This window comes from Amycolatopsis sp. PS_44_ISF1 (assembly GCF_032335455.1).
Classification (GTDB): Bacteria; Actinomycetota; Actinomycetes; order Mycobacteriales; family Pseudonocardiaceae; genus Amycolatopsis.
The window spans coordinates 1,316,253-1,431,595 of the sequence record NZ_JANUXO010000002.1 but is presented as its reverse complement, the minus strand read 5'-3'; the positions used below and the strand labels follow the sequence as shown (position 1 = coordinate 1,431,595).

At 73.3% G+C, this 115,343-nt stretch carries 96 protein-coding genes and 1 riboswitch (2 of these 97 cut by a window edge); of the genes, 53 read left to right on the top strand and 43 right to left on the bottom strand.

All coding sequences use genetic code 11. The annotated features are described in order from the left end of the window. Window positions 1–838, bottom strand: the beginning of a protein-coding gene (locus NYF13_RS20760) for an alpha-L-fucosidase (protein WP_315658958.1). Its footprint begins 1,028 nt before the window's first position; only the first 838 of its 1,866 coding nucleotides appear in the window; it begins with the start codon at window positions 836–838; its stop codon lies off the left edge, out of view. Between the two features lie 205 nt (window positions 839–1,043). After that, complete coding sequence (locus NYF13_RS20755) at window positions 1,044–2,099, bottom strand: aldo/keto reductase (RefSeq protein WP_315658956.1); 1,056 nt, start codon at window positions 2,097–2,099, stop codon at window positions 1,044–1,046. 161 nt (window positions 2,100–2,260) lie between these two features. Between NYF13_RS20755 and NYF13_RS20750 the strand changes: the two genes are divergently transcribed. Continuing rightward, entirely contained in the window at window positions 2,261–3,142 is an 882-nt protein-coding gene (locus NYF13_RS20750) for an AraC family transcriptional regulator (RefSeq protein ID WP_315658954.1), read from the top strand. A 483-nt stretch (window positions 3,143–3,625) separates the two neighbouring features. Here NYF13_RS20750 and NYF13_RS20745 read toward each other — a convergent pair whose 3' ends face one another. Together NYF13_RS20745 and NYF13_RS20740 are read right to left on the bottom strand one after the other, a co-directional pair. Then, complete coding sequence (locus tag NYF13_RS20745; protein WP_315658953.1) at window positions 3,626–4,759, bottom strand: NAD(P)/FAD-dependent oxidoreductase; 1,134 nt, start codon at window positions 4,757–4,759, stop codon at window positions 3,626–3,628. A gap of 138 nt (window positions 4,760–4,897) precedes the next feature. Then, window positions 4,898–6,682: a gamma-glutamyltransferase gene (locus NYF13_RS20740; protein WP_315658951.1), complete on the bottom strand. Its 1,785-nt coding sequence runs from the start codon at window positions 6,680–6,682 to the stop codon at window positions 4,898–4,900. Between the two features lie 70 nt (window positions 6,683–6,752). Between NYF13_RS20740 and NYF13_RS20735 the strand changes: the two genes are divergently transcribed. The 5 genes from NYF13_RS20735 to NYF13_RS20715 all read left to right on the top strand — a co-directional run bounded on the left by NYF13_RS20735 (window position 6,753) and on the right by NYF13_RS20715 (window position 10,207). After that, a complete protein-coding gene (locus NYF13_RS20735; protein WP_315658949.1) occupies window positions 6,753–7,646 on the top strand; it encodes a LysR family transcriptional regulator in 894 nt (297 codons plus the stop codon). Window positions 7,647–7,900: 254 nt separating this feature from the next. Next, window positions 7,901–8,602 carry a trypsin-like serine protease gene (locus NYF13_RS20730; protein WP_315658948.1) on the top strand — a complete coding sequence of 234 codons (702 nt, stop codon included), beginning with the start codon at window positions 7,901–7,903 and terminating at the stop codon, window positions 8,600–8,602. A 108-nt stretch (window positions 8,603–8,710) separates the two neighbouring features. Continuing rightward, window positions 8,711–9,100: a hypothetical protein gene (locus tag NYF13_RS20725; RefSeq protein ID WP_315658947.1), complete on the top strand. Its 390-nt coding sequence runs from the start codon at window positions 8,711–8,713 to the stop codon at window positions 9,098–9,100. Beyond that, window positions 9,097–9,843, top strand: coding sequence for an SDR family NAD(P)-dependent oxidoreductase (locus NYF13_RS20720; protein WP_315658946.1), 747 nt, complete (start codon window positions 9,097–9,099; stop codon window positions 9,841–9,843). Before NYF13_RS20725 ends, NYF13_RS20720 begins: the two co-directional genes overlap by 4 nt. A gap of 52 nt (window positions 9,844–9,895) precedes the next feature. Further along, complete coding sequence (locus NYF13_RS20715) at window positions 9,896–10,207, top strand: PASTA domain-containing protein (protein WP_315658945.1); 312 nt, start codon at window positions 9,896–9,898, stop codon at window positions 10,205–10,207. A gap of 439 nt (window positions 10,208–10,646) precedes the next feature. Here NYF13_RS20715 and argG read toward each other — a convergent pair whose 3' ends face one another. Both argG and NYF13_RS20705 read right to left on the bottom strand, forming a co-directional pair. Then, on the bottom strand, window positions 10,647–12,098 hold the full coding sequence (gene argG / locus NYF13_RS20710) for an argininosuccinate synthase (protein WP_315658943.1): 1,452 nt from the start codon (window positions 12,096–12,098) through the stop codon (window positions 10,647–10,649). Between the two features lie 59 nt (window positions 12,099–12,157). After that, a complete protein-coding gene (locus NYF13_RS20705) occupies window positions 12,158–12,889 on the bottom strand; it encodes an SDR family NAD(P)-dependent oxidoreductase (RefSeq protein WP_315658941.1) in 732 nt (243 codons plus the stop codon). Window positions 12,890–13,049: 160 nt separating this feature from the next. On the opposite strand from NYF13_RS20705, the gene NYF13_RS20700 reads away from it, so the two are divergent. Further along, complete coding sequence (locus NYF13_RS20700; RefSeq protein WP_315658939.1) at window positions 13,050–13,889, top strand: helix-turn-helix transcriptional regulator; 840 nt, start codon at window positions 13,050–13,052, stop codon at window positions 13,887–13,889. A gap of 143 nt (window positions 13,890–14,032) precedes the next feature. Here the strand turns inward: NYF13_RS20700 and NYF13_RS20695 are convergent, their stop codons facing one another. The 3 genes from NYF13_RS20695 to NYF13_RS20685 form a co-directional block, all read right to left on the bottom strand. Continuing rightward, a complete protein-coding gene (locus tag NYF13_RS20695; protein WP_315658938.1) occupies window positions 14,033–14,818 on the bottom strand; it encodes an SDR family oxidoreductase in 786 nt (261 codons plus the stop codon). A gap of 103 nt (window positions 14,819–14,921) precedes the next feature. Further along, window positions 14,922–15,791 (bottom strand): IS5 family transposase, encoded by an 870-nt coding sequence (locus NYF13_RS20690; protein ID WP_315658937.1) that lies wholly within the window; start codon window positions 15,789–15,791, stop codon window positions 14,922–14,924. Between the two features lie 100 nt (window positions 15,792–15,891). Further along, window positions 15,892–17,685: an NAD(P)/FAD-dependent oxidoreductase gene (locus NYF13_RS20685; RefSeq protein ID WP_315658936.1), complete on the bottom strand. Its 1,794-nt coding sequence runs from the start codon at window positions 17,683–17,685 to the stop codon at window positions 15,892–15,894. Window positions 17,686–17,882: 197 nt separating this feature from the next. Here NYF13_RS20685 and NYF13_RS20680 point away from each other — a divergent pair, with 197 nt between their 5' ends. After that, entirely contained in the window at window positions 17,883–18,527 is a 645-nt protein-coding gene (locus tag NYF13_RS20680; protein WP_315658934.1) for a TetR family transcriptional regulator, read from the top strand. 49 nt (window positions 18,528–18,576) lie between these two features. Here the strand turns inward: NYF13_RS20680 and NYF13_RS20675 are convergent, their stop codons facing one another. Then, window positions 18,577–21,852, bottom strand: coding sequence for a GH92 family glycosyl hydrolase (locus tag NYF13_RS20675; RefSeq protein ID WP_315658933.1), 3,276 nt, complete (start codon window positions 21,850–21,852; stop codon window positions 18,577–18,579). A gap of 650 nt (window positions 21,853–22,502) precedes the next feature. After that, window positions 22,503–23,231, bottom strand: coding sequence for a hypothetical protein (locus NYF13_RS20670; protein ID WP_315658932.1), 729 nt, complete (start codon window positions 23,229–23,231; stop codon window positions 22,503–22,505). A gap of 296 nt (window positions 23,232–23,527) precedes the next feature. Here NYF13_RS20670 and NYF13_RS20665 point away from each other — a divergent pair, with 296 nt between their 5' ends. The 8 genes from NYF13_RS20665 to NYF13_RS20630 all read left to right on the top strand — a co-directional run bounded on the left by NYF13_RS20665 (window position 23,528) and on the right by NYF13_RS20630 (window position 32,597). Then, on the top strand, window positions 23,528–24,184 hold the full coding sequence (locus tag NYF13_RS20665) for a VC0807 family protein (RefSeq protein WP_315658931.1): 657 nt from the start codon (window positions 23,528–23,530) through the stop codon (window positions 24,182–24,184). A 57-nt stretch (window positions 24,185–24,241) separates the two neighbouring features. Beyond that, complete coding sequence (locus tag NYF13_RS20660; protein WP_315658930.1) at window positions 24,242–24,796, top strand: DUF1453 domain-containing protein; 555 nt, start codon at window positions 24,242–24,244, stop codon at window positions 24,794–24,796. 56 nt (window positions 24,797–24,852) lie between these two features. After that, a complete protein-coding gene (locus NYF13_RS20655) occupies window positions 24,853–25,983 on the top strand; it encodes a histidine kinase (protein ID WP_315658929.1) in 1,131 nt (376 codons plus the stop codon). Next, a complete protein-coding gene (locus NYF13_RS20650) occupies window positions 25,980–26,639 on the top strand; it encodes a response regulator transcription factor (protein ID WP_315658927.1) in 660 nt (219 codons plus the stop codon). The genes NYF13_RS20655 and NYF13_RS20650 overlap by 4 nt, the downstream gene beginning before the upstream one ends. Window positions 26,640–26,728: 89 nt before the next feature. Then, window positions 26,729–27,829: an ionic transporter y4hA gene (locus tag NYF13_RS20645; RefSeq protein ID WP_315658925.1), complete on the top strand. Its 1,101-nt coding sequence runs from the start codon at window positions 26,729–26,731 to the stop codon at window positions 27,827–27,829. 171 nt (window positions 27,830–28,000) lie between these two features. Beyond that, window positions 28,001–28,594, top strand: coding sequence for a GTP pyrophosphokinase family protein (locus tag NYF13_RS20640; RefSeq protein ID WP_315660378.1), 594 nt, complete (start codon window positions 28,001–28,003; stop codon window positions 28,592–28,594). A 296-nt stretch (window positions 28,595–28,890) separates the two neighbouring features. Beyond that, window positions 28,891–30,363: an adenylate/guanylate cyclase domain-containing protein gene (locus tag NYF13_RS20635; RefSeq protein WP_315660377.1), complete on the top strand. Its 1,473-nt coding sequence runs from the start codon at window positions 28,891–28,893 to the stop codon at window positions 30,361–30,363. A 788-nt stretch (window positions 30,364–31,151) separates the two neighbouring features. Beyond that, complete coding sequence (locus NYF13_RS20630; protein ID WP_315658924.1) at window positions 31,152–32,597, top strand: DHA2 family efflux MFS transporter permease subunit; 1,446 nt, start codon at window positions 31,152–31,154, stop codon at window positions 32,595–32,597. 546 nt (window positions 32,598–33,143) lie between these two features. Here NYF13_RS20630 and katG read toward each other — a convergent pair. From katG to NYF13_RS20600, 5 genes are all read right to left on the bottom strand, one after another. Beyond that, window positions 33,144–35,381, bottom strand: coding sequence for a catalase/peroxidase HPI (gene katG / locus NYF13_RS20620; protein WP_315658923.1), 2,238 nt, complete (start codon window positions 35,379–35,381; stop codon window positions 33,144–33,146). A gap of 29 nt (window positions 35,382–35,410) precedes the next feature. Beyond that, on the bottom strand, window positions 35,411–35,842 hold the full coding sequence (locus NYF13_RS20615) for a Fur family transcriptional regulator (RefSeq protein ID WP_315658922.1): 432 nt from the start codon (window positions 35,840–35,842) through the stop codon (window positions 35,411–35,413). 95 nt (window positions 35,843–35,937) lie between these two features. Next, the gene (locus NYF13_RS20610) at window positions 35,938–36,168 is read right to left on the bottom strand and encodes a hypothetical protein (RefSeq protein WP_315658920.1); all 231 of its coding nucleotides are present in this window, start codon (window positions 36,166–36,168) and stop codon (window positions 35,938–35,940) included. Window positions 36,169–36,222: 54 nt separating this feature from the next. Continuing rightward, window positions 36,223–36,768: a GNAT family N-acetyltransferase gene (locus NYF13_RS20605; protein WP_315658919.1), complete on the bottom strand. Its 546-nt coding sequence runs from the start codon at window positions 36,766–36,768 to the stop codon at window positions 36,223–36,225. Between the two features lie 235 nt (window positions 36,769–37,003). Beyond that, window positions 37,004–37,666, bottom strand: a complete 663-nt coding sequence (locus NYF13_RS20600) for a helix-turn-helix domain-containing protein (protein WP_315658918.1) — start codon at window positions 37,664–37,666, stop codon at window positions 37,004–37,006. Between the two features lie 294 nt (window positions 37,667–37,960). On the opposite strand from NYF13_RS20600, the gene NYF13_RS20595 reads away from it, so the two are divergent. The 9 genes from NYF13_RS20595 to fahA all read left to right on the top strand — a co-directional run bounded on the left by NYF13_RS20595 (window position 37,961) and on the right by fahA (window position 46,813). Next, the gene (locus tag NYF13_RS20595; RefSeq protein WP_315658917.1) at window positions 37,961–38,383 is read left to right on the top strand and encodes a nuclear transport factor 2 family protein; all 423 of its coding nucleotides are present in this window, start codon (window positions 37,961–37,963) and stop codon (window positions 38,381–38,383) included. 83 nt (window positions 38,384–38,466) lie between these two features. After that, complete coding sequence (locus tag NYF13_RS20590) at window positions 38,467–39,300, top strand: SDR family NAD(P)-dependent oxidoreductase (RefSeq protein ID WP_315658916.1); 834 nt, start codon at window positions 38,467–38,469, stop codon at window positions 39,298–39,300. Then, on the top strand, window positions 39,293–40,087 hold the full coding sequence (locus NYF13_RS20585; protein ID WP_315658915.1) for an SDR family NAD(P)-dependent oxidoreductase: 795 nt from the start codon (window positions 39,293–39,295) through the stop codon (window positions 40,085–40,087). The genes NYF13_RS20590 and NYF13_RS20585 overlap by 8 nt, the downstream gene beginning before the upstream one ends. After that, window positions 40,084–41,520, top strand: coding sequence for an FAD-dependent oxidoreductase (locus NYF13_RS20580; RefSeq protein WP_315658914.1), 1,437 nt, complete (start codon window positions 40,084–40,086; stop codon window positions 41,518–41,520). Before NYF13_RS20585 ends, NYF13_RS20580 begins: the two co-directional genes overlap by 4 nt. 40 nt (window positions 41,521–41,560) lie before the next feature. Next, a complete protein-coding gene (locus NYF13_RS20575; protein WP_315658913.1) occupies window positions 41,561–42,889 on the top strand; it encodes an MFS transporter in 1,329 nt (442 codons plus the stop codon). 49 nt (window positions 42,890–42,938) lie between these two features. Then, complete coding sequence (locus tag NYF13_RS20570; RefSeq protein ID WP_315658912.1) at window positions 42,939–43,469, top strand: MarR family winged helix-turn-helix transcriptional regulator; 531 nt, start codon at window positions 42,939–42,941, stop codon at window positions 43,467–43,469. Window positions 43,470–43,554: 85 nt separating this feature from the next. Continuing rightward, complete coding sequence (locus NYF13_RS20565; RefSeq protein ID WP_315658911.1) at window positions 43,555–44,754, top strand: cupin domain-containing protein; 1,200 nt, start codon at window positions 43,555–43,557, stop codon at window positions 44,752–44,754. A 29-nt stretch (window positions 44,755–44,783) separates the two neighbouring features. Next, complete coding sequence (locus tag NYF13_RS20560) at window positions 44,784–45,641, top strand: hypothetical protein (protein WP_315660376.1); 858 nt, start codon at window positions 44,784–44,786, stop codon at window positions 45,639–45,641. After that, window positions 45,638–46,813 (top strand): fumarylacetoacetase, encoded by a 1,176-nt coding sequence (fahA, locus tag NYF13_RS20555; RefSeq protein WP_315658910.1) that lies wholly within the window; start codon window positions 45,638–45,640, stop codon window positions 46,811–46,813. Before NYF13_RS20560 ends, fahA begins: the two co-directional genes overlap by 4 nt. Before the next feature lie 62 nt (window positions 46,814–46,875). Here fahA and NYF13_RS20550 read toward each other — a convergent pair whose 3' ends face one another. After that, entirely contained in the window at window positions 46,876–47,460 is a 585-nt protein-coding gene (locus tag NYF13_RS20550; protein ID WP_315658909.1) for a TetR/AcrR family transcriptional regulator, read from the bottom strand. Between the two features lie 191 nt (window positions 47,461–47,651). Here NYF13_RS20550 and NYF13_RS20545 point away from each other — a divergent pair, with 191 nt between their 5' ends. The 3 genes from NYF13_RS20545 to NYF13_RS20535 are packed head-to-tail and all read left to right on the top strand — an operon-like array spanning window position 47,652 to window position 51,222. Continuing rightward, complete coding sequence (locus NYF13_RS20545; protein WP_315658907.1) at window positions 47,652–48,110, top strand: 2Fe-2S iron-sulfur cluster-binding protein; 459 nt, start codon at window positions 47,652–47,654, stop codon at window positions 48,108–48,110. Beyond that, window positions 48,092–49,051 (top strand): xanthine dehydrogenase family protein subunit M, encoded by a 960-nt coding sequence (locus NYF13_RS20540; RefSeq protein ID WP_315658905.1) that lies wholly within the window; start codon window positions 48,092–48,094, stop codon window positions 49,049–49,051. Before NYF13_RS20545 ends, NYF13_RS20540 begins: the two co-directional genes overlap by 19 nt. Continuing rightward, window positions 49,051–51,222, top strand: coding sequence for a xanthine dehydrogenase family protein molybdopterin-binding subunit (locus tag NYF13_RS20535; RefSeq protein WP_315658903.1), 2,172 nt, complete (start codon window positions 49,051–49,053; stop codon window positions 51,220–51,222). Before NYF13_RS20540 ends, NYF13_RS20535 begins: the two co-directional genes overlap by 1 nt. A gap of 40 nt (window positions 51,223–51,262) precedes the next feature. Here NYF13_RS20535 and NYF13_RS20530 read toward each other — a convergent pair whose 3' ends face one another. Continuing rightward, the gene (locus tag NYF13_RS20530; RefSeq protein WP_315658902.1) at window positions 51,263–52,426 is read right to left on the bottom strand and encodes a GDSL-type esterase/lipase family protein; all 1,164 of its coding nucleotides are present in this window, start codon (window positions 52,424–52,426) and stop codon (window positions 51,263–51,265) included. A 124-nt stretch (window positions 52,427–52,550) separates the two neighbouring features. Here NYF13_RS20530 and NYF13_RS20525 point away from each other — a divergent pair, with 124 nt between their 5' ends. Continuing rightward, window positions 52,551–54,569 (top strand): phosphocholine-specific phospholipase C, encoded by a 2,019-nt coding sequence (locus NYF13_RS20525; protein WP_315658901.1) that lies wholly within the window; start codon window positions 52,551–52,553, stop codon window positions 54,567–54,569. 87 nt (window positions 54,570–54,656) lie between these two features. Here NYF13_RS20525 and NYF13_RS20520 read toward each other — a convergent pair whose 3' ends face one another. The 3 genes from NYF13_RS20520 to NYF13_RS20510 form a co-directional block, all read right to left on the bottom strand. After that, the gene (locus tag NYF13_RS20520; RefSeq protein ID WP_315658900.1) at window positions 54,657–56,591 is read right to left on the bottom strand and encodes a potassium transporter Kup; all 1,935 of its coding nucleotides are present in this window, start codon (window positions 56,589–56,591) and stop codon (window positions 54,657–54,659) included. Window positions 56,592–56,837: 246 nt separating this feature from the next. After that, window positions 56,838–57,983 (bottom strand): winged helix DNA-binding domain-containing protein, encoded by a 1,146-nt coding sequence (locus tag NYF13_RS20515; protein WP_315658898.1) that lies wholly within the window; start codon window positions 57,981–57,983, stop codon window positions 56,838–56,840. A gap of 83 nt (window positions 57,984–58,066) precedes the next feature. After that, a complete protein-coding gene (locus NYF13_RS20510; protein ID WP_315658897.1) occupies window positions 58,067–58,627 on the bottom strand; it encodes a DinB family protein in 561 nt (186 codons plus the stop codon). A 184-nt stretch (window positions 58,628–58,811) separates the two neighbouring features. On the opposite strand from NYF13_RS20510, the gene NYF13_RS20505 reads away from it, so the two are divergent. Both NYF13_RS20505 and NYF13_RS20500 read left to right on the top strand, forming a co-directional pair. After that, on the top strand, window positions 58,812–59,693 hold the full coding sequence (locus tag NYF13_RS20505; RefSeq protein WP_315658896.1) for an alpha/beta hydrolase: 882 nt from the start codon (window positions 58,812–58,814) through the stop codon (window positions 59,691–59,693). A gap of 41 nt (window positions 59,694–59,734) precedes the next feature. Further along, complete coding sequence (locus NYF13_RS20500; RefSeq protein WP_315658894.1) at window positions 59,735–60,940, top strand: nucleotide disphospho-sugar-binding domain-containing protein; 1,206 nt, start codon at window positions 59,735–59,737, stop codon at window positions 60,938–60,940. Between the two features lie 166 nt (window positions 60,941–61,106). On the opposite strand, the gene NYF13_RS20495 is transcribed toward NYF13_RS20500, so the two are convergent. From NYF13_RS20495 to NYF13_RS20485, 3 genes are all read right to left on the bottom strand, one after another. Next, window positions 61,107–63,485, bottom strand: coding sequence for an excinuclease ABC subunit UvrA (locus tag NYF13_RS20495; protein ID WP_315658893.1), 2,379 nt, complete (start codon window positions 63,483–63,485; stop codon window positions 61,107–61,109). 68 nt (window positions 63,486–63,553) lie between these two features. Next, window positions 63,554–63,904, bottom strand: a complete 351-nt coding sequence (locus tag NYF13_RS20490; RefSeq protein WP_315658891.1) for a VOC family protein — start codon at window positions 63,902–63,904, stop codon at window positions 63,554–63,556. Window positions 63,905–64,093: 189 nt separating this feature from the next. Beyond that, complete coding sequence (locus NYF13_RS20485; protein WP_315658890.1) at window positions 64,094–64,708, bottom strand: TetR family transcriptional regulator; 615 nt, start codon at window positions 64,706–64,708, stop codon at window positions 64,094–64,096. Window positions 64,709–64,790: 82 nt separating this feature from the next. Between NYF13_RS20485 and NYF13_RS20480 the strand changes: the two genes are divergently transcribed. After that, window positions 64,791–65,612 (top strand): class I SAM-dependent methyltransferase, encoded by an 822-nt coding sequence (locus tag NYF13_RS20480; RefSeq protein WP_315658888.1) that lies wholly within the window; start codon window positions 64,791–64,793, stop codon window positions 65,610–65,612. Window positions 65,613–65,700: 88 nt separating this feature from the next. On the opposite strand, the gene NYF13_RS20475 is transcribed toward NYF13_RS20480, so the two are convergent. Beyond that, window positions 65,701–67,893 carry an RICIN domain-containing protein gene (locus tag NYF13_RS20475; RefSeq protein WP_315658886.1) on the bottom strand — a complete coding sequence of 731 codons (2,193 nt, stop codon included), beginning with the start codon at window positions 67,891–67,893 and terminating at the stop codon, window positions 65,701–65,703. A gap of 327 nt (window positions 67,894–68,220) precedes the next feature. On the opposite strand from NYF13_RS20475, the gene NYF13_RS20470 reads away from it, so the two are divergent. The 11 genes from NYF13_RS20470 (at window position 68,221) to NYF13_RS20420 (ending at window position 82,558) form a co-directional block, all read left to right on the top strand. Beyond that, window positions 68,221–69,102: a sugar isomerase gene (locus NYF13_RS20470; protein ID WP_315658884.1), complete on the top strand. Its 882-nt coding sequence runs from the start codon at window positions 68,221–68,223 to the stop codon at window positions 69,100–69,102. Between the two features lie 2 nt (window positions 69,103–69,104). After that, window positions 69,105–70,022, top strand: a complete 918-nt coding sequence (locus tag NYF13_RS20465; protein WP_315658882.1) for an ROK family protein — start codon at window positions 69,105–69,107, stop codon at window positions 70,020–70,022. Further along, window positions 70,019–70,921 (top strand): 1-phosphofructokinase family hexose kinase, encoded by a 903-nt coding sequence (locus NYF13_RS20460; RefSeq protein WP_315658881.1) that lies wholly within the window; start codon window positions 70,019–70,021, stop codon window positions 70,919–70,921. The genes NYF13_RS20465 and NYF13_RS20460 overlap by 4 nt, the downstream gene beginning before the upstream one ends. Before the next feature lie 10 nt (window positions 70,922–70,931). After that, the gene (locus NYF13_RS20455) at window positions 70,932–71,786 is read left to right on the top strand and encodes a class II fructose-bisphosphate aldolase (RefSeq protein ID WP_315658880.1); all 855 of its coding nucleotides are present in this window, start codon (window positions 70,932–70,934) and stop codon (window positions 71,784–71,786) included. A 198-nt stretch (window positions 71,787–71,984) separates the two neighbouring features. Further along, complete coding sequence (locus NYF13_RS20450) at window positions 71,985–73,355, top strand: ABC transporter substrate-binding protein (protein WP_315660375.1); 1,371 nt, start codon at window positions 71,985–71,987, stop codon at window positions 73,353–73,355. Next, a complete protein-coding gene (locus NYF13_RS20445; RefSeq protein ID WP_315658879.1) occupies window positions 73,355–74,305 on the top strand; it encodes a sugar ABC transporter permease in 951 nt (316 codons plus the stop codon). Before NYF13_RS20450 ends, NYF13_RS20445 begins: the two co-directional genes overlap by 1 nt. Before the next feature lie 10 nt (window positions 74,306–74,315). Next, window positions 74,316–75,245 (top strand): carbohydrate ABC transporter permease, encoded by a 930-nt coding sequence (locus NYF13_RS20440; protein WP_315658877.1) that lies wholly within the window; start codon window positions 74,316–74,318, stop codon window positions 75,243–75,245. 7 nt (window positions 75,246–75,252) lie between these two features. Next, window positions 75,253–76,323: a sn-glycerol-3-phosphate ABC transporter ATP-binding protein UgpC gene (locus NYF13_RS20435; RefSeq protein WP_315658875.1), complete on the top strand. Its 1,071-nt coding sequence runs from the start codon at window positions 75,253–75,255 to the stop codon at window positions 76,321–76,323. Then, complete coding sequence (locus NYF13_RS20430) at window positions 76,320–78,185, top strand: DUF5107 domain-containing protein (protein ID WP_315658874.1); 1,866 nt, start codon at window positions 76,320–76,322, stop codon at window positions 78,183–78,185. Before NYF13_RS20435 ends, NYF13_RS20430 begins: the two co-directional genes overlap by 4 nt. A 132-nt stretch (window positions 78,186–78,317) precedes the next feature. Then, window positions 78,318–79,103 (top strand): DeoR/GlpR family DNA-binding transcription regulator, encoded by a 786-nt coding sequence (locus NYF13_RS20425; protein WP_315658873.1) that lies wholly within the window; start codon window positions 78,318–78,320, stop codon window positions 79,101–79,103. Between the two features lie 335 nt (window positions 79,104–79,438). Beyond that, window positions 79,439–82,558: a TIM-barrel domain-containing protein gene (locus NYF13_RS20420; protein ID WP_315658871.1), complete on the top strand. Its 3,120-nt coding sequence runs from the start codon at window positions 79,439–79,441 to the stop codon at window positions 82,556–82,558. A 67-nt stretch (window positions 82,559–82,625) separates the two neighbouring features. Here the strand turns inward: NYF13_RS20420 and NYF13_RS20415 are convergent, their stop codons facing one another. From NYF13_RS20415 to NYF13_RS20340, 16 genes are all read right to left on the bottom strand, one after another. Beyond that, the gene (locus tag NYF13_RS20415; protein WP_315658870.1) at window positions 82,626–83,450 is read right to left on the bottom strand and encodes a hypothetical protein; all 825 of its coding nucleotides are present in this window, start codon (window positions 83,448–83,450) and stop codon (window positions 82,626–82,628) included. Continuing rightward, window positions 83,447–84,076, bottom strand: a complete 630-nt coding sequence (locus NYF13_RS20410) for a hypothetical protein (RefSeq protein WP_315658868.1) — start codon at window positions 84,074–84,076, stop codon at window positions 83,447–83,449. The genes NYF13_RS20415 and NYF13_RS20410 overlap by 4 nt, the downstream gene beginning before the upstream one ends. Before the next feature lie 41 nt (window positions 84,077–84,117). Next, on the bottom strand, window positions 84,118–85,227 hold the full coding sequence (locus NYF13_RS20405; protein WP_315658866.1) for a hypothetical protein: 1,110 nt from the start codon (window positions 85,225–85,227) through the stop codon (window positions 84,118–84,120). Window positions 85,228–85,421: 194 nt separating this feature from the next. Beyond that, on the bottom strand, window positions 85,422–85,976 hold the full coding sequence (locus NYF13_RS20400) for a GTP-binding protein (RefSeq protein ID WP_396287692.1): 555 nt from the start codon (window positions 85,974–85,976) through the stop codon (window positions 85,422–85,424). 16 nt (window positions 85,977–85,992) lie between these two features. Further along, the gene (locus NYF13_RS20395) at window positions 85,993–86,364 is read right to left on the bottom strand and encodes a DUF742 domain-containing protein (RefSeq protein WP_315658863.1); all 372 of its coding nucleotides are present in this window, start codon (window positions 86,362–86,364) and stop codon (window positions 85,993–85,995) included. After that, window positions 86,361–86,786: a roadblock/LC7 domain-containing protein gene (locus NYF13_RS20390; RefSeq protein WP_315658861.1), complete on the bottom strand. Its 426-nt coding sequence runs from the start codon at window positions 86,784–86,786 to the stop codon at window positions 86,361–86,363. The genes NYF13_RS20395 and NYF13_RS20390 overlap by 4 nt, the downstream gene beginning before the upstream one ends. 53 nt (window positions 86,787–86,839) lie before the next feature. Beyond that, window positions 86,840–89,323 (bottom strand): nitrate- and nitrite sensing domain-containing protein, encoded by a 2,484-nt coding sequence (locus tag NYF13_RS20385; protein WP_315658860.1) that lies wholly within the window; start codon window positions 89,321–89,323, stop codon window positions 86,840–86,842. Between the two features lie 349 nt (window positions 89,324–89,672). Further along, on the bottom strand, window positions 89,673–91,064 hold the full coding sequence (locus tag NYF13_RS20380; RefSeq protein ID WP_315658859.1) for a lamin tail domain-containing protein: 1,392 nt from the start codon (window positions 91,062–91,064) through the stop codon (window positions 89,673–89,675). Window positions 91,065–91,546: 482 nt separating this feature from the next. Further along, complete coding sequence (locus tag NYF13_RS20375) at window positions 91,547–92,206, bottom strand: VC0807 family protein (protein WP_315658858.1); 660 nt, start codon at window positions 92,204–92,206, stop codon at window positions 91,547–91,549. Beyond that, window positions 92,196–92,807 (bottom strand): TetR family transcriptional regulator, encoded by a 612-nt coding sequence (locus tag NYF13_RS20370; RefSeq protein ID WP_315658857.1) that lies wholly within the window; start codon window positions 92,805–92,807, stop codon window positions 92,196–92,198. Before NYF13_RS20370 ends, NYF13_RS20375 begins: the two co-directional genes overlap by 11 nt. A 68-nt stretch (window positions 92,808–92,875) precedes the next feature. Next, complete coding sequence (locus tag NYF13_RS20365; protein ID WP_315658855.1) at window positions 92,876–93,610, bottom strand: MerR family transcriptional regulator; 735 nt, start codon at window positions 93,608–93,610, stop codon at window positions 92,876–92,878. Between the two features lie 135 nt (window positions 93,611–93,745). Continuing rightward, the gene (locus tag NYF13_RS20360) at window positions 93,746–94,012 is read right to left on the bottom strand and encodes a GlsB/YeaQ/YmgE family stress response membrane protein (RefSeq protein ID WP_315658854.1); all 267 of its coding nucleotides are present in this window, start codon (window positions 94,010–94,012) and stop codon (window positions 93,746–93,748) included. 201 nt (window positions 94,013–94,213) lie between these two features. Next, entirely contained in the window at window positions 94,214–95,080 is an 867-nt protein-coding gene (locus NYF13_RS20355; RefSeq protein WP_315660374.1) for an SAM-dependent methyltransferase, read from the bottom strand. A 46-nt stretch (window positions 95,081–95,126) separates the two neighbouring features. Next, complete coding sequence (locus tag NYF13_RS20350) at window positions 95,127–96,023, bottom strand: helix-turn-helix transcriptional regulator (protein ID WP_315658853.1); 897 nt, start codon at window positions 96,021–96,023, stop codon at window positions 95,127–95,129. A gap of 139 nt (window positions 96,024–96,162) precedes the next feature. Beyond that, entirely contained in the window at window positions 96,163–96,393 is a 231-nt protein-coding gene (locus tag NYF13_RS20345) for a DUF397 domain-containing protein (RefSeq protein ID WP_315658851.1), read from the bottom strand. Window positions 96,394–96,587: 194 nt separating this feature from the next. Beyond that, window positions 96,588–96,887: a hypothetical protein gene (locus tag NYF13_RS20340; protein ID WP_315658848.1), complete on the bottom strand. Its 300-nt coding sequence runs from the start codon at window positions 96,885–96,887 to the stop codon at window positions 96,588–96,590. Between the two features lie 1,647 nt (window positions 96,888–98,534). Here NYF13_RS20340 and NYF13_RS20335 point away from each other — a divergent pair. From NYF13_RS20335 to NYF13_RS20300, 8 genes are all read left to right on the top strand, one after another. After that, window positions 98,535–98,837: a hypothetical protein gene (locus NYF13_RS20335; protein WP_315658847.1), complete on the top strand. Its 303-nt coding sequence runs from the start codon at window positions 98,535–98,537 to the stop codon at window positions 98,835–98,837. Between the two features lie 250 nt (window positions 98,838–99,087). Next, window positions 99,088–99,233, top strand: a riboswitch (adenosylcobalamin (AdoCbl) riboswitch). A 41-nt stretch (window positions 99,234–99,274) separates the two neighbouring features. After that, on the top strand, window positions 99,275–102,070 hold the full coding sequence (locus tag NYF13_RS20330; protein WP_315658845.1) for a hypothetical protein: 2,796 nt from the start codon (window positions 99,275–99,277) through the stop codon (window positions 102,068–102,070). Next, a complete protein-coding gene (locus tag NYF13_RS20325; protein WP_315658843.1) occupies window positions 102,067–102,927 on the top strand; it encodes an ABC transporter substrate-binding protein in 861 nt (286 codons plus the stop codon). Before NYF13_RS20330 ends, NYF13_RS20325 begins: the two co-directional genes overlap by 4 nt. Beyond that, window positions 102,924–103,871 carry an ABC transporter substrate-binding protein gene (locus NYF13_RS20320; RefSeq protein ID WP_315658842.1) on the top strand — a complete coding sequence of 316 codons (948 nt, stop codon included), beginning with the start codon at window positions 102,924–102,926 and terminating at the stop codon, window positions 103,869–103,871. Before NYF13_RS20325 ends, NYF13_RS20320 begins: the two co-directional genes overlap by 4 nt. Further along, window positions 103,871–105,016: an energy-coupling factor transporter transmembrane component T gene (locus tag NYF13_RS20315; RefSeq protein ID WP_315658841.1), complete on the top strand. Its 1,146-nt coding sequence runs from the start codon at window positions 103,871–103,873 to the stop codon at window positions 105,014–105,016. Before NYF13_RS20320 ends, NYF13_RS20315 begins: the two co-directional genes overlap by 1 nt. Further along, a complete protein-coding gene (locus NYF13_RS20310; RefSeq protein ID WP_315658840.1) occupies window positions 105,013–106,620 on the top strand; it encodes an ATP-binding cassette domain-containing protein in 1,608 nt (535 codons plus the stop codon). The genes NYF13_RS20315 and NYF13_RS20310 overlap by 4 nt, the downstream gene beginning before the upstream one ends. Continuing rightward, the gene (locus NYF13_RS20305) at window positions 106,617–107,492 is read left to right on the top strand and encodes an ECF transporter S component (RefSeq protein WP_315658839.1); all 876 of its coding nucleotides are present in this window, start codon (window positions 106,617–106,619) and stop codon (window positions 107,490–107,492) included. Before NYF13_RS20310 ends, NYF13_RS20305 begins: the two co-directional genes overlap by 4 nt. Next, entirely contained in the window at window positions 107,489–108,484 is a 996-nt protein-coding gene (locus NYF13_RS20300; protein ID WP_315658838.1) for a peptidase, read from the top strand. The genes NYF13_RS20305 and NYF13_RS20300 overlap by 4 nt, the downstream gene beginning before the upstream one ends. 120 nt (window positions 108,485–108,604) lie before the next feature. Here the strand turns inward: NYF13_RS20300 and NYF13_RS20295 are convergent, their stop codons facing one another. Then, a complete protein-coding gene (locus tag NYF13_RS20295; protein WP_315658836.1) occupies window positions 108,605–112,705 on the bottom strand; it encodes an LPXTG cell wall anchor domain-containing protein in 4,101 nt (1,366 codons plus the stop codon). 102 nt (window positions 112,706–112,807) lie between these two features. After that, on the bottom strand, window positions 112,808–113,701 hold the full coding sequence (locus tag NYF13_RS20290) for an endonuclease/exonuclease/phosphatase family protein (protein WP_315658835.1): 894 nt from the start codon (window positions 113,699–113,701) through the stop codon (window positions 112,808–112,810). 64 nt (window positions 113,702–113,765) lie between these two features. On the opposite strand from NYF13_RS20290, the gene NYF13_RS20285 reads away from it, so the two are divergent. Beyond that, on the top strand, window positions 113,766–114,458 hold the full coding sequence (locus NYF13_RS20285) for a response regulator transcription factor (RefSeq protein ID WP_315658833.1): 693 nt from the start codon (window positions 113,766–113,768) through the stop codon (window positions 114,456–114,458). After that, window positions 114,455–115,343 carry the 5' portion of a HAMP domain-containing sensor histidine kinase gene (locus NYF13_RS20280; RefSeq protein WP_315658832.1) on the top strand. 431 nt of this gene lie beyond the right edge of the window, so 889 of the gene's 1,320 nt are visible here — the first part of the coding sequence; its start codon is at window positions 114,455–114,457; its stop codon lies off the right edge, out of view. The genes NYF13_RS20285 and NYF13_RS20280 overlap by 4 nt, the downstream gene beginning before the upstream one ends.

The following is a 115,343-nucleotide window of genomic DNA, read 5'->3' as shown; positions in this document are numbered from 1 at the left end:
CGCGGTCGTCACCCGGCACCAGGCTCGGGATGGTGCGCGGGGTGACCGCGCTGCCGGAGCCGTAACGGCCCTGCCCGGACGGGGCGAAGGCGCGGTCGTCGTAAGTGGCCTGCTCCTCGATCGACAGCGGCTGCCCGGCGGCGACCTTCGCCCCGATCCGTTCGACCTCCCCGGCGAAGAACGACGCGGGCAGCTCGGCGCCGTCGGCGGGGGAGAGGTAGACGCCGACCTTCAACCCGGCCGCGCGGGCGGAGTCCACGTAGTCGCGCAGGAGGTCGCCGCGCGGATTGGCGCAGCCGGTGGCGCGCACCCGCCAGAACGCCGACGGGTCCTGGGCCCGGGCCTGCTGCGCGGCGCCGCGGGCCGGGTCGTCGCCGGCGCAGCCCTGGACCCACCACGGGCTGGCGATCACCGAGTGGTTGGTGTAGCGGGTCGGGTAGAGCACGAAACCGTCGTGGTGCTTGACGGTCAGCATCACCTGGGTGATGCCGGCCGCCTTCATCGCGCGCATCCACTGGCCGGTGTCGGCCCGGCGCGGCGCGAACGAGGACTCCCGCTCGGCCCCCGAGCCCCACTCCCGGTCGGTGAAGGTGTTCATGCCGAAGTGCGTGAACCCGGTGACCGGCCGCTGCTGCCAGTCCAGCTGCCCGGGCCGGGGCACGACGGCGGCGGCCTTGGCCAGGATCCGGTCCATCCCGTCGCAGGAGCGCACGGCCAGGACGGCGGCCGGGCGGATCGGTCCGGTGCAGCCGGTTCCCGGCGCGGCGGCGGCCGGGCCGGGGACGCCCAGCGCCAGCACCCCCGCGACCAGCAGCGCCCGGTGCGTCGAGATCGGCATCGGCCCTCCCGTGCTCGGTGAACCGTTCGCACCCTAGGTCGGTCAATTATCGGATGTCTAGACCTGAACGGATGAGAGCGGAGCGGCGGGCCCGGTGGCCGGGTGGGGGTTCGATTCCGGTTGGCAGTGAGGGTTTTCCCCGGAGACGCGAGCCTCGACCGGCTGAGGGGAGGCAGGTGCTGTGGCCGAGTGGTCGGACTACTGGTTACCGTCCACTGTGGATGGGGCGGCGGCGCCGGCTGGGCTCGGCCAGCGCGGGGGAGCGGTAGCCGGTGTCGGCCGGGTTCAGGTCGGTACCCGGCGCCACGATCTCGTCGATGCGGTCGAGCACCGCCTCGTCCAGGGTCACTGTGGCCGCGCCGAGCTGGCTTTCCAGGTGGGCCAGGGTACGCGGCCCGATCACGGCCGAGGTGACGGCCGGGTGCCGCAGCACGAAGGCCAGCGCCAGGTGGATCAGCGGCAGCCCGGCCTCCTCGGCCAGCTCGCCCAGCGCGGTGGCGGCGTCGAGCTTGGCCCGGTTGCCCGGCACGGACAGGTCGTAGTGGGCGTGGGTGGCCGGGTGCGGCATCTTCTCGGTGCGGCGGCTGGCCAGTCCGGGCGCCCCGGTGCGCCACCGGCCGGACAGCCAGCCGCCCGTCAGCGGGCTCCAGGCCAGCACGCCCAGCCCGTGCTCGGCGCAGGTGGGCAGCACCTCGTTCTCGATGCCCCGGGTCAGCAGCGAATACGGCGGCTGCTCGCACACGAACCGCTCCCGCCCGCGGCGCTCGGCGGTCCACTGCGCTTGCACGATCGTGGCGGGCGGGAAGGTCGACGAGCCGAGGTAGCGCACCTTGCCCTGGCGCACCAGATCGGTGAGCGCGCCCAGCGTCTCGTCGATCGCGGTGTCCGGGTCGGGCCGGTGGACCTGGTAGAGGTCGAGGTGGTCGGTGCCGAGGCGGCGCAGGCTGTCCTCGCAGGCGCGCAGGATCCAGCGCCGGGAGCTGCCCCGCTCGTTCGGGTCCGCGCCCATCGGCGAGCCGGCCTTGGTGGCCAGCACCACCGAGTCCCGGCGCCCGGCCAGCGCCCGGCCCAGGATCCGCTCGGATTCGCCGTGGGAGTAGACGTCGGCGGTGTCGACGAAGTTGAGGCCGGCGTCGAGGGCGGTGTGCACGATCCGGGTCGCGTCCTCGTGGTCGGGGTTGCCCCAGGCGCCGAACATCATCGTGCCCAGGCACAGGGGGCTGACCTTGACGCCGGTGGTGCCCAGGTTCCGGTGGTCCATCGCGGTGGCCGCTCGCTTCCTTCGGGATTTCGGTCCCCCGATCCCAGCAGCGGCGGGCCCGGACGGGTAGGCCCATCCTGCGGCGGTTTGGCACGATCCTGGCGACCTCACCGCAATCACGCCCCTTGCCGTGACGCTCGGCGCCGTGCTTGGCTCGACGGGTGGACCTCCTCGACGAACTGCGTGACCTGATCACGCGGCACACCGGCCGAGGGACGCTACGCAAGCGGCGGGTCACCCAGGACGCTTCGGTCACCTTCGCCGGCGAACGCACCGAACCGATGGCGGTGATGTCGGAGCCGTCGCTGGCGGTGGTGGCCCAGGGCGTCAAGCGCACGGTGCTCAACGGCACCGCGTACGACTACCGGGCGGGGCAGTACGTCGTCGTCCCGGTCGACCTGCCGGTGATCGGCCAGGCACCGGCGGCCCGCCCGGAGGACCCGCTGGTCGTGTTCAGCCTGACGCTGAGCCCCGCGCTCATCGCCGCCCTGCTGCTGGAAGCCCCCGCCGCCGCGCCCGCCCCCGCGTTCGGCGGCCTGGTGGTCGGCGACGCCCCCACCGAACTGCTGGACCCGGTGGTGCGGCTGCTGCGCGTGGCCGCCCACCCGGACGACCTGCGGGTGCTCGGTCCCGGCCTGGTCCGCGAAATCCACTGGCGTCTGCTCACGGGCGCGCAGTCGGGCCTGGTCCGCCGCATCGGGCTGGCCGACGGTGGCCTCGCGCACGTCGCCCGGGCTATCCGCTGGCTGCGCGAGCACTACGCCGCACCGGTGCGCGTGGCGGACCTGGCCGGCCGGGCGGGGATGAGCACCTCCACGTTCCACCGCCACTTCCGCGCCACCACCTCGATGACGCCGATCCAGTTCCAGAAGCAGATCCGCCTGCAGGAGGCCCGGGCCCGGCTGGCCGCCCGGCCGCGGAGCATGGCGGAGGTGGGGCACCTGGTCGGCTACGACAGCCAGTCGCAGTTCACCCGGGAGTACCGGCGGGCCTTCGGGGTGACCCCGGGCCGCGACGCGGCCCAGCTACGGGACGGGGCCTGAGGACTGGCGTCGCCGCGCCGGGCCCCGTCCCGCCGGATGGAATCGAGGGCGTCTGGTCCTCGCCCGCCTCCCCGGGCCGACCGGCTCGCGGCCCGCAACGGCAACTTCCGGGCAGGTTCCCGCAGCCGCTTCCTGGCAGCAGCATCCCACCGCCCTTTGCGGCGAAGGCTTCCCGGCGGCAGCTTCCTGGCAGCAGCATTCCGAAATCGCTTCCCGGCAAAGGCTTTCCGGCGGCATCGTCATTCCGCCGCCCGTTCCGGCAGAGGGCTTCCCGGAGCCGCTTCCTGGCGGCAGTCTTCCGCTGTCCTTCCCGGCAAAGGCTTTCCGGCAGCTGTTCTCCGAAATCGCTTACCGGCAAAGGCTTCCTGGCCGCAGCCTTCCGAAATGGCTTCCCGGCAGCCCTTCCCGGTGGCAGCTTTCCGAAAACGTGGCCGGCGGGCGACCCGCCGCGGCGATGGACCGGCGCCGGTGGCGGGGCGTCGCTCAGGCGGCCGGTGCGCCCCCGGTCAACATGTCCTTCAGGCTGTGCGGCGTGGTCGCGCCGAACAGGATCTCGTGCAGTTCGGCGCCGTCGGTGGCGGCCGCGGCGCTTCGGGGGAACAGGGCCCGCTCGTACTCGGCCAGCGCGGCCTCCGGGTCGTCCGGGTGCGCGGCCAGCGCCTGGCCGAGTTCGGCGCCGTCGAGCATGGCCAGGTTGGCGCCCTCGCCGTTCGGGGGCGCGAGGTGGGCGGCGTCGCCGAGCAGGGTCACCCCGGCGGTGCGCGGCCAGTGGTGCTCGGCCGGCAGGGTGTAGAGCGGGCGCAGGACCGGGGCGACGTCGGTTTCGGTGATCAGCGCGGTGAGCTCCGGGGCCCAGCCTTCGAACTCCCGCGTGATCCGCGCCACGGCCGCGTCGGTGTCGGTGAAGTCGGTCTCGGCGAACCAGTCCAGCGGCCGGGCGAGCGCGACGTAGACGTGCAGGGTGTCGCCCCGCTCGCGGTGGGCCATGATCCCGCCGCCGGGGGTGAGGGCGAGCAGCGCCCCGCCGCCGACCGCCTTCGACGCGCCGGGGTGGCGGGTGTCGGACTCGTACAGGTAGTTCTCGACGTAGGACATGCCGCTGTACTCCGGCTTGTGGTCCGACAGCAGCGGCCGCACGCGGGACCAGGCGCCGTCCGCCCCGACGAGCAGGCTCGTGACCGCGGTGGTGCCGTCGGTGAAGGTCACCTCGTGGCGGCCCTCGCCGAGGGCGCGCACCTCGCGGACCTTGTGGCCCCACTGGACGGTGCCCTCGGGCAGCGAGCCGAGCAGCACCTCCCGCAGCTCGCCGCGCTGCACCTCGGGGCGGCCCCCGGAGTCGTCGTCGGGTTGGTCGAGCAGGACGGTGCCGTGCCGGTCGAGCAGCCGCGTCGCCTGGCGGCCTTCGAGGATCAGGCTGCGGAATTCCGCGCTCAGCCCGGCCGCGGCGAGGGCGGGCTGGCCGGTGTCCTCGTGGATGTCGAGCATGCCGCCCTGCGAGCGGGCCTTCGGCGAGGGCTCGGCCTCGTGGACGGTGACCGGGAAACCGTGGACGTGCAGGACGCGGGCCAGGACGAGGCCGCCGAGTCCGGCGCCGATGATCGTGACGGGGGTTTTCATGATGGGCTCCTCAAGCTTGCTGGAATGTCGTTCCAGTACATCGTGGAACAACGTTCCAGTATTGTCAAGCCGAAGTATCGGGACCCGCACGATTCCCTTCCGTGGTGTACCTCGCCCGGCGGTGAACGGGACGCGCGCTCACCGCCCGGCGGCGTACCCCTGCATTCCCCGGGAGTTCGCCGCGGCGGACAGGACCCCGCTGCCCGGGTCGCGCGCGACGGCGCACAACCGGCCCTCGGACCAGGGCCCGGCCACGGTGACCAGGTGCCCGCGGCGTTCCAGCGCGGTGATCGCAGCGGCGCCGATCCGGGATTCCACGGTCACCCCGCCGGGGGACATCGCGCGCGGGTAGAACGAGCTCGGGAAGCTGTCGGTGTGCCAGTTCGGCGCGTCGATCGCGCCCTGCAGGTCGAGTCCGCCGCGCACCGGCCCGCGCAGCGCGACGGCGAGCAGGAAGTGCAGGCTCCACTGGTCCTGCTGATCGCCGCCCGGGGTGCCGAAGGCCAGGACCGGGACGCCGTCGCGCAGGGCCAGCGAGGGGGAGAGCGTGGTCCGGGGGCGCTGGCCCGGGGCCAGCGAGTTCGGCAGGCCCGGGTCGAGCCAGGCCATCTGCAGCCGGGTGCCGAGCGGGAAGCCGAGGCCGGGGATCACCGGGTTGGACTGCAGCCAGCCCCCGCTGGGGGTGGCCGAGATCAGGTTGCCCCACCGGTCGACGACGTCGACGTGGCAGGTGTCGCCACGGGTCGCGCCGTCCTCGGCGACGGTCGGCTCGCCCGCGCCCGCCGGCGCGGCCACCGAGCCGCCCGCCCGTCCGGACCCCACGGCCCGCGCCAGCCGCGGCTCGCGGCCATCGGGCCGTCCCGGGCGCAGCTCGTGCGAAGCCTGCTCACCGATCAGCCCGCGGCGGGTTTCGCTGTACTGCGGGGAAAGCAGGGTTTCCAGGGGCACGTCCGCGCGGTCGCCGTACCAGGCTTCACGGTCGGCCATCGCGAGCTTCGTGCCCTCGATGAGCGTGTGGTAGTAGTCCGGTGTGGCGTAGTCCAGTTCGCCGGGCAGCAGGGCGAGCTGCTGCAGGAACACCGGGCCTTGGCTCCACGGCCCGGGTTTCGCGATGGTCCACCCGTTCCAGGTGTGGGTGACCGGGTCTTCGTAGGTCGCTTCGAAGGTGGCCAGGTCCTGGCCGGTGAGGGTGCCGGCGTGCCGCTCGCCGGAGGTGTCCATCGCCGGTTTCGCGGCGAATCCGGCGATCGCCTCGCCGATGAACCCCTCGCGCCAGATCCGGCGCGCCGCGTCGATCTGCGTCTCGCGGCCCGGGCCCGCCGCCTCGGCTTCGGTGAGCAGCCGCTGCCAGGTGCCGGCGAGCGCGGGGTTCTTCAGCAGCGCGCCGGCCGCGGGCGCCTTGCCGTCTCGCAGGTAGAGCTCGGCCGAGGTGGTCCACTCGGTCTCGAACAGCTCGCGCACGGCCTCGACCGTGGCGCCGACGCGCTCGACCGCCGGATGCCCGTTCGCGGCGTAGCCGATCGCGTGGCCGAGCACCGCGCGCAGGGATCGGGTGCCGTGGTCGCGCAGCAGGAGCAGCCAGGCGTCGAACGCGCCCGGGACCGGAGCGGCCAGCGGGCCGGTGCCGGGGACGAGGTCCAGCCCGAGCCCGGTGTAGTGCTCGATGGTCGCCCCGGCGGGCGCGGGCCCCTGCCCGCACAGGACCCGGGGCGTCCCTCCGGCGGGGGCGATGATCATCGGCACGTCGCCGCCGGGCCCGTTGAGGTGCGGCTCGACCACGTGCAGCACGAACGCGGCGGCGGTCGCGGCGTCGTAGGCGTTGCCGCCGTCCTCGAGCACGGCCATCGCGGAGGCCGAGGCGAGCCAGTGGGTGGAGGAGACCATGCCGAAGGTGCCCTGCAGGGTGGGGCGCGTCGTGACCATCCCTGCATCGTCGCGCGCGCGGCGGCGCGCGTCCAAGACATCCGGGACACCGTTCCGATAGCTTCACGCTATGGAACGGCGCCAGCTGGAGTACTTCGTCGCCATCGTCGAGCACGGCGGGTTCACCCACGCGGCGAAGGCGTTGCGGGTGGCGCAACCTTCGCTGTCGCGCGCGATCGCCAACCTGGAGCACGAGCTGGACGTCGAGCTGTTCCACCGGGTCGGCCGCACCGCGGTGCTCTCCAGCGCCGGTGAGCTGCTGGCCGACCACGCCCGCCTGGTCCTGCGCGACCTCGACGCCCTGCGCGCCGCGGCCCGCGCGGTCGGCGACGGACTGGTCGGCCGCGTCGATGTCGCCGCCACCTCGTCCTCGGCCCTGGAACCGGTGGTCGGCATCATCGCCGAGCTGGGGGAGCGCCACCCCGGCGTGCTGGTGAGCACCTCTTCGGCGCTTTCGGCGGCGGAGGTGGTGGCGATGGTGCTGCAGGGCCGCTGCGAGGTCGGGGTGTGCGGGAGCGTGGAGCGTCCTTCGGGGCGGGGGCTGGTGGCCCATCACCTGCGGGACGAGGAGTTCCTGCTGGTGACCCCGCCCGGGACCCGGGTCGGCCGGACCGCCGATGGTGGCGGCACCGTTGAAGGGGCGGACCTCAGGGAGCTGCGTTTCGTGGTGAGCAAACCGGCCACCGCGGTGCGCGCGTTGTTCGACCGGCTGTCCGCGAGCGTCGGCGGACTGGCCATCGCGGCCGAGGTGGGGGACCGGAGCGTGATCCTGCCGATGGTGCTGCGCGGCATCGGCGCCGGACTGATGCCCGACGGCTGGGCGGACCTGGCCCGCCGCTCCGGCGCCGAAGTCCACCGCTTCAGCCCGCCGGAACGGCTGCCCCAGTGGCTCGTGCACCGCTCCGGCCCGATCACCGCGGCCACCCGGGCCTTCCTGGACACCACCCTCACCCGCCCGGCCTGACCGGCCGCCCGGCCCGGTCCCGGCGGGGCGTCTCACCACTGTGGACACCCGGCGCGGACCTGCGGCGCGCACGTACCGCCGTTCGGCCGAATCCCCCGGCGCACCAGGGGCCGGCGGCCTACGACGAAAGTCGCGTTCTTCCTTTACCGACCATCGTCGGGTACCGGGTAATCACCCACTGCCGCGACAGTGAGCGCGTCCTTCACCGTCCCCGTCACCGCGAGGCCCGCCCCGCGGTTGGAGGTAGATCCCCAGTGCGCAAAGCCCGTGTCGCCGCGGTTCTGTCCGGAGTGGTCCTTTCGTCGCTGGCCGCGGCGGGGACCTCGGTCGCCGCCGAACCGTTCATCATCGACGGCGGGAACGCCGACTCACTGCACGGCGCCGCCCGGATGTTCGCCGGCGGGCAGGAGCTGTGCTCGGCCACGATCATCGCGCCGGACTGGATCCTCACCGCGCGCCACTGCACGCAGGGCGCCGACGGCCAGCAGATCAGCTTCCACGTCGGCAGCCTCGACCAGACCCAGGGCACCACGGTGAACGCGACCGAGGTGCACGAATCGTCCGACGCGGACATCTCGCTGGTCAAGATCGACCAGCAGGTGCAGGCCGACTACGCGCCGCTGGGCAGCGTGGGCGACGTCAACGTCGGCGACGAGGCCCAGGTCTACGGCTGGGGCGCGACCTGCACGGACCGGCCGGAGATCGAGTGCCAGTCGCAGCAGCTGAAGGTGGCGAAGGTGTCGGTCACCTCCATCGACTGCCCGGACGGCGCGGCGGGCACCTCCGTCTGCGCGAACCGCGGCGACGGCATCACCGCCGGCGGTGACTCGGGCGGGCCCATGTACGCCAACGGAAAGCAGGTCGGCGTCGCGTCCACGAGCGACCGCCAGTCCTACACCGCCTACATCAACGTCACCCTCTACCGCGACTGGATCTCCTCGGTCGCGGGGGTCTGAGCCACCCGGCGCCGGTGTCCCAAACCGGGCACCGGCGCCGGCCGGTCGTTCGGTCGGACCCCTGGGCTACGGTCGGGCGGAACACCGGATCCGATCTCGAGGAGAGCCTTGGCCGAGCCCGCCGCCCCGTTGCGAGTGCTGTTCTGCATCGGGGTCAACCAGAACTTCTTCGACCTGCCCGCCGGCGGCACCGGTGCGGTGTGGCAGTCCTTCTCCGCGATGCTGGGCGAGCTCGCCGCGCTCGACGGGGTCACCGTGCTCGGCACGATCGACGACGACCAGCACATGGTCGGCCCGTCGGCGGCCTGGCCGTGGACCTGCTACGTGCTGGCCGACGTCGCCGGCCAGCCGACCGTGGCCGAGGCCTGCAACCTGCTGCGCACCACCCCGGTCGGTGAGCACGCGCTCTGGCGCTACCTGCGGATCGAGGCGCGGATGGGCCGTGAGCTGACCATCCCGGCGGCGGTGGGGCGGCCGGGCGCGGCGGGCGACCGGTGACGGAGGGGCGCGTCGCGGTCGTCACGGGCGCCGCGCGGGGTCTCGGCCGCGTGATCGCCGGGCGGCTGCACGAGCAGGGCTACCGCGTGGTGCTGACCGACCGGGCCGAGGAGGCCGTGCGCCGAGCCGCGGCGGAGCTCGACCCGGACGGCGAAACCGCCTTCGCCCTTGCGCTCGACGTCCGGGACAAGGCGGCGTTCGAACGCGCCCGGGACGAGACGGATCGCCGCTGGGGCCGGATCGACGTGCTGGTCAACAACGCCGGGATGTCCACAGTGGAGCCACTGATGGAGATCGGCCCGGAGCGCTTCTCCGCCGTGGTGTCGGCCAACCTGGACGGCGCGTTCCTCGGCAGCCAGGTCTTCGGCGCGTACTTCGCCGAGCGGGGCGCCGGGCGCATCGTCAACCTGGCTTCGCTGGCCGGGCAGAACGGCGGCACCGCCACCGGTGGGCACTACGCCGCGGCCAAGGGCGGCGTGGTCACGCTGACCAAGGTGTTCGCGCGCGAGCTGGCGGGGCGCGGGGTGACGGTGAACGCGGTGTCGCCCGGCCCGCTCGACCTGCCGGTGGTGCACGAGTCCGTGGCCCCGGACCGGCTGGCCGAGATCCAGCGCTCGATCCCGGTCGGCACCCTGGGTTCGCCCGTGTTCGTGGCCGACGTGGTGGCGCTGCTCGCGGCCGAGCACGCGGGCTTCGTGACCGGTGCCTGCTGGGACGTCAACGGCGGTCTGTACCCGCGCTGAGGTCTTCTGTCCGGCGGCTCGGCGGCGTAGGCTGGCCGGCGGGTGAGCAGGGTTGACTGATGCGCGCGGACCGGACGAGCCGGTGGTGGTACCCGATTTCCGGGGCCGCCAGGCCCTGGCGGCGTGGCTTTCCGGCCACGAAGCGGGCCTGCTGGTGCAGGGCCCGGACCCCGACAGCCCCCACGCGGTGACCAATGGCGTGGTGGTCGCGCAACTGCCCGCCCCGGGCGCCCGGCTTTCGCGGTGGGACCCGGTCACGGTCTGGCTGGCCGACGCCGGCGACCCGGCCGGGGTACGCGAGCCTCGGCGGCCCCTCCCGGACCGGCTGGAACCCACCGCGGCCCGCCGCCCGGAACCGGACTGATCGAACTGCTTTCGCGGCGGCGCAAGGACTTTCGCCTCCGGTAGCCGGTCCGGGTAACGGAAGATCGCGGGCCCCCGACCCGGTTCCGGTTCGAACCGCTCGGTCAGGCCCGGACCACCTGCCGGGCCGAATCGGCCACCGAGGGCCGGATTTGCCGCCGCCCCGGCACATTTCGGTTCGAGCCACCCCGGAGCCGCCGCTACCGGGAGTAAACACCGCCGGGAGTGAACACCTTCCGGGAGTGAGCACCACCCGGCGGCACCACCGATTCCTGAAGCGACCACCCCCGGCGACCGAGCAATTCTCCGAGGAGCGATCAGCCCCCGAGGAGCATCCACAGGCCCAGGGCCGTAAGCCCCGGGGAGCATCCATCCCCCGGATAAAGCGATGTCCGCACACCGGGCTGTACCGGCGTGCGGACATCGTCTCCGGGGGTGGCTCAGTCGGTGCCGGATTCCATGGCCGCGTGGTCGAGCAGCTCGTCGCCGCCGGTGGCGCGGCCGCGGGAGGCGATGGCTTCCGCGCCGCCCTCGGGCATCGCGCCGATGAGGCCGGTCGAGGCGGCCTGGGCGGCGCCGATCAGGGCCGGGTGGGAGTTGCCGCCGACCATGCCGAGGCCGGCGTACTGCTCCAGCTTGGCGCGGGAGTCGGCGATGTCGAGGTTGCGCATGGTGAGCTGGCCGATCCGGTCCAGCGGGCCGAACGCCGAGTCTTCGGTGCGCTCCATCGACAGCTTGTCCGGGTGGTAGCTGAACGCCGGGCCGGCCGTGTCCAGGATCGAGTAGTCCTCGCCGCGGCGCAGCCGGAGCGTGACCTCGCCGGTGATCGCGGTGCCGACCCAGCGCTGCAGGGACTCGCGCAGCATCATCGCCTGCGGGTCCAGCCAGCGGCCCTCGTACATCAGGCGGCCGAGGCGGCGGCCCTCGTTGTGGTAGGCGGCCACGGTGTCCTCGTTGTGCACCGCGTTGACCAGCCGCTCGTACGCCGCGTGCAGCAGCGCCATGCCCGGCGCCTCGTAGATGCCGCGGCTCTTCGCCTCGATGATGCGGTTCTCGATCTGGTCGGACATGCCCAGCCCGTGCCGCCCGCCGATCGCGTTGGCCGCCAGCACCAGGTCGACCGCGGTGGCGAACTTCTCGCCGTTGATGGTCACCGGGCGGCCCAGCTCGAAGCCGATGGTGACGTCCTCGGGGGCGATCTCGACGTCGGCGTCCCAGAACCGCACGCCCATGATCGGGTCGACGATCTCGATGCCGGTGCCGAGGCGCTCCAGCGACTTGGCCTCGTGCGTCGCGCCCCAGATGTTCGCGTCGGTGGAGTAGGCCTTCTCCGTGCTGTCGCGGTAGGGCAGGTCGTGTGCGACCAGCCACTCGGACATCTCCTTGCGCCCGCCCAGCTCGGTGACGAAGGCGGCGTCCAGCCACGGCTTGTAGATCCGCAGCGACGGGTTCGCCAGCAGCCCGTAGCGGTAGAACCGCTCGATGTCGTTGCCCTTGTAGGTGGACCCGTCGCCCCAGATCTGGACGTCGTCCTCCAGCATCGCGCGCACCAGCAGCGTGCCGGTGACCGCGCGGCCGAGCGGGGTGGTGTTGAAGTACGCGCGGCCACCGGAGCGGATGTGGAACGCGCCGCAGGTCAGGGCCGCGAGACCCTCCTCGACCAGGGCCTCGCGGCAGTCGACCAGCCGCGCGACCTCCGCGCCGTAGGCGTGGGCGCGCCCGGGCACCGACGCGATGTCGGGCTCGTCGTACTGGCCGATGTCCGCGGTGTAGGTGCAGGGCACCGCGCCTTTGTCGCGCATCCACGCGACCGCGACCGAGGTGTCGAGACCACCGGAGAAGGCGATGCCGACGCGGTCGCCGACAGGGAGGGAAGTGAGCATCTTGGACACGCGAATGATTATGCACGCCGATGTATCATCGTGCAAACCGGGGTCTGGTCCCGGCCGGCTCAGTCCCGTCCGGGCAGCATCGACAACGCCTGGGCCCGCTGGGCGACCAGCTCGCGGTAGGTGCCGTCGCGCTCGGCCCAGCGGTGCGTCCGGACCCGCTCGACCAGCACTTCGTCCGGGGTCGGCTCCGCCGACAGCAGTCGCAGCGCTTCGGCCACGTAGTCCGCCACCGGCAGCGCCTGCGGGTTGACCCGCTCCTGCCCCGCGGTGGCCACGGCCGGGGGCACGAGCTCGACCACGTCGACCCCGGTGCCCTCGAGCTGCACGCGCAGGGCCTCGGAATAGGCGTGGACCGCGGCCTTGGAGGCGGCGTAGGTGGGCATCGGCGGGAAGGGCAGGAAGGCGATGCCCGAGGTCACGGTGATGAACGTCCCGGCGCCGCGCCCGATCAGGTGCGGGGTGAAGGCGTCGAGCACCCGGATCGTGCCGGTGAGGTTGACGTCGATGGTCCGCCGCGCCGCCTCGAAGTGCCCGGGGTCGCGCAGGTCCTCCGGCAGCATGACCCCGGCCATCGTGACCACGGTGTCGAGCTGCGGGAACCGGGCGAGCACGGCGTCGCGGGCCCGGGCGATCGAAGCGGGGTCGGTGACGTCGATGGTGAAGTCCGGCTCGTCCGCGCTGCGCCCGCCGACGGCCACGGTGCTGCCGGCCGCGGTGAGCCGGCGGGCCAGCTCCCGGCCGATGCCGGACGTGCCGCCGACGAGGAAAACGGTGCGGTGCGACAGATCCACGGGAAGCTCCTTCGGTCCACGGCGCGGTGCCGGACGGATCCCCTCGACCGGGGCGGGCGAGACCAGTCTTCGCGGAATCCCCGGCCGTTCACCGGACCCCGGTCTTCCTGGTCCCCGCAGGACCCCCGGTCCGGGCCGGTCCACCGGCTACCGTGGCGGGATGGACGACGAGGGGATCGGGACCCGGCTCGGCCGCTACCTGCGGGCCCGGCGCGACCTGGTCACGCCGCAGCAGGCGGGGATCGCGCCCGGCGCGCGCCGCCGTGTCCCCGGGCTGCGCCGCGAGGAAGTGGCGCTGCTGGCCGGGATCAGCCCCGACTACTACCTGCGCCTGGAGCGGGGCCGCGACACCAACCCCTCGGCCCAGGTGCTGGACTCCCTGGCCCGGGTGCTGCAACTCGACGACGTGGAGCGCACCTACCTGCTCGGGCTCACCGCCGCGCGGCCCCGGCCGGCGCGGCGCAAGCGGCTGGAGCAGGTACCGGCTCGCGCCCACCAGCTCCTCGCGCAGCTCACCATGCCCGCGTTCGTGGAGGGGCGCGCGTTCGACGTGCTGGCCGCCAACCCGATGGCGGTCGCGTTCTCCCCGCGGCTGCGGCCCGGCCACAACCGGCTCCGCTCGTTCTTCCTCGACCCGGAGGAGCAGGCGTTCCAGCCGGACTGGGAGCGCGCCGCCGCGGGGTTCGTCGCCGCGCTGCGCACCGCGATCGGGAACGACACCGGCCATCCCCGGTTCGTCGAGCTGGTCGGGGAGCTGGCCCTGGCCAGCCGGCGCTTCCGCACGCTCTGGGCCCGCCACGACATCCGCGCGCTGGAGGGCGGCACGACCACCGTGCACCACCCCGTGGTCGGCGAACTGCGCCTGCACCGCGAAAAACTGCCGCTCGAAGACGTGATCCTGGTGCTCTACTACCCCGACACCGGTAGCGACAGCCAGGAAAAGCTCGGACTGCTCTCCGCGCTGGCCGCACCGGCCGTCCCCGGCCCGGTCACCCGCTGACCGGCCCCGGCCCTTCGGTGAGCCCGCGGTCCGCACCGGCTGCGGGTGGTGGGGGCTTCGGCGTGGCCGAGACGGTCCGGCCCCGGGCCGAGGTCCTGGGCGGTCTTGGTCGGCAGGGGTTCTTCCGGACGGCGCGGCGGGGGTCAGCTCCGCAGGTGGGAGGCCCCGTTGAGATCCAGGATCGCGCCGGAGGCCCAGACGGCCGGGGCCGAAGCCAGGTACCGCACGGCGTCCGCGACCTCCTCCGGGGTGCCGACGCGGCCGAACGGGCTCTGTGCCTCGATCGCCGCACCGTCTTCGGCCAGTTTCGCGGCCTGCCGCCCGGTGGCCACGAAGCCGGGCGCGACCGAGGTCACCGCGATCCCGTGCGGCGCGAGCGCGATGGCCATCGACTGCCCGAAGCTCTGCAGCGCGGCCTTCGTGGTGCCGTAGGCGGGGAAGTCGGGCTCACCCCGGAACGCCCCGCGCGAGCCGACGTTGACGATGCGGCCCCCGGCTCCGCGGTCGATCAGGTGCTGGGCCACCAGGTGGGTCAGGTCGACCGCGCCGAGCAGGTTGACCTCGACCATCCGCCGCCAGACCCGCCGCCAGTCCGCGTGCGGGGTCGTGGCCGGGCGGTGCTCGTTGCCCGCGGACGGCGCGACGGCGGCGTTGTTGACCAGCACGTCGATCCCGCCGAGCGCGGCCACGGTCTCGCCGACGATGCGCTCGGCGGCCCCGGGCTCGCCGAGGTCGCCCTGGACCAGCGCGTGCCCGCTGCCGGGCAGCAGCGAAAGCGTTTCTTCGGCGCCGGCCCGGCCGGCGGCGTAGTGCACCGCCACCCGATCGCCCTGCCCGGCGAACGCGACCGCCGTGGCGCGCCCGATTCCGCGGGAAGCACCCGTGATCAGGACCCGCCTCGGCCCGTGGGGGGCGGCTGGAGTGGGCATCGGGCGGCTCCTCGGTCCGGGCGGTTCCCCGATCGTGCCGGAGGGGATGTCCGAATGTCAACATTGCCCGGGGCTGGTGGCCATCTGGGGAGTGGGCGGCTCATCACCGTTTAGGAGCTGTCTTGTAAGTCATCGGAGCCAGAGCACGATGGCAGCGATGGTCGGTTCGGCGTGGTAGTAGGCGGCGCGTTTGGCGTCGCGGGTTGGCTAGGTCACGGAACTGGTTGAGCCGGTTGAAGCAGCGTTCAACGACATTGCGCTGCTTGGAGACCTCAGCATCGAACGCGGGCGGCCGTCCGCCGCGGGAGCCTTTGGCGGCGCGGCGGCCGATCTGATCGGCCCGTTCCGGGCTGACGAAAGCGATCCGCCGGTCGCGCATCGCCCGCCGGGCCGAAGGATGCGAATACGCCTTGTCCGCGATCACCGTCTCCGGTCGGCAACACGGACGCCCGGGCCCGAGGCGGGCGACGCTGATGCCATCCAGCAGCGGCAGCAGGTGCGGGTTGTCCCCGGCTTGGCCTGGGGTAAGCAGGATCCGTACCGGCAGGCCTCGCCCTTCGACGGCACGATGGATCTTGGTGCTCAGCCCGCCGCGGGAACGTCCGAGTCCTTCTCCGTCGCAGGCAAGGGCGTCGATCCCGTCGCTGCATCCCCTTTTTTCCGGGCGCCGGCCGAGTGCTGGTGGGCCCGGACCACGCTCGAGTCCACCGAGATGATCCACTCGAGGTCGCCGACGGCGTCGTCTTTGACGATCACCCGGTCGGAGGATCCGCTCCCCGGTGCCGTCCTTGGTCCACAACCGCAGCCGTTCATGCGCAGTTTTCCAGGGACCGTAGCGGCCGGGCAGGTCCCGCCACGGGGCACCGGTGCGCAGCTTCCACAGGATCGCATTGATCACTTGCCGGTGATCGCGCCACCGCCGCCCACCGCCTTGCTGCGGTGGCAACAGCGGCTCGATCACCGCCCACGTCATGTCCGTCAACTCACCGTGACCAACCACCGGGCATAACCATCAGAAGTCCAGCTCAACCACTTGCAGGACACCCCCTAGGCGCGTCCGGACGGCGCTCGGCTCAGCTCACGGGCGACGGCGCCATGATCTCGTCGAAGCCGCCGTTCGAACGCCACTTCCGCAGCAGCTCCTGGAACGCGAGCGGGCCGTCGCCGAACGACGCGCTCGATCGGCGCGGCCGTCCTTCGTTGTTGTAGTACCCCGGGGTGCATTCGAGCTGGAACTGGTGACGGTCCGGGGCGTGCGCGCGGATCGTCTCCACCCACGCGGCCTCGGCCTCGGCGGTCGGTTCGATCCGGTCGAGGCCGCGGGCCCGGGCCTCGGCGACGATCTCGCGCAGGTGCGTGGCCTGCTGGTCGAGCCCGTGCACGAAGTTGACCGAGCTGGAGTTCTGGAGCGGGCCGACGTGGAACAGGTTCGGGAAGCCGTGGCTGGCGCAGCCGTGCAGCGTGCGGATCCCGTCGCGCCAGTGCTCCAGCAGCGCGACGCCGTCCCGGCCGTGGATCGGGAGGCGGCCGGTCAGCGGGTCGGACGCGGCGAGGGTGAAGCCGGTCGCGAAGATGATGCAGTCGACCTCGTACTCCCGGCCGCCGACCACCACCGCCCGCTCGGTGATGCGTTCGACCCCGCCGTGGTCCGCCGCGTCGACCAGGGTGACGTTCGGGCGGTTGAACGTGGGCAGGTAGTGGTCGCTGAACGTCGGCCGCTTGCACAGGTAGCGGTACCAGGGCTTGAGCGCCTCGGCCGTTTCCGGGTCCCGGACCTCGGCGGTGATCCGCTCGCGCAGCTCGTGCATCTTCCGGAGGTCGGCCTCCTCGCCGGCCCGCTCGTGCTCCGCCACCGGCCGGTCGCGGTAGGCGTCGGTGGCCACGAGCTTGTCCAGTAGCCGGGCGCTGCCGGTCCAGGCGTCGGCGACCAGGTCGTGCTCGACCCGCCCGCCGGTGATGACGGTGAGGAAGTTGTCCCGGCGGGCCTGCTGCCAGCCCGGTTCGAGCGAGCGGGCCCACTCCGGGTCGGTGCGGCGGTTGCCGCGGACATCCACAGTGGACGGCGTGCGCTGGAAGACGTAGAGCTGCCCGGCGTCCCGCCCGAGGTGCGGCACGACCTGGATCGCGGTGGCGCCGGTGCCGATGAGCGCGACCCGCTGGTCGGCCAGACCGGTCAGTCCGCCGCCGGCGTCGCCGCCGGTGTAGCCGTAGTCCCAGCGGCTGGTGTGGAACGTGTGGCCGCGGAAGGTCTCCAGCCCCGGGACGCCGGGCAGCTTGGGGCGGTCGAGCGTGCCGTGGGACACGACCACGAACCGCGCCTCGACCACGTCGCCGCGGTCGGTGCGGACGGTCCACCCGGTCCGGTCCTCGTCCCAGCGGAGGTCTTCGACGGCGGTCTGGAAGCAGGCGTCGCGGTAGAGCCCGAAGTGCCGGCCGATCGCCTGGCAGTGGCGCAGGATCTCGGCGCCGGGCGAGTACTTCCACTCGGGCACGTAACCGAGTTCTTCCAGCAGCGGCAGGTAGATGTAGGACTCGACGTCGCAGTGGATGCCGGGGTACCGGTTCCAGTACCAGGTGCCGCCGAAGTCCCCGCCCTTCTCGATCACCCGCACGCGTTCCAGCCCGGCCTGGCGCAGGCGGGCCGCGGCGAGCAGCCCGCCGAAGCCGCCGCCGACGACCACGGCGTCGACCTTGTCGTGCCGCGACGGCCGGGTGAAACCGGGGTCGGCGTACGGGTCGGCGAGGTGGGCGCCGTCCGCGGCCCGGTACTGGGCACTGCCGTCCGGGCGCAGCCGCCGGTCGCGCTCGGCGCGGTACCGCGCGCGCACCGCGTCCGGGTCGGCCGGGGTCGGGGGAGTGCGGGACATGGCTGCCTTCCGGGCCGGTGCTCTTCGGTCGGCTCCAGGTAACCGGGTTCGGCCGCCGGAGTCAAGCAGTTGATTTAAAACAGTCCGGTTCCGGACACCGGCCCGTCCCGCGTGGACGAACGGTCCGGCGGCGAGAACCGCGCGGGCGCCGGGGGCGGGTCCGCACGTAGGATCGCTTTCGCGAAGAGGGGGTGGTCATGAGCGAGCGGACCATACGGGCGGACCGGGCCAGTGGCACCCGGGAGGCGATCCTCGGCACGGCGGAGCGGCTCTTCGCCGAGCACGGGGTGCACGCGGTGTCCAACCGGCAGATCAGCGAGGTCGCGGGCCAGGGCAACAACGCCGCGGTGAACTACCACTTCGGCACCAAGACCGACCTGGTGCGCGCGATCATGCGCAAGCACACCGCGCGGATCGAGGTGCTGCGCGCGCGGATGGCCGACGCGCTGCCGGCCGAGCCCGGTCTGCGCGACTGGGTCGGTTGCCTGGTCCGGCCGAGCTTCTCCTACCTCGACGAGCTCGGCGCGCCGAGCTGGTTCGCCCGGTTCTCCGCGCAGATCATGACCGATCCGGCGCTGCGCGAGATCATGGTGACCGAGTCGCTTTCCTCGCCGGTACTGGTCCGGGCGGTCGACGGGCTCGACCGCTGCCTGCCCGAGCTGCCGCCGGAGGTGCGCGCCGAGCGCAGCGACATGGTGCGCGAGCTGATGATCCACCTGACCGCCGAACGGGAGCGCGCGCTGGCCGAGGGCACCCCCACCCCGCGGACGAGCTGGGCCGACGCCGGGACCGGGCTGATCGACGGCATCACCGGGCTGATGCTGGCCCCGGTCACGCGCTGAGCCGGCGCGTCCACAGTGGACGCACCGGCGCAGCGCGGGTCGCCGGGCTTCAGGCCAGGGTGATCGCGTACAGCTCGACCCGCGGGTCGTCCGGCAGCGAGAGCGACTGGATCGTCTTGCCGCCGTCGAGGGCGGCCTGGGTGCCGAACAACCGGACCGCGGGCCCGTCCACCCCGCTGCCCGCCTTGATCCGGTGCGGCAGGTCGAGCACCACGGTGCTGCCCGCGGGGGCCGAGCCGGCCCAGTCGCCGAGCGTCACGCCGAGGGCGGCGCTGGTGCCGTCCGTGTAGTGCGCGGTCAGCGTGGTCGCCACCGGGCCGTCGTGCGAGGAGCCGACGAGCCGCACCGCCGCGTGGCGTCCCGCCGGGACCAGCAGCGACTGGCCGCGGGCCTCGACGAAGTTCGCCGCGGTGCCGGCCGGGTCCGGGGCGGAGTAGGGGACGCCGTCCCACACCACCGGACCCGCGGGCGGCAGCAGATCCGCGTCGTAACTCCAGCCGGAGCCGTCGAAGTTCCCCTGGGCGGACGCGGCCACGGTCGCCGTGCCGTCGTGGTTGCGATCCGGGCCCAGCTCGACCGCGCACGCCGCTCCGGAGCTCACCGCGCAGGCCGCCGGTGCCCGCACCTCGACGCGCACCGGCCGCGTGACCGTGTTCGCGCCCAGACCGGATGCCTTGACCTGCACCGGATAACTGCCCACCGGCGTCCCCGCGGGCACCGTCACCGCCAGCGAGACCGTCTGCTGCACGGGCAGCCGCCCGGACCACTGCAGCAGCGGGTTCCACGGCCTGGTGGTCACCTTCCAGCCCTTCGGCGCGTCCGTGCTCACCGTGACCGGCTGCACCAGCGGGCTCTGCGTGAGCACGTCCAGGTTCAGCTTCACCGGCTGCGCCGCGGCCGAAGCGGGGATCACCACCGAGCGCTGCTCCGGCGAAGCGTCGACGTGCCGCCGCAGGTCGCCCACCGCGTGGTTCACCGAGGGCGGCTCCGCGCCGGCCGAAGTGCCCCAGGCGGACGGTTTCGCGCCCAGCTCGTGCTCGAGCTCGCCGCCGTGGGCGAGCGCGGGCCAGCTCAGCCAGGTCTGGCGCACGTCGCGGCCGTTCAGCGAAACGCTCTGCACGTACCGGTTGGCGTCGCTCGCGCCCGGCGCGGAAACCGTGAGCGTGCCGCCCTGCCGGCCGCCGTACTGTCCGATCCGGACGGTCGCCGACTCGAACTGCGGGCTCGACACGGCCAGGAAGTTCGAGCCGCTCATCGTCGGGTACAGCCCGAGCGAGGAGAACACGTACCAGGCCGACATGGTGCCGAGGTCGTCGTTGCCGGTCATGCCGTCCGGGCCGGTGGTGAACAGCGTCATCGCCGCGCGGACCACGGTCGCGGTCTTGGCCGGCGCGCCGACCCAATTGTACAGGTACGGCGCGAGCAGGTCCGGTTCGTTGTTCGGGTTGTAGGTGGGCTTGCCGTAGTAGTCGTACGGGCTGGCGATCCAGTCGTTGCGCGCGGTGCCGGCCGGGTCGGTGAGCAGCTTGCCGTAGGCGAAGAACGAGTCGAGCCGCTTCTGCGTCGTGGCGCGCCCGCCCATCAGCGAGACCAGCCCGGCCGGGTCCTGCGGCACGAGCCACTGGTACTGGTAGGCGCCGCCCTCGTGGAACTGCTGCCCGGCGTCGACCGGGTTGTACGGCGTCATCCAGGTGCCCTCGGTGGTGCGCGGGCGGAAGGCCTGGATCGAGGAGTCCCAGAGGTTCTTGTACCACTGGCCGCGGTCGGCGAACATCTGCGCGTCGGCGGAGTGGCCGAGGCCCTTCGCCATCAACGCGAGCGCCGCGTCGGCCGCGGAGTACTCCATGGTCGCCGAAGCCGGGTGGTTGCAGTCGTTGTCGCCGCCCTTGGCCGCGCAATCGGTGCCGAGGGTCAGTCCGCTGGGGATGTAGCCGCGGTCGTTGTAGTAGTCGACCCCGGAGCGCCCGTTGTACGGCGAATCGGCGGGCGGCGTGCTCGTGGCGTTCTTCTTGAGCAGTGCGTACGCCTCGTCTTCGTGCCCGGCCAGCAGGCCCTTGGACCAGGCTTCGACCAGGAACGGGGTCACCGGGTCGCCGGTCATGATGTTGGTCTCGCTCCCGGCCAGCGCCCAGCGCGGCAGCCAGCCGCCGTCGCGCCCGATCGCCACCACCGACAGCGCCACGTCGCGGGCCACCTGGGGTTCGAGCATCTCCAGTAGCTGGTTCTGCGGCCGATAGGTGTCCCACAGCGAGAAGTTCTGGTACGGCGTGTAACCGGCGGCGGTGTGCACCTTGCCGTCGAAACCGGTGTACGCGCCATCGGTGTCGCCGGCCAGGTTCGGGTGCAGTTGCGCGTGGTAGAGCGCGGTGTAGAAGGCGGTCTGGCGGTCGGCGGGGCCGCCGGCGATCTCGACCGCGCCGAGCCGGTCCGCCCAGGCCCGGTGCAGCGCGGCGCGGGTGGCGTCGAAGTCGTAGGAGTTCCCGGTCTCCGCGGTGAGGTTCTTCCGCGCGCCTTCGGGGCCGGTGTAGGACAGGCCGACCTTGACCACGACCTCGCGGTCGGTGGTGGCGTCGAAGCCGGCCCAGGCGCCGTTGCCGCCGGTGCCCGCCGCGTCCCGGGCACCCGGCGTCCGCGTCGAGCCGCGCCAGGTGCCGAAGGAGCTGAACGGCCGGTCGAACGTCGCGGTGAAGTACACCGTGTGCTCGTCGTGCCCGGCGCAGAACCCGCCCGCGCGCACGCGGCCCTCCAGCGTCCGGTCGCCGACCACGTGGATCTCGGAGTCCTTGACCGACTGGTTGGCCTGGCCGGTGTTGAACAGCACGTTCGCCGCGCCGGTGGCGGGGAAGGTGTAGCGCTGCCAGCCGGTGCGGGCGGTGGCGGTCAGTTCGGCGCCGATGCCGTACTTCTCCAGGCCCACGCGGTAATAGCCGGGCTCGGCGTGCTCGTCGTCGTGGCGGTAGCCCGACTTGTAGACATCCTTGTCGACGCTGTCCACGGCGCCGGTGGTCGGCATGATCGGCAATTCGCCCATCACCCCGCAGCCGACCCCGGACAGGTGCGTCTGGCTGAAGCCGTAGATCGCGTTCTGCTGGTAGTCGTACCCGCCCTGCCCGCCGGTGTCCGGGCTGACCTGCACCATGCCGAACGGCGCGCTGGCACCGGGGAAGGTGTTGCCGAAGTTCTGCGTCCCGACGAACGGGTTCACCCGCGCCACCGGATCGGCGGCGGCCCCCGGCTGCGCGCCGGCCGCCGCGGGCGACCCGAGCCCGGCGAACACCAGCCCCGCGACCGCGAGCGCGGCCGCCCGTCTGCTCTGCGACCACATGGGGCGCACCTCCCAGGGTGACAACGTTGTCAGGACGGAACCGGTGGCCGGGTCCGGAAGATGGATCGGAAAGCAGCTTCGCACCTCGGTGGGCATTTGCAAACCCCGTGACCGGTCAACCCGTTGTCAGGGCGACGCGGCCGCGAAACGGGCCGGGCCGGGCCGCCGCGCACGGGGCACCGGCGGGCGGCGGCCAAAGCCGGGCGCGGGGATGCGGGTGGCGGGTGGCGGCCGGGCCGGGCATGGGGCGCGGGCGGCGGGCGGCGGTCGAGCCGGGTGCGGGATGCGGGTGGCGGCCGGGCCGGGCGCGTGCCGAGCGGTGGCCGGGCGCGGGGCGCGGTGCTGGGCGGCGGTCGAGCCGGGCGTGGGGCGCGGGTGCTGGGTGCCGAGCGGTGGCCGGGCGCGGGGCGCGGGTGCCGGGCGGCGGCCGGGCCGGGCGTGGGTGCAGAGTGGTGGCCGGGCGCGGGGGGCGAAGCGCCGGTCGGGTCGGGACGGGGCGGCCACCTTCGGCTTCCCCGCCCCACCCCGCTTCCCCCGTCCCGTCGCGAGCAGCGTCCCAGGGCGGCCGGTGCCGTCGCGAACCCGGTGCCGGTCCGCCCGTCCGTCCACAGTGGCCGGTAGTCCGGGCGCCGCGACCCCGGGCTACCGAGTCACGCGCCGGGGCCGGAGTAGAGCTCGTCCTTCGGCGGCTCGCTCACCGTCACCGGCTTGTTCCACTCGCTGAAGTTCAGCGTGCCCTTGCCCGCGGCCTGCAGGAGCAGCAGGTAGTGCGGCTCGTCGGCGGCCACGAACGCGGTGCCTTCCGGGCTGGTGTACTTCAGCACCGAAGCGCCGCCGACCGTGCTCCGCTCACCGCCGGTGAAGCGCGCCGAGCCGAGCGCGCCGACGGTGTTGTCCACGAAGGTCCGGTAGTCGAGGAAGTCCTTGAAGGATTCGCCGATCCCGGAGCCGATCTGGGAGGTCGACGAGACCCACTTGTCCTTGAGCTGCTCGACCACGCCGGACGAGGCGGGAATCCCGGCCTCCTTGACCAGCGAATCGGTGAAGCGGAAGTAGTACTTGTCCTTGACGCGCAGCACCGGCACCGCGACGCCGTCCTTGTCGACCGTGCCGCTCGCGCCGTCCTCGCCGAGCTTCAGGTCGAGCTTGACGTTCCCGCCTTCGCTGACGCTGCCCGAGACGTGCACCGAAGACGCCTGCTTCGCGGCTTGGCTCACCGCAGGGCCGACCTTCGACGCCTCCAGCACGGCCGGCGCGGGGGAGGGCGAGGCGGCCGGGGCCGCGGCGGGCGTCCCGCCGGTGGGTGAGCCGGCGCAGGCCGTGCACAGGACGGTGAGGGCTGCGACGGCGGCGAACGCACCCGGGCGCAGACGAATCATGGCGGCAATCCGTTCGTGAAGGCTCCAGGTACTCCCCCGGGGCACGCTCGGGTATCGCCCATAACGGTGATTCGTTACCGATCGTGCTCGCGGAGGGTGACCAGGAGCCGCGGGGCCGGGTGGAGGCCCGGGTGGAGACGGTTCTCCACCCGGGATACAGCCGCGGGCGCACGACGGGCCGGTCGCCGATCCCTAGCGTTGCCGGCATGAGGGGAACACCGGGAACCGAAGCCGTCCGAACCGGACGACCGGGCGGGCGCACCCCCGCGGAAACCACCGAGCGAAGGGCTTTTCCCATGGCTGACACCACCGAAGCGGTAGCGGGACCGGCCGGCCGGGGCCTGGCCGCCAAGTCGATGCTGATGACCTTCTTCTGGGACTTCGGCCCGGCGGTGCTCGGCTACTTCGGCGCGGAGCTGCTCGGCGCGAGCACCTACGTCTCCCTGCTGGCCGGCACGGTGCTGTCGGGACTGCGGCTGGTCTGGGTGGCGGTGCGGGACCGGCGGCTGGAGCCGTTCGCCCTGTTCCTGATGATCATGTTCGGCGTGGGCCTGCTCCTGACCTTCGTCACCGGCGACGTCCGGTTCGTGCTGGCCAAGGACTCCGCCACCACGGCCGTGTCCGGGCTGGCCCTGCTGGGCAGCTGCGTGCTCGGCCGCCCCCTGGTCTACTACGCGGCCCAGCGGATGGCCGTCGCCTCCGGCCGGACGGACTTCGCCGAGACCGCGGACACCCCCGTGCTGCGGCGGCGCTGGTACCAGGTGTCCCTGGTCTGGGGCTTCGGGCTGCTCGCCGAGTCGATCGTCCGCATCGTGGCCGTCTACGCGCTCCCGCTCGGGGTCGCGGCCAACCTCTCGCAGGTGCTGATGATCGCGGTCGTCGCCGCCCTGCTGACCTGGACCATCCGCTCGGGCAAGCGCCTGACCACCGCGTCCGTCCCCGCCGCGCGCTGACCGCGCCGGCCCACCCCCCGCAGACCCCCACCCACCCGCAGACCCAGGAGTGAAACCATGAGCGGACCGCTGCAAGTCGTGCTGATCATCGCGGTGATCGCCTACGTGCTGATCCGGCGGCTGGCCGGGGAGCCGGCCGAGGCCAAGCGGATGCTGATCCTGCCGGCGATCCTGATCGCCGTCGGCCTGAGCCAGCTGGACGATCTGGGCCGGTCCGGGGTGGCGGTGCTGTTCCTGGCCGGGACCACGCTGGTCAGCGCGGCGCTGGGCGCCCTGCGCGGGGTCACGATCAGGCTGCCGCGGCGCGACGGGATCGTCTTCATGCGCTACACCGCGGTCACCATCGTGCTGTGGGTGGTCAACATCGCGGTCAAGATCGGCGCGGGCCTGCTGCTCGGCGCGATCGACCCGGCCGGCTCGGACGCGCTGGGCGGCACGACGTTCCTCACCGTGGGCGTCGGGATGCTGCTGGAGGGCGTGGTGGTGCTGGCCCGCGCGCTGCGCACCGGGGACCAGGTGATCTGGGCCCAGGGCCGCGACGGCGCCCCGCACCGGACCTCGCCGTGGCTCGACGACCTCCAGCGGCAGCTTTCCCGCCGCGGCCGCGGCTGACCGCGGTGACCCGGCCGTTAGGGTGGGCGTCGACCGGGACGATATCGAGGACGGCCATGGAGCAGGTGCGGACGCCGCGGGTGCGGGTCGGCCGGAGCGTCGAAGACCTGCTCCGGCCGTTCGTCTTCGCCCTGCTGGTCCTGCTGGCCGTCCTCCAGTTCGCCACGCGGGCCCTGGTCTTCCCGGGGCTCGCGATGGCCTTGCTCGCCGCGGTCGTCGTGTTCGCGTGCGCTTCCTTCCTGCCCTCCGACCGGCTCCCCGTGGCCGCCCGGATCACCCTCGCCCTGGCCTTTTCGCTCACCTCGGCGGTCCTGCTGCCCCTGGCGCAGTCGACGGTCGCGCCGGGCTTCGCCTTCATCGCCTCGGCGGTCGCGGGCCGCAAGCTCGCCTCCCGCCGCGCGGCGGTCCTGGTCGCCGCGGCCGGCGCCGTGACCGCCGCGGCCGCCGTCTGGCTGGTCGAGGACATCCACCCGATGAGCTCGAGCTGGCCCTGGTGGCTGGGGCTGGCCGTGGTCGCCCCGGTCTACCTCGGCATCTCCCGGCAGGACCACGAAGACGCCGTGCGCAACGCGGAGCGGGCGTTCCGCTCGGAGGCGCGGGAGGTGGCGCTGCTGGAGCGCGGCCGCATCGCGCGCGAGATCCACGACGTGCTGGGCCACTCGCTCTCGGGCATCTCGCTGCAACTGGACCTGGCCGACGCGCTGCACGGCAAGGGCCGCGACGCCGAGGCGAACCTCGCCGTCCGGCGGGCCCGCGCGCTGGCCGTGGACAGCATCGCCGAGACCCGGCACGCGATCGAGGCGCTGCGCGAGGACTCCCTGCCGCTGAGCCGGACGCTGGAGCTGATGGCGATCGGCGACTCCGTGGCGCTGGCGGTGACGGGGGAGCAGTGGCCGGTGGAGACCGACGTCGCGCACGCGGTGATCCGGGCCGCGCAGGAGGCGCTGGTGAACGCCGCGAAGCACGCCCCGGGCGCGGACCGGTCGATGACCCTGCGCTACAGCGAGGAGGCGGTCGGGCTGACCGTCGCGAATGGACCGGCCACGCAGGAGCCCCGCCCCGCGGCCGGCGGCGGGCTGGGCCTGGTGGGCATGCGGGAGCGGATCGCGTTGCTCGGCGGCACCCTGAGCGCCGGTCCCGGCGCGGACGGCAGCGGCTGGATCGTCGAAGTGGAGATACCGAAGTGACCCTTTCGCTCGTCGTGGTGGACGACCAGGCCTCGGTGCGGGAAGCGCTCGCGGTGATGCTGGACCTCGCCGACGGGATCAGCGTCGTCGCGACCGCCACCAACGGGGCCGAGGCGGTCGAGGCGGTCGAGCGGCACGGGCCGGACGTGGTGCTGATGGACCTGCACATGCCGGTGATGGACGGGGTCGAGGCGACCGAGCGGATCAAGGCGGCCCGGCCGTCGGCGCAGGTCGTGGTGCTGACCACCTTCGACGACGACGAGTCGATCCTGGCCGCGCTGGAGGCCGGCGCCAGCGGCTACCTGACCAAGGAGGCCGACCGCGCGAAGATCGAGCAGGCCGTGCGCGGTGCGGGCGCCGGGCAGGTGGTGCTGGCGCCGGAGGTGCAGCGCCGCCTGCTCTCCCTGGCCACGCGCCGCTCGCGCCCGGCCGCGGAGCCGGAATTCGGCCTCACCACGCGGGAGCGCGAGATCCTCGGCCTGATCGGCGAGGGCCTGCGCAACCCGGAGATCGCGGGGCGGTTGTTCATCAGCGAGGCCACGGTGAAGACCCACATCAACAACCTCTTCGCCAAGGCGGGTTTCCACTCCCGCGCCGACGCCGTGCGCTACGCGCTGAGCGCGGCCGAGCCGGGGGGTTACCGCCGCCCGGACTGACCGGACTGCCCCGGACTGCCCCGGGCCGGCCAGTCCGGGCGGCCGTCGTGCGGAGGCGGCGGGCCGGGAGATCTGCGAAGCTGCCAGCCATGACCTCCCGGAAGTCTTCCCCGTGGTTCGGCTGGACGACGCTGGCGCCGTTGATCGCGATCGTCGCGCTGGTGCTGACCTGGGGTCGCGCCCTCGCGACGGTGCCGGTGGTCGTGGTCGCGGTGGTGCTGGCGGCCGCCGTGCTGGCCGCGGTGCACCACGCCGAGGTGGTCGCGCACCGGGTGGGGGAGCCGTTCGGCTCGCTGGTGCTGGCCGTCGCGGTGACGGTGATCGAGGTGGCGCTGATCATCACGCTGATGATCAGCGGCGGCCCGAAGACCGGTTCGCTGGCGCGGGACACCGTGTTCGCCGCGGTGATGATCACTTGCAACGGCATCCTCGGGTTGTCGCTGCTGGTGGGCGCGTGGCGCAGCCCGGTGGCCGTGTTCAACGCCGAGGGCACGGGCTCCGCCCTCGGCACGGTGGCGGCCCTGGCCACCCTCTGCCTGGTCCTGCCGAGCTTCACCGCCGCCCGCCCGGGCCCGGAGTTCTCGCCCGCCCAGCTGAGCTTCGCCGCACTGGCCTCGCTGGTCCTGTACGGCATGTTCGTGCTCACCCAGACCGTGCGGCACCGCGACTTCTTCCTGCCGGTGGACCACGAGGGCGAGGTGCTGGAAGAGGAGGAGCACGTCGCCCCGCCGACCACGCGCGCCGCGCTGACGAGCCTGGCCCTGCTGCTGGTGGCCCTGGTCGCGGTGGTCGGCCTGGCCAAGGTGGAGTCCCCGGCGATCGAGCGGTCGGTGGCCGCGCTGGGCTTCCCGCAGTCCTTCGTCGGCGTGGTCATCGCCCTGCTGGTCCTGCTGCCGGAGACGATCGCCGCGACCAACGCGGCCCGCCGCGGCCGCGTGCAGGTGAGCCTCAACCTGGCGCTGGGTTCGGGCATGGCCAGCATCGGGCTGACCATCCCGGCCATCGCGGTGGCCTCCATCTGGCTCTCCGGACCGCTGGAACTGGGCCTGGACCCGACGCAGATCGTGCTGCTGGTGATCACCGGGGTGGTGGGGGTGCTGACCGTGGTGCCGGGGCGCGCCACCCGGTTGCAGGGCGGGGTGCACCTGGTGCTGCTGGCCGCGTTCGTGTTCCTGGCCGCCCGGCCCTGAGCGGCCGGGCCGGGGAACCGCGCTGGGGTCTTGCGCGTTGACGGAGCACTGATCGAGACGCTGGGCGAAGTGAAGGACGACGGGCAGGGCATGGCGACGACGAGGGGTCCCGGCGCCCCGGCGGACGGTGGCGTGGCGGCGGACGGGTTCAGCGTGCCCGCCGGGTTCCTGATGGTCTACAAGTTCGCCATCGAGGAGCTGATGACGAAGCTGCGGATCCTCAGCGAGGAGTTCGACTTCGCCCACCGGCACGATCCGATCGAGCACATCAGCAGCCGGGTGAAGCGGCCCGCGGCGATCGGGCAGAAGCTGCGGCGGCGCGGGCTGGGAACCGATCCCGCGACCATCGCCGAGCAGCTCGACGACATCGCCGGCGTGCGCGTGGTCTGCCCGTTCCTGTCCGACGTCTACCACGTCGCGCGGATGCTGACCGGGCAGGACGACGTGGAACTGGTGCGCAGCAAGGACTACGTCGCGAACCCGAAGGCCAACGGCTACCGCAGCCTGCACCTGATCGTGCGGATCCCGGTGTTCCTGTCCGACCGGGTGGAGAAGGTCAAGGTCGAGGTGCAGCTGCGCACCATCGCGATGGACTTCTGGGCCACCCTGGAGCACAAGCTGTTCTACAAGTACACCGACCGGCTGCCCGAGGACTTCGCCGGCGAGCTGGCCAGCACGGCGATCGTGGCCGCGCAGCTCGACACCCGGATGCAGCACCTGCACGAGCGCATGCGCGGGGACGGCAACCTCGTCGCCCCGCTCTGACCGCCGCCGCAGTGCACGACCGGAGCCGGACCGGTCAGGACCCCGCGCCAAGCGCCGAGGTTGCGGTCACCCGGTGGGCCCGCGAGAAAAAGCGACGAGCCCGGAGCCCGTTCCGGCCCCTGCCGGGTTGAGTGTACAGTTGTGCACTCAACTGACCTGGTGAGTGACGAGGCGGCTCGGTGGACCACGATCAGACCCTGCTGGAACCGGCGGTCCCGGTCCGGCCCCGGCGGGGCCCGGGCCCCCGCCGCCCGTTCGGCTCATGGCTGCTGGGTCCGGCGGACCAGGGCGTGCGGATGCTGCGGGTGCGGGTCCAGCTGCTGCTGACCGGGACGCTGATCGCCACCAACGTGATCGGCGCGGCCGTGGTCGTGGTGCTGGCGTTCCTGCTGGTGCCGGGGCCGGGCCCGAACGGGGAAATGGTGCTGGCGACGGCGGTGGCCGTGCCGGTGTACGTGGTTTCCTCGGTCGTGGTGGGCGCGCTGTGGGGCACCCGGGGCGCGCTGAAAACGCTGAGATGGGTGATCCAGCAACGCCCGCCGACACCGGCCGAGCGCTCGGCGACCTTGCGCGTGCCGCTGCGCCTGACGCTGGTGCAGGCCGTGCTGTGGGGCTTGGCCACCCTGCTGTTCGGCGGACTGGCCGTGGCGCTGCAGCCCGACGTCGCGGTCACGGAGGTGCTCACCGTCGGGCTGGCCGGGATGGTGGTGTGCGCCAACGCCTACCTGCTGAGCGAGTTCTCGCTGCGGCCGATCGCGGCCCGGGCGCTGTCGGACGCCATCCCGGGACGGCGGCGCCTCGGCGGGGTCACCCTGCGCAGCCTGCTGTTCTGGTGCCTGGGCACCGGGGTGCCGGTCGCCGGGCTGGTGGCCACGGCGCTGCTGGCCGGGGTGCGCGAGGACGTGTCCAAGACGCAGCTCGTGGTGTCCGTGATCGCGCTCGGGCTGGTGGTGCTGTGCTTCGGACTGCTGATCACCGTGTTCACCACGCGGGCGACCGTCTCCCCGATCCGCTCGGTGCGCGACGCGCTGCGCCGGATCGAACGCGGGGACTTCAGCGCCGAGGTGCCGGTGTACGACGGCACCGAGCTGGGCCTGCTGCAGGCCGGCTTCAACCGGATGGCCGCCGGCCTGCGCGAGCGGGAGCGGATGCGCGACCTGTTCGGGCGCCACGTCGGCGAGGAGGTCGCGGTCGAGGCGATGCGCGGCCAGGCCGGGCTCGGCGGGCAGGTGCGCACCGTGTCCGTGCTGTTCGTCGACGTCGTCGGGTCCACCGCGCTGGCGGCCACGCGGCCGCCGGAGGAGGTGGTCGGGCTGCTCAACCGGTTCTTCTCCGTGGTGGTCGACGAGGTGGACGGCCACCACGGCCTGGTCAACAAGTTCGTCGGCGACGCCGTGCTGGCGGTCTTCGGCGCCCCGGCGGCGATGGACGGCCACGCGGCCCACGCGCTCGAGGCGGCGCGGGTGATCGCCGGGCGGCTGGTGCGCGAGGTGCCGGACTGCGCGGCCGGCATCGGCGTCGCCACGGGGGAGGCGGTGGCCGGCAACGTCGGCGACCCGCGCCGGTTCGAGTACACCGTGATCGGCGACCCGGTCAACGAGGCCGCGCGGCTGAGCGAGCGGGCCAAGCAGACGCCGGGCCGGCTGGTCGCCTCCTGGACGGCCGTCGCGGCGGCGGGCCCGGGCGAAGGCGCGCGCTGGCGGCCGGACGGCGAGGTCATCCTGCGCGGCCGCACCGAGGCCACGGTGCTCGCGGTCCCGGCTGACTGAAACGGGGCGGAACCGCGCGCCCGGCGGCGGAAACCGCGGCTCGGCGGCGGAGGCCGCGGTTCACTGGCGGGGGCTGGGGTTCGTCGCCGGGAGCCGCGGTTCGGAGCCGGGAGCCGGGAGTCGCGGTTCGCTGGCGGGAGCCGCGGCTCGGCGGGAGCCGCGGTTTGTCGCCGGGAGCCGGGGGCCGCGGTTCGCTGGCGGGAGCCGCGGCTCGGCGGGAGCCGCGGTTTGTCGCCGGGAGCCGGGGGCCGCGGTTCGCTGGCGGGAGCTGCGGCCCGGCGGCCGGAGGGCAGGGCCGCCCCCTCGGGGGTGAGCCCCGTCCGCGAGCCGACCGGTCACGCCGGGGATCGGCGGGCCTCCGGTGGGCGGCACCCCGGCCACGGGTTCGCCGCCGGTGGGGATCGCCGGGACGGCGCCCGCGGTCGCGCGGGACTGGGTCACGCGGGGTTGGGTCGTGCTGGATCGGGTCGCGCGGGGTTGGGTCGCGCTGGACCGGGTTGCGGGACCGGGTCACGCGGGCTTGAGTCGCGCTGGATCGGGTCGCGCGGGGTTGGGTCGCGCTGGACTGATCGCGGCGTCATGGCTGTCCGGACGGACCGGGCCTGGGCGCGCTCCGGCCGGGCCGGTCGGACGCGGGACCGGGGCCCGAGGACCCGGGCCCGCTGCGCAGCCGCCGGTTTTGTCGGTGCCACCCCCTATCCTGGGGACACGACCAGCCGGAAGCCCGCCGGCACCCCCCGTTCTCCCCTTGAGCGCCCCCCGGGCGCGGATCTGCAGGAGCCCCACGCATGACGCACACCGCGAACGTCACCTCATCGGCCCGGGAGCGCGCGCCGTCCGCGCCCGGGCTGCTGATCGGGGTGCTGGTCGGCTCGGCCTTCGTGATGATCCTGAACGAGACCATCCTCAGCGTCGCGCTCCGCGACCTGACGGCCGACCTCGGCGTGCCCACCACCACCACCCAGTGGCTGACCAGCGGGTTCCTGCTCACCATGGCGGTGGTCATCCCGACCACCGGCTTCCTGCTCGAACGGTTCCGCCCCCGCAGCGTCTTCCTGTTCTCGCTCTCGGCGTTCACCCTCGGCACGCTGCTGTGCGCGATCGCGCCCGGGTTCGGCCTGCTGCTGGCCGGGCGCATCGTCCAGGCCTGCGGCACCGCGGTGATGCTGCCGCTGCTGATGACCACGGTGATGCGGCTGGTGCCGGCGAACCGGCGGGGCGCGATGATGGGCACGATCAGCATCGTCATCGCCGTCGCCCCGGCGATCGGGCCGACCATCGGCGGCGCGGTGCTGTCCTCGCTGGGCTGGCGCTGGATGTTCTGGATCGTGCTGCCGCTTTCGCTGGCGGCGCTGGTGATCGGCGCGGTACGGCTGCGGATCGACAGCGAGACCCGCAGGGTGCCGCTCGACCTGCTTTCCGTGCTGCTGTCCGCGATCGGGTTCGGCGGAGTGCTGTACGGGCTGTCCGCGGCGGGCGAGTCCGGCGGCGCGGAGCCGGTCGTGGCGCCGTGGGTGGCCGTCGTGGCCGGGGTGGTCGCGCTGGCGGTGTTCACCTGGCGCCAGACCCGGTTGCAGCGCCGCGACCGGGCGCTGCTGGACCTGCGGCCGTTCACCCACCGCGGGTTCGTGGTGGCGCTGGTGCTGACCGCGCTGCTGTTCATGGGCCTGATCGGCGCGGGCGCGATCCTGCTGCCGCTGTACCTGCAGACCGTGCTGCACACCTCGACCCTGGTCAGCGGCCTGGCCGTGCTGCCCGGCGGACTGGCCCTGGGGCTGCTCGGCCGCCCGGTCGGCGCCTGGTTCGACCGCGTGGGCTCCCGTCCGCTGGTCATCCCCGGCTCGGCGGCCATGGCGGTCTCGCTGTGGCTGTTCGCCCTGCTCGGCCCGGCTTCGCCGCTGATCGCGGTGATCGCCGTCCACGTGCTGCTGATGGCCGGGCTGGGGCTGATGATGACCCCCCTGATGACCGAGGCGCTCGGCGTGCTGCCCGACCACCTGTACTCCCACGGCAGCGCGATCCTCTCGACGCTGCAACAGGTGGCGGGCGCGCTCGGCACCACGGTGTTCGTCACGGTGGCCACGGTCGCGAGCGAGGGCGGGTCCGGCGCGAGCCCGGATTCCCCGGGCCTGCACGCGGCGTTCGTCGTGGCGGGTTGCATCGGTGTCGTGGCCTTCGCGACGTCGTGGCTGGTGCGGTCGACGCGGGGGGCTGCGGAGGTGGAGAAGTCCTGAGACCGGGCGGGGGAGCTCCCCTCGACACGCGGCCGCCTGACGGCACGATCGCCGGACAGCTAGCTGAGGCCCGGTGAGAGGTTGAGCTGGTGCTGCGGTGGTTGCTCGCGGTGCGCGGGAAGACGTGGGCGGTGATCGGGCTGCCGCTACCTGATCACGGTGGTGACGGCTTTACCGCCTGATCGTCGAGGCCCTGTAGTGGTAACGGCGCTTCGCGGCTGGTGGCTCGGAAAATGGGGATGTCGCGTGGAATCGAAGCGCGGGTCGGCGGCGGAGAAGGGCTCGGCCGGTCCGGTGGCGGACTGAATGCCGGGACCCACCTGGCCGGGGGCGGGCGCGGGTGGCCGATGCGGTGCCTGCTCACCCCGGCTCAATCCGGTGCCCCGTCCTTGACTGGTGTCCCTGCCGGGCCGTGCGGGATCAGCGAATGACCTTCGCCAGCGCAGCGCACGACGATCGGCGAAAGGGCGGGAAAAGCGCCGTTCCCTTGGCGGGCAAGGGAACGGCGCTCGTCACGGACCGGCTGCCCGGCCCGTCACCTCAGGCTCAGCCGAGGTCGAAGCGGTCGTTGCTCATCACCTTGTCCCACGCGGCCACGAAGTCGCGCACGAACTTCTCCCGGGCGTCGTCGCTCGCGTAGACCTCGGCGACGGCGCGCAGTTCGGAGTTCGAGCCGAACAGCAGGTCGACCCGGCTGCCGGTCCACCGGACCTGGCCGTCCTCGCCGCGGGCCTCGTAGTTTTCCGGGTTCGGCCCGTCCTCGGCCGCCTTCCACTCCGTGCCCGGCTCGAGCAGGGTGGTGAAGAAGTCGTTGGTCAGCGTGCCCGGGGCCGTGGTGAGCACCCCCGCGTCCGACTGCTGGTAGTTCGCCCCCAGCACCCGCAGGCCGCCGATGAGCACGGTCAGCTCCGGGGCGGTCAGGTTCAGCAGGTTCGCGCGGTCGACCAGCAGGTACTCCGAGGGCAGCCGGTTGCCCTTGCCGCGGTAGTTGCGGAAACCGTCGGCCGAGGGCTCCAGCGGCGCGAACGACTCGGCGTCGGTCTGCTCCTGGGTCGCGTCGGTGCGGCCCGGGGTGAACGGGACCTTCACCTCCACGCCGCCGTCCTTCGCGGCCTGCTCGACCGCGGCGACGCCGCCCAGCACGATCAGGTCGGCCAGCGAGATCTTCTTCCCGCCGGTCTGCCCGGCGGCGAAGGACTCCTGGATGCCTTCGAGCGTGCGGAGCACCTGGGCCAGCTTCTCCGGCTCGTTGACCTCCCAGCCGCGCTGCGGCTCGAGGCGGATGCGCGCACCGTTGGCGCCACCGCGCTTGTCGCTGCCGCGGAAGGTCGAAGCCGAGGCCCACGCGGTCGAGACGAGCTGCGCGACGGTCAGGCCCGAGCCGAGGATCTTCGCCTTGAGGTCCGCCACCTCGGCCTCGCCGACCAGCTCGTGGTCGACGGCCGGGACGCGGTCCTGCCAGATCAGCTCCTCCTGCGGCACCAGCGGGCCGAGGTAGCGCTGGATCGGGCCCATGTCGCGGTGGGTCAGCTTGAACCAGGCGCGCGCGAACACGTCCGCGAACTCGTCCGGGTTCTGGTGGAACCGGCGGGAGATCCGCTCGTACACCGGGTCGACGCGCAGCGCCAGGTCGGTGGTCAGCATCATCGGCGGGCGGACGAGCTCGCCGGTCTCGGGGTCCGGGATGGTGTTCGCCCCGGCGCCGTCCTTCGCCACCCACTGGTTGGCGCCGGCCGGGCTCCGGGTGAGCTCCCACTCGTACCCGAACAGGTTGTCGAAGAACTGGTTGCTCCAGCGCGTCGGCGTGGTCGTCCAGGTGACCTCGAGGCCACTGGTGATCGCGTCGCGGCCCTTGCCGCTGCCGAAGGAGTTCTTCCAGCCCAGGCCCTGCTCCTCGAGCGGGGCGCCCTCGGGCTCGGCGCCCACGTGCTCGTCCGGGTCGGCCGCGCCGTGGGTCTTGCCGAAGGTGTGCCCGCCGGCGATCAGCGCGACGGTCTCCTCGTCGTTCATCGCCATCCGGCCGAAGGTCTCGCGGATGTCGCGCGCCGAGGCCCGCGGGTCCGGGTTCCCGTTGGGGCCCTCGGGGTTGACGTAGATCAGGCCCATCTGGACCGCGGCCAGCGGGTTCTCCAGCTCACGGTCACCGGTGTAGCGCTCGTCGCCGAGCCAGGTGCGCTCCGGGCCCCAGTACACGTCCTCGTCCGGCTCCCACACGTCCGCGCGGCCGCCGGCGAAGCCGAAGGTCGTGAAGCCCATGGTCTCCAGCGCCCGGTTGCCGGTGAAGATCAGCAGGTCGGCCCACGAGATCTTGCGGCCGTACTTCTGCTTGACCGGCCACAGCAGGCGGCGCGCCTTGTCCAGGTTGCCGTTGTCCGGCCAGCTGTTCAGCGGCGCGAACCGCTGCATACCGGCGCCGGCCCCGCCGCGGCCGTCGTCGATGCGGTAGGTGCCCGCGCTGTGCCAGGCCATGCGGATCATCAGCGGGCCGTAGTGGCCGAAGTCCGCGGGCCACCAGTCCTGCGAGGTGGTCAGCACGGCGTCGACGTCGGCGGCCAGCGCGTCGAGGTCGACGGTCTGGAACTCGGCGGCGTAGTCGAAGTCGCCGTCCATGGGGTTGGCCACGGCCGAGTGCTTCCGGAGGATCTTCAGGTTGAGCTGGTTGGGCCACCACTCGCGGTTGCTGCCGCCCTCGGTGGGGTGGCCGAAGCGCCCGGTCGAGACCGGGCAGCCGCCCGCGCTCTCCTCGTTCATTTCGCCGACGACGGCGTCAGGGCTGTCAGACACAGAAATCCTTCCGGTTTCACTGGTGGTGCTCAGGATGTGAGCGCGGTGGTGCAGTCGGGACACCGGCCCCAGAAGATCACTTCGGCTTCGTCGATGGTGAAGCCGTGATCATCGGAGGCAGTCAAGCAGGGCGCGGGGCCCACGGCGCAGTCGACGTCGGCCACCGCGCCGCAAGAGCGGCACACGACGTGGTGGTGGTTGTCGCCGACCCGCGCCTCGTACCGCGCGACCGAGCCCGGCGGTTCGATCCGCCGCAGCAGGCCCGCGGTGGTCAGGGCCCGCAGCACGTCGTAGACGGCCTGGTGGGAGACCCCGCCCAGGTCTTCGCGCACGAAGCCGATGAGGGAATCGGTGTCGGCGTGCGGATGGCCGTGGACCGCGGCCAGCACCGCCAGCCGTGGGCGGGTCACGCGCAGGGAGACCCCGCGCAGCATCCGCTCGAAATCCGAAGCCGCAGGCACGGGTCCGGAGTCTGCCGCATTTTCTGGAATCAATCAAGTTCAGCGGCGGGGGTGCGCGTCGCCCGGGCGCGTCGCCCGGTTCCGGCCCGCCGGTGCTAGTCGGTGGGGCCGCGCAGGGTGAGCATCACCCGCAGGACGTGCTCGACGGCGGCGGGGAAGGCCGCCGCGCGCAGTTCGCCGCGGGTGGCCAGGGTGCGGGCGGCGAAGTCCAGCATGTGCTCCGGGCCCAGGCGCCGCACCAGCAGCACGGCGACCTCCTCCAGGTCCAGGCCCGGGTGGTCCAGCCTGGTCAGGGCGAGCTCGACGATGAGCTCCTCATCGGTCATCGGAGCGGTCACGGTTCCGGCGGGGGCAAAACGGTCTGGGCCACGGCTTCGAGCTTAGCCGCTTCCCGGCGGGTGCCGGTGGCCGTCGGGCTCGGGCGCGCGTCCGGCGAGGTCGATCCAGTAGCGCCACTCCGGTCCGCGCTCACCGCTCTCGCGGATCCCGCCCTGACGCTCGATGGTCCGGGCCGACGCGTGGTTGCCGGCCTCGCAGACGAGCAGGACCCGGGTCCGGCCTGCGGTGCGGGCGAGGTCGAGCACCCGGCCCAGGGCCCAGCTCGCCCGGCCGCGGCGGCGGGCGGAAGGACGGATGCCGTAACCGATGTGACCCGCCCGGCGGGTGAAGTCGTCGTCGCGGTGGCGCAGGGCGATCCCGCCGAGCACCCGGCCGTCCTCGACGATCCAGCGGAAGGTGCAGAGCGCGCGGGCCGGGTCCGGCTCGTCGGCCAGCCGGGCCACCCAGGCCGCGAAGCCGGGCCCGGACTCGACCTCGTCCTCCGCGTCCAGGCCGAAGCCGTCCTCGTGCGGGCCGGGTCCCCACTCGTGGTGCGCCTCGAGCCAGGCCTGGTGCAACTCGGCGGTGGGGGCGATCAGCTCGGGCATGCACCGAAGCTACCAAGTTCGGTTCACCAGCACGACCTTCCCGCGCGCACAACGGCTTTCGCTCGGTCCGTGCGCCGCGCCGGGGTCGGCATCGCGACCGTGCACCGGCGCTTCGAGGGCAAGGAAGCCCTGCTCGCCCGCGAGGGTGGCGGCTCCGCGCCGGTTCGCGGCCCTGATGCTGCGGTCGTTCCAGGCGGGCCCGGTTGCGGCGGTGCGGTTTCGCGGCGCTGACCGGTCAGCGCAGCAGCGCCCCCAAGCGCCCGGCCGCGGCGACCACGAGACGGCCGAGGGCATCCGGGTCCGGGGCCTCGAACAGCGACAGCCCGATGCTCGTCTCCGCGGCGTCGCGCCCGGTCGGGACCACCGCCGAGATCCCGGTGATGCCGGGCGCTATCTCCCCGCTCGACACGGCGTAACCCCGGTCCCGCGCGCGGGTCACCTCCTCCCGCTCGCCGGGCCGGGCGGGGCGGGCCGCGAGCAGGGCCAGCCCGGCCGAACCGCGGCCGATCGGGTCGAGCTGGCCGGACCGGAAGGCGACGTGCATCCGGGCCCGGCGCGGCTCGACGATCATCAGCATCCGCACCTGGTCGGCGTCCTCGCGCACGACCAGGTGCGCCGAAGCCTGCGCCGCGTCGGTCAGCTCCTCCAGCACCGGGCGGGCGAGCGTGCGCAGGTCCTGCTCGACCGGCTCGGCCAGCCGCACCAGGCCGGTGCCGAGCGAGATCCGCTTGAACCGGTCCCGGCGGCAGAGGTGGTGCGCGGCCAGCGTGCGGACCAGCCGGTGGGCCACCGTGCGGTGCACCCCGACGCCCTCGGCGATCTCGGTCAGTGACAGCCCCTGCGGGTGCGCAACCAGGAGCTCCAGCACCTGCAGCCCGTGGTGCAGCGTCTTGGACATGCTCGAGTCGAGCACGCCGATGCCCGGCGCCGGTCCTGCTTCGGCTGCGCTCGATTCTCCGGCGCCTGATTCCGCCGCGCTTGATTCTTCTGTGCCTGATTCTTCTGGGCTGGGTTCCGCCGCGCTTGATTCCGCCGGGCCCGTTGCCGCTGGGCCCGTTCCTGCCGGGTTCGATTCCATGCCGGACCCACGACTCCCTTGACTACCGCCGACCGGGCGACCTACTGTCTTCTCATATTCGCACACTGCGTGCGAATATAGCACGTTAGAGGGAACGGGACAACGGAGGTTCCGATGCCAGAAGCCGCTTTCGAGGACGTGCTCGCCGTGCACCAGCTCTACGGCCGCCAGAGTCACGCGATCGACTCCGGCCGCGCGCGGGAGTGGGCCGAGACCTTCACCGCGGACGGCGAGTTCTCCTCGCCGAGCTACCCGGCGCCGTCCACCGGCACGGCCGGGCTGACCGCGTTCGCCGAGCGCTTCCACGCCGGCTGCCTCGCCTCGGGGGAGACGCTCCGGCACGTGGTCGGCACCGTCGACGTGCGCCCCGGCGCCACCCCCGACGAGCTGTCGGCCCACGCCTACCTGCAGATCATCGGCACCCCGGCGGACGGTTCCCCGCCGCGCACGCACCGGCTGACCGTGATCGCCGACGAGCTGCGCCGCACCGCCGGCGGCTGGCGGATCCGGCACCGGGTCGTCCACCGCGACGCCTGAAATCGCTGTGCCCGCAGTAGATCCGGGCCCGCAGCAGCTCCGGAAGAGCCCGGGCCCACCCGCAAGAGAAGGAGAGCACCAGCATGACGAGCCACCAGCCCGCCGGTCCCGGCCGGGTGCTGAACCAGCCGGTCACCGCACGCTACCCGGAGCTGCCGGGCCGGGTCGCGGTGATCACCGGCGCGGCCCGCGGGATGGGCGCGCGGTTCGCGGTCGGGCTCGCGACCCGGGGCGTGGACGTCGTCGCCGGCGACATCGACGCCGAGGCCATGGCCGCCACCGCCGACGAGCTGAACGCGGCCCTGGCCGTGGAATCGCTGGAGAAGCCACCGGGCCGGATCGTGGCGTCCACTGTGGACGTCACCCGGGCCGGGGACCACCTGGCGCTGGCCCGGCGGGCGGAGGCGGAGTTCGGCCACGTCGACTTCTGGGTCAACAACGCCGGGATCTTCCCGTTCGCCGAGGTCGCGGACATCTCCGCCGAGCAGATCCGCGCCACCCTGTCGGTCAACGTCGAGGGGGTGCTGTTCGGGGCCCAGGCCGCGGCCGCCTGCCTGCGCCCCGGCGGCGCGATCGTGAACATGTCCTCGGTCTCGGCCGTCCGGGTGCGCCGCGGCCGGGCCGCTTACTGCAGCTCGAAGGCCGCGGTCGCGCACCTGACCGAATCGCTCGCGGTCGAGCTGGGGGACCGGGGGATCCGCGTCAACGCGATCGCCCCCGGCTACATCGACACCGAGATGACCCGCTGGATCTCCGACGACGCCCCGGCGCTGGCCAAGGCGCTCGACGCCGTGCCGCTGCACCGGTTCGGCTCGCCGGAAGAGGTCTTCGGGGTGCTGCTGTTCCTGCTGTCGGACAGCGCGCGGTACGTCACCGGGCACAGCATCGCGGTCGACGGCGGCTCCCGGCATGTCTGAGGCCCGCGAAACCGTGCGCTACCCGGACGTCGTGCTGGTCACCGGCGCGGCGAACGGGATGGGCGCCAACCACGCCCGCGCCCTCGGCGCCCGGGGGGTGCACGTGTGCGCCGCCGACGTGGCCGACGCGTCCGGGGTCGTCGCGGAGATCACCGCCGCGGGCGGCTCGGCGTCGGCGCACCCGCTCGACGTGACCGATCCCGGGCAGTGGGCGGCGCTGGTCGAGCGGATCCGCGCGGACCACGGCTCGCTCGGCGGGCTGGTCAACAACGCCGGGATCTCGCGGCGGCGGGAGTTCATGGACACCACCGCCGAGGTGTGGGACCTGGTGCTGGCGGTCAACCTGTCCGGCCCGTTCCACGGGATGCGGGCCGCGGCGCCGCTGATCCGCGACTCCGGCGGCGGCTCGATCGTCAACATCTCCTCGATCTCCGGGCAGATCGGCTACTTCTCGCCCGCGTACTCGTCGAGCAAGTGGGGCCTGACCGGACTGTCCAAATCGGCCGCCGGCGCCCTGGCGCGCTGGGGCGTCCGGGTCAACTCGGTGCACCCGGGACTGGTCGGCACCGGGCTGCTGGCCGGCGCCGACGCGTTCGTCGAGTCCGCTGTGGACAGCGTGCCGGCCGGTCGCACGGGCACCCCGGACGAGATCACCGACGCGGTGCTGTTCCTGCTCTCGGACCGCTCCACCTACCTGACCGGGAGCGAGGTCACGGTGGACGGCGGACTGGTCTCCAACGGGCTCTACCACCGCATCCTGGCCGGGGCCGGGGGTGAGCTCGGATGAGCGAGGACCGGTTCGACGTCGTGGTGGCCGGGGGCGGCGGGGCGGGGCTGGCCGCCGCCGTCTCCGCGGCCGAGCGCGGAGCTTCGGTGCTGCTGTTCGAAGCGGAACGGGAGCTGGGCGGCTCCACGCAGCTCTCGGCGGGCATGCTGACCGCGGCGGGCACCAGCGTGCAGGCCGGGCTCGGGGTCGAGGACAGCGCGGAGAAGTTCCTCCAGCACTACCAGGATCTCAACCAATGGCAGCTCAAGCCCGGGCTGGTGCGCGCGTTCTGCGAGCAGGCCGGTCCGTCGGTGGAGTGGCTGCTGCGGCTCGGCGTCGAGATCCCGGCCCGGGTGTCCCACGACGCGCACACCCCGGGGCTGACCCGGGCCGGCGTCGAGGACGTCTGGCGCGGGCACGTGCCGAAGGACCAGGGCTACGGACTGGTCCAGGTGCTCGACCGGGCGCGGCGGCGGCTCGGCGTGGAGGCGGTGCTGAACACCCGCGTCGAACGGCTGCTGGTCGAGGACGGCCGGGTCACCGGGGTGGTGGCGGACGGGATCGAGGTGGCGGCCGGGGCGGTGGTGGTGACCACCGGCGGGTTCGCGCGGGACCCGGCGCTGCGGGCCCGGTACTACCCGGACGCCGAGGCGGCGGGCGCGGACCTGTTCGTCGTCGCCGCCCCGGGCTCCCGGGGCGATCACTTCGCGTTCGGCGAGCAGGTCGGCGCGGCGGTCGCGGGCGAGGGCTGGGGGCTGCTGCTGCCCACGGCCTACTTCCAGCGGCTGCACCACTGGCAGTCCGGCTTCCCGCCGCGGTCGCGGGTGCTGGTCAACTCGCGCGGGCGGCGCTTCATGGACGAGGACGCCTCCTACGCCGTGTCCAGCGGCATCATCGCCGCCCAGGACGGTCCGGTGTGGACGGTCTTCGACGAGCGCGCGCGGGCCGGGCTGCCCGCGGGCTACGCGCACTGGGACCCCGCGCACGTCCTCGCCGAGGCCGACGCCGGGCGCACCCTGCGGGCGGACACCGTCGAAGGGCTGGCCGCGAAGATGGGCGTGCCCCCGGCGGCGTTGCGCGCCACCGTCGACCGCTGGAACACCCAGCTCCCGGCCGGCGGCGAGGACCCGGAGTTCCTGCGGCACCGCACGCTGGCGGCCAAGGGCGTCACCGGGGCGCCGGAGCCGATCGCGCGCCCGCCGTTCCACGCGGCGCGCACGCGACCGGCCGAGCTGGTCTGCACCCACGCGGGACTGGAGATCGACCCCGGCGCCGCGGTGCTGGACGAGCGGGGGGACCGGGTCCCCGGGCTCTTCGCCGCCGGGGAGGCGGGCGCCGGGGTGCTCGGACCGCGCTACGTCGGGGGCGGCAACGCGGTCGCCAACGCGATCACCATGGGCCGGCTCGCCGGGCACGCCGCCGCGGAAGCCGGCCGCACCACCCCGGAGACCTGAGCTCCCGTCCCCCGTTTTCACTCACCGTCGAGGAGAAACCATGTCCGTCCACACCGGCCCCGCCCCCGCGGCCGAGGGCGAGCTCGGCCGCCGCGCGATCCGCAAGGTCGCGGTGCGGATCATGCCGGTCATCGGCCTGCTCTACGTCTTCAACTACATGGACCGGGCCAACATCGGCTACGCGCAGCTCGGCATGGCCAAGGAGCTGACCATCACCGCGGCCACCTTCGGCGCGGCGTCGGCCATCTTCTTCCTGGCCTACGTGGTGTTCGAAATCCCCAGCAACATGGTGATGAAGAAGGTCGGGGCCCGGTTGTGGCTCAGCCGCATCGCGGTCAGCTGGGGCATCGTGACCGTGCTGACCGGGTTCGTGGCGAGCGTGACGCACCTGGTCCTCGCGCGGATCCTGCTCGGGGTCGCCGAGGCCGGGCTGTTCCCGGGGCTGCTGCTGTACCTGACCCTGTGGTTCCGCGGCCGGGAGCGCGGCCGCGCCATCGCCGCGCTGGCGCTGGCGCAGCCGGTCGCGCTGATCCTCGGCAGCCTGACCGGCGGCTGGATCCTCGACCACGTGCACTGGCTGGGCCTGAGCAGCTGGCAGTGGGTGTTCGTGCTGCAGGGCGTCCCCGCGGTGCTGATCGGCGTGGTCACGTTCTTCTGCCTCCCGGACCGGCCGGCGGACGCACGGTTCCTCACCGCCGAGGAGCGCGCCTGGCTGCAGGCCGAGATCGACCGGGAGTACGTGCCGGAGGAAAAGGAAACCTTCCTCGGCCAGCTTCGCGCCATCCGCGACGGCAAGGTCCTGCACCTGGCCTTCTCGAACCTGTTCATCGCCTGCGGGCTCTACGGGCTCACCTTCTTCCTGCCGCTGATCGTCAAGCAGCTCGACCCGTCCTACGCCTCGACCAACATCGGCCTGCTGGGCGCGATCCCGTACGTGGTCGGGGCGGTGGGCATGCTGGTGCTGGCCCGCAACTCCGACCGCACCGGCGAGCGCAAGGGCCACGTGATCGTGCTGGTGCTGGTGGCCGCGGTGGGCTTCTTCGGGGCCATCCAGTTCAAGTCCGTGCCGGTGCTGTCGCTGGTCAGCCTGTCGCTGGCGGCGGTCGGCGTGCTCGGTTACCTGGCGCCGTACTGGGCGATGGCCTCGAAGGTGCTGTCGAAGGAGCACACGGCGGTCGGGCTGGCGGCGATCAACTCGATCGCCGCGCTGGGCGGGTTCTTCGGGCCCTATGCGATCGGGCTGGCCGCCACCGACACCGACGTCACGGCCGGGCTGTACTTCCCGATCGGCTGCCTGGTGCTCTCGGCGGTGATGCTCGCCTTCCTGAAGGTGCCGCGGGAGGCCGGGACCCGGGGCCCGCGCAAGTGATTCAGGCTTTGACTTTCTCGCCGGACCGGTCCGGGCTAGGGTGCCAGGCATGCCCGAGTCACCCGCCGAGCTGGACTTCTGGTCGTTCGTCGCGCTGGCCAACCGGCGGCTGCACGAGGAGTACGGCTTCCGCCACCAGCTCGCCACCGAGGTGCTGCTGACCCTCAACCGCGCTTCGGACCTGGTCACCTACGACCTCGAGGCGGCGGTGCACCGGCCGCGCGGGCGGTCCTGGTCGGGCTTCCGGCTGCTGTTCGTGGTGTGGCTGGCCGGCCCGCTCGAACCCAAGGAGGCGGCCCGGCTGACCGGGATGAGCCGCGCCGCGGTGTCGAACCTGGTGAAGACGCTCCGGGCCGACGGCCTGCTGGACCGCACCCCGGCCGAGCACGACGGGCGCTCGGTCCGGCTGTCGCTGACCGCGGCCGGGCAGGCCGAGATGGTCGAGGGGTTCCGCGAGCACAACGAGCGCGAGTACGGCTGGACGGGCGCGCTGACCGAAACCGAGCAGCGGGTGCTGGTGATGCTGCTGGACAAGCTGATCACCAGCCGCGCGGAGTTCGACCCCCGCAGCCGCCGGTAGCGCGGCCCGGCCCCTTCCGGTCGCCGCCGCGCGGGGCTAGCCTGGACCGGTAGTAAATGCTTTGACTAAATGTGAGGAGGCGGCCATGGCCTACTACCGCAGCGCGGGCAGCATCCCGCCGAAGCGCCACACCCAGCACCGCACGCCCGAGGGCGGGCTCTACCGCGAGGAGCTGATGGGGGAGGAGGGCTTCTCGTCGGACTCTTCGCTGCTCTACCACCGCGGGGTGCCTTCGGCGATCGTCGACGCGACGCCGTGGGAGCTGCCGGACCAGACGCTCAGCGAAAACCGCCCGCTCATCCCGCGCCACCTGCGCCTGCACACGTTGTTCCCGGGCGAGGAGTGGAAGAGCGCCGACGCGGTGACCGGGCGCCGGCTGGTCCTGGGCAACGCGGACGTACGCATCTCCTACGTCGCATCGGGGGAGGCTTCGCCGCTCTACCGCAACGCGATCGGCGACGAATGCGTCTACGTGGAATCCGGTGAGGCCCGGGTCGAAACGGTGTTCGGCGTGCTCACCGCGAGGCCGGGCGACTACGTGATCCTGCCCCGCGCGACCACCCACCGCTGGGTGCCGACCGGTACGGAACCGTTGCGCGCCTACGTGATCGAGGCGAACTCGCACATCGCGCCGCCCAAGCGCTACCTGTCGCGGTACGGCCAGCTGCTGGAGCACGCGCCCTACTGCGAGCGCGACCTGCACGGGCCGGCCGAGCCGCTGGTGGCCGAGGACGACGGCGACGTCGAGGTGCTGGTGAAGCACCGCAGCACCCGGGGCATCACCGGGACCCGCTACGTCTACCCGACGCACCCGTTCGACGTGGTCGGCTGGGACGGCTGCCTGTACCCGTACACGTTCAACGTCGCCGACTTCGAGCCGATCACCGGCCGCGTGCACCAGCCGCCGCCCGTGCACCAGGTGTTCGAGGGCAGCAACTTCGTCATCTGCAACTTCGTGCCGCGCAAGGTGGACTACCACCCGCTGTCCATCCCGGTGCCGTACTACCACTCCAATGTGGACTCCGACGAGGTGATGTTCTACTGCGGCGGGAACTACGAGGCGCGCAAGGGCTCCGGCATCGCGCAGGGCTCGATCAGCCTGCACCCGGGCGGGCACAGCCACGGCCCGCAGCCGGGCGCGGTCGAACGGTCCCTCGGCGCGGAGTTCTTCGACGAGCTGGCCGTCATGGTCGACACCTTCCGCCCGCTGGACCTCGGTGAGGGCGGTCTGGCCGGCGAGGACCCGGCGTACGCCTGGACCTGGGCCGGCCGGGGCCCCGCGTGACCGGGCCGCTCCCGCCCTTCGCCCGCGGGATGCTCGACGACGCCGCGGTGTTCCCGCCCGGCCTGGCCCCGCTGCCGGACGCGGTGGCGGCGCACCGCGCCCACGAGGCCGCCTGGTACGGCGGGCTGGTCGGGCCGCTGGTGATCGCGGCCTCCGCGCTCGGGGCGCTGGCCGAGGTGGTGCGCGCGGGAGGGGATCCGGCCGCGGGCCCGGTCACCGGGGCGGCCCCGCTGCGGCTCGCGCTGACCTTTCCCGGCGGGCCCGCGACCGTCGCCGAAGCGCTCGAAGCGAGTGCGGCTCTGCCGGTTTCGGTGGAGGCGCTGGAAATCGCCGTCCCGGACGGGATGGAGCCGGGTGAGCTGCCGGCCGCGCTGGACGCCGCCGTGCCGGCGACCGCGACGGCCGAGGTCTTCGTCGAAATCCCGCGTGACGCGCGGCGGGACCCGTTGCTCGCCGCGCTCGCGGGCACGCGGTACCGGGCGAAGTTCCGGACCGGCGGGGTGCGCGCCGAGCTGTACCCGGACGAAGCCGAGCTGGCCGCGGCCGTGCGGGCGGCGGTCGGGGCCGGGGTGGCGTTCAAGGCGACCGCCGGGCTGCACCACGCGGTGCGCGCCACCGATCCGGACACCGGGTTCGAGCAGCACGGCTTCCTCAACCTCCTGCTCGCCACCGAAGCCGCGGCGGCCGGGGCCGGCGAAGCGGCGCTCCGGGACCTGTTGTCCGAACGGGACGGTGCCGTCGTCGCCCGGCGGATCCGGGAGCTGGGGCCGGAGCGGGTCGCCGCGGCGCGCGCCCGGTTCACCTCGTTCGGCACCTGTAGCGTCACCGACCCGCTGACCGAGCTGGCCGGCCTCGGCCTGCTCACCGAACCCCCAGGAGCAGCATGACCGCGATCGACATCCCCGCCGGCTCGCCGTTCGGGCCGGAGAACCTGCCCTACGGCGTCTTCTCCCCGGCCGGGCAGGCCCCGCGGGTCGGGGTGCGGGTGGGCGACTCGGTCGTCGACCTGGCCGCGGCGCTGGGGGACGAGGTGTTCGCCGCGCCTTCGCTCAACCCGTTCATGGCGCAGGGCCACCAGCGCTGGGTGGCGGTCCGCGAGCAGGTCACCGAGCTGATCACCGGGGACGTGCCGGACGGCGCGGTGCACGCGGCCGGGGACCTCCGGCTGCACCTGCCGTTCGAGGTCGCGGACTACGTGGACTTCTACGCCTCCGAACACCACGCCGCCAACGTCGGCCGGTTGTTCCGCCCGGACGCCGAGCCGCTGCTGCCGAACTGGAAGCACCTGCCCGTGGGCTACCACGGCCGCGCCGGGACCGTGCTGGTGTCCGGCACCGACATCGTCCGCCCGAGCGGCCAGCGCAAGGCGCCCGGCGACGAGGTGCCCGCGTTCGGCCCCAGCACCCGGCTGGACATCGAGGCGGAGCTGGGTTTCGTGGTCGGCACCGGCACCCCGCTCAACACCCCGGTCCCGGTCGACGACTTCCCCCGGCACGTCTTCGGCGCGGTCCTGCTCAACGACTGGTCCGCCCGCGACATCCAGGCCTGGGAGTACGTGCCGCTGGGCCCGAACCTGGGCAAGAGCTTCGCCACGTCGATCTCGCCGTGGGTGGTCCCGATCCTGGCGCTGGAGGCCGCGCGCGTCGCGCTGCCCGGCCAGTCCGATCCGGAGCCGCTGCCGTACCTGCGGGAGAGCCGCCCGTGGGGGCTGGACATCGACCTCGTGGTGGAGTGGAACGGCGAGGAGGTGAGCCGGCCGCCCTACCGCGAGATGTACTGGTCGCCCGCGCAGATGCTGGCGCACATGACGGTGAACGGCGCCTCCTCGCGCACCGGCGACCTCTACGGCTCCGGCACCGTCTCGGGTCCGGAGAAGCACCAGCGCGGCGCCTTCCTGGAGCTGACCTGGGGCGGGCGAGAACCGGTCACGGTCCGGGGCGAGGAGCGCAGCTTCCTGCTCGACGGCGACGAGGTCGTCATCACCGGCACCGCCCCGGGCGCGAACGGGTCCCGCATCGGCTTCGGCGAGGTCCGCGGGCGCGTCCGGCCCGCCCGGTAGGGCCGCACCGAAGCCGTCGGCCCGGCCCCTCACCGGCGCGGGTGAGGGGGCCGGGCCGCCGGTCAGCCGCCGGAACCGGGGCGGGCGCACATACCGCGCCACAGCAGGTCGGCCAGGTCGGCGGCGAGACCGCGCCATTCCCCGTCCGGGTCGAGGAACAGCATCCCGACCAGCCCGCGCAGCACCGTCTCCGGGGCCAGCCCGGGGCGGACGGTGCCGGCCTCGACGTTGGCCGCCAGCAGGGTGGCGACCGAGTCGACCATGGCCAGGTACGGGTCCACCGGCAGTTCGCCGCGCGAGGCCGTGGCGGTGCGCAGGGCACCGGCCAGCCCGCGTTTGGTCATCATGTAGTGGGCCACGTGGTCGGTGGCCCAGATCCGGAACGCCTGCTCCGGCGAGTGGGCTTCGAGCAGCCGCGGCACGACGTCGACGATCTGCTGCACTTCGCGCCGGTAGACCGCCAGGATCAGCGCCTCCGGGGTGGGGAAGTGGCGGTACACGGTGCCGACGCCCACCTCGGCCTGCTTCGCGATCGCGTTGAACGAGACCTCCTCGGAGCGGGCCAGCGAGGCCGCCGCCACGGTGAGGATGCGCTCGTGGTTGCGCCGCGTGTCCGCGCGCCGGGGGCTGACCGACCCGGTTGCCATCGTCCCTCCCGCTGATCGTCGCTCCGATGAGATGTTAGTGCACGCAAGCACTTGACCTGGAGCAACTCGAGGGTGAGACCGCTCATTGCGAAGCGGATTCGTATCCGATAGCCTTCGGGTCCGGGGCCGAGCGGATAAGTATCCGTTCCGCGGGCCGATCCGACCGGACGTTCTGCCGGAAAGAAGATGGTGTGGAAATCGTACTCGAAGTCAACGGCGCGTCCGAGCGCCTCAGCGTCGAACCCGGGGTGACGCTGCTGGACGCACTGCGGGAGCGGCTCGCGGTGACCGGGCCCAAGAAGGGGTGCGACCGCGGCCAGTGCGGGGCCTGCACGGTGCACGTCGGCGGCCGCCCGGTGCTGGCCTGCCTCACCCTCGCGGCCACCGTGCGGGCGCCGGTGACCACGGTCGAGGCACTGTCCACAGGGGACGAGCTGCACCCGGTGCAGCGGGCCTTCCTCGACCAGGACGCGCTGCAGTGCGGGTTCTGCACCTCGGGCCAGGTGATGTCCGCGGTCGCCGCGGTGGAGCAGGGGGTCGAGGACGTGCGGGAGTTCATGTCCGGCAACCTCTGCCGCTGCTCGGCCTACCCGAACATCGTGGCCGCGGTGGAGCAGGCGAGGCGGGTGCGATGCGTCCCTTCGAACTGACCGCGCCCACCACCCTCGACGCCGCGCTCGCCGGGGGCGGCACGTTCCTGGCCGGTGGCACCACGCTGGTCGACCTGATGAAGCTGAACGTGCTGACCCCGCCGCGGGTGACGGACATCAACCGGATCCCGTTGCGGGGCATCGAAACCGCGGACGGGTTGCGCTTCGGCGCGCTGGAGCGGATGGCCGACGTCGCCGCGCACCCCGGGGTGTACCCGGCGATCTCGCGGGCGCTGCTGCTGAGCGCGTCCCAGCAGATCCGGAACATGGCCAGCATCGGCGGCAACCTGCTGCAACGCACCCGCTGCTCGTACTTCCGCGACGTGGCCGTGCCGTGCAACAAGCGGGAGCCCGGCAGCGGCTGCCCGGCCGTCGAGGGGGCGAACCGGATGCACGCGGTGCTCGGCACCAGCGATGCCTGCGTGGCCACCCACGCCAGCGACGTGGCGGTGGCGCTGGTCGCGCTCGACGCAGAGCTGGCGCTGGCCGGCCGCGCCGGCTCCCGCGTGGTCGAGCTGGCGGAGTTCTACCGCGAGCCCGGCGAAACCCCGGAGGTCGAGAACGACCTGCGCCCGGGCGAGCTGATCACCGAGGTGCGGGTGCCGCGGCTGGACTGGGCCGCGAACTCCACCTACGTCAAGGTGCGCGACCGGCAGTCCTACGAGTTCGCGCTGTGCTCCGCCGCGGTCGCGCTGGACGTGCGCGACGGCCGCATCGCCGACGCCCGGGTGGCGGCCGGCGGGGTCGGGACCGTGCCGTGGCGGCTGCCGCGGGTCGAGGCTGCTCTAAGGGGCGCGCCGGTGGACCCGGCCGCTTTCGAAACCGCCGCCGCGCTGGCCGCCGAGGGCGTGCGCCCGTTGTCCGCCAACGGGTTCAAAGCGCGGCTGCTGCCGCGGACGATCGTCCGCGCGCTGCTCGAACTGACCGAGGGGGACCGCTGATGACCGCCCGGCTGGACGGGCCGCTGAAGGTCACCGGCCGCGCCGGCTACGGGGTGGACCGCACCTTCCCGGGCCTGGTCCACGGCTACTTCGTGGTCAGCACCATCGCCCACGGCGAGATCGGGGCCATGGACGTGACCGAGGCCAAGAGCGCGCCCGGGGTCCTCGCCGTGTACTCCCCGTTCGACTCGCTGCCGCTGCGCCCGGGGGTGTTCGGCGGCTTCGGGGAGACCTGGGTTCCGTTGCAGGACCGGGAAGTCACCCACTACGGCCAGCCGATCGGCTTCGTCGTGGCGGAGACCTTCGAGCAGGCCCGCGACGCGGCGATGCTGGTCCGCGTCTCCTACCACGCCCGGCCGGCCCTGACCTCGCTGGCCGAGGGCCTGGCCACGGCCGAGGACGCGCCGGAGTCGCGCGGGGTGCCCTCGTCGCTGTCCGTGCTCGAGCCCGGGGTCGAGTCCATCGAGGACGCCCTGGCCGCGAGCCCGGTGGTGGTCGAGGCGACCTACTCCACCGCGACCCAGAACCACGCCCCGATGGAGCCGCACTCCGCGGTCGCGGTCTGGGAGGACGGCGTCCTGACCATCTACAGCGGCAACCAGGGCTCGCACCTGCAGGCCGAGGAGCTGTCCGGCTCGCTCGGGCTGGAGCCGGACGCGGTGCACGCGGTGAACCCGTTCGTCGGCGGGGCCTTCGGGGGCAAGGGGCGTACGTCCGCGCCGGCCTTCCTGGCCGCGGCCGTGGCGCGCGAACTCGGCCGCCCGGTCAAGGCCGCGCTGACCCGGGAGCAGGTGTTCACCGTGACCGCGGGCCGGGCGGCGACGGTGCAGAAGATCGCCCTGGGCGCGGAGCGCGACGGCACCCTGGTCGCGCTGCGCCACGACTCGTGGTGCAGCACCGACGCGCGGCGCTCGTTCGTCGAGCCGACCTCGCACGGCACGTCCCGCGAGTGGTACGCCACGCGGAACCTGGCCATCAGCCAGAAGATGGTGCCGCTGAACGTCCCGCCGACCACGTTCATGCGCGCTCCGGGCGAGGCGCCCGGCTCGTTCGCGCTGGAGAGCGCGATCGACGAGCTGGCCCTGGCCCTGGAGCTGGACCCGATCGACCTGCGGCAGCGCAACAACTCGACCGCACCGCCCGGTCAGGACCGGCAGTGGTCGAGCAAGCACCTGGACGAGTGCTTCCGCGTCGGCGCGGCGCAGTTCGGCTGGTCCGACCGGCGTCCGGGCGGGCGCACCGACGGCGACTGGCTGGTCGGCCTCGGCACGGCCACCGCGATGTTCCCCGCCCTGCGCTTCCCGGCCACGGTCGGGATCACGCTGCGCGAGGACGACACGGCCGTGGTCGCGACCAGCGGCGCCGACCCGGGCACCGGCCTGCTGACCGTGCTTTCCCTGGTGGGCGCGGAATCGCTGGACCTCGCGCCGGAGCGGGTCGTCCCGCGGCTGGGGGATTCCCGGCTGCCGCCCGGGGGCATGTCCGGCGGCTCGACCGCCACCGCGAGCGTCGGGACGGCCATCATGCTGGCCGCGGCCAAGGCGACCGACGAGCTGCTGGCCCTGGCCTCGGCCCCGGGGGCGCCGTTCTCCGGGCAGGACGTGCTGTACGCGGACGGGCGAGTGCTCGCCGGGGGCCGCTCGATGTCCTTCGGCGAGCTGCTGCGGGCGTTGGGCCGCCCGTCGCTGGAGGTGACCGGCTCCTCGGCCCCGGGCGAGGAGCTGACCAAGCACTCGTTCAGCTCCTTCGGCGCGCAGTTCTGCGAGGTCCGGGTGCACCGGTGGACGCGCGAGGCCCGGGTCTCCCGGCTGCTCGGGGTGTTCGACGGCGGCCGGATCATCAACGAGCAGGCCGCCCGCAGCCAGCTCACCGGCGGCATGATCTGGGGCGTCTCCGCGGCGCTGCACGAAGGACTCGAGATCGAGCCGAACGGCCGCCTGGCCAACGGCGACTTCGCCGGCTACCTGCTGCCGGTGAACGCCGACATCCCGGACATCGACGTGCGCTTCGTCGAATACGCGGACACCCTGCACAATGCGGTCGGCGCCCGCGGCCTGGGCGAGATCGGCACCGTCGGGGTGGCCGCGGCGGTGGCCAACGCGATCGCCAACGCGACCGGCATCCGGGTCCGGCACATCCCGATCGTGATCGAGGACCTGCTGCCGGAGTGACCGGACCGGGGGCGCGGGGACCCGTCCCGCGCCCCCGGCCTCAGGACTCGCCGAACGGCCCACCTTCGCCGAAGGCGTGCGCCGCAAAGCGTTCGGCGATCCGGCGGTGGGCCGGGCCGTCCGGGTGGAGGCGGTCGGGCAGGGGGAGCTCCTCGTGGTCGGCTTCGCCGTAGAGCTCACGGCCGTCGAGGTAGTGCAGGTTCGGGTCGGCGGCCGAGCGCTGCGCGACGATGCGGGCGAGCTGCTCGCGGATCACGGTCAGGGTCAGCCGGCCCGCCGGGACCTCGGCCGGGTCGCCGGTGGCGGTGAACCGCAGGGTGCCGGAGCTGAAGTCGACCGCGCCCGGGCCCGGGGTGTGCTCGTGGATCGGGCAGAGGATGGGGGAGACGACCAGCAGCGGAGTGGCCGGGTGCCCCTCGCGGATGGTGTCGAGGAAGCCGTGCACGGCCGGGCCGAGGGCGCGCAGCCGCATCACGTCGCCGTTCACCACGTTGATGCCGAGCTTGACGCTGATCAGGTCGGCCGGGGTGTCGCGCAGGGTGCGGGCGGTGAACGGGTCGATCATCGCGCTGCCGCCGAAGCCCAGGTTCACCAGCTCCACCCCGCCGGCCGAGGAGGCCAGCGCGGGCCAGGTGGTGGCCGGGCTCGCGGCGTTGGACCCGTGGCTGATCGAGCTGCCGTGGTGCAGCCAGACCCGCCGCCCGGCCGGGGACACGGCCTCGACCGGCGCGTCGGTGCGCAGGGCGGCCAGCTCGGTGATCTCCGTGTGCGGCAGCCAGATCTCCACCGCCTTGGCCCGGCCCGGCAGCCCGTCGAACCGGACCGTGCCGACCGGTCCCGGCGTGACTTCGGCGGTTCCGGTGGCCGGGTCCAGCCGGTGGACCCGGCCGCCGGTGGTGGCGGACTGCCCGGCCGGTTCGCCGTCGACCAGCAGTTCGTAGAGCCCGTCCGGGCGCAGCGGCAGGCCGCGGTAGCCGACCCGGGTGCGCAGGGTGTCCAGCTCGACGACGGTCGCGGCGGTCCGGAACACCAGCCGGACGCCCGCGGGCTGCGCCTCGGCCATGGCCAGCTGCCCGTCCGCCTGCGCGCGGGCCCAGGCCGGCAGCCGGTGCGGCGCCAGCCCGTGCTCGGTGGGCTCGAGTTCGAGCGCGCCGCGCACGAGGTCCGCGGTGATGGGCGTGGTGCTCAGGGGAACCGGGGTCATGATCGTGATTCTGCCGACCGGGATCGGAGTCCGCACTTCGTTTACCGGCGGGCGGGTGCGAACGTTCGCCCAACCTTCTCGCGGAGGTTGTGCACCGCCACCCGCCTGTGATGAGACTGGGCCCATGACCGACCTGAACCGACGCCGGTTCCTCCAGGTGGCCGGCGGTACCGCCGCCGCCTCGATGATGTCCGGCAGCATCGCCCGAGCCGCCGCCCTCCCGGCGAACCACCGCACCCGCAGCCTGGCCGACGTGGAGCACGTCGTCGTGCTGATGCAGGAGAACCGATCGTTCGACCACTACTTCGGCACCCTGAACGGGGTTCGCGGCTACGGTGACCCGCGCCCGGTGACCCTGCCCAGCGGCAAGCCCGTGTGGAACCAGTCCGACGGCCGGCGCGACGTGCTGCCGTTCCGGCCCGACGTGGACGACCTCGGCCTGCAGTTCGTCCAGGACCTGCCGCACAGCTGGAGCGACACGCACTCGGCGTGGAACCACGGCAAGTACGACAACTGGGTGCCCGCCAAGGGCACCACCACGATGGCCCACATGACGCGGGAGGACATCCCGTTCCACTACGCGCTGGCCGACACCTTCACCATCTGCGACGCCTACCACTGCTCGCTGATGGGCTCCACCGACCCGAACCGCTACTACATGTGGAGCGGCTACGTCGGCAACGACGGCGTCGGCGGCGGCCCGGTGATCGGCAACGACGAAAAGGGCTACGGCTGGACCACCTACCCCGAGCGGCTGGAGAAGGCCGGGGTGTCGTGGAAGATCTACCAGGACGTGGGCGACGGGCTGGACGCGGCCGGCTCGTGGGGCTGGATCAACGACGCCTACCGGGGCAACTACGGCGACAACTCGCTGCTGTACTTCAACCAGTACCGCAACGCCAAGCCCGGCGACCCGCTCTACGACAAGGCGCGCACCGGCACCGACGTCAAGCATGGCGGCGGTCTCTTCGACGGGTTCAAGGCCGACGTGAAGGCCGGGAAGCTGCCGAGCGTCTCGTGGCTGGTCTCGCCGGAGGCGTTCACCGAACACCCGAACTGGCCGGCCAACTACGGCGCCTGGTACGTCTCGCAGGTGCTCGACGCGCTCACCGCCTCGCCGGAGGTGTGGAGCAAGACCGCCCTGTTCATCACCTACGACGAGAACGACGGGTTCTTCGACCACGTGGTGCCGCCGTACCCGCCGGCCTCGCCCGCCCAGGGTGGCTCCACTGTGGACACCAAGTACGAGCTCAACGACGGCCTGCCCTACGGTCTGGGCCAGCGCGTGCCCATGCTGGTGGTCTCGCCGTGGAGCAAGGGCGGGAAGGTGTGCTCGGAGGTCTTCGACCACACCTCGATCCTGCGGTTCCTGGAGCGCCGGTTCGGGGTCCGGGAGACCAACATCTCGCCCTGGCGCCGCGCCGTCGTCGGCGACCTGACCTCGGCGTTCGACTTCTCCGGCACCGACTCCCGGGTGCCGGGCCTGCCCTCGACCGCCGGGTACGCCCCGCCGGACCGGAACCGGCACCCGGACTACAAGCCGGTGCCGCCGGCCAACCCGGCGCTGCCGAAGCAGGAGCCGGGCCGGCGCCCCGCGCTGCCGCTGCCCTACGACCTGGCCGCGGACGCGAAGTTCGACCAGGGCAAGCTGACCGTGCAGTTCGCCAGCCACGGCGCGGCCGGCGCGGTCTTCTACGTCACCTCGGCCACGGACCAGACCGGACCGTGGACCTACACGGTGGGCGCCGGTCAGCAGACGTCGGCGAGCTGGAAGGTTTCGGGCGCCTACGACTTCACCGTGCACGGCCCGAACGGCTTCTTCCGCCAGTTCACCGGCCCGGGCGCCGGGGTCGAGGTCATCGCGACCCACGCCCGCCGCGGTGAGGAGCTCACGCTGGTCCTGACCAACAACGGCCCGTCGGCCGCCACCGTCGCCGTCCGCGCCGCCGCCGGCTACGGCTACGCCGGCCCCGCTTCGCACCACCTGCGCCCCGGCGCCCGCACGGTCCACACGGTCCGCGCCGGCGCCGCCGCGGGCTGGTACGACGTGACCGTCACGGCGGGCACGACGACCCGCCGGCTGGCCGGGCACGTGGAGTGCGGTTCGCTGAGCCTGACCGACCCGGGGTTGCGGAGCCACTGAGCGGTGCCGCCCGCCCCGGTCCTCGTCACCGGCGCGGGCGGCGCTTCCGGTCCGGGGCCGAGGTGCGGTGCCGGCCGCCGGGGCCGGTCACAGTTCGATCCGGGTGCCCATCACCACCGTGCGGTCGACCGGCAGGCGGAACGAGGCCGCCTGCGAAGCGGCGTTGTGGGCCAGCCCGATGAACAGCCGTTTCTGCCACTTCGGCATGCCGCCGGGCGGGCCGGGCTCGATGGTGACGCGGGACAGGAAGTAGAACGCGTGCTCCAGGTCGGCCTCCAGCTCGGAGGTGAGCATGAACGCGTCGCGCAGGGCGGCCGGGATGTCGGCGTCGTCCTGGAAGCCGAAGCGGACGGCCAGGTGCACGATACCGTCGTCGGAGTAGGACAGGGAGTCGACGGCCAGGCGCTCGTTGCGGGACACGTGCGGCACGTTCTCGAAGACCACCTGCACGATCACCACGTGCTCGTGCACCGCGCCGTTGAACTCCACGTTGGCCCGCAACGCCAGCGGCACCGTCTCCTTGCTGGGGTGCGGGAACACCGCCGTGCCCGGCACGCGGGTCGGCGGGTCCTGCTTCAGCTCGTCGACGAAGTCCGCGAGCTCGCCTTCGGTACGGGTGCGCCGTTCGGTGATCAGCCGGCGCCCGCGCTGCCAGACCAGCATGGTCGTGACGGCCGCGCCGCCCAGCAGCAGCGGCAGCCAGCCGCCGTGCACGATCTTGGTCAGGTTGGCGGCGAAGAAGGTCAGCTCGACGCCGCCGAACACCACGCCGACCAGGGTCAGCTGCCACCAGGGCCAGTGCCACACGGAGGCGGCCAGGATCAGGAACAGCGCGGTGGTCAGCAGCAGCGTGCCGGTCACGGCCACCCCGTAGGCGGTGGCGAGCGAGGCCGAGGAGCCGAAGGTGACCATCAGGACCAGCACGGCGCCCATCAGCAGCCAGTTCACCCCGGGCACGTAGATCTGGCCGCTCTCCTCGGCCGAGGTGTGCCGGACGGTCAGGTGGGGCAGGAAGCCCAGCCGGATGGCCTGCCGGGACACCGAGAACGCGCCCGAGATCACCGCCTGCGAAGCGATCACGGTGGCGAAGGTGGCCAGCACGACCATCGGGATCTGCGCCCAGCTCGGGGCGAGCAGGTAGAACGGGTTGCGCACGGCGTCGCTGCGCCCGAGGATCAGCGCCCCCTGGCCCAGGTAGTTCAGCGTCAGCGCGGGGAACACGACGGCGAACCAGGCCCGGCGGATCGGCGGGCGGCCGAAGTGGCCCATGTCCGCGTACAGCGCTTCGGCGCCGGTGATGGACAGCACGACCGCGCCCATCGCGATGAAAGCGATGTACGGGTGTTCGAAGACGAAGCCGACGGCGTAGGTGGGGGAGAGGCTTCGCAGGATCCCCGGGCGTTCGACGATGTGCGGCAGGCCGAGCACCGCCAGCGCCAGGAACCACAGCAGCATCACCGGCCCGAACAGCCGGCCCACCCGCTCGGTGCCGAACCGCTGCGCGAGGAACAGCACGATCAGGATGACCGCGCCGATCGGCAGGATGGCCTCGCTGATGCTGGGGGCGACCACGTCGATGCCCTCGACCGCGGACAGCACCGAGACCGCGGGCGTGATCACGCTGTCGCCGAAGAACAGCGAAGCGCCGATCACCCCCAGCATCGTCGCCACCGCGACCAGCCGCGCCCGGCCGGGGACCTGCCGCCGGATCAGCGCGGACAGCGCCAGGATGCCCCCCTCGCCGTCGTTGTCGGCGCGCATCACGAACAGCACGTACTTGATCGAGACGATCAGCAGGATCGACCAGAAGACCAGCGACAGCACCCCGTAGACGTCGCCGGGCACCGGCTTCACCGCGCCGTGGTCGATCGAGAACACGGTCTGCAACGCATACAGCGGGCTGGTGCCGATGTCGCCGAACACCACCCCGAGCGCGCCCAGGGCCAGCACCGTCCCCGCGGATCGTCGCGGGCGCCCGGTGTCTCCAGTGGACGGCTGGGCTTCGTTCTCCTCAGAGCTCACCCGGTAAGTGTGCCCGGCCCGGCCGCCGGCACCGCACAGGCACCGCCGTAGGGCCATCGCCGGTTTCCCGGCCCGGCTCCGGCCGTCGGCGCGGCCCCCGAAGCCGCGGCCGGGCCGAGCGGTTCGCGGAATGTTCGGTATGTCCGCCGAGACCGTTGAGCTCGGGGAAACCGCGGAGGCCGTCGTGGACGGGGCGGCCGGTGGCGGGCCTGCGGGAAACACGGCTTCGATCCCCGGACGATCGCGCTACCGGACCGGGGTGAACCGCACTGTTCCCGAATCGCTCCCGGAGAGGAACGCCGCCAGCTGCTCTCCCTCTTCGGCGACGGCGTCGCGGCCGGCGCGGGAGAGCTCGCGCAGCGGCTGGACGGTCACGGTGCCCGGACCGGCCGTCCAGGTCGCCGAAACCCGGCCGTCGAGCAGGACCATCCGGGCGCCGGTCACCGACAGCCCGCGGTGGTCGTCGTCGATGATCCGGCTGCGGTCGGCGTACCCGAGGACCGCGTTGTCGAACGCGGGCAGGAAGCGCACCGGGGCCGGCGTGCCGGCGTCCGGCCGGGGCGCGTCGGGCAGATCCAGCAGTTCGCGGCCCTGTCCGTCGCGAAAGGACACCAGCTCCGGCCGGAGCGCGGCCACGGCGGCGGGCAGCCCGGCCAGCCCGGACCAGGCCCGCAGGTCCGCGGTGGCGGCCGGCCCGTACGCGGCCAGGTAGCGGCGGGCCATCGCCTCCCCGGCCGGGTCCGCTCCGGTGGCCGGACCCGTTTCCCTTGCCGGGCCCGGATTTCCGGCCGGGCCGGGGCCGGGCCCAGGGGTGATCCCCCCGCCGAGCCAGTCCGGCATCGGTGCGTACCTCGCGCCCGCCTTCGCGCGCCACAGTCCGCGCGGGGGCACCTGCACCACCGGGATCAGGGCGGCGACCAGCAGTTCGCCCAGCGGGCGCGGACCCGGTCCGGGCCAGCGGCCGGCCAGGGCCCGGGCGAGCTCGCCCATCGTGCGGGGCTCACCGTCGGCCAGCACCTCGCGGCCCGCCGCCGCTAGTTCCGCGAAGTCCACTCCGGCCAGTTCGGCGCGGTAGGTCCCGAGCACGCGCTGCACCAGCATGGCGTCGTGGCGCGAGCGCCAGGCCAGTGCGTCCCCGGCGGCCACGAGGTGGACGGTGCGGCGCATCAGGTGCGTCCGCACCACCTCCCGCCCGGTGAGCAGGCGGTCGAGGGCCGCCGGCTCGAACGCGCGCAGCCGCGACCACAGCCCGGTGAACGGCTCCTGCGGCTCCTGCGCCTGGAGCCCGCCCAGGTGGGTGATCGCGTCGAGCACCGGCCGGCCGGACCGGTCGAGCAGCAGTTGCCGGGCCAGCGTCGCCCGGTTGAGCGCCCGGGTGTCCAGCACGGTCATCTCGTCCTCATCTCCCCGGCCGTATCCCCCCGGCCACGGCCGCTCCCGCCCCGGTGTGCCTGCCCCGTCCCGAGGCGCGGTCCTCAGGCCGACTTCTGCGCGTCGATCGACTCGCGCAGCAGGTCGGCGTGCCCGGCGTGCTGGGCGGTTTCGGCGACCACGTGCATCAGCACCCGGCGGATGCTGCGAACCTCGCCCGGTTCGTGCCACGGTGCCCGCGGCAGCGGGTGCGTGGCCGCCAGGTCGGGCACGGAGGCGATGATCTCCTCGGTGCGGGCGGCCACCTGCGCGTAGCGGGCGAGGATCCCGGACCGCGTGTCGCCGGGCAGCATCCGGAAGTCGTTCTCGCGGTCGATCGCCCACTGCGGGTGCTCGCGGGCGGTGCCGGCGGCGAAATCGGCCCAGGTGACGCCTTCGGGCATCTCGTAGGGCATCGCGGACGGCCCTTCGAGCACGAAGCGCAGCCAGGCGTCTTCGGTCGACGCGACGTGCTTGACCAGCCCGCCCAGGCAAAGCTCGCTGGCCGTGGGGCGCTCGGCGAGCTGCTCGTCGGTCAGCCCCTCCACGGTCCGGGTCAGGGCCAGGCGGGCGGCGGCGAGCGCGGCGGCGAGGTCGGTGCGCTCGGGGTCGGGAGAGGTGTCCACGGTGGTGTCTTCCTTCGGTCGCGATCGGGTTCTCCGGCGATTCTGGCAGCGGAAGAGGACAGCTTGTGACCTCATTCGGAAGCGGACCCGGAAAAGATCCGGGCGCGACGGCCCCGTGGTGCCCGGCCGTGCGCCCGAAGTCCGACTTAGGCTAGCCTAAGTCGGACGGAACGGGGGAGGCCGGATGGACGGGGAGCCGGTGCTGCGGCACAGCCAGGGCGTGGCCGGGTGGGCCCGGACGCCGGACGGTCGTGAGCTGTACTTCCAGCGCCGACCGGGCCGGCCCGCGCGGCGGGACGGCCCGACGGTGGTCTTCGAAGGCGGCTTGGCGGCCGGGCGCTCCTACTGGGCGACGGTGCAGGGCGAGGTGGCGAAGTGGGCGTCCTCGGTGGTCTACGACCGGAGCGGGCTCGGCCGCAGCCCCGCCGACCCCGGTCCCCGCCCGCTCGCGAAGCTCGCCGCGGACCTCGGCGCCCTGCTCGACCACCTGGGCCCCGGGCCGTACCTGCTGGCCGGGCACAGCTGGGGCGGGCCGATCGCGCGGATCGCCGCGGCGGCGCGGCCGGAACGGATCGCCGGTCTGGTGCTCGTCGACCCGACCGACGAGGCGTGCGAACTGCTGTTCCGGCCGTCCACCCGCCGGGTGGAGCGGATCGGCCAGGTGGTCAGCAGCGCGCTCGCTCGCGCCGGGCTGCTGGCGGTCGCGCACCGCGAGCTGCTGGCCTCGCTGCCCGCCGACGCCCGGGCCGACCTGCGCGCCGAAGGCTTCACCCCGGCCGCGATGCGGACCCGGGCGGCCGAGCTGGCCTCCGTCGCCGCCGACCTGACCGCGCTGCGGGACCACCCGGTGGACCGGCCGGAGCTGCCGCTCACGGTGATCTCCGCCGGTCTCGCCTCGGCGGGGATGAACCGGCGCGTCCGCGCGGAGGTCGACGCGTCCCACGCGCACCGCGTGGGGCTGGCCCGGCACGGAAGGCACGTGCACGCGCACCGGTCCGGGCACCTGGTGCCGATGTCCGAACCGGGGCTGATCGCCGAGGAGATCCGGCGGCTCGCCGTCGGCTGATCCGGCTGCGACGGGCCGGTGGATCTGCCAGGCTCACCCGGATGAGGATCCTTTTCTGCACCGCTCCCGGCTACGGGCTCACCCTGCCGCTGGTCCCGCTGCTCTGGGCCGCGCGCGCGGCGGGCCACGAGGTGCTGCTGGCGACCACGTCGGAGATGACCGAAGTGTGCGCGCACGCCGGATTGCCGGTCTACGACGTCTTCCCGCGGCGGGACGTGTGGCAGGACCTCGTCGCGTCGATCAAGCCGGGGGCCGAGCCGCCGGAAGACCTGCCGGAGGAGTACCGCCTGGCCCGCCGGGACGGCAACCCGTTCGGGCTGTTCACCGCGACGATGACCGGCGGCACGATCGAGGCGGGCCGGGCGTTCGGCGCCGAGCTGGTGATCGGCACCTCCGACCACGCCGCCGGGATGCTGGCGGCCGCGGCGCTCGGGGTGCCCGTGCTGGAGGTCGGCAACCGCGTCTCCTGGTCCACCCGGGACCGGCAGTGGCGCGAAGGCGGCCACCACGGGTTCGGCGAGGACGACCTGTCCGACGTCCTGCGCGAGAAGCACGGCATCGGCGACGCCCGGGCGAAGATCGTCGCGCGGATCGATCCGCGCGCGCCCAGCATGGGCGGCCTGTCCGCGGGTGAGGAGCCCGCCGACGAGCGGGACGGCGCGCCCTGGTGGCCGATGCGGTTCGTGCCGTTCAACGGCGGCACCGTGGTCCCGGAGTGGGCGATGACCCGCCCCCGGCGGCCGCGGATCGCGGTCACGCTCGGCACGGTGGTGCCGGTGCTGAGCGGGGTCAGCACCCTGCGCGTGGTCGTCGATGCGCTGGCCGGACTGGACGTGGACGTGGTGCTGGCCGCGGGCCGGGCCGACCTGACCGAGCTGGGCCGGCTACCGTCCACTGTGGACCCCGTGGGTTTCCTGCCGCTTTCGGTGTTCCTGCCGACGTGCTCGGCGATCGTGCACCACGGCGGCTCGGGCACCACCGCCGCCCCCTTGTTCTACGGGGTCCCGCAGCTGGTGCTTCCGTCCTTCGCGGACAACCCGATGTCGGCCCAGCAGGTGGCCGACCGGGGCGTGGGCCTGAGCCACGATCCGGCCACTGTGGACGTCGGGACGGTCCGCGCGCTGGTCGGCCGGCTGCTGGAGGAGGAGTCCTTCCGCACGGCCGCCGCGCAGGTCCGCGACGAGATGGCGGCCCAGCCCAGCCCGAGCTCGGTGGTGGAGCGGGTGATCGCCGCCCTCGGGGGCTGACCGGGCCGGTCACCGCGACGCGCGGCGGACCCCGAGGTCCGCGGAGACCTCCACCCCCGGGCCCCGGACCGCGCCCGGGTCTCCTCCATCGGCGCCGTCACCGGGTGACGGCCCGCGGTGACCAGGGCTCGGGCCGGTACCGCTGCCGCCGTCGGGCCGCCGGGGGTCAACCGCCGAGGTACGCCGCCAGGTGCTCGCCGGTCAGGGTGGACCGGCCGGCCGCCAGCTCGGCCGGAGTGCCCTCGAACACGATCCGGCCGCCGTCGTGCCCGGCGCCGGGCCCGAGGTCGACGATCCAGTCGGCGTGCGCCATCACGGCCTGGTGGTGCTCGATCACGATCACCGACTTGCCCGCGTCGACGAGGCGGTCGAGCAGGCCCAGCAGCTGGTCGACGTCGGCCAGGTGCAGGCCGGTGGTCGGCTCGTCCAGGAGGTACACCTCGGCCCGGTCCGTCATGTGGGTGGCCAGCTTGAGCCGCTGCCGCTCGCCGCCGGAGAGGGTGGTGAGCGGCTGGCCGAGGCTGAGGTAGCCGAGGCCGACCTCGGCCAGGTGGCCGAGGATGCGGTGCGCCGCCGGGGTCTTCGCCTCGCCCTCGGCGAAGAACCCGGCCGCCTCGGCCACCGGCAGGGCCAGCACCTCGCTGATGTTCCGGCCGCCCAGGGTGTATTCGAGCACCTCGGCCAGGAACCGGCGGCCCTCGCAGACCTCGCAGGTGGTGGCCACGCCGGCCATCACCGCCAGGTCGGTGTAGATCACGCCGGCCCCGTTGCAGGCCGGGCAGGCCCCTTCGGAGTTGGCGCTGAACAGTGCCGGCTTCACCCCGTTGGCCTTGGCGAACGCCTTGCGGATCGGTTCGAGCAGCCCGGTGTAGGTCGCCGGGTTGCTGCGCCGCGAGCCCCGGATCGGGGCCTGGTCGACCGTCACCACCCCCTCGCCGCCCGCGACCGAGCCGTGGATCAGGGAGCTCTTGCCCGAGCCGGCCACGCCGGTGATCACGGTCAGCACGCCGAGCGGCAGGTCGACGTCGACGTCCTGCAGGTTGTGCGTGGCGGCCCCGCGGACCTCCAGCGTGCCGGACCGCTCGCGCACCGAGGGCTTGAGCGCGGCCCGGTCGTCCAGGTGCCGCCCGGTCAGCGTGCCGCTGGCCCGCAGCCCGTCGACGGTGCCCTCGAACACCACCTCGCCGCCGCCCGCGCCCGCGCCCGGGCCGAGGTCGACCACGTGGTCGGCGATCGCGATCACCTCCGGCTTGTGCTCGACCACCAGCACGGTGTTGCCCTTGTCCCGCAGTTGCCGCAGCAGGGTGTTCATCCGCTCGATGTCGTGCGGGTGCAGCCCGATGGTCGGCTCGTCGAACACGTAGGTGACGTCGGTCAGCGAGGACCCGAGGTGGCGGATCATCTTGGTGCGCTGGGCCTCGCCCCCCGACAGCGTGCCGGCCGGGCGGTCGAGGCTCAGGTAGCCCAGGCCGATCCCGGTGAACGAGTCGAGGGTGTGGCGCAGTGAGCCCAGCAGCGGCGCGACCGATGGCTCGTCCAGCTTCCGCACCCACTCGGCCAGGTCGCTGATCTGCATGGCGCTGGCTTCGGCGATGTTCGTGCCGTCGATCTTCGACGACCGGGCCAGCTCGCTGAGCCGGGTGCCCTCGCACCCCGGGCAGACGGTGAAGGTCACCGCCCGCTCCACGAACGCGCGGATGTGCGGCTGCAGCGAGTCGGGGTCCTTGGCCAGCACGGACTTCTGCAGCTTGGGGATCAGCCCCTCGTAGGTCAGGTTGACCCCGTCGACCTTGATCTTGGTCGCCTCCCGGTACAGCAGGTCGTTGAGCTGCTTCCGGGAGAACCGGCCGATCGGCTTGTCCATGTCGAAGAAGCCGGAGCCACCGAAGATCCGCCCGTACCAGCCGTCCATGCTGTAGCCCGGGATCGTGAGCGCGCCCCCGGCCAGCGACTTGCTCTCGTCGTAGAGCTGGGTCAGGTCGATGTCGTTGACCGAGCCCCGGCCCTCGCAGCGCGGGCACATGCCGCCGACGACGCTGAAACTGCGGCGCTCCTTCGTGCTCCGCCCCCCGCGCTCCACGGTGACCGCGCCCGCCCCGCTGATCGAGGCGACGTTGAACGAGAACGCCTGGGGCGAGCCGATGTGCGGGGTGCCCAGCCGGCTGAACAGGATGCGCAGCAGGGCGTAGGCGTCGGTCGCGGTGCCCACGGTGGAGCGCGGGTCGGCGCCCATCCGCTGCTGGTCGACGATGATCGCCGTGGTCAGTCCTTCGAGCAGGTCGACGTCCGGCCGGGCCAGGGCCGGCATGAACCCCTGCACGAACGCGCTGTAGGTCTCGTTGATCATCCGCTGCGACTCCGCGGCGATCGTGCCGAACACCAGGGAGCTCTTGCCCGAGCCGGAAACCCCGGTGAACACCGTCAGCCGCCGCTTGGGCAGCACGACGCTCACGTCCTTGAGGTTGTTCGCCCGCGCGCCGTGCACGCGGATCAGGTCGTGGCGGTCGGCCTCGTGCGGCTGCGGGGCCTGGGCGGTCCTGCTCATCGGCGTCTCCGTTTCGTTCCGGCTCGATCCAACCAGGTCCGGACGGGTTCCCCCGGCCGGGCGAGGGCTCAGCTGTCCTGGAGCAGGCCGAGCACGGTGCCGTCGGAATCGGTCACGGTGGCCACCCGGCGCCCGCCGCCGACCTCGCGCACGGCCTCGCCCGCGGTGGCCCCCGCGGCGGTCAGCTCGGCCAGCTTGGCCTCGAGATCGGTCACCTCCCAGTAGGCCACCGGCGAGGCCGGGCTCTGCGGGCCGCCCTTCGGGACGAGGCCGACGTGCTGACCACCGGCTTCGAAGCCGACGTAGTACGGCGAGTCGGCCACCGGCTCGACGCCGAGCAGCACGGTGTACACGGCCTTGGCCTCGGCCAGGTCGGAAACGGGGTGCAGCACGGTCTTGATGCCCGGGGTGGCGGTCATGGTCGCTCCTGTGGATCGTGGGCTGGTCTGGTGGACCCCACGCTAGGTGCGGCCCGGGCCCGGCGCTTCTCGATTCCTGACCGGTTCACCCGGGCCGCACCCGGGGCGGTGCCCGGCCGCCGGTACGCGCACTCGGCGGCTGGCCGCCGGAGGCGCTGCGTCACCGGATCCGGCGGCCGGACGCGGTTCTCAGAGCAGGCGGCGCTGGAGGGCGTCGGCCAGGATCGCGGTCACGACCTTGGCCATGGCGTCGGGTCGGGGGTCGTTGGGCCGGGGGTCCTCTGGCCGGGTGCGGTCGGCGAACAGCAGGTGGCCGGCGCCGATCAGGGCGAGCGCGAGGGATTCGGCGTCGGCGTCGGCGGCGAGGCGGCCGAGCGCACGTTCTTCGGTGAGGTAGGCGGCGAGCATGGCGCGGGCCTCGGCCAGGACCGGGATGCCGCCGGAGGTCTCACGCAGCCGGGCGCGCACTTCGTCCCGGAACATGACCAGGCCGGTGACCGCCACCGCGATCGGGTCGAACACCGCGGTGACGGCGCCGGTCACGTTCCCGGTGACGCTGCCGATCCCGGCCGAGGCCCGCAGGAGCGCGGCCTGGTCTTCGATCCGGGCGACGCACTCGCGCACCAGCTCGGCGAGGAAGTCGTCGAAGTCGGCGAAGTGCCGGTGGAGCACGCCCTTGGCCACGCCCGCCTCGTCGGTGACCGCCCGGCTGGTCAGCCCGGCCGGGCCCTCGCGGAGGAGGACTCGTTCCGCGGCGAGGAAGAGCTGACGGCGCGCGTCGCGGATGTGGATTCCGGTCGGCACGGCCCGGACCTCCGTGGTGCGTAGCGGGCGGGGTTGCAAGTAGCGGGATGCATAGTGGGCGTTCGCCCACTATGGTGGGCGCATGCCCACTTTACCGGAGAAGGCGGAGCCGCCCTCGCAGGCCCATCGGGATCGGCGGACGGCGGAGTCGTTCGGGGTGGATCCGGCGCGGTACGACCGGGCCCGGCCGCGGTATCCCGACGAGCTGGTGCGGCGGATCGCCGGCGGCGGTACCGGCGGCACCGCCTTCGCCGTGCTCGATGTCGGCTGCGGGACCGGGATCGGTTCGCGGCAGTTCCAGGCGGCGGGGTGCGCGGTGCTCGGCGTCGACCCGGACGCGCGGATGGCGGAGTTCGCGCGGGGGACCGGGGTCGAGGTGGAGGTGGCGACGTTCGAGGACTGGGACCCGGCCGGCCGGGTGTTCGACGCGGTGGTGGCCGGGCAGTCCTGGCACTGGGTCGAGCCGGTCGCGGGCGCGGCCAAGGCGGCTCGGCTCCTGCGCCCCGGCGGCCGGCTGGCGGCGTTCGGGCACGTGTTCGCGGCCCCGCCCGAGGTGGCTGCGGCCCTGGCCGAGGTCTACCGGCGGCTGGTACCGGACTCGCCGATGAACGCGGCCTCGTCCCGGACCCCGCTCGAGCTCTACCAGGAGATGTTCGCCCGCGCCGCCGAGGGTTTCCGCGACGCGGGCGGTTTCGCCGAGCCCGAGCAGTGGCGCTTCGACTGGGAAGCGCCCTGCACCCGCGACGAGTGGCTCGATCACCTGCCCACGACCGGCGGCCTGACCCGCCTCCCCCCGGATCAGGTGGCCGAGGTGCTGCACCACGTCGGCGCCGCGATCGACGCCCTCGGCGGCAGCTTCACCCGGCACTACACCACCCTGGCCGCGACGGCGGTACGCCGATGACTGCTGCTCGCCCGAAGATCCGCTGGGCGCGGGCCGGTAGCACCGCGCCCAGCGGATCATCGGAGCCGGGCTGGTCGAACGGGAAAGGCTACGAAGCCAGCTTCCAGCGCTGAAGCCCGCTCACCCGCTGGGTGACCGGTGAGCCGTCGGCGGTCGAAGCGGTGGTCAGCCGCAGTCCGCTCCCGGCCGAGGCGAGCGTGTAGCCGTCCGCCTGCTTGGTGACGATCCACTGCTGGTTGGCGCCACCGGTGCACGGCCACTGGATCACCGCCGCGCCCGGGAACCTCGAACCGCCCTGGACGTCGGCGCACAGCCCGGATTCGCGGTTGCGCAGCTGGTAGGTGCCCTCGGGCCGCCGGGCGAAGGTCCACTGCTGGTTGGCCCCGCCGTTGGCGGCCCAGGTGACGAGCCGGGTGCCCGCCTCGGTGCTGTGGCCGGGCACGTCCAGGGCCTGGCCGCCGACGGTCAGCACGTGCGTGCCTTCGAGGCCGCCGGCCGGGGTGATCGACAGCGTCTGCTGGGCCGCGGTGCGCCCGCCGCCGACCGGGCTGCCCGTGCGGTCGGTCCAGTACCGGGCCGGGGTGGTCTCGGCGTGCCCGCCGGACAGGCCCAGCACCAGTCCGCTGTACCGGTTGACCAGCCGGTAGCCGTTCGCGGAGCGGAGGACGAACCACTGCTGCCCGACGCTCGGGCCGCTCTTCCCGGCCGCGGTGACGGTCGGCGCGGTGCCCCAGGCCCGCGTGCCCGGCGAGGCCGAGCCGACGCCGAGCAGGCCGCCGCTGGTGGTGTTGGTGATCCGGTACGAACCGTCGCCGTTGGCCGCGAACGACCAGGCCGCGGCACCGCCGGCGAACCTGGCCGAGGTGGTCGCGGACCGGCCCGGGACCTGGGCCAGCACCCGGCCGTCACCGCTGGCGATCCGGTAGGCCTTCGCCGGGTCGAACGGCGACGCCGCGGGGCGCGCGCTGTCCACGGTGAGGTCGAAGTAGGTGCCGGACGCGTCGTTCGGGCAGCCGAACGCGCAGTAGGACCGGAAGTCCTTGCCGATGATCGACGAGCTGGTCTTGTTGACGCCGTCGAGGAACCACCGGTACCAGGACGCGTCGGTGTGGCTGCCGGTGTCGCCGATCAGCCGCCACTTCTGCGTGGCCAGGTCGTCGGTCACGTAGAACTGCTGCGGCGCCTTGCCGCTCTGGTCGACCGCCTGCGGCTCACCGATGTACAACCCGAGGTAGGCGTTGTAGGCCACGTCCATGACGAACAGCGGCGAGGTCGCCGGGGCCTTGCCCGCCGCGACCTGCTCGGTGGTGGTCCCGGTGCTGGCCGGGTCGTACTCCTTCGACGGCGGGGTGTAGCCGGTCCGGCTGGCGCCGTCCACCGGCACCATGTTGCTCTCGCGCCCGCCGACGCCGGGCTCGGACCACCGGCCGTCGTACCACTTCTGCCAGGTGCCCGGCGCCATCTTGCCGGCGATCGGCGCCCGGGCGACGTGCTCGTAGAACGCCTTCCAGCCGCCGGACTTGTCCACCACGCGCGAGCCGTAGTAGACGTAGAAGTAGCCCGAGGCGGTGTCCACCAGCAGCCGCTGGTCGCCGTCGCCGTAGTAGTAGGTCTGCTGCGGGAAGGCGGCGGTGTCACCGCGCTTGGTGCTGTACGGCGAAGTGATCACGTGCGCCTTGATGGCCCAGGTGTGGCCGCCGTCCTTCGAAACCGCGTAGTCGATGGCGTCGTAGTGCAGGCCGTCGCCGAAGGGCTGCGGGGTGAACTCGTTGTGCACCAGCCCGTACCAGTCGCCGGTGTCCGGGTCGACCCACAGGCCGGTGAGGTCGCAGAAGTTCTTCTGCGAGTAGCCCGAACCGGCCGGCGGGGCGGTGGCCTCCCGGCCGGTGGGGCTGGTGTTGCACCGCCAGGTGGTGTCGTTGTTCCTGTCGCGCGAGTCGGCGGGGTTCACCGCGTTGCTCAGCTCGCTCGACTTCTTCGCGGAGGGGAAGTCCTGGCCGGTGTAGAACTCCCACTCCCGCGGGGCGTCCGCGCCGTAGTCGGCGGCGGACTGCTGGAAGTAGTAGGCGCCGTCCTTGTCGATGTAGCCGCTCGCCGTGGTGTCGGTCGGGGTGGCGTAGGTGCCGGTGCCGTTGACCGTGACGGTGTAGCCGGCGGGGTGGCCGGACGGCGGCGCCGCGGACGCGGTCGCCGGGATCAGGCCGGCGCACACGGCGGCCGAGGCCAGCGCGACCGCGGCTCTCCGGCCGGTGCCGCGGGACCTGGGGTACGAGACGGGCATGGATCCTCATTCCTGCCGGGCGCCGGCGAGGGGACTGCGGGAGCCTGGATGAGCGTTGATGATGGAAACTTGGCTGAAATAAACAAGATCGATCAGATGAACTGTGCAGTGATGATGCACTCCGGGGCATTTCCCTGTCAACGAACCGGGTCCGGGGGACTCGGCCCACCCGTCGTATAACGCTCTATACGCCGCCGGTTGTTGTTCGATTCTGCTCGCTTGGTCCGGTGGCGACTGCTCGAAAATGCAAAAAGACAGCATTGACGACGCACAAACCTGCATCTACGGTGACATCTGTTGCGCACACCTGGCCTGGATGGGGAGTCGATGAGCGGGATTTTCATGGCGGCGGAGATCGCGAGCCAGCCGCAGTGCTGGCGGGACGCGGCGGACCTGGCCGCGGCCAACGCCCGGCTGCTGCCGGCGCCGGGCGCGCGCGTCGCGGTGGTCGGCTGCGGCACTTCGTGGTTCATCGCGCAGGCCTACGCGGTACTGCGGGAGACGGCCGGGCTGGGGGAGACCGACGCGTTCGCCGCCTCGGAGTTCCCGCTCGGGCGGGACTACGACCAGATCGTGGCGCTCACCCGGTCCGGTACCACCACCGAGGTGCACACCCTGCTGGCCCGGCTGGCCGGCCGCACGCCGACCACGGCCATCACCGGGGTCCCGGCCGAAATCGCCGGCGCGGTGGATGCGCTGGTCGACCTGTCCTCGGTGGACGAGCGCTCGGTCGTGCAGACCCGGTTCGCCACCACGGCGCTGGCGATGCTGCGGGCGCACCTGGGCGAGGACCTCGCCCCGGTGATCGCGCAGGCCGAGCGGGTGCTGGCCGAACCGCTGCCGGACGAGCTGGTCGAGGCCGGGCAGTTCAGCTTCCTCGGCACCGGCTGGTCGGTCGGACTGGCCAACGAGGCCGCGCTGAAGTTCCGCGAAGCCTGTCTGCTGTGGACGGAGTCCTACCCGGCCTGGGACTACCGGCACGGGCCGATCAGCATCAGCGAGCCCGGCCGCGTCACCTGGATGTTCGGCGCCGCGCCGGACGGGCTGGCCGAGGACGTCCGCCGGGCCGGGGGCGTGTTCGTCGAGACCGGGCTGGACCCGATGGCCGACCTGGTGCGCGCCCAGCGGGTCGCCGGGGCGATCGCCGCCCGCAAGGGGCTGGACCCGGACAACCCGCGGAGCCTGACCCGCTCCGTCGTGCTGGGCTGAGCATGACGCTGCTCGCGGCGGTGGACGTCGGCGGCACCACGGTCAAGGCCGCGGTGTACGAGGCCGGCGGCTGGACCAAGCGGGTCGAGCTGCGCCGGCCCACCGCCCGCGGAGCGGACCCGGCGAAGGCCGTGGCCGACCAGGTCCGGACGCTGGTCGACCGGCTGGGCCAGGCCGGCCCGATCGCCGCGGCCGGGGTGGTGGTGCCCGGGGTGGTCGACGAGGCCGCGGGGATCGCCCGGTTCGCGGCCAACCTCGGCTGGCGGGACGCGCCCCTGCGGGAGCTGCTGGCCGAACGGCTGCCCATGCCGGTCGCCTTCGGCCACGACGTGACGGCGGGCGGGCTGGCCGAGCACCGGTTCGGCGCCGCCCGCGGGTTCGCCGACGCCGCGTTCGTCCCGGTCGGCACCGGGATCGCCGCGGCGCTGCTGCTGGGCGGGCGTCCGCACCGGGCGGGGGGCAACGCCGGGGAGCTGGGCCACGTCGACGTCGGCCACGGCCGGCGCTGCGGCTGCGGTGCCACCGGGTGCCTGGAGGCGGTCGCGTCCGCGAGCGCGATCGCCCGCAGCTACACCGAGCGGTCCGGGCACCCGGCCGGCGGTGCGCGGGAAGTGCTCGAAGCGGACGACGACGCCGCCCGCGAGGTCGTGGAGGAAGCCGTGACCGCGCTGGCCGCGGGTCTGCGGCTGCTGGTCACGCTGGTCGCGCCCGAGGTCGTGGTGCTCGGCGGCGGCCTGTTCGAAGCGGGCGAGCTGCTCGAACGGGTCGACCGCCGCCTGGCCGGGTCGCTGGTCTTCCAGCGCCGCCCGGTGCTGCGCCGCGCCGAACTGGGCGACGAGGCCGGGTGCCTGGGCGCGGGCCTGCTCGCGGCGGAGCTGCTGGAGACGGTGGAGTCGGTGGAGACGGTGGTGGCGAAGTGATCCTCACCGTCACCCCGAACACCGCGCTCGACGTGACCTACACGGTCGACCGGCTGGTGCCGGACGAGGTGCACCGGGTCGCGGACGTGCGCCGGCGGGCCGGGGGCAAGGGGGTCAACGTCGCCCGCGTGCTGCACGCGCTGGGCGCCGACACCCGGGCCATCGCCTTGGCCGGCGGCGCCGCCGGCCGCTCGGCCGCCCAGGAGCTGGCGGCTTCGGGCGTGCCGGCCGAGCTGGTCCCGATCGCCGGCGAGACCCGCCTGACCACCACCGTGCTCTCGGCCGCCGACCGGTCGGTCACGCTGTTCAACGAGCCGGGCCCGGAGATCACGGCGGGGGAGTGGGCGGCCCTGGCCGCCGCGGTGGCCCGGCACCGGCCGGAGGTGCTGGTCCTGTCCGGCAGCCTGCCGCCGGGCGCACCGCCGGACGGGTACGCCCGGCTGGCCGCGTCCGGGGTCCCGACCGTGCTCGACACCTCGGGCGAGGCCCTGCTGGCCGGGCTGGCCGGGAAGCCGGCCGTGGTCAAGCCGAACGCCCGGGAGCTGGTGGAGGTGACCGGGATCCACGACGTCGAGACGGCCGCGGGCGAGCTGCGCGGGGCCGGGGCGGGCGCCGTGGTCGTCTCGCTCGGCCCCGAGGGGATGCTCGCGGTCACCGCGTCGGGCACCTGGCACGCGGCGCCTGCGGCCGTGCTGAGCGGGAACTCCACCGGGGCCGGGGACGCGGCCGTGGCCGGGATCGCGCTGGGGATCCGCCACGGCGAGGACTGGCCGCGGCTGCTGGGCCGGGCCGTCGCGCTGTCCGGCGCCGCCGTGCTCGGGCCGCTGGCCGGCGACGTCGACCTTCCGCACTACCACCGAGAACACGACCGGGTCGCCGTGCGCGCCCGGCAGAGCTGAGGAGGGCCACATGCCATTGGTGTCCACCGGGGACATCGTCGGCGACGCCGTGGCGCGACGCCGGGGCTGCGGGGCGTTCAACGCCATCCAGCTGGAGCACCTGACCGCGATCGTGGCCGGGGCCGAGGCCGAGGCCGCGCCGGTGATCGTGCAGCTGAGCCAGAACGCGGTGCGCTACCACGGCGCGCTCGCCCCGATCGGCGGCGCCGCGCTCGCCGTGGCCCGGGCGGCGGAGGTGCCCGTGGCCGTGCACCTGGACCACGCCGAATCCCGCGAGCTGGTGCGCGAGGCGGTCGGCCTGGGCTTCGGCTCGGTGATGTTCGACGCGTCCACACTGGACTACGAGGACAACGTGCGGGCGACCCGCGAGGTCGCCGCCCACTGCCACGACCACGGGGTCTGGGTGGAAGCCGAGCTGGGGGAGGTCGGCGGCAAGGACGGGGTGCACGCGCCCGGCGCGCGCACCGACCCGGACGAGGCCGCCGCGTTCGTCGCCGCCACCGGGGTGGACGCGCTGGCCGTGGCGGTCGGCAGCTCCCACGCCATGCTCACCCGGGACGCGGCGCTCGACTTCGAGCTGATCGCCGCGCTGCACGCCGCCGTGCCGGTGCCGCTGGTGCTGCACGGTTCTTCGGGCGTGCCGGACGCGGGACTGGCCGGGGCCGTGGCCGCGGGCATGACCAAGATCAACATCGCCACCCAGCTCAACAAGGTGTTCACCGCCGCCGCGGCGGGCGACTGGCGCGCGCACCCCGAGCGCGTGGACCCGCGTCGCTACCTCGGCGCGGGCCGGGACGCGGTCGCGCTCGAGGTGCGCCGGTTGCTCGGTGTGCTCAGGCTGGGACAGGCCGAAACCGTCAGATGACGATTGTGCAGATTTACCGACCGAACTTGTTGACAGATGCGTGAAGTCGCAGAAAACTGCGCGCTAATGCGCAGAAACCGGCATTATTTCCGAGATCAGGTGGTGGCCATGCGGGTAACACGAGGCAAGAGTGCGCCGGGGGCGGCGGGGTGGTCCGCGGGGGCGGCCCGGTCCGGCCGGGCGCGGCTGGCGGTGGCGCTGACCGCCGGGGCGTCGCTGCTGCTGGCCGGCTGCGGCGGCGGGGACACCGACGCGGGCGGCACCGGGGAGAACGCGCTGCCGGGGGTCGAGCAGTACCTCAACGCGCCGTGTCCCGAAGCGGGGGTCAAGCCGGCCACGGACAAGGTGGTCACCTACTGGTCGATGTGGACCGCCGACGAGCCGCAGGGCAAGGTGCTGCAGAAGGCGTTCAAGTGCTTCCAGGACAAGACCGGCGTGCACGTCGACGTCCAGTGGCTCGGGCGCAAGGCCTACACGCAGAACCTGGTGCCGGCGCTGAACACCGACACCGTGCCCGACCTGTTCGACCAGGACGTGAGCAAGGTCGGCGCGGCGATCATGACCCCGGGCGGCACGCAGGGCCTCGACGACGTCTTCGGGATGAAGGTCGGTGAGGGCGACAAGACCGTGAAGGACGTGCTCGCGCCCAGCTCGTGGGACTTCCCGCAGAACAAGGACCACGAGGGCCACGCCTTCCTGGTGCCCTACACCGTGCAGTCGAGCGCCTGGTGGTACGACAAGGCCACGGCCGGCGACGTGACGCAGCCGAAGACGATGGACGAGCTGACCGGCCTGTTCGACAAGGCCAAGGCCGACGGCAAGGCGGCGATCAGCCTCGACGGGGACATCCCGTTCTACAACATGTACTACTTCACCCAGCTGGCCGAGCGCTACGTCGGCTCCGGCGGGCTGTACAAGGCCGCCACCGACCCGACCGGCGCGGCCTGGACCTCCGACCCCGGCTTCCTCAAGGCCGCCACCGAGACCGCGAAGCTGCCGAAGTACCTCATCGACGGCTGGGACGCGGCGAAGTTCCCGCAGATCCAGCAGCGCTGGGCGGACGGTGACTCGCGGTACCTCTACGTCGGCACCTGGGCGCCGAGCGAGACCCGCGAATACCTCGACAAGGAGGGCTCGGGCGCGAAGATCTCCTACGGCTCCTTCCAGTTCCCGATGCCGCCGGGCGCCACGCACGACACGGTCGAGCAGATGTCGATCGGCTTCGCGGTGCCGAAGAAGGCCAAGCACGCCGAGGCGGCGAAGGCGTTCATCGCCTACTTCCTGAACAAGGACATCCTCTCCGGCATCCCGGCCGTGGCCGACAACCTGGTGCCGCGCACCGATCTGGCCGTGCCGGACGACCTGAAGGCGGTCAAGGCCGCGATGGACGACCCGAAGAAGGAGCACGTGCTGCAGTACGACGGGATCGACGGGATCGCCGGCGGCAACTGGCAGACCGACGTGTTCGACCCGGCGGACACGGCGCTGCTCAAGGGCCAGCTGAACCCGCAGCAGTTCGTCGCGCAGCTTTCGGCCAAGAGCGCCGCGTTCTGGAAGGGCCACAGCTGATGACGGCCGCGACCCGGGTGGCGCGGGGCCCGGCCGCCCGCGCCACCCGGGGGGCCCACCTCGGCCGCAAGCGCCGGCTGTTCTGGCCGTTCGCCGTCCCGGCCCTGGTGCTGTACCTGGCCTTCCTGGTGCTGCCGACGATCGCCACGGTGGTGCTGAGCTTCACCCACTGGGCCGGGGCCGGCGACACCCCCAAGCCGGACGGCGTGACCAACTACGTGCAGATGTGGCAGAGCGATTCGTTCCAGTTCGCCTTCCGCAACACCCTGGTGTACGTGTTCGCCGGCGGCATCGGCACGTTCGCGGTGGCCTTCCTGTTCACCATGGTGCTGCGGGACATGCGCGGCGGCAAGGTGATCCGGGCCATCCTGTTCTTCCCGAACATCGTCGCCCCGGTGGCGCTGGGCATGTTCCTCGGCTTCGTGTTCAAGTACCAGCCGGGCAAGCAGGGGCTGGCCAACTACGTGCTGGAGCACCTCGGCGCGGACGCGGCCAAGTTCCTCGCCCCGGCGAACGTGACCGGGGTGGTCACCGCGTCGCTGATCTGGGCCAGCTCGGGCTTCTACATCACCATCCTGATGGCCGCGGTCGACCGGATCCCGCCGTACCTGTACGAGGACTCGGACCTGGCCGGGGCCTCGCCCTGGCAGAAGTTCCGCAACATCACGCTGCCGATGACCTGGGACGTGGTCGGGGTCGCCGGGGTGCTGTGGACGATCAACGCGCTGAAGATCTTCGAACTGGTCTTCGTGCTGGCCGGCCCGGGCACCTACGCGCCGCCGAACCAGGCGTGGACGCTCGGCATCTACGTGTTCGACCGGACCTTCGGCTCCAACGGCACCCCGGACTTCGGGGCCGCCTGCGCCTGCGCGGTCGCGATGATCGCGCTCGTTTCGGTGCTCGTGGTCCTGCTGCGCCGGTTGATGCGCCGCGACGCCATCCAGTTCTGAGGGAGAGACCATGTCCGTCACGGACGCGCCCGCGCCCGCCGCCCGCGCGGCGAAGCCGGTGCGCAAGCCGCCGCGCCGGCCCAAGCCCGCGCCCGGCTCGCGCCGGCTGAGCCCGCTGCGGCTGCTCGGCTCGGCCATCGTGTGGCTGTTCACCGCCGGCAACGTGCTGGTGCTGTACTGGCTGCTGTCGGCCTCGTTCAAGACCCCGGTGGAGATCTTCACCAAGCCGTTCGCCCTGCCCTACCAGTGGTTCCACGTGGGCAAGCCGTTCCGCAACTTCGTCTACGCCTGGAACAACGCCGGGTTCGGCGACGCCGTGGTCACCACCGTGGTGCTGGTCGGGCTGGCCACCGTGGTCACGGTCGCGGTGTCGGCTCCGGCGGCCTACGCGCTGACCCGGCTCGGCGTCCGCGGCTCCGGCCCGCTGACCAACGTGGTGGCGATCGGCATGGGCGTGCCGTTCCAGACCGTGATCATCCCGCTGTTCGTGGTGCTGAGCAAGATCCACCTGGACAACGAGTACGGGCTGTTCCTGGTCTACGTGGCGCTGTCCATCCCGTTCACCGTGTTCCTGCTGACCGGGTTCTTCCGTTCGCTGCCGGACGAGCTGGAGGAGGCGGCGGCGATCGACGGCGCGTCCCCGCTGCGCACGTTCTTCTCGGTGATGCTGCCGCTGGCGCGCGGCGGCCTGATCACCGCGCTGACGCTGAACGCGATCGGGCTGTGGAACGAGACGCTGCTGGCGATCGTGTTCCTCAAGGACCAGGCGCACTTCACGCTTTCGCGCGCCCTGTTCACCTTCTACGGCGCGGCCAGCTACCAGTCGGAGTACGGCGGCCTGATCGCCGGCGTCGCCATCGTGGTGCTGCCGATGCTCGTGCTCTACCTCGTGCTCGCCCGCCGGATCATCACCGGACTCACCCTCGGCGCCGGAAAGTAAGGACCCCATGGCCACCGTGAGCTTCACCGACACCACGCGCTACTACGCCGGGGTCGAGCGGCCCGCCGTCGACGGGCTCGACCTGCGGATCGACGACGGGGAATTCCTCGTCCTGGTCGGGCCCTCGGGCTGCGGCAAGTCGACCACCCTGCGGATGCTGGCCGGTCTGGAGGGCGTCGACGACGGCTCGATCCACATCGGCGAGCGCGACGTCACCGAACTGCCGCCCAAGGACCGGGACATCGCGATGGTGTTCCAGAACTACGCGCTCTACCCGCACATGAGCGTGGGCGACAACATCGGCTTCCACCTCAAGATCGCCAAGATGGCCAAGACCGAGCGGGCCCGGCGGGTCCGCGAGGCGGCCGAGCTGCTCGACCTGACCGAGTACCTGGACCGCAAGCCGGCCAAGCTCTCGGGAGGCCAGCGCCAGCGGGTGGCCATGGGCCGCGCCATCGTGCGGGAGCCCAGCGTCTTCCTGATGGACGAGCCACTGTCCAATCTGGACGCCAAACTGCGGGTGCAGACCCGCACGCAGATCGCCTCGCTGCAGCGGCGCCTGGGCATCACCACGCTCTACGTCACGCACGACCAGGTCGAGGCGATGACCATGGGCGACCGGGTGGCGGTGCTCAAGGACGGGCTGCTGCAGCAGTGCGACACCCCGGTCGGGCTGTTCGCCAAGCCGGTGAACGTGTTCGTCGCCGGGTTCATCGGCTCGCCCGCGATGAACCTGCTGAGCACCACTGTGGACACCGACGGCGCGCTGGTCGGCGGCACCCGGCTGCCGCTGACCCCGGCGCAGCGTTCGGCGCTGACCGGTCCGGGCATCGTGGTCGGCGTCCGGCCGGAGGGCTGGGTGACCGGCGAAGGCGGGCTCTCGGCGGTGGTCGAGGTGGTCGAGGAGCTGGGCAGCGACCAGTACCTGTACTGCCGCAGCGAGGACGCGGGCGTGCTGACCGTCCGCACGCCCGGGATGGCACCGTGGCAGCGCGGGGAGAAGATCGGCCTGACCCCGAAGCCGGGTGCGGTGCACCTGTTCGACGAGGCCACCGGCGAGCGGCTGCCGGACGCATGACCAGCCTGATCGCGACCACGCTGGTCCTGCCCGCGGCCGGGCTCGGCCCGGAGAACCCGCTGCCGCCGCTGGTCAAGCCCGCGCCGGTGCAGCAGGTGGCCAACCTCGCCGAGCTGCCCGCGGACCTGGCCGAGGGGCTGTCCTACGGGCGGCTGGACACCGTGCTGCCGTACCGGCTCCAGGACGGCTACCGGCGCGAGCGGACCGAGACCGAGCTGCCCGCGCTGGTGCTGGAGAACGACCGGCTGCGCGCGACCGTGCTGCCCTCGCTCGGCGGCCGGCTGTACTCCTTGTGGCACAAGCCTTCCGGACGCGAGCTGCTGTACCGGAACCCGGTGGTGCAGCCGGCGAACCTGGCGCTGCGCGACGCGTGGTTCGCCGGGGGCGTGGAGTGGAACCTCGGCAGCACCGGGCACACCGCGCAGACCTGCGCGCCGATGTTCGCCGCCCGGATCGAGGGCCCGGACGGCACGCCGGTGCTGCGGCTGTGGGAGTGGGAACGCACCCGCGACCTGCCCTACCAGCTGGACTTCTCGCTGCCCGAGGACTCGGACTTCCTGCTGGTCGGCGTGCGCGTGCGCAATCCGCACGCCCACCCGGTGCCGGTGTACTGGTGGTCGAACATCGCGGTGACCCAGGAGGCGGGAACCCGGGTCGTGGCGCCCGCCACGGAGGCGTGGCACTACGGCTACGGCGGCCGGCTCGACCGGGTCACCGTGCCCGGGGAGCTGACCTACCCGGCGCGCGCGGAGGCGGCCGCGGACTACTTCTTCGAGCTACCGGAGGAATCCCCGCGCTGGATCGCCGCGGTGGACGAGCACGGCGACGGGCTGCTCCAGTCCTCGACCCGGCGGCTGCGCGGGCGGAAGCTGTTCGTCTGGGGCGAGTCCGCGGGCGGGCGGCGCTGGCAGGAGTGGCTGGCGCCCGGCGCCCCGGGCTACCTGGAGATCCAGGCCGGGCTCGCGCGCACGCAGCTCGAGCACCTGCGCCTGGACGCGGGGCAGTCGTGGGACTGGCTGGAGGCCTACGGCCCGGTTTCGGCCGACCCGGCCGTGGTGCACGGGGACGACTGGGCGGCGGCCACGGCGTCGGTGCAGGCCGGGGTGCCTTCGCTGGAGCAGCGGCACCGCGACTGGCTCACGGTGGCCGACCGGCAGCCGGAGTCCCTGCTGCACCAGGGTTCCGGCTGGGGCGCGCTGGAGGTGCACCGCACGATGGCGGTGCTGCCGGGCACCCCGTTCCCGGCCACCGCGATGGGACCGGAGCAGGAGCCGTGGCGCGCCCTGCTGGACGGGCAGCCGCCCGCGGGAGCGCCTTCGCAGGTGCCGCCGGCGACGCTGGTCGGCCCGGCTTGGGCGGATCTGCTGGAGCACGCGCCGGAGGGCTGGCTCACCTGGTACCACCGCGGCGTGGCCCGCTGGGCCCGCGGCGAGCACGACGGCGCCCGGGCGGCCTGGCGTTCGTCGCTCGCGGCGGAGGAAAACCCGTGGGCGCTGCGGAATCTCGCGGTGGCGTCGGACGCCCGCGAGGCGGCGGAGCTGTACGGGCGCGCAGTGGAGCTGGCTCCGGACCTGCTGCCGCTGGTCGTCGAAGCGATTTCGGCGCAGCTCGAAGCTTCGCAGCCGAAACGCGCGGCGGTGCTGCTGGAGGGCTGGCGCGGCGAGACCACCGGGCGGCTGCTCCTGCTCACCGCGCGCACCCGGCTGGCGCTGGGCGACCCGGAGGGGGCGAAGGCGGTGTTCGAGGCGGGCTTCGAGGTGCCCAACATCCGGGAGGGCGAGACGTCGCTTTCCGACACCTGGGCCGCGGTGAGCCCGGCGCCGCTGCCGGCGGCCTACGACTTCCGGATGACCCCGCCGTGACCGGTCCGGAAGAAGATTTCGGCGGGCCGCGTGCGAAGCTGCGCCCGAATGCAGCATACTGCTCGAACCAGGGGAGTTGAGCGCATCCGGTTGAGCGAAGCGCGGCTCCGCGAGCGGTAGGGAGGATCGCCCATGGCCCGGCACGAACGGCTGAGCACCCTGCTGGACATGCTCGGGCAGCGGGAGAAGATCGACGTCGAGGACGTGGCCGAGGAGCTGGACGTCTCGGCCGCCACCATCCGGCGCGACCTCGACCACCTGGCCGAACAGCAGTTGCTCACCCGCACCCGCGGCGGCGCGGTGGCCAACGACCTGGCCTACGACCTGCCGTTGCGCTACAAGACGGCCCGGCACGTGCCGGAGAAGCAGCGGATCAGCGCGGCCGCCGCGGCGATGGCCGAACGCGGGATGGCGGTGGGCCTCAACGGCGGCACCACCACCGCGGGGGTCGCGCGCGCCCTGGCCATCCGCTCGGACCTGTCCGGGCGCGGCGAGGCCTCGGGCCTGACCGTGGTCACCAACGCGCTGAACATCGCGCACGAGCTGGCCGTGCGCCCGAACGTCAAGATCGTGGTGACCGGCGGGGTCGCGCGCCCGCAGTCGTTCGAGCTGAGCGGCCCGCTGGCCACGCGGGTGCTCAGCGAGCTCACCATCGACCTGCTGTTCCTGGGCGTGGACGCGTTCGACCCGGACGCCGGCGCCTTCGCCCACCACGAGGGCGAGGCCAGCATCAACCGCCTGATGGTCGAACGCGCCGAACGCGTGGTGGCGGTGGCCGACGGCTCCAAGCTCGGCCGTCGCGCCTTCGCCCGGATCTGCCAGCCGGGCGAGGTCGACGTGCTGGTCACCGACGTCGACGCGGAACCGGCGACGGTGAAGGCGTTCGAGGCGGCGGGCATCGAGGTCCACACCGTCTGACCCCGGCCCCCGCCCGTCGAGGTCCGATCCGGGTCCCGCCCGTCGCACTGCTGTCCCTTGTGGACGGTTCGGGTGCCGTCCTGGGCGGCCGGTGGTGAACGCCCGGCCGCAATCCGGTCCGCTGCGCCAACCCGGCAGTCGGCGGCCGAGCCGGCGTGGGCGAAATCAGGGGCGGGCCGGTCCCGGAACGGAGGGCCCGTGGCCCCGTCTGCCGGTTCACCGCTCCCCGGCGGGGGCTACGGAAGTAGGGATTAACCAATACGGACGCTGACAACGGCCGTGGCGTGGGCTATACAGAGCACATCATGCGCGTTCATGCGTGAAAGGTGCCAATAATGAGCAGAGTTGCGCAGAAGTTGGGTGTGGTGGCGGCCGCCGCCCTCCTGGGACTGGCGCCGGCGGCGGCGTCCGCCGATCCGTCCCCGCCGTCCGGGCAGTTGGGTGCCCTCACCGGGATCTCCGCCGACGGGCCGGTGGTCACGCTGAATTCGGGCGCCGCCGCCGTGCGCGTGAGCTTCCCGGACCCCGCGGCGGTGCGGGTCTGGCTCGCCCCGGACGGCACCTTCGCCGACCCGGCGGGCAGCAAGATCGTCCTGCCCCGAGGCCCCGGCCTCACCCCGCGGCGGGCGGACAAGGGCGCCTACTGGGCCATTTCCACCCCGAAGGCGACGCTGCGCGCGTACAAGAACCCGCTGCGCTTCGCCCTGTACGACGGCGCGGACACCCAGCGCCGCTGGGAGGAGGCGGCGCCGCTTTCGTGGACGGGGACCACGACCACGCAGACGCTGCTTCGCGGCGCGTCCGAGCAGTTCGTCGGCGGCGGCGAGCAGAACGGCCGGTTCAGCCACCGGGACCAGACCATCAAGATCTTCGCCGACGACAACTGGAACGACGGCGGCGCCCCGAATTCGCAGCCGTTCTACGCCTCCACCGCGGGCTACGGCGTGCTGCGCAACACCTTCTCCCCGGGCTCCTACTCCTTCACCGACCCGGTGAAGACCACGCAGGACGAGCGCCGCTTCGACGCCACGTACGTGGTGGGCGACAGCCTGAAGGACGTCATCTCCGGCTACACCGACCTGGTCGGAAAGCCGTTCCTGCCCCCGATCTACGGGCTCGAAACCGGTGACTCCGACTGTTACCTGCACAACGCCAACCGCGGCGAGCGGCACACCCTCGACGCGCTGAAGGTGGCCGACGGCTACGCCCAGCACGGTATGCCCAACGGCTGGATGCTGGTCAACGACGGCTACGGCTGCGGTTACGAGAACCTGCCGCAGACCGGCGCGGGCCTGCGCAAGGACAACATGCAGCTCGGCCTCTGGACCGAGAACGGCCTGCCGAACCAGGATCAGGAGGTCAAGGCCGGCGTCCGGGTGCGCAAGCTCGACGTGGCCTGGGTCGGGCCGGGCTACCAGTTCGCGCTGGACGCCTGCGACACCGCCCACCGGGGCATCGAGGCCAACAGCGACGCGCGCGGCTTCGTCTGGCAGCCGGTCAGCTGGGCCGGGGCGCAGCGCTGCGGCGTGCTCTGGAGCGGTGACCAGTCCGGGTCCTTCGACTACATCCGCTGGCAGATCCCGACCTACGCCGGGGCCACCACCTCGGGCATCGCCTACAGCACCGGCGACATCGACGGCATCTTCGGCGGCAGCCCGCAGACCTACGTCCGCGACCTGCAGTGGAAGACCTTCCTGCCGGTCGCGATGACCATGGACGGCTGGGCCTCGGCGGACAAGCAGCCGTGGCGCCAGGGTGAGCCCTACACCTCGATCAACCGCCAGTACCTGATGCTGAAGGAGCGGCTGCTGCCCTACACCTACAGCTACTCGGTGCAGGCCAGCAAGACCGGGGTCGGCCAGGTGCGCCCGCTCGCGCTGGAGTACCCGAACGACCCGAACGTGTGGACGGACAAGGCCAAGTACGAGTTCCTCTCCGGCACCGACTTCCTGGTCGCGCCGGTGTACGAGAACTCGAACGTGCGCAACGGGATCTACCTGCCCCAGGGCACCTGGGTCGACTACTGGAGCAGCAAGACCTACACCGGTCCGACCACTGTGGACAACTACGACGCGCCGCTGGACAAGCTCCCGCTGTTCGTCCGCGGCGGGGCCGTGGTGCCGATGTGGCCGGAGGGCACGACCTCCTGGCAGACGCGGGACAAGTCCGAACTGGACCTCGACGTCTACCCCCAGGGCCAGGGCGGGTTCACGCTGAACGAGGACGACGGGGTGACCCGGGCGGCCCAGCAGGGCGCGCGGGCCACGCAGCGGTTCACCGTGGACGCGCCGAAGTCGGGCCCGGGCACGGTGACCGTCGGGATCGGCGCGAGCACCGGCTCCTACGACGGGAAGCCGGGCTCGCGCAAGTACCAGCTCACCGTCCACACGGGATCGAAGCCTTTCGTGGTCCAGGCCGGGAACGGGCTGCTGCGCCAGTACGGCAGCCGTGCGGACCTGGACCGGGCCGCCACCGGCTGGTTCTACGACGGTTCGGTGGTGCGGGTGAAGACCGCGCCGATCGCCGCCGGCGACCGCCAGGACGTGCGGCTGTTCGGGGCCAGCGCGGTCGGCGGGTACTTCCCCGCGGACCAGAACGGCGCGGTCGCGTTGTCCGCGCCCGGCTTCCTCGCCCCGGGCACGGCGGCGAAGGCTTCGGTGAGCTTCACCAACGGCACCCCGCTGCCGGTCGACGGCGTCACCCTCGCGGTGCAGGCGCCGGCCGGGCTGCGCGCCGACGTCGGGAAGGCGCCGGGCGGGCTGGTCTGGCCGGGGCAGAAGGTCACGGTGCCGGTGACGCTGACCCCGTCGGCCGGGCTGAAGCCCGCCGACTACCAGCTCACCGCCACGGCGGGCTACCGGGCGCGGCTGATCCCGCACCGGGTCACCGATTCGGCCACGGTCACCGTGCCGAACGCGTCGGTGGCCGCGGCCGCGGGCAACGTCGGGGTCACCGATGCCGCCCACGTCGCCGCCGGTGATCTCGACGGCGGCGGGAGCAGCTTCCGCGCCGAAGGGCTGGCCCAGGCCGGGCTGAGCCCCGGCGCCCGGTTCACCGCCGACGGCGTGGCCCTGACCTGGCCGGACGCCGGCACGGGCAAGCCGGACAACGTGGCCGCGGCCGGCCAGACCATCGCCGCGGCGGGCAGCGGGAGCAAGCTGGTGCTGGCCGGCACCGGCACGGGCAGCGCCAAGGGCCCGGTGGTCGTCCACTACGCCGACGGCAGCACCGGGCAGGCGGACGTGTCCTTCCCGAACTGGTGCTGCGCCGACGCCGGCCGCACGCCGATCGTGGCCAGTGTCCTGGGCAAGAACACCCCGACCGGCGCGGCCTACCCCACGGTGCCGTACCGCGTGTTCGCCGTGACGGTCCCGCTGACCCCGGGCAAGGAGGTCAAGGCATTCACCCTCCCGTCGAATTCCGCGATGCACGTGTTCGCGGCGGCCGTCGGCTGAGGCCGGCTGCGGTAACGGAGCAGCGGTGCGTCCCCGGAGGGTCCGGGGACGCACCGCTGCTTCGCTTTCAGGCCAGCCGTCCGTCCCACTCGTCGAAGGCGGTCACCAGTTCGGCGGGCGCGTCGGCCCGGCGCAGGCGAACGGTCTGGTCCTCGAGGTACTGCCGGTACAACGGCCGCAGGTGCGCGGCCAGCTCAGGCGCGGCTTCGGCCGGTACCAGCGGGTCTCCGGCGCGGACCCGGGCCGCCAGGCGGACCAGCGGCGCGGCCGGCGCGGGGCCGGTCAGGTACCAGTCGATCGCCTCGTCGTTGGCCGCGGCCCGGCCGGCGGACTTCGCCGCGCTGCACAGGAAGCGGACCGGGAACAGCACCGCCTTGGTGAACCGGACCGGGTCGCTCAGCAGCCGCCGCGGCCGGTGGAACTCGGCGGTCACCTCCGCGACCGCGAGCCGGTCGAGAGCGAACCGGGCGCCTTCCAGCATCAGCTCGCGTTCGGACGGTCGGGCCACCTCGCCGGAGACGTCCTCGCCGAGCAGGACCGAGCTGTGGTCGGCCAGCTCCAGCCGGTCGATCGCCGGGAAGCGCCCGTCCTCCTCGCCCCGGGCCAGGGCCGGCCGGGAGCCCCAGAACACCGAAAGCTTGCGGTAGAGCGGATCCCTTCCGTGCAGCGCCTCGGCGACGGTGGCGAACACCCCGGGGTCGTCGTCGTGGCGGTCGGCGAGGACCACGGCCAGGTCGATGTCGCTGACGGCCGGGGCGTAGCCGCCGTAGGACAGGCTGCCCAGCAGGTGGACCGAGACCAGCCGCTCGGCGAACGCCTCCTGGTGGGCCCGGGCGCTGTCCGCGGCCACGGCGCGGGCCCGCTCGAGGGCGGACTCCTGGGGCGCGGTCATGCGGCGACGGTGTCCCGCCGGGCGCACTCGGCGATCCGGTCGGAGACCACGACGATCACCTGCCACGCCCGGTCCAGCACCGTGACCAGCGCCTCCTCGGTCCAGTCACGGCGCTCCCGCAGCACCTCGTAGCCCATCTCCAGGTGCTCCAGATCGGCCTCGTCGTGCAGGGTGAAGTACTCGTCGCCGGGGAACGCCCGGGTGCCGGCCTGGCTCAGCACCAGGCTGCCCGCCTCCAGGGCGAGGTGGGCCAGCACCGCCCGCTGCACCCCGGGGAGCACGGCGAACTGGTCGACGAACCACGAAGCCCCCGCCTCGATCACCGGGTCCCAGACCACGCGCCGGTCGGCCGCGCGGCTGCGGGCCAGGACGGCGTCGTGCCCGATCTCCTCCTGCTGGTGCTCCAGCGCGAGCGCGCGCAGGTCCGGGTCGGTCTCGAAGGTGACGCGGGCGCTGATCATCCGCTGGAACGCGTTCGACCAGGGTTGCAGGTAGGTCAGGACCGCCTGCTTCGTCGCCTCGGTCGTGCTTTCGTCCGCCAGCAGGCGGATCAGGTCCGACGCCGCGTACTTCCGTTGCCACTGCTCGTTGTGGCTGGCGATGCGGGTCACGTCCGGCCGGGTCACGGTCGGCTCCTTTCCATCGGTGCGGTGCGGGTGGTGGCGGATCAGCAGCGGGGAACGCTTCGGTGGGGGTAGACGGGGAACCGGAAGTACGTGGTCACGTCGCCGCGCCGGCCCGCGGCGCGGTAGCTGACCAGCTCCAGCAGGCCCGTGCCGTCGGCCAGCGGCCCGGGCGCCAGTGCGGCGGCCAGCTCCCGGAACCGGCGCGGGTCCACGCCTTCGTGGCGCAGCAGGGCGGCGGTGCGGTCCACGGCCACCTGGTCGTGCGGGGCCAGTCCGGGCAGCCGCAGGTAGGTCGTGGCCTCGGCCGCCCGGTCCAGTCCGGAGCGGAAGGCCAGGCAGCTCAACGCCGCCTCGCCGGCGTCCGCGCGGCCGCCGGTCAGCATCCGGTAGGCGGTGCTCGCGGCGGCGGAATCGTGCTGCCGCGCAACCGAAGCGATGCGGTCGAGCTCGGCCAGGTCGGCGCCGTGGTTGCGGTAGTAGACCTTCACCCGGGCGTCCGCCGCGCCGGCCAGGTCCACGGCGAAGAACTCGATTTCACGGTCTCCGCCGGCCGCTTCGATCCGGCTCCGGGCGTGGTCCCACGCGGCCGACAGGCCCAGCCGGTGCATGGCTTCGTCCACCGCGGCCCGGCGTTCTCCGGGCTCGGGCCACTCGTAGAGCCCGAAGTAGGTCTTGTGGACGAAGCCCGCCGGGGGCCGCCAGGCCACCGAATCCCAGACCGGCGCCGCCGACGGCCGGCCCGCGCGCGGGGTGAAGACCTCGTCGACCCGCGCCCGGCGGCGGGCGGCCGGCTCCCGCGTTCGCTCAGGTCCGCGGGGGAACGCGGACTCGTCGCCGGGGCCGCTGTCCGACCGGTCGAACAGCACCCGCAGCTCGGGGACCGAGCCCGACCAGTTCACCGACATCTCGGCCGGGAACCCGTCGCCGGAGACGTAGGACGGCCGGGCGGGGGCGGCGCCGATCGGCTCGGCCGACCAGCGGGGGAGCGCGTCGCGCACCAGCCGGGTGGACCGGGCGGACAGCTCGGCCGGGAAGCCGAGCGCTCCGGCCGCCGTGGCCCACAGCCCGGACAGGAAACCACCGAGGAGCTGACCCTGGGGTGGATAGTTTTCCCTGGTGTACAAGGGAAAACCAAGTGGATCACTCGTCACGGCCGGATGCTATCAGGTGATCGGCGGGGTGTTTGTCCGGTTGACCCGGGTGGCCCAGCCGATTGCGCCGTCCGGGTCGATCTGAGTCCTCAATGGACACGCAGGGTCAGCTCACCGGGCGGTTCCTGTCGCGCTTTGTCCGATGAATGTCCACTTTCTGTCCGGTATGGACGATCCGGTGTGGACACCCCGGGTCACACCGGCGTGGGTACCGCGGTCATGGCGTGCTTGACCAGCCGGACCAGGGCCATTTTGCTCGACTCGCGGTCGCGGGCGTCGCACATGGCGATGGGCACCCGGTCCGGGACGACCAGGGCCTCGCGGATCTCCGCGGCGTGGTAGCGCGGCGCGTCGTCGAAGCAGTTCACCGCGACGACGAAGGGGATGTTGCGGCGTTCGAAGAAGTCGACCGCGGCGAAGCTGGTCTCCAGGCGCCGGGGATCGACGAGCACGACCGTGCCGATCGCGCCGCGGGCCAGGTCGTTCCACATGAACCAGAAGCGCGCCTGGCCCGGCGTGCCGAACAGGTACAGCACGTGCCGCGGCGAGAGCGAGATCCGGCCGAAGTCGAGCGCGACCGTGGTGGTCTTCTTCCGCTCCACCCCGGACAGGTCGTCCACCGCGGTGCCGGCCTCGGTCAGCACCTCCTCGGTGCTCAGCGGCGGGATCTCGCTGACCGAGCCGACGAAGGTGGTCTTCCCGGCGCCGAAGCCGCCGGCGACGATGATCTTGACCGGGGCCGGGACCAGGTCCGCCCCGGATCCGTCAGTACTTGAGAAGGCCATCGAGAACCGCCTGGAGGGTGTCGAGGTCCGGCGCGCCGGCCGGTGCGGGACTGGGGGAGCGGGTGATCACGAGGCCGCGTTCGATCAGGTCACCGCACAGCACCCGCACCACCCCGAGCGGGACCTTGACGTAGACCGCGATCTCGGCCACGGACACCGGGCGGCGGCACAGCTGCACGATCGCCAGGTGCTCCGGGCCCAGCCCGGCGGGCTCCTGCTCGGTGCGCAGGGTCATCACCTGCGTCGCGAGGTCGAGCCGCGCGGCGTCGGCGGGCGTGCGGCCGCTGGTGATCGTGTACGGCCGCACCAGCGGCCCCGCGGCTTCGTCGTACCAGCCGTCTTCGCCGCTCACGTGGCCTCCCGCAGCAGCCGCGCGGCGTCGCGCGGCGCGGAGGCCAGGTAGTCCCCGACCCGCGCGACCAGCCGGTTCATCTCGTAGGCGATCATCTCGACGTCGACGCTGTCGGCGGCCAGCACGGCCAGGCAGGCGCCCTGGCCCGCGGCCGAGACGAACAGGTAGCCGCGCTCCATCTCGATCATGTTCTGCAGCACCTGGCCGCGGTTGAACTGCCTGCTCACCCCCTTGGCCAGGCTCTGCAGGCTCGACGCGATGGCCGAGAGCTGGTCCGAGTCGTCCTTGCCCATCCCGGCCGACTTGCCCAGCAGCAGTCCGTCGGCGGACAGCACGATGGCGTTCTGCGCGCCGACCACGCGGTGCACCACGTCGTCGAGCAGCCAGTTGAGGTCGGGTTTCGCGTTCCCGTACTCGTTCATGCTCGGAGAAACCTCGGCTTTCCTTGGTGGGCCTTGCTGGACCTGGTCGCGGGTCAGGAGTCGCCGGCCCCGTCACGGGCCCGGCGGGTGCCCCGGTGGAAGGCGGCGAGCGAACGGGCGGTGCCCTCGCCCGGGGGCACCTCACGCCCGGTTTGGTCTTCGGGCTCGTCCTCCAGCTGGGTGACGAGGTTCTGCTGCGGTTCCCGCCGGGGCAGCCGCGGGCGGGCGTCCACGGGCCGCGGTTCGGGTTTTTCTTCCGCCGCCGCAGGGGTTTCGGTCGGCCACACGGTGGCCGGCGCGGCGGGCTCCGGCTCCGGCTGGGTGTGCGGGCGGGCCGGGGCGGACCGCGGTTTCCAGGCCACCGGGGCCTCCCGCTCGGCCGGGGCCCCGCGGTCGAGCGGGATCCAGGGCTCGCGGGCGGCCGGGGCCTCGCGCCGCACCGGGATCTGGCCGGTGAACGAGCGGGGCGGCTCCGGCCCGGGCTGCGCGCCCTCCCCGGCTCGCGGTGCGGGCGCTCCCACCGGTGCGAACACGGCGGTGTCCTCCGGCGGCACCGACGCGGCGTCCCCGGCCCCGCCCGATCGCCCCTCGCCGTCCAGGTGCTGGGCCGGGATGAGCACGGTGGCGCGCAGACCGCCGTAGCGGGACGGGTCGAAGGTGACGGTGATGCCGAGCCGGGCCGCCAGCCGCGCGACCACGAACAGGCCGAGGCTGGAGTCGGCGCGCAGGGCCATGGCGTCGAACTCCGGCGCCTCGGCCATCATCCCGTTCGCCCAGTCGCGGACGCCGTCCTTCATGCCGAGCCCCTGGTCCGACACGTCCACCACGACCCCGCGGGCGACCGTGCGGCTGGTCACCTCGACCGGGGAACCGGGCGGGGAGAACGAGGTCGCGTTGTCGACCAGCTCGGCGATCAGGTGCACGGTGTCGGCCACCGCGGCGCCGGTGATCGCGACGTCGGCGACCTGCTCGACCCGGACCCGCGCGTACTGCTCGGTCTCCGACACGGCCGCGCGCAGCACCTCCATCAGCGGCACCGGCTTGCGCCAGCGGCGTCCGGGCTGCTTGCCGCCGAGGATGATCAGGTTCTCCGTGGTGCGGCGGGCGCGGGCGGCGAGGTGGTCGAGCTGGAACAGCGAAGCGAGCTGGGTCGAGTTCTCCTCGCGGCGCTCCAGCTCGTCGAGGATCTGCAGCTGCTGGTGGACCAGCACCTGGTTGCGGTGGGCGATGCCGAGGAACACGTTGTGCACGCCGCTGCGGGCCTTGGCTTCACTCGCCGCGGCGTTGACCGCGGTCAGCTGGGCCAGGTTGAACGCCTCGGCCACCTGCCCGATCTCGTCCCGGCCGTGATCGAGCCGGGGCAGCTCCTCGGCCACGTCGACCGGCTCGCCGTTCTTCAGCCGGGACACGATGCCGGGCAGCCGGTTGCGCGCCAGGTCGAGCGAGTCGTTGCGCAGCCGGGCGAGGCGGCTCATCAGCGCGCGGTCGACGAGCGAGCGGGACACCCGCACCGCCACGATGATCGCGGCCAGCGAGGCGAGCAGCGCGAGCACGCTGCCGATGATGGCGTTGCGCAGCTGGGCGTCACCGGAGGCGATGGCCGCGCCCGCGACCTTGTCCGCCTGGCCGGTGGCCAGGTCGTTGAGGGCCGCGGCGACCTGGTCGGTCGCGCCCTGCCAGTCGGCCGCGGCGACCGGTGGCCCGGGCTCGTCGCCCGGCGCCCACGGTCCGTGCTTGACGATCGCCTCTTCCGCGCGCGAGAGCTGCTGCCAGGCCGGTCCGGTGGTGAGCGCCTGGTACCGGGCGCGCACCTCGGGGTCGAGGAACGGTTCGAGCTGGGCGAGCTGGGTCCGGTAGAACCCGGACAGCCGGGTGAACAGGACGAACTCGTCCGGGCTGAACCGGCCGGAGGCCAGCGCGGTCGAGACCATCGAGGTCTCGCGCGACATCAGGTCTTCGGCCCGGAAGACCGAGGTCGCGGTGACCCCGCCGTAGGCGGCCGGGGCGTCGGGCACGATCCGGGCCTGGGTGTCGAACAGGTCGGCCGCGGTGTCCAGCACCCCGTTGTAGTACCGGTTGACCTGGGCCCGGTCGATGCTGCGGAAGCCGATCTGCGAGCGCAACACCGGCAACTGGTCGAACTGGCCCTTCAGTGCGTCGACCTTGGCCGCGATCTGCTCGGGCGCCGAGGAGATGGTCGAGGCGAACGCGGCCTGCAGCGTGACGAGCTTCCCGTCGGTCGCCCGCTGCCGCTCCTGGAGCCGGGTCTGGCCGCCGACCGGGTTGTCGAGGTACTGCAGGGCGGCCTGGCGCTCCTGCTGCACGGCGGCCAGCGCGGTGGTGGCCGGGATCGACACCTCGCGCACCGAGGCCGCGACCAGCCGCACGTACAGCCCGTTGACGAAGAAGTACGAGGACAGCGCGATCCACAGCACCAGCAGGGTGACGCTGGGGATCAGCACGGTCCTGGTCAGCCGCTTGCGGATCGACTTGTCGTACGGTCCGTCGGCCTCGCCCTGGGCGGCTTTCTTCGACACGGGTTCACGAGCTCCTGAGTGACAGACGGCGAACAGCAGTTACCCGGCCGGGAAGAAAACTTTCACGGACGGGCGCGACAGCCGCGGTCACCAGCTCTTGCCTCCACCCTCCGTGTCGCCGTGGAACCGATCGGGTCAGTTTTTTACCACGAACCAGGGCCGAACGGGGTGGCCGACCCTGGGCGCGGCGGGCCGGGGAGATGATCTTTGCCGGATCTTTACGCCGAATGGCCCACCCGGGCGGGTGCCGGTTCCGGGGCCCGAGGGTGGCGGGCGTGACGGCGGCGGCACCTCCGCGGGTGGGCCGGTCCTGTCCACAATGGAGAGACACCGCCGGGACGCCGCCGGTTCAGCAGCCGATGCTGCCCTTGCGCAGCGCGTGACCACCGTCGTTGTCGTCGTCGGACCAGTACACCGGCTTGGCCCCGCCGGTGCACTCGCCGGCGGGGGCGAGGGAGAAGCCTTCGTTGTTGTAGTCCGGCATCCCGCTCGGGCGCTGGTAGGCCGCGGTGACGGCGAACGCGCCCGAGGCGTCCACCTGCATGGTCCGGTGCTGGCCGTGGCAGGTGTTGTCGCAGACCACCCAGAGGCGGGAGGTCTGCGGCTCCCACTGCAGCTCCATCACCCCGGGCATCCCGCTGCCGATCGTGGCCACGCGGGCGAAGGCACCCGAATCCTGCAGCACGTAGCCGTAGACCGTGCCGGTGCCCTCCACCCCGACGAAGAACACCCCGCCGGTGTGCGCGGGGTAGCGGGCCGGGTCGTAGGCCGCGCCGGTCGAGGAGTCCTTGAAGCCGGCCGAGGTGAGCGCGGAGTCGGGGATCCAGGTGACGCCTTCCAGGCCCAGGTTGGCGCCGACCGGGGGCAGGTCGCCGGTCAGGTTCCACTCCTTCGCCGCGCTCAGCGTGGTGGCCGCTCCGCCGACGTCGTACCGCAGCACGGACAGCCGGCTGGTGCCGCCGTGGTCGTTGTCGCGCTCGTTCGAGGTGTAGACCCCGCCCGCGGAGCCGGCGCCGGTGAGCGTGATGCCCTCGTCGTCGGGGGTCCCGGAGCCGCCCGGGTAGTGGATCTTCTTGCCGGAGCCCCAGCCCGAGGCGGTGTCGGGCTTCCAGCCGCCGGAGCCGTCGGGGACCAGCCGCCAGACCTTGCCGGAGTTCTGCGCCGCCCACAGCACCCCGCCCTCCTGGTACAGGCCGCTGAGGTTTTCGCCGAACACGTCGGCGGCGTCGGCGGTGGTCACGGAACCGGCGCCCGGCCACGCCCGGGGGTTAACGGTGCCGCCGCAGCTGTTGGCGGCGCCCAGGGTCAGCGGGGCCTGGGTGAACGCACCGGTGCCGTCGGGACAGCGCGACCAGGACGGGTCGGAGTGCTCCTTCCAGCCGAAGCTGTCGACCAGCGTGCGGCCGTCGGCGAGGTAGAGGCGCGCCTGGTCCTCGGAGCCGAGACCGAACTGGTCGTGCACGTCGAAGGCCCGGTAGCCGCCGGGGGCCAGCACGGTGCCGGCGGCGATCTTGTACTTCGAGCTGTCCTTGTCGTCCTTGAGGATCCAGCCGGAGACGTCGGCGGCGGTGCTGCCCCCGTTGTACAGCTCGATCGAGTCGTCGACGTCCCCGGTCGTCACCACCTCGTTGAGGTGGACGTCGACGGCCGGGGCGGCGTGGGCGGCGGTGGAGGCGCTGAAGACCAGCGCCGTTCCGGCGACGAGGGCGAGGCAGCGGCGGAGGCGGCGGGGCTCGGGCACGGGATCCGTCCTGGGTTCGGTCCGACAGGGGCCACCCGACCGTTCCGGCCCGGACCGAACGGCCGCCCTCCGGCGGGCGAGCGCCGGGTGAACGGTGGACGAACTGGAGCGCGCAGAGGTGAAGAACCAGCCTAACAGCGCCGACGGCCGCCGATCGGCCCTTGATTCCGGGCTTTCGGTGTGATGGCCGGGGTGCCGGTGCCACCCGGGCGCATGGCCGGGCCGTGGACCCCGGCCGCTCGCCCGGGTCAGTGGGGCACGCCGCTCCGGTGGTCAGCCGAGCTCTGACTGTCCATTCAGGACGGAAGCGCCGGTGCCGTCCGCCGGACAGCGGCAGCAGGAAGCCCGGCCCGGCCTTCGCTCAGCCCGGCGGGTTTCCGGGCGAGCCGGACCTCGGCCACCAGCGGCGGGAACCGCGCCGGCGGGCCGGGGAAGGCCGCGCCCAGTGGTCTCCGGACTGTACTGCGCCCGCCACCGGCGCCTCAGGCATCGAGGTTCTCCTTGCGCAGGTACCAGACGTGCCAGGCGATCAGCGCGGCCAGCGAAGCGAACCAGACCACGGTGGTGACCACCGAGATCAGGTCGATCGGCAGCAGGTAGACCAGCACCACGTGGACCACCGCGCCCGCGAGCAGCACCGACCCCCAGGCGGCGGTGTCGATGCGCAGGCCGCGGCGGAACCGCGCGTCGGTGTCCCAGCGCCCGGCCCAGGCGGCGGCGCCCTCGGCCCCGCGCTTGAGCTCGGCGATCGTGCGGCCCAGGGTCAGCTGGGCCGGGCGCCCGGCGAACACCGAGACCAGCATCCACGCTCCGAACAGCCCGCCCAGCGCGGCGGTCCAGCCCTCCCGGACGGCCAGCGTCCGCGGATCGTCCGAGAGCAGGCCCAGCACCACCGAAAGCACGAGGACGCTCAACGTGACCAGGGCGACGAGGTCGACCCGGCGATGACGGGCCACGGTCCAGAGCACGTACGGCCCGGCGATGAGCACCCCCGCCATCATCGCCCACCACTGGCCCACGCCCGCGGCGCGCAGGCCGTAGAACAGGGCCATCGGCACCAACGCCTCGAACACCACGGCCAGCACGTTGGCCCGGACCACCCGGCGCAGCCCGGCGTCGGGCGCGGGCTTCTCATCGATCATCGTGGTTTCCCCCCTCGGGAACGGGTGCGGTCGCCCGCACGTACAGCTCGGCCAGCGTCCGGCCGGTGCGGGTGAGCTCGGCGGGCTCCGGAACGGCCGCGGTCGCGGTGGCCACCACGGCGTCGAGGCCGGCGGTCAGGGCGATCGCCGCGGTCCGCGGGTCGAAGTCGCCGAAGGCGCCCGCCGCCTGCCCGGTGCGGAAGTGCTCCTCGAACAGGGCGAGCCGGCCGTCGACGGACTCACTCCGCGAGCCGGCGTTCTTCACCAGGTCGATCAGCGCCCGCACGGCGGCCGGGTGCTCACCCACCAGCGCGACGTTCGCCTCGACGAAGGCGCGCAGTTGCGCGACGTGACCGATGGCGGCGTCGACGCGCGGGTTCATGAACGCCCCCGCGACCTGCTCGATCTCGGCGACGCAGGCCGCGAGCAGGTCGTCCTTGCCCGCGAAGTGGTAGCTGATCATGCCGGTGCTGGACAGCCCGGCCTGCTTGGCGATCCGGCTGAACGAAGCCTTGGCGAACCCGGCCTCGGCGATCACCTCGATCGCCGCCGTCACGATCTGCGCGCGGCGGCCGGATTCGGTGAACGTTTTTGCTCGCATGAGCAAAAATTAGCTCAGTCGAGCAAGAATCGCAAGGAGCAGGTTCCGGTGGATGGTTTCGCAGCCGGTCAGGTGTGGTCCGGGACCGTTCCCAGCCGGGCGACGCGGCGCATGACGTCGATCTGGGCGGGGTTGTAGAGCTCTCGCACGGCCTCGCCGAAGGTGCGCATGGCGAACCCGGCTCCGCCCGGGGCGTCGGCGTGGACCTCCATCATCCCGGGGTGGTCGCTCAGCAGGTCCTGGACGTGCGGGTGCAGGCGCCGGGCCAGTTCGTCGCGGGCTTCCTCGTCGGCGTCGGCGGGCAGCCGGTCGAACGCCGAAGCCTCGGGGGTGGCCTGGTAGGACTGCAACAGCTCCGTGTAGGCCTGGATGCCCTGCGGGCCCAGCACCCGCGTCAGCACGACGACCAGGGAGCGGTCGGTGTCGGAGAGACCGGCCCGGGTGGTGACCCGGCCGAGGCCGGGGGGCAGGTCGGTGGGTGCGGGCCGCTTCAGGAGCAGGGCCAGCTCCAGCCGGACGCGCTCCAGCCGTTCGATGGTGGCGGACAGCTCGGCGTCGAGGGTGCGCAACGCCTCTTCGGGATGCTCGTCGGCGTCGCCCATGGCGGAGATCTGGGCCAGCGAGAAACCGAGGTCGATCAGCCGCTTGATCCGCAGGATCCGCACCAGGTGGGCCACGCCGTACTGCTTGTAGCCGTTGGCGCGCCGGACCGGCTCTTCGAGGAGGCCGATCTGGTGGTAGTGCCGCACGGCCCGCACGGTGGCGCCGGCGAGTTCGGCGATCTCGCGGGTACTCCAGGCCACGCCCGGCCACCTCTTCCCGAAGACTGGGGTCCGCCGGCGTGGTCACGCCGGCGGACCCCAGTGAAGACTGTGCCGTCGCGGCACGGTCAAGGATCGGGGGCCGAGAGGGCCGGAAGTTTGACCTTCCGGCCCTGGTCAGTCGCGGCGGTCCCGGTGGAACAGCAGCCGGTAGGCGATCAGGATGAGCAGCGCGCCGAGCACGGCCAGGCCCCAGGTCCGCAGGTCGAAGAAGGTGCCGAGCTGCACGTGGAACACGGCCTTGCCGATCCAGCCGCCGACGAACGCGCCGGCGATCCCCAGCAGGATGGTGATGATGCAGCCGCCCGGGTCCCGGCCCGGCAGCAGGATCTTGGCGATCACGCCGGCCACCAGGCCGAGCACGATCCAACCGATGACGCCCATGTGGTTCCTCTCGTGGCCGATGTTGCCACCCGGTGGACGCGCCGGGCCGGGCCGGGTTGCCTGGATCCCGGCGGCCCGCGGCACCGGCGAGGAGCCGAAGCGAACGGCCGGTGCGGTGGGCACCGGTGCTCGGGCCGGGGACGACGCCGCCGGGGACGGCCCGGACCGCGGGGGAACCCCGGCCTCAGCCCGGTGGACCGTTCACTTCCGGGCGACGCCGGCCAGGACCGTCGATTCGCTGGGGGACTCGAAGGACACCGCCACCTCGTCCGGCTCCGCCTGCTCGGGGTGCCACTCCGCGGTCCAGACCAGTCCGGGCTCGACCAGTTCGAAGTCGCCGAGGAGCCGGGTGATCTCCTCCCGGTCGCGGTAGATGATGGGGCTGGACGAAGCGTCGTAGGACACCTTCAGCCGGGCGAGCATGTCCTTGTAGTGCGGTGGGACGCCGTCGTCGGTGGCGTGGGACAACGCCAGGTAGGAGCCGGGGGCGAGCAGTTCCCGGTAGCGCGCGACCAGGCTCGGGCCGAGGTCGGCTTCGATCCCCGAATCGGGGGCCGACGGCTGCTGGACGTGCAGGACCGCGATCAGCAGCAACGCGACCGGCTGGTTCAGGTCGATGATCCCGGTGTCCTGGATCTGCGCCCACAACCGGTCGGGGTCGCGCATGTCGGCGTGGATGACGGTGTGCCGGTCGGGGTCGCCGTGCTCCCGCAGCAGGCTGCGCGAATGGGCGACCGCCACCGGTTCGTAGTCGACGTAGGCCACCCGGACCTCGCCCGGGGCCAGGTTCTCGGCCACCTCGTGCGCGTGGCCCATGGTCGGCACGCCGGAGCCGATGTCGACGAACTGCCGCACCCCCCGCCGGACCAGGTACCGGACCACGCGGTGCAGGAACATCCGGTTCGCCTGGGCGATCGGCTTGATGATGGGGAACTCGCCGAGGATCCGGTCGCCGAACTGGCGGTCGATCTCCCAGTTCGTCCGGCCGCCGAGGTAGTAGTCGTAGATCCGGGCGACGCTGGGGTGGCTGAGGTCGATGTCCGGTGGGGGAAAGGGGTCCTCGTCCAACCCGGCCACGGTGGGGCTCCTTCTTTCGGCTCGGCGGTGCACGTTTTCAGGGTAGGGCTGGGAATCCGGCGGCACCGGCCGGCAGCCGGGTGTCGTTGATCTCCCGGGCGGCGTGTTCCAGCAGGGTACGGGAATCTTCCCGGCTCAGGGCCGCGCCGCTGAGCGCGGTCCACCGGTCGAGGTAGGAACTGCGCAGGGTTTCGGCGGTGGAACGCTGAACCCCTTGGGGCGTCTCGCCGTAGGCGAAGTCGTCCGCGCCCTGGGCGAACCCGAAGACGGTCAGGTCCAGGGGCAGGTGCGGCAGCTCGCCGAACGGCACGAACCGGATCGACACCCCCGGGTGGGCGTCGATCAGGCTCAGCATGTGCTTCACCTGATCGAGCAAGATGTAGGGGTCGAGCTTGCGGGTCCGGGTGAGTTGCAGCAGCGCGCTTTCGCTGAGCAGGAACTCGTATTCCCGCTTCGGATGGCGGGCGAAGACCCGGGCCCGTTGCCCACGCTCGTAAACCGCGTCGTCGATGTCGCGGCGGCCGGCGGTGTTGAAGAGCGTGAGCATGTAGCTTTCGCACTGCAACTGCCCGCTGATCCGCTCACCGGTCCAGCTGCGCACCGTGTCCGCCTCCTGCTCGGCGGCGAGGATGTCGCGGAACCACGGGGGAGTGGCGACCAGGCGGCGCCCGGACCAGATCCCGGAGGTGCTCGCCGACGCGTTGAGCCGCCGCATCACCGCCGCTTCGGCGTCGCTGACCTTGAGCGCCTTGATGAACGCGTCCAGCTGCTCCCGCTGCAGGCCCAGGTGGGCGTTCTCCAGCTTGCTGATGTTGGCCTGGGTGTAGCCCACCCGACGGCCGAATTCGGCTTGGGTCAGGCCCAGCCGCTTCCGTGCCGCGGAAATCATCGTGCCCAGTTCTCGCTGCTGGGTCTCGACGGAGGGCAGGGTCACCGGATCGTGCCGTCCAATCAGGGAATCGGGGACTGCCCATGCTAGGACACCGCGGCCCGCGGCCGCAGCACCGCCCTGGCCCCCGCCCGGCTCCCGAATCCGGTTCCGGGCGGGCTCCCGGCTCGGCGGGACTGCGGAATCAGCAGTCGAACTGCCCGGCGCGCACGGAAGTGACGAACGACGTCCATTCTTCCGGCGAGAAGAGCAGCACGGGGGATTCGCCGAGCTTGGAGTCCCGGACCGCGATCAGCCCGGGGCGGCCCAGGTTGACCTCGACGCAGTTGCCGGAATTGTCCCCGCAGGGAACCGGCCGCTGCCAGCCGGTTTCGTCCAGGGAGAACGCGGCGGTTTTCGGGTCGTAATCTTCCATGGTCGCCCCTCGTCGGCTGTTCGCAGTAGTGGATTATTCCGTGCATCCAGGGTCGTGCTGGAATATTCCAGGCGCAAGGGCCGACCGGTGATCATGGTGGGGGAAAGGTGATATTCACCCGTTCGGCCACGGTTTGGGAGGTGTTCGGTAATGCAGCTCGGCCAACGGTGTGCGGCGTTCGGGAGCAATCGCGATTACTCCTCGGTGCGAGGGGACTTCCCGGACCGGCGGCGGAGGACCGCGGTCAGCACCAGGGCGACCGCCCCGGTCCCGAAGGCGCCGGTCCCCGCGGTGAAGCTGTGCACGGCCAGCGCCAGCGCGCCGAGCGCGGCGCACAGCACCTCACCGGTGATGAAGGCCGCCCGCAAAGTCCAGCCCCAGTCGCTGAAGATGGCCTCGAGCAGCGCCGGTCCGGGCGACGCGGTGAGCTTGCGGTGCCGCGCGTGGCCGAGGGGAACCGGGGCCTGGTGGGTCTGCCGGTTGAGCACCAGCACGCCGTCACAGATCCGGATCGTGACGCGAACGGGCTGCTCGCTCCGGCCACCGCCGGCTCTGGCCGGTGGGCTCGGCGCTGCCGCCGCCTGCGGGGGGCGAGGCTCCGGTCGCCCGCTTTCCCCTGCCTGGTTGCAACTGCCAACGTCTACGATGGCCATGACGCACTCCTCGAGATCGGATGTGTGTTCGTACCGGCGCGGCTCCCTGGGCTAGAGGGGGTCGCGCCTTCTTCTTCCTTCGACGGACTGTCCTCATCGGACTTCCGCAGTCGCTGCACCGCCACGGTTTCCGCACTGTGGAGACGCGGCCGCCTTCACGAAGCTCCTGGTTGCCTCTCGTCCCCTGCGGTTTCGGCGGGTGCGTATCAGTTGCCTCCAAAGAGATTGCTGTCGTCGCCGAGCTGCTGGCCGGTTTCGGGCGGGGACCGCCGGTGGACGGCGCTCGCTCATGCCGATGCACGTGCATCTGTTCGTGCAGAAGTGTAGGTGCAGTGATCGGCTGGGGAAAACCCAGGATTGGCCACCGAACCCCGAGGGAAACGGCTGCTGCGACCCGCAAAGTGGCCGACTCGGCGATGCACCCGTTTATTTACGTTTCGTAAAATAGCCTTGCACCAGCGCGTGGTCGCGCTCGGTAAGGATCGGTGTTGCATATTGTTTCCGGCTGCCAACGCAAGGGGCATACCGGTGGTTTCGAATATTCTGCACCGGCGATCACGGAAGCCGAGCTGGCCTTGAATGTCCCCGCCGCCCGGCAGTGCCCGGCCCGAGACGGTTCCGGCCGTTGCGTCAACCATGGTGGTGACTTTCCGTACCACTCTTATGAGTGACATTTATGACGATGACTCGGTTACGCCTCGTGTGCTTCACGTGGTTGTTCCACCCCTCGCGCCAGCCGGGCGGCGCTGGCCTGCATGATCACCCGATCCGGCGGTCCGTGCAGATGGACCTGCATATTCCAATGGTTTCGCTGCTCTGGGGTGATGCGCCGGGAACGTGATAGACCGTCGGTAGCTGGAAATGCGACGGTTCCAGTAACTGTTCTCCGTGGTAGCGCGGAGTAGTCGCGCGAGTCACCCGAACCGCTGGGCGACGCGGAAATACCGCTCAGCGAGACACTCGTAGTAGGTCGTGGGGTGACTGTGCGTTCTCCGTCAGGATGGGATGACCCGAGTTCCCGGGAAGGGAGCAGCGCCGGCGAAGAGGAGCGGGGCCCCTTGCTCGAACAAGAGGCCCCGCGGTGTCCGATGACCAGCCCGTGAAGACGAGGAAAGGGACCTGGTGACTGTACCGCTGGAAAGGCCACGCGAACCAGGGAAACGCCCACCGTGCCGACCGAGCGCCGCCGGACGCGGGAGTACCGAGCCGGAGCGAGCCGGGCCTCTTGCTCCGGACCCGCGACGAGGCGGTCTCTCCGGCGGATTCGCCGCCGAGCGGGCACGGGTCGACGAAGAACCCACGGCGACCGCCCCGAAACCGCGCGCTGCACCCTCGCCGGCCGACCTGGCACCGCGTGCTGCGCCCTTGTCGGCCGCCCCGGCACCGCGCGCTGCACCCTTGTCGGCCGACCCGGAGCCGTCCGGAGTTGCAGTTCCGCAGCGGGTCGACGTGGCCGGGTGCTTCAAGGCCGAGGATCCGGAGCCGCGGGTGGCCAGTGCCGAGGAGATGATCGCGGCGGCGGCGAAGGTGCTGGCTGGGCGTGAGCACGGCCGTCATCGCCGGCCCGAAAGCGGTGACGGCCGGCTGCGCCGGTTGGCCGGCCCGCTTTCGGCCTGGGTAGCCGCGGTCCGCACGGTCCTCTTCCTCCTCGCGGGGGGCTGCGCCGTGGCCGCGGTGGTGACGACGACCGACCCCCGCATCGCCGCTTCGCTCGGCACGTTCGTCGTCATCACGAGCTTGGTCGGCGCCGGCGCGCTCTGGCCGCGCCGCACCCGGGTGCCACGGGGATGACGACGCCTGCCGATCCCGGGCACCGCGAGGAAGGGCATCGCTACCCGGGATCGGCGGCGCAGTGAGGAGCAGCGAATCTTGGCGGACCGGGCCGACTACTGGAACCCCGGATCCCGATCGCTACCGGCAGTGCTCGCCCCGGCGTCATCCGTGACCGTCCACCCCTGGCGGTCTACGGCACCCCGGTGAACTGCGCGACTACCGGTCCCCCCGCCGCCTCGGCGGTGTTAAGGTCAGCCGGTTTTCGCACAACTGCACGAATTCATGCCCGCGACGGGGAAGCCGGTCGAAATCCGGCGCTGTCGCGCAACCGTGGGTCACTCAGGTGACGAGTCGGGTCCACCTCGCGGGCAGGTGATGTCAAAGCCGCTGCCGCGTTAGCAGGGGCCGGCGCTGGACGCCGTCCTCCCCGTGGTCGCGCTGGGGATGGGGGAGTGGTGTCGGGCAGACGCTTCGGTGCGGTCGTGGTGTGCGGACTGCTGGCCGTCCTGGTGGCGGCCCCGGCCGGTCCGGTGTGGGCGGTCGGGGCCCGGGAAGCCGGCGAGCAGCAGGTCGGCAGTCAACGGAGCACCGCCCACCAAGGTGTGCGCGCCTGGCCGAACAGTGCCGAACTCGCCGCCCGCCAAGACGTGCGGGCCTGGGAAGCCGACGCCGGACCGGTGGCCGCGCAAGGCGCGCGCGCCCGAAAGGCCGACGCCGGACTGGTGGCCGCGCGGGGCGCGCGAGCCCGGGAGGCCGACGCCGGACTGGTGGCCGGGCAAGGCGTGCGGGCCCGGCCGGTCGCCGTCCCGGGGGCTGGTGAGGCACCGGCCGGTCGCCCGGGCACTGCCGATCAACCCGCCGCCGCCGCGAACTCGCAGTGGCTCGCCCGGCAGTTGAGCGCTGAGGGCACCCTGCAGAACCCGCTCGGCGGGGCGCTGCCCGACCACGGGCTGATGATCGATTCGGTGTTCGCGATGTACGCCTCCGGGCGGGGTGAGCTGGCCGCGCCGATCACCTCCTACCTGGAGAAGCACGCCACCGACTACTACACCTGGGACGGACTCGTGCACGGCCAGGGCTACGACGCGGTCATCACCGGCGGTGCCGCGGCCAAGGTGCTGGTCGCGGCCGAGGTCGCGGGCCGGGACCCGAGGAACTTCGGCGGGCACGACATGGTCGCCGAGACCCTGGGCGCGATCCCGCGCCAGGGGCGCGACCGGGGGCGGGTCAGCGACTACTCCAAGGACCCGGCGCTGGCGAGCGGGGTCAGCAACAACTCCAACACCTTCGGCCAGGCCCTCGGCGTGATCGGGCTGGCCCGGGTGCACGAGAACGACCAGCCGGCCATCGACACCCTGGTGAACCAGCAGTGTTCCGAAGGCTACTTCCGGATCTTCTTCGGCTACCTCCCCACCGGCGGAACCGGCGCCGACGCCTACCGCCTGTCCAGCTGCGACGAGGGCAAGGCGACCGGGGAATCGGCCAAGGACGGCGACACCACCGGGCTGTCCCTGTCCGCGATGCTCGCCGCGCGCGACGCGGGTGCGACGGGCCTCGACGCCCGGATCGGCCGGACCGTCGCCTGGCTCGAGGCCGACCAGGACCCGGGCGGCGGCTGGGGCGGCGGCGTCGGGACCGAGGCGCCGAACACCAACAGCACCGGGCTCATCGTCCAGGCGCTGGCCGACGCGGGGGGCGCGGACGCGGCCGTGGCCAAGGGGGTGGCCTTCCTGAAGGCGGCCCAGGTCACCGCGGCCGCCGACCCGGGTGATCGGCTCCAGGACCAGATCGGCGCGATCGCGTACACCCCGTCGGAGTACACCAAGGCGAAACCGGACGGGATCGGGAGCCTCGACACCTGGATCCGCGCGAGCGCGCAGGCCTCGCTGGGGCTTTCGCAGATCGGCTTCTACGCGCTCACCGGGGGAGTCCTGCCGGTCAAGCCCGTCCCGCCGCCCTCGCCGGGCGCGAAACCGGGGGAGGACCACCAGGCGGTGCCGCCCACCGCTGGCGGGTCGCCGTCGCGTCCGCCGGAGACCTCGTTCGCCGCTGGTTCCCCCGGCCCGGCCCCGCAATCCCCGGCCGGGCGCCTCGGCGCGTACCTGGCGGGCCGGCTGGCCGGGGGCGACCACGTCGAGACCACGCAGGACGGCCGGACCTATGTGGACTACGACCTCACCGCGGACCTCGTGCTCGCCCTCCGGACCCTCGGTGGGCCACTCGAAGCCGCGGATCGGGCGTCGCGGTTCCTGCTGAGCCCGGACTCGATCAACGCCTACGCGCACGGGGCGCCGTATGAGCCGTCTTCGGCCGCGTACGTCGAACCGCTGGCGAAGCTCCAGATCATCGCCCAGTTCCTGGCCGGTGGCGAAGACGCGCCGGCCGGGCTGCGGTCCACGATCACCCAGTTGCACACCGCTCTCACGGCGTTGCGGGGCGGCGACGGGGAATTCGCCGACACCGGCCGGTTCGCCGACCCCACCCGGACCACCCGGCGGCAGGCATGGGGGGTCCTGGCGGCCACCGCGGTCTCCGACACCACCGGCGCGCGGTCCGGCCTGGACTTCCTGCTCGGCCACCAGTGCCGGGACGGGCTGTTCCCGGTGGCGGTGAACGCCGGGCCGTGCGCGACCGGCGACGCGGCGTCGACCTCGGCCGTGGTCCAGGCGCTGGTCGTGCGGGCCCGCCCACCGGCCGCCGGACCGGTCCCGGGCCTGGTCCCGGGCGACTGGAGCCGCGACCGGGCCGCCGTGCTGGAGTCCGCGGCCGGGGCACTGTCGGCCCGGCCGGACCGCGCCGGGCTGATCGAGGCGAACGGCGCCCCGGACCCGGTGCTCAGTTCGCTCGTGGCGGGCGCCCGCCAGGCCGCGGGGCTCGACGTGGCGGCCACGGTGCGGTCGGTGGGCGCGCTCCAGGGCGGCGACGGCGGCCTTCCGAAGACTCCTGGCGGCCCCAGCGACCTGGCCACGAGCGTCGCCTCGGCGGCCGGGATCGCGGGCCGGGGGTGGACCGGGGCCGACGGTTCACCGGTGACCCCGGCCGTCCGCCTGCCCTTCACCTCCGGCGCCGCCGTCGCCGCGCCGAAAGCGGCGCAGGCCTCGGCCGGCGGCCGCTCGCCGGGGCTGCTGATCAGCCTGCTGGCCCTCGGCCTGCTGCTGTCCGCCGCTGTACTGGCCGGCCAGCACCACTTCACCCGCCGTACCCGCCGTATCACCGAGAAGATGACGAACACCCTGGGGAGCACACAGTGAGAAGAAGAGTTTCGGCCCTGCTGTCGAGTCTCGCCGTACTGGCCGGGGTCGCCGCCGCGGCCCCACCCGCGTCGGCGCTCGACCCGGGCAAGGGCTACACCGGGATCTGCACCGGGGCCGACGCGCTGACCGGCGTCACCGTGGTCGTCGACTTCCAGGAGCTGGACGGCAACGGCGGGGTCGCGGCCCCGACGATCACCCGCTGCTCGCCGAACGCGAGCCCCGGCACCCAGCGCAACGGCGTGCAGGCGCTGCAGGACGCGGGCATCGCCGTCGCCGGCACGGCCCAGTGGGGGCTGGGCTTCCTCTGCCGCCTGGAGAACCGGCCTTCGGCCACCGAGTCGATCCCGATCACCACCAGCCCCGGTTACCACGAGGGTTGCGTGCGGACCCCGCCCGGCACGGCCTACTGGTCCTATTGGAACGCCGACGGCGCCGGCACCACCTGGACCTACAGCAGCTACGGAGCGATGAACCGCAACGTGGTGCCCGGCGGGTTCGAGGGCTGGTCGTTCTCGCTCAACAAGTCGGCCTCGACGAACCCCGCGCCGCGCGTCACCCCGCACAACCCGGCGGTGAACGCGGGCAACCCGACGGTCAGCCTGTCGGCCGACGACCTGGACCGCACCATCACCCTGGGCCAGAGCACCACGCTCACCTGGACCTCCACCCACGCGAGCGCGCTGACCGCGAGCGCGGTGTCCCCGGCCACCGGCGGCGGCGCCTGGTCCGGCCCGCTGGCGGTGCCGGGCGGCACCAAGACGATCACGCCGACCGCGAAGGGCGTCTACACCTACACGATCCAGGCCACCGGCACCGGCACCGTGTACTCGACGGCCACTCTGACGGTGCAATGACGCGGCGGGCGGCCCGGATGTCCGGGGTGCTGGCGGCCGCGCTCCTGGCGGCGGCCGGCCCCCCGGTCGCGGCCCAGGCGGTCGACCAGTCCCGGGGGCACCCGGGTTTCTGCGCCGACGGGGCCGGGTCCACCGTGGTGATCGACTTCCAGCAGCTCGGCGGCACCACCATCGTCCGCTGCGACCCGCAGTCCGGCCGCGGCACCGGGCTCGACGCGCTGAAGGGCGCCGGTTTCCAGATCGCCGGCGTCCAGCGCTGGGGCGAGGCCTTCATCTGCCGGATCGAGAACCGGCCGTCCGCGGTGGAGGAGATCCCGGTCAAGGGCGACGAGCACTACCGGGAGTCCTGTGTGGACACCCCGCCGGCCGCGGGCTACTGGTCGTACTGGCACGCGGGGAACAACTGCGCCTGGCAGTACAGCCAGTGGGGCGTGAAGAACCGGGACTTCACCCCGGGCGGATTCGAGGGCTGGTCGTTCTCCCTCAACGCCACGGCCGACGCCAACCCGGTGCCGCGGATCGCCCCGGTCCGCCCCGGCACGGCCGGGCAGTCCTGCGCCACCGCGGCCGAACCGGCGCCGAACTCCGACGATCCCCGCGAACGGCAGGCGCCTCGGGGGTCCGGGAACCAGCCGGCCGCGCCGGAGGGCCACGGGACCGCGCCGCCTTCGCCCGAGGTGCCGGCACCGGGGCAGGCCGGGGCGGGCGGCCGGGCGCTGCCACCGCCCAAGCCGCGGCCGGAGGGCGGCGCGCAGGGGGCACCGGACCCGCGGGCCGACGTCGCCTTCACCGGCGGCGAGCAGGCGCCCGACGTCGACCAGGCGATCAAGGCGCAGACCGGGGCGAGCGACTACGCGCCCTGGGCGGCGGGGGCGGCGGTGCTGCTGCTCGCGGCGGCGGCCGGGTTCACCGCCCGGCGGCGCCGACGCGCCCGGAACCAGTGATGCCGAGGGCGGCGGCCACCTACTTCCTGCCCCGCGACCTGCATCCCGCCGCCTGGTGGGTGTGGGCGCTGGGGCTGGCGGTGGCCGCGAGCCGCACCACGAACCCGTGGCTGCTGCTGACCATCCTGGCGGTGGCGGGCTACGTCGTGGTGGCCCGCCGGACGGACGCGCCCTGGGCCATGGCGTTCCGGATGTATGTCTACCTGGGCGCGGTGATCGTCGGCGTGCGGGTGTTCTTCCGGATCGTCTTCGGCGGCGCAGAGGGCTCGACGGTCCTCCTGCACCTGCCGGCCATCCCGCTGCCCGCGTGGGCCGCCGGGATCCGGCTGCTCGGGGACGTTTCGGCGGAATCGGTGCTGGGCGGGCTCTACGACGGGCTGCGCCTGTCCACCATGGTCGTCTGCCTCGGCGCGGCGAACGCGCTGGCCAACTCGAAGCGGCTGCTCAAGGCCATGCCCCCGGCGTTGTATGAGGTCGGTACCGCGGTGATCGTGGCGCTGTCGGTGTTCCCGCAGCTCGCGGAAAGCGTGTCACGGGTGCGGCGGGCGCGGAAGCTGCGCGGCGGATCCGGCGGGCGGCGCCGGTTCAAGGCGCTGCACGCCGTGGTCATCCCGGTGCTGGAGGACGCACTGGAGCGCTCGCTGCAGCTCGCGTCCTCAATGGACTCCCGGGGGTACGGGCGCTCCGGTCCGGTCCGCGCGCGGGCCCGGCTGCTCACCGGCTCGCTGATGATCGCCGGGCTGCTCGGGGTCTGCGTCGGCGTCTACGCGACGCTGGACGGCTCCACCCCCCGGTTCCTCGCCGCGCCGGTGCTGATCGCCGGGTTGGTGGTCGCCCTGGCCGGGTTCCGGGCCGCCGGGCGGCGGGTGCGCCGCAGCCGGTACCGGCCGGACCGCTGGCACGCGGCCGAAGCGGTCGTCGCCGCGAGCGGGGCCGGGGTGGCGGTGGTGCTGTTCGTGACCTCGAGCGTCGACCCGACCGACCTCAACCCGTCCTTGACCACCCTGTCCTGGCCGCTGCTGTCCTGGGCCCCGCTGGCCGGGGTGCTGCTGGGCGTGCTGCCGGCCCTGCTCGCCCCCCGGCCCGAGCCACCGTTCGCCACGCTCACCGCCGAGCCCGGCCCCCACGAGGAAGTGCCCGCATGATCGAGCTCGACCACGTCTCCTTCTGGTACCACGGGCAGTCCGAGCCGGTGCTGGACGACATTTCGCTGTCCATCGGCGAGGGCGAGCTGGTGCTGTTCGCGGGCCGGACCGGCTCGGGCAAGTCGACGCTGCTGGGCACCCTCAACGGCCTCGTGCCGCACTTCACCGGCGGGCACCTCGAAGGCGTGGTCTCGGTGGACGGCATCACCACCCACTCCCGGCCGCCGCGCGAGTTCGCGCACCTGGTCGGGCGGGTCGGGCAGGACCCGCTCGCGGGCTTCGTCACCGACACCGTCGAGGACGAGCTCGCCTACGGCATGGAACAGCTCGGCCTGGACCCGCAGGTGATGCGCCGCCGGGTCGAGGAGACCTTGGACCTGCTCGGCATCGCCGAACTGCGCCGCCGTGCCCTGCGCACGCTCTCCGGCGGCCAGCAGCAGCGCGTGGCGGTCGGCTCGGTGCTGACCACGCACCCGCGGGTGCTGGTCCTGGACGAGCCGACCTCCGCGCTGGACCCGACCGCGGCCGAGGACGTGCTGGCCACCCTGGCCCGGCTGGTGCAGGACCTCGGCACCACGGTGCTGCTGGCCGAGCACCGGATGGAGCGGGTGATCCCGTTCGCCGACCGGATGGTCTTCGTGCCCGGCGACGGCTCCGTGATCGACGGCCGGCCGGCCGAAGTGCTGGCGGACACGCCGATCGCGCCGCCGATCGTCGAGCTCGGGCGGCTGGCGGGCTGGGCTCCGCTGCCGATGTCGGTGCGGGACGCGCGCCGCCGGGCCGGGCCGTTGCGCGCCGGGCTCGGCCCCGCGCCGCGGCGCCCGGACCCGGCCGGGGCGGGGGCGCCGGTGCTGTCCGCCTCGGGGGTGGTCGTCCGCTACGGGCCGACGGTTGCGGTGCGGGGGGTCGACCTGGACCTGCACGGCGGGAAAGTGCTGGGCCTGATGGGCCGCAACGGTTCCGGGAAGTCCTCGCTGCTGTGGGCGTTGCAGGGCTCCGGCCCGCGCCACGGCGGCCGGGTGCGCTGCGGCGGGGTGGACCCGCAGGCGCTCCCGAGCGCCCGGGCGCGCAAGGTCGTCGGGCTGGTCCCGCAGACCGCGAGCGACCTGCTGTACCTGGAGTCCGTGGCCGGGGAGTGCGCGGCCGCCGACGCCGAGTCCGGTGCCGAGCCCGGGCTGTGCCGCGGACTGCTCGACCGGCTCGCGCCCGGCATCGACCCCGCCGCCCACCCGCGTGACCTCTCGGAGGGCCAGCGGCTGGCCCTGGTGCTCGGCGTGCAGCTGTCCGCCGCGCCGCGGGTCGTGCTGCTCGACGAGCCCACCCGCGGGCTCGACTACACCGCGAAAGCCGCGTTGGGCGCGATGATCGCGACCATGGCCGGTGAGGGCCGCGCGGTGGTGGTGGCCACGCACGACGTGGAGTTCGTGGCCGCCGTCGCCGACCGGGTGCTGGTGCTGGCCGAGGGCGAGATCGTCGCGGACGGCGCGACCGCGCAGGTGCTGGGCGGCTCGCCCGCCTTCGCGCCGCAGGTGGCCAAGGTGCTCGGTCCGGACTGGCTGACCGTCGCCGACGTCCGCGCCGCGCGCTCCGGGGCGCTCCGGTGACCCGGCCAGCGCGGTCGTGGGGGCGGGCCGGGCAGGCGGTGCGGGTCGGCCCGCGCTCGGCCGTGGTGCTGGTGCTGGCCTCGGCGGCCGGGCTGATGATGTTCGTCTGGCCGCTGCTGGTGCGGGTGGCGCCGCAGAGCATGCAGCACGGGCCGGACGCGCCGTTCGTCTTCGTCGGCATCCTGCCGCTGCTGATCGTGATCGTGCTGGCCGAGCTCTCGGAAGGGGGCATGGACTCGAAGGCGCTGGCGATGCTGGGCGTGCTGTCGGCGGTCAACGCCGCGCTCCGGCCGCTCGGCGCCGGGACCGCGGGCATCGAGACGGTGTTCTTCGTGCTCGTGCTGGCGGGCCGGGTCTTCGGCGCCGGGTTCGGGTTCGTGCTCGGCTGCACCTCGCTGTTCGCCTCCGCACTGCTCACCGCGGGGGTCGGCCCGTGGCTGCCGTTCCAGATGCTGTCCGCGGCCTGGATCGGGATGGGCGCGGGGCTGCTGCCGCGGAAGCTGAGCGGCCGGGCGGAGATCGCCGTGCTCGCCGGGTACGGCATCCTCGTGTCCTACGCGTTCGGGTTCCTGATGAACCTGTGGTTCTGGCCGTTCATCACCGGCGCCGAGGTGCCGTACCACGGGGGCCACATCTCCTACGTCGCGGGCGACCCGGTGGGGGACAACCTGCGCCGGTTCGTCGTGTTCACCCTGCTGACCTCGACCGCGGGCTGGGACACCGGCCGCGCCATCACCAACACCGTCGCGATCCTCGTCCTCGGCCCGGCGGTGCTCGCGACCCTGCGCCGCGCGTCCCGCAAGGCCTCCTACGGAATGCCGCCCACCTTCGTCCCCCGGAAAACCACCCTTCCCCGAAAGGTCCCTCGATGAAATTTCGCCGGTTGGCCGTCCTGATCACCTTCGCCTGCGCCGCCGCGCTCGGCGCCCCCGGCCTCGCCGCGGCGGCCCCGCCGGACCGGGCCACCGGCTGGCTGGAAAGACAGCTGGTGGGCGGCGACCACCTGGAGACCGAGTTCGGCGGAACGTCCTATCCGGACGCGGGCCTGACCATCGACGCCGTTTTCGCCTTCGCCTCGGCGCATTCGGCCGGCCAGGCGGGCGGCCGGGCGATGGCCTGGCTGTCCGCCCCGGCCACGCTGTCGGCCTACATCGGCGACGGCACCTCGGAGTCCTACGCCGGGGCCACCGCGAAGACCGCGCTGGCGGCCGAGGTCCGCGGTCTCGACCCGGCCGCGTTCGGCGGGGTGGACCTGACGGCGCGGCTGCGGGCGCTGCTCACCCCGTCCGGCCGGTTCTCCGACCACTCCGCCTACGGCGACTACAGCAACGCCTTCAGCCAGTCGCTGGCGATCGTCGCCCTGCACCGCGCCCCCGGCGGCGCCCCGTCCGCCGCGGCCGCCTTCCTGGCCGGCACCCAGTGCGCGGACGGCGGTTTCCCGCTCGAACTCGCCGCTTCCCCGTGCGTGAGCGACACCGATTCCACCGCGATGGCGGTCCAGGCCCTGCGGTCCGCCGGACGGGCGGTCCCGGCGCGGTCGGGCCTGGCCTGGCTGGCGGGCCGGCAGCAGGCGAACGGCGGACTGTCCGTCGGCACCGGCGACCCGGCCGTCGCCCCCAACGCCAACACGACCGGTCTCGCCGGGCAGGCCCTGCACTCGGGCGGGCGCCCGGCGGCGGCGTCGCGGGCCAAGAAGTTCCTGCTGGGCCTACAGGTCGTTACCGGCGACAACGCGGGCGCGATCGCTTACACCGCCGCCGGTTTCGATCCGGCGACCGCGGTGCGGGCGACGACGCAGGCCGTGCTCGGCCTGGGCGGCTGCGGTTTCGCGGAGCTGAGTTCGGCCGGTTCGAACCCGGCATGACCGTCACCGGGGCGGCTCCGCGCTGAACGCGCTCGGAATCGACGAGGACAAGACAGAGGCCCGGCCGGAAGCCGTTCCCGATTCCATCGGAACGCTTCCGGCCGGGCCTCTCCCCATCCGCTACCGCAGTCGCCGCCTCCCGGTCAGGTACAGGGCCAAGCCGGCGATCAGCAGCAGTCCGGCCAGCGAAAGCGGCCAGGCCACGTTCACCCCGGTGTCCGGCAGCCGGTGCGGCGGCTCACCCGGGCCGGTGACCGGGCCGGGACCGGGACCCGGGGCCGGCGGCGCCGGGAAGACCGGGACGGTGGCGCTCGCCTCGCCGCCGGGGACCGGCTTGCCCCCGGGGTCGGTGCCCGAGGCGGTGGCCACGTTGCGGACCCGGCCCGCCCGCACGTCCGCCGCGGTGACCGTGTGCGGCGTGGTGGTGCAGGTCATGGCCTGACCCGGGGCGAGCACGGTGGCCGGGCAGGTGACCGGGCCCGCCGTCGGGTCGTGCACCTCGATCCCGCGGACGGTCACCGCGCCGGGGTTGCGGACGGTGATCGTCCAGCTTATCCGGTCGCCGGCGCCGATCCGGCCGTCACCGTCGAGGTCGGAGGGCTGGGCCGTCTTCATGATCGTGAGCGCCGCCGCCGCGGTGACGCGCACCTTCGCGCTCGCCGGCGGCGAGTCGACCGGCGCACCGCCCTCGGGCGGGGTGCCCGTGGCCACGGCGGTGTTGTCGATCGACCCGGCGTCCACATCGGACTGCGTGACGCGGTAGGCCGCGGTGCAGGTGAGGTGCTGGCCGGGCGCCAGCGAGGCCCCGCCCGGGCAGACCGGGGCGGGCGCCGCGCCGCTGCCGGTGAACCGGGTCTCGCGGACCGTCACCGGGCTGAGCGTGACGTTGCCGGTGTTGGTGACCACGAAGGAGTAGGTGACCTCCTGGCCGGCGGCGGTGACCGTGTCCGGGCTCGCCGTCTTGGCCAGCGTCAGCGCGGCTTCGGCCGGGGTCGGCACGACCACGGTGGACGGGTTCGAGTCCGGCGGCTCGTGACCCGCCGGCGGGTTCCCGGTGGCGACGGCCGTGTTCGTCACCCGCCCGGCGTCCACATCGGACTGGGTCAGCGTGTAGGTCGCCGTGCAGACCGCCTGCTCGCCCGGCGCCAGGGTGGCCACGGTCTCGCCGCCGCCCGGGCACGACAGCGGGGAGAACGCCCCGGTGCCGGAGAACGCCGTCTCCCGCACCGTGACGTCGGCGAGGGTCACGTTGCCGGTGTTGGTCACCACGAACGAATAGCGGACGGTCTGGCCCGCGTGGAAGTGTCCCTCATCCGCCGGATCGGCCGACTTCACCAGCGACAGGCCCGTGCGGCCTGGCACGGTCACCCTCGCCTGAGCCGGTCCGGAGGTCACCGGGCCGCCCTGGGGCGGGGTACCGGTCGCCTCGGCGGTGTTGGTCACCGAGCCGGCGTCCGCGTCGGCCTGGGTCACGGTGTAGGAGGCGGTGCAGGTGATCGACTGGCCGGGGGCCAGCGTGTCCGCCGGGCACGCGATCGCCGAGAGCGTCCCGCTGCCGCTGAACGCGGTTTCCCGCACGGTCACCGCGGTCAGCGTGCGGTTGCCGCTGTTGGTCACCACGAACCGGTAGGCGACCTCGGCCCCGGCCCGGTCCACGGTGCTGGGCTCGGCCGTCTTGGCCAGGGTCAGCGCCGGGCCGCCGGCCGCCGTGACCACCGCGGTCGCCGGCGGGGTGGTCGCCGGGGGGAGACCGGCGGGCGGGGTGCCGGCGGCGGTCGCGCTGTTGGTGATCCGCCCGGCGTCGAGGTCGGCCTGGGTCACGGCGTAGTCCGCGGTGCACACGGCGCTCTGGCCGGGTGCCAGCGCCGGGACCGTGGTCCCGCCGGCCGGGCAGGTGACCGCGGAAAGCGTTCCGCTGCCGCTGAATTCGCCCTCGGTCACGGTCACGCCGGTCAGCGTGGTGTTGCCGGTGTTGGTCACCGTGAACGAGTAGCGGACCGGCTCGCCCGCGGTCGCGACCACGGGCGGCTCGGCCGATTTGGCCAGCGTGAGCGCGGCGGAGCGCAGGGCGGTCACCTTCGCCGAGGAAGGCGCCGAGGTGGTCGGCTCGGTCGCGCGCGGCGCCGTGCCGCGCGCGACGGCGGTGTTGTCGATCGCCCCCGCGTCGATGTCCGCCTGGGTGACGCGGTAGACGGCCAGGCAGGTCTGGGCCGCTCCGGGCGCGAGCACCACGTTCGGGCACTGGATCTCCGGAGCGGGACCGGAACCGGTGAACCGGGTCTCGTCCACCCCGACCCCGTGCAGCGTCACGTCCCCGGTGTTGGTCACGGTGAACCGGTAGGTCACGGACTGGCCCGCCCGCACGACCGTGGCCGGGTCGGCGGTCTTCTCCAGGGTGATCTCCGGGTGCGCGGGCGTCGGGATCGACACGCTGGAGGGGTTCGAGGTGGTCGGGTCCCCGGCGCCGGGCGGCCGGCCGTGCGCGGTGGCGGTGTTGTCCAGCCGGCCCGAGTCGACGTCCTCCTGCGTCAGCACGTAGGTGGCGGTGCAGGTGGTGGCGGCGCCGGGGGCGAGGGTGGCGACCGGGCAGACCGGGGTGGTCATCGCGGCGCTGCCGGAGAAGGCGGTCTCGTCGACCCCGATCTCGTTCAGCGGCACGTTGCCGGTGTTGGTGACCAGGAACGAGTAGGTGATCGGCTGCCCGGCCGTGAAGGACCCCGGGCCGTCGGGGGAGGCGGACTTCTTCAGGGTCAGCGCCGGCTTCGGCTTCTCGGTGGGGGTGCGGGTGGACGACGGGTCCGAGGTCACCCGGGTGGTCACGCCGGGTGGCCGCCCGGAGGCCGTCGCGGTGTTGACCGCGGCCCCGTTCGCCTCGTCCGCCGGGGTGATCACGTACGGGACCCGGGCGGTGCAGGTCTGCGACTGGCCCGGGGCCAGCGACGGCCGCGGGCAGGTGACCGCGCCGGCCTTGGCGTCGGCCACGGTGAGGTCGTTCAGCGTCAGCGCGCCGGTGTTGGTCACGGTGAAGGTGTACGCGACGGTGTCGCCGGCGTCGGTGATGCCGTTGCCGTTCACGTCGACCGGCGCGGCGGCGTGCTTCACCAGGCTCAGCGTGGCCGCCTTGGCCGTGTTGGTGATCGTGCAGGAGACGAAGTCGCCGACGTCGACGTGCACCCGGGCCGAGCCGCCGGCGTCACCGGTGGGCAGCTTGCCGTCGGCGGCGCCGTTGCGCGTGCAGGACCACGCTCGGTCGTAATTGGACTCCAGGCCCGAAGTGGCCTTCTCGTTCAGCGTGTAGTCGCCGCCGCGGGCCCCGGCCAGCACGGTGACCTCGCCGGTGCTGGCCGAGGAACCGCCCTTGGTGTCGGCGGAGCCGAGCACGGACCCGTCCGAAGCCGCGACGGAGACGCCGAAGGAGTCCCCGGCGAAGCCCCGGACGACCTTTTTGGACAGCTGGAGGCTGGAGACCAGCACGCCGAACCCGACCGCCTGGCGTCCGCCGCCCACCATGCGCTGGGTGAACGAGGTCGGCGCGTCCGAGGAGATGATCGCGGTGCCGGTCTTGTTGGAGCTGGTGCGGCCGACGCAGCGGACGGTGGTGGTGCCGATGCCGGTGTACCCGCCGCCGCACGCGTTGCCGATGCCCGGTCCGGAGGCGTCCGCGGTCAGGGACTCGATCGGCGAGGACGAGGTCCACTCGATGGACTCGCCGGGGTCGGTCGACTCGGCGTCCGCGCCCACCAGTCCGTATCCCTTGACCTCGGCGCCGCTCGCGTCGGTGGCGACGATGTCGGTCAGCGCGGCCACGGTGGTGGTGCCGGCGGCGGTCTGGTAGAGCGCGGGCTTGCCCGGCACCCCGGTGTAGTGCCCGGAGTTGCCCAGGTAGGCGGCCGAGTAGGTGGGCAGCGCGTTGGGGGCGACCGGACCGCCCGACACCTTGAGGGTGACCGCGAGCTTGTAGCCGCCCGGCAGTGCGAAGGTCAGGCGCTGGCCCGCGGCGGACGCCGCCTCCGAAGCGCTGTAGCCGGACAGGTCGAACCAGCACAGCGTGCGCGCGTAGGTGCCGGTGCCCGCCGTGGCGAACCCGCAGGTCTGCGTCTCGGCCGCGGACGCGGGGGAGCCCGGGCCGGGCACCGCCACCCCCAGCGCGAACAGCACCATGGCCAGCAGGGCGAGCATCACCCGCCGGGGCCTTCCGGCACCGGATTTCACACCACTCATCGACCGCGGACCTCTCGACTCGGCTCGGACTCCCCGCTCATCGTGCGTGAGCGTGCCCGTTCCGGCATCCGAAAAGGTGATCAATCAGTCCATAGTGGTCGGTCAGGGCCGGAAATCCGCTTGCAGGGCGAGGTGGTCGCTGCCGTGGGCCGGGAGCACGGTGGCGGCGGCCGGGGTCAGGCCGCGGGCCAGCACGTGGTCGGGGCGGGTGAGCGGGAAGGCCGCGGGCCAGGTGAAGCCGAACCCCGTCCGGACCTCGGGGACGGTGGCGGCCAGCGCGTCGAACCGGCGGTCGGTCGAGGCGGTGTTGAGGTCGCCGAGCACCAGCACCCGGGGGGAGCGGTCGGCCCGGAGCAGCCCAGTCAGCTCGGCCAGCGCCCGGTCGCGGGCGGCGGTCTCGCCGAGCCGGATGGAGGCGAGGTGGGCGACGTAGACCGTGACCGGCCCGGAGGGCAGCCGGACCCGCGCCCGCAGGGCCCGGGCCCAGCCCTGCGCCAGGTCGAGCCGCTCCATCTCGCCGAGCGGGTACCGGCTCCAGAGCCCGACAGTGCCGGCGAAGGCCCGGTACGGGTGGCCGGGGCGCAGCGCCGAATCGATCGCGGGGCCGGTGCGCCCGGTCCGTTCCTGGACCGCGACCAGCCCGGCGCCGGTCCCGGCCAGGGCCGCGGCCGCCGCGCCGGCCTCGGGGTTGCCCGCGCCGACGTTCTGCGTCACCACCGTGAGCCCGCCCGGCCCGCCGTCCGGAGCCGAGGGCACGAACAGCGCCGCCCACGCGAGCACGGGCACCAGCAGGGCGGCCGGCCCGGACCGCGACCGCAGGACCAGCGCCAGCCCGGCGATCGGGAGCACGCCGAGGCCGAACCAGGGCAGGAAGCTGTCCACCAGGGTGCCCGCGCCGCCGAGGTCGGGCACCAGGCGGTGGCCCAGCAGCAGGGCCGCCAGTGCCAGCGCCAGCGCCGGGGGCACCAGGGCCCGCGGCCGTCGAAGGGAGAGCATGCGACCACAGTGGACTCGTTCGATGAGAGGTTTCTGAAACCGCCTCGGCTACCCTGGCCGGGTCATGGACGAATCCCTTGCCCCACTGGTCCTCGTCGCCGACGACGAGCCCGCGGTACGGGCCGCCGTCGCCGACGCCCTGGAAGCGCACGCCTACCGGGTGGTCACGGCCGAGGACGGGCCCGCGGCCCTGCGGGCGGTGTCCGCGCACGGGCCGGACCTGGTCCTGCTCGACGTGCTGATGCCCGGGATCGACGGCCTCGGCGTGTGCCGGGCGCTGCGGGCCGCGGGAAACCGGGTGCCGATCCTGGTGCTGACCGCCCGCGCCGCGGCCGACGACCGGGTCGGCGGACTGGACGCGGGCGCCGACGACTACGTCGTCAAGCCGTACCACCTGGGGGAACTGCTGGCCCGGGTGCGCGCGCTGCTGCGGCGCGGCGGGCCCGAGCCGGACGGGGCGCCGCCGCGCGTCGCGGACCTGGTGCTGGACCCGGTTTCGCGGCAGGGGCGTCGCGGGGAGCGGACCATCCAGTTCACCGGGACCGAGTTCGCGCTGCTGGAACTGCTGCTGCGCAACCGCGGGCAGGTGCTGACCCGCGAGGTGATCACCGAACGCGTGTGGGGCTACGACTTCGGCCCGGCCAGCAACCCGGTCGAGGTCTACATCCGCTACCTGCGGCGGAAACTCGAGGCCGAAGGCGAGCCGAGGCTGGTGCACACCGTGCGCGGGGTGGGCTACCAGCTGAGGGAGCCGTGAGGCGGGCGCTGCCGCTGCGCACCCGGCTGGCCGCGCTGGCCGCGCTGTCGGTCGCGGTGGCCGTGGCCGCCATGGCGTTCGCCGCGTACTTCTTCTTCGACCGCGAGCTCGCCCGTCAGCTCGACGTCGGGCTGGCCCGCGAGAGCAACCGGATCCTGCTGCAGCTCAAGCAGGGCGACTGGTACCGCCCGGACGAGCGGAGCTGCCAGTGGCTGGCGGCGCCGGCCTGCGCGCAGCTCGTCACGGCCGCGCCGGGCGGGCCCGCGCTGTTCCCGGTCGCCCCCGAGGCCCGCGGGGTCGCGGCGGGCACGCGGGCGGAGTTCACCGGCGACGTCGTGGCCGGCGGGCTGGCCCTGCGGGTGCGGACCGTGCCGGTGCGCCCGGGGCAGGCCCTGCAGGTGGCCGTGCGCTCGGACCAGGTGGCCCAGAGCCTCGACCGGATCCGCCGGGTGCTGCTGCTCGCCGGCGCCGGTGGGGTGGTGCTGGCCTGCGGCTGCGGCTACCTGGTGGCGCGGGCCGGGCTGCGGCCGCTGGCCCGGATCACCGGGGCCACCCGGCACATCGCCGAGACCCGGGACCCGGGCCACCGGATCACCGTGCGCGGCCGGGACGAGCCGGCCGAGCTGGCCCGGCACTTCAACACCATGCTCGCCGCGCTGGAGGAGTCGCTGACCGCCCAGCGCCGGCTCGTCGCGGACGCCTCGCACGAGCTGCGGACCCCGCTGACCGCCCTGCGCTCGGACATCGACCTGCTCACCCTGGGCACCCCGCTCACCGACGATCGGCGGCGGCAGGTCCTGCGCCGCATCGGCGACCAGTTCGAGGAGCTGACCCGCCTGGTCGACGACCTGATCGAGCTGGCCCGCGGCGACGAACCCCGGCCCG

Excerpts from the sequence above, each read along its gene's own strand:
- NYF13_RS20310 (WP_315658840.1), top strand. The coding sequence starts at position 105,013 with ATGATCGAGCTCGACCACGTCTCCTTCTGGTACCACGGGCAGTCCGAG.
- fahA (WP_315658910.1), top strand. The coding sequence starts at position 45,638 with ATGACCGCGATCGACATCCCCGCCGGCTCGCCGTTCGGGCCGGAGAAC.
- NYF13_RS20690 (WP_315658937.1), bottom strand. The coding sequence starts at position 15,791 with ATGACGTGGGCGGTGATCGAGCCGCTGTTGCCACCGCAGCAAGGCGGT.
- NYF13_RS20755 (WP_315658956.1), bottom strand. The coding sequence starts at position 2,099 with ATGGACCACCGGAACCTGGGCACCACCGGCGTCAAGGTCAGCCCCCTG.
- NYF13_RS20635 (WP_315660377.1), top strand. The coding sequence starts at position 28,891 with ATGCTGCGGGTGCGGGTCCAGCTGCTGCTGACCGGGACGCTGATCGCC.
- NYF13_RS20745 (WP_315658953.1), bottom strand. The coding sequence starts at position 4,759 with ATGAAAACCCCCGTCACGATCATCGGCGCCGGACTCGGCGGCCTCGTC.
- NYF13_RS20640 (WP_315660378.1), top strand. The coding sequence starts at position 28,001 with ATGGTCTACAAGTTCGCCATCGAGGAGCTGATGACGAAGCTGCGGATC.
- NYF13_RS20320 (WP_315658842.1), top strand. The coding sequence starts at position 102,924 with ATGACGCGGCGGGCGGCCCGGATGTCCGGGGTGCTGGCGGCCGCGCTC.
- NYF13_RS20505 (WP_315658896.1), top strand. The coding sequence starts at position 58,812 with ATGGACGGGGAGCCGGTGCTGCGGCACAGCCAGGGCGTGGCCGGGTGG.
- NYF13_RS20515 (WP_315658898.1), bottom strand. The coding sequence starts at position 57,983 with ATGACCGTGCTGGACACCCGGGCGCTCAACCGGGCGACGCTGGCCCGG.
- NYF13_RS20595 (WP_315658917.1), top strand. The coding sequence starts at position 37,961 with ATGCCAGAAGCCGCTTTCGAGGACGTGCTCGCCGTGCACCAGCTCTAC.
- NYF13_RS20525 (WP_315658901.1), top strand. The coding sequence starts at position 52,551 with ATGACCGACCTGAACCGACGCCGGTTCCTCCAGGTGGCCGGCGGTACC.
- NYF13_RS20345 (WP_315658851.1), bottom strand. The coding sequence starts at position 96,393 with ATGGAAGATTACGACCCGAAAACCGCCGCGTTCTCCCTGGACGAAACC.
- NYF13_RS20655 (WP_315658929.1), top strand. The coding sequence starts at position 24,853 with ATGGAGCAGGTGCGGACGCCGCGGGTGCGGGTCGGCCGGAGCGTCGAA.
- NYF13_RS20675 (WP_315658933.1), bottom strand. The coding sequence starts at position 21,852 with ATGTGGTCGCAGAGCAGACGGGCGGCCGCGCTCGCGGTCGCGGGGCTG.
- NYF13_RS20535 (WP_315658903.1), top strand. The coding sequence starts at position 49,051 with ATGACCGCCCGGCTGGACGGGCCGCTGAAGGTCACCGGCCGCGCCGGC.
- NYF13_RS20665 (WP_315658931.1), top strand. The coding sequence starts at position 23,528 with ATGGCTGACACCACCGAAGCGGTAGCGGGACCGGCCGGCCGGGGCCTG.
- NYF13_RS20430 (WP_315658874.1), top strand. The coding sequence starts at position 76,320 with ATGACCAGCCTGATCGCGACCACGCTGGTCCTGCCCGCGGCCGGGCTC.
- NYF13_RS20500 (WP_315658894.1), top strand. The coding sequence starts at position 59,735 with ATGAGGATCCTTTTCTGCACCGCTCCCGGCTACGGGCTCACCCTGCCG.
- NYF13_RS20465 (WP_315658882.1), top strand. The coding sequence starts at position 69,105 with ATGACGCTGCTCGCGGCGGTGGACGTCGGCGGCACCACGGTCAAGGCC.
- NYF13_RS20530 (WP_315658902.1), bottom strand. The coding sequence starts at position 52,426 with ATGACCCCGGTTCCCCTGAGCACCACGCCCATCACCGCGGACCTCGTG.
- NYF13_RS20370 (WP_315658857.1), bottom strand. The coding sequence starts at position 92,807 with ATGCGAGCAAAAACGTTCACCGAATCCGGCCGCCGCGCGCAGATCGTG.
- NYF13_RS20440 (WP_315658877.1), top strand. The coding sequence starts at position 74,316 with ATGTCCGTCACGGACGCGCCCGCGCCCGCCGCCCGCGCGGCGAAGCCG.
- NYF13_RS20375 (WP_315658858.1), bottom strand. The coding sequence starts at position 92,206 with ATGATCGATGAGAAGCCCGCGCCCGACGCCGGGCTGCGCCGGGTGGTC.
- NYF13_RS20660 (WP_315658930.1), top strand. The coding sequence starts at position 24,242 with ATGAGCGGACCGCTGCAAGTCGTGCTGATCATCGCGGTGATCGCCTAC.
- NYF13_RS20475 (WP_315658886.1), bottom strand. The coding sequence starts at position 67,893 with ATGCCCGTCTCGTACCCCAGGTCCCGCGGCACCGGCCGGAGAGCCGCG.
- NYF13_RS20740 (WP_315658951.1), bottom strand. The coding sequence starts at position 6,682 with ATGGTCACGACGCGCCCCACCCTGCAGGGCACCTTCGGCATGGTCTCC.
- NYF13_RS20290 (WP_315658835.1), bottom strand. The coding sequence starts at position 113,701 with ATGCTCTCCCTTCGACGGCCGCGGGCCCTGGTGCCCCCGGCGCTGGCG.
- NYF13_RS20670 (WP_315658932.1), bottom strand. The coding sequence starts at position 23,231 with ATGATTCGTCTGCGCCCGGGTGCGTTCGCCGCCGTCGCAGCCCTCACC.
- NYF13_RS20700 (WP_315658939.1), top strand. The coding sequence starts at position 13,050 with ATGGACGACGAGGGGATCGGGACCCGGCTCGGCCGCTACCTGCGGGCC.
- NYF13_RS20435 (WP_315658875.1), top strand. The coding sequence starts at position 75,253 with ATGGCCACCGTGAGCTTCACCGACACCACGCGCTACTACGCCGGGGTC.
- NYF13_RS20540 (WP_315658905.1), top strand. The coding sequence starts at position 48,092 with ATGCGTCCCTTCGAACTGACCGCGCCCACCACCCTCGACGCCGCGCTC.
- NYF13_RS20315 (WP_315658841.1), top strand. The coding sequence starts at position 103,871 with ATGCCGAGGGCGGCGGCCACCTACTTCCTGCCCCGCGACCTGCATCCC.
- NYF13_RS20600 (WP_315658918.1), bottom strand. The coding sequence starts at position 37,666 with ATGTCCAAGACGCTGCACCACGGGCTGCAGGTGCTGGAGCTCCTGGTT.
- NYF13_RS20605 (WP_315658919.1), bottom strand. The coding sequence starts at position 36,768 with ATGCCCGAGCTGATCGCCCCCACCGCCGAGTTGCACCAGGCCTGGCTC.
- NYF13_RS20645 (WP_315658925.1), top strand. The coding sequence starts at position 26,729 with ATGACCTCCCGGAAGTCTTCCCCGTGGTTCGGCTGGACGACGCTGGCG.
- NYF13_RS20420 (WP_315658871.1), top strand. The coding sequence starts at position 79,439 with ATGAGCAGAGTTGCGCAGAAGTTGGGTGTGGTGGCGGCCGCCGCCCTC.
- NYF13_RS20695 (WP_315658938.1), bottom strand. The coding sequence starts at position 14,818 with ATGCCCACTCCAGCCGCCCCCCACGGGCCGAGGCGGGTCCTGATCACG.
- NYF13_RS20415 (WP_315658870.1), bottom strand. The coding sequence starts at position 83,450 with ATGACCGCGCCCCAGGAGTCCGCCCTCGAGCGGGCCCGCGCCGTGGCC.
- NYF13_RS20295 (WP_315658836.1), bottom strand. The coding sequence starts at position 112,705 with ATGAGTGGTGTGAAATCCGGTGCCGGAAGGCCCCGGCGGGTGATGCTC.
- NYF13_RS20490 (WP_315658891.1), bottom strand. The coding sequence starts at position 63,904 with ATGACCGCCACCCCGGGCATCAAGACCGTGCTGCACCCCGTTTCCGAC.
- NYF13_RS20570 (WP_315658912.1), top strand. The coding sequence starts at position 42,939 with ATGCCCGAGTCACCCGCCGAGCTGGACTTCTGGTCGTTCGTCGCGCTG.
- NYF13_RS20495 (WP_315658893.1), bottom strand. The coding sequence starts at position 63,485 with ATGAGCAGGACCGCCCAGGCCCCGCAGCCGCACGAGGCCGACCGCCAC.
- NYF13_RS20685 (WP_315658936.1), bottom strand. The coding sequence starts at position 17,685 with ATGTCCCGCACTCCCCCGACCCCGGCCGACCCGGACGCGGTGCGCGCG.
- NYF13_RS20580 (WP_315658914.1), top strand. The coding sequence starts at position 40,084 with ATGAGCGAGGACCGGTTCGACGTCGTGGTGGCCGGGGGCGGCGGGGCG.
- NYF13_RS20285 (WP_315658833.1), top strand. The coding sequence starts at position 113,766 with ATGGACGAATCCCTTGCCCCACTGGTCCTCGTCGCCGACGACGAGCCC.
- NYF13_RS20390 (WP_315658861.1), bottom strand. The coding sequence starts at position 86,786 with ATGAACGAGTACGGGAACGCGAAACCCGACCTCAACTGGCTGCTCGAC.
- NYF13_RS20455 (WP_315658880.1), top strand. The coding sequence starts at position 70,932 with ATGCCATTGGTGTCCACCGGGGACATCGTCGGCGACGCCGTGGCGCGA.
- NYF13_RS20550 (WP_315658909.1), bottom strand. The coding sequence starts at position 47,460 with ATGGCAACCGGGTCGGTCAGCCCCCGGCGCGCGGACACGCGGCGCAAC.
- NYF13_RS20470 (WP_315658884.1), top strand. The coding sequence starts at position 68,221 with ATGAGCGGGATTTTCATGGCGGCGGAGATCGCGAGCCAGCCGCAGTGC.
- NYF13_RS20610 (WP_315658920.1), bottom strand. The coding sequence starts at position 36,168 with ATGACCGATGAGGAGCTCATCGTCGAGCTCGCCCTGACCAGGCTGGAC.
- NYF13_RS20445 (WP_315658879.1), top strand. The coding sequence starts at position 73,355 with ATGACGGCCGCGACCCGGGTGGCGCGGGGCCCGGCCGCCCGCGCCACC.
- NYF13_RS20565 (WP_315658911.1), top strand. The coding sequence starts at position 43,555 with ATGGCCTACTACCGCAGCGCGGGCAGCATCCCGCCGAAGCGCCACACC.
- NYF13_RS20630 (WP_315658924.1), top strand. The coding sequence starts at position 31,152 with ATGACGCACACCGCGAACGTCACCTCATCGGCCCGGGAGCGCGCGCCG.
- NYF13_RS20560 (WP_315660376.1), top strand. The coding sequence starts at position 44,784 with ATGCTCGACGACGCCGCGGTGTTCCCGCCCGGCCTGGCCCCGCTGCCG.
- NYF13_RS20735 (WP_315658949.1), top strand. The coding sequence starts at position 6,753 with ATGGAACGGCGCCAGCTGGAGTACTTCGTCGCCATCGTCGAGCACGGC.
- NYF13_RS20590 (WP_315658916.1), top strand. The coding sequence starts at position 38,467 with ATGACGAGCCACCAGCCCGCCGGTCCCGGCCGGGTGCTGAACCAGCCG.
- NYF13_RS20575 (WP_315658913.1), top strand. The coding sequence starts at position 41,561 with ATGTCCGTCCACACCGGCCCCGCCCCCGCGGCCGAGGGCGAGCTCGGC.
- NYF13_RS20680 (WP_315658934.1), top strand. The coding sequence starts at position 17,883 with ATGAGCGAGCGGACCATACGGGCGGACCGGGCCAGTGGCACCCGGGAG.
- NYF13_RS20585 (WP_315658915.1), top strand. The coding sequence starts at position 39,293 with ATGTCTGAGGCCCGCGAAACCGTGCGCTACCCGGACGTCGTGCTGGTC.
- NYF13_RS20480 (WP_315658888.1), top strand. The coding sequence starts at position 64,791 with ATGCCCACTTTACCGGAGAAGGCGGAGCCGCCCTCGCAGGCCCATCGG.
- NYF13_RS20425 (WP_315658873.1), top strand. The coding sequence starts at position 78,318 with ATGGCCCGGCACGAACGGCTGAGCACCCTGCTGGACATGCTCGGGCAG.
- NYF13_RS20300 (WP_315658838.1), top strand. The coding sequence starts at position 107,489 with ATGAAATTTCGCCGGTTGGCCGTCCTGATCACCTTCGCCTGCGCCGCC.
- NYF13_RS20360 (WP_315658854.1), bottom strand. The coding sequence starts at position 94,012 with ATGGGCGTCATCGGTTGGATCGTGCTCGGCCTGGTGGCCGGCGTGATC.